General features: G+C 57.7%; 101 protein-coding genes and 1 tRNA gene (2 of these 102 only partly in view). 53 read left to right on the forward strand and 49 right to left on the reverse strand.

Features of this window, described 5'->3' with window-relative positions; all coding sequences use genetic code 11:
* From FY034_RS03465 to FY034_RS03505, 9 genes are all read left to right on the forward strand, one after another.
* Positions 1–324: the final stretch of a tetrathionate reductase family octaheme c-type cytochrome gene (locus FY034_RS03465; RefSeq protein ID WP_265553770.1), read on the forward strand. 1,086 nt of this gene lie to the left of the window's left edge; the window shows 324 of its 1,410 coding nt (coding positions 1,087–1,410); the start codon falls outside the window, past its left edge; it ends in the stop codon at positions 322–324.
* A 220-nt stretch (positions 325–544) separates the two neighbouring features.
* Positions 545–1,129 (forward strand): 4Fe-4S dicluster domain-containing protein, encoded by a 585-nt coding sequence (locus FY034_RS03470; protein WP_265553772.1) that lies wholly within the window; start codon positions 545–547, stop codon positions 1,127–1,129.
* The gene (locus FY034_RS03475) at positions 1,126–2,004 is read left to right on the forward strand and encodes a CoB--CoM heterodisulfide reductase iron-sulfur subunit B family protein (protein ID WP_265553774.1); all 879 of its coding nucleotides are present in this window, start codon (positions 1,126–1,128) and stop codon (positions 2,002–2,004) included. The genes FY034_RS03470 and FY034_RS03475 overlap by 4 nt, the downstream gene beginning before the upstream one ends.
* A 10-nt stretch (positions 2,005–2,014) precedes the next feature.
* Positions 2,015–2,428 (forward strand): response regulator, encoded by a 414-nt coding sequence (locus FY034_RS03480; RefSeq protein ID WP_265553776.1) that lies wholly within the window; start codon positions 2,015–2,017, stop codon positions 2,426–2,428.
* Complete coding sequence (locus tag FY034_RS03485) at positions 2,429–4,426, forward strand: CoB--CoM heterodisulfide reductase iron-sulfur subunit A family protein (RefSeq protein ID WP_265553778.1); 1,998 nt, start codon at positions 2,429–2,431, stop codon at positions 4,424–4,426.
* A 133-nt stretch (positions 4,427–4,559) separates the two neighbouring features.
* Positions 4,560–5,060 (forward strand): hydrogenase iron-sulfur subunit, encoded by a 501-nt coding sequence (locus FY034_RS03490; RefSeq protein WP_265553779.1) that lies wholly within the window; start codon positions 4,560–4,562, stop codon positions 5,058–5,060.
* Complete coding sequence (locus tag FY034_RS03495; RefSeq protein WP_265553782.1) at positions 5,050–5,976, forward strand: 4Fe-4S dicluster domain-containing protein; 927 nt, start codon at positions 5,050–5,052, stop codon at positions 5,974–5,976. Before FY034_RS03490 ends, FY034_RS03495 begins: the two co-directional genes overlap by 11 nt.
* 24 nt (positions 5,977–6,000) lie before the next feature.
* Positions 6,001–7,008 (forward strand): 4Fe-4S dicluster domain-containing protein, encoded by a 1,008-nt coding sequence (locus tag FY034_RS03500; RefSeq protein ID WP_265553784.1) that lies wholly within the window; start codon positions 6,001–6,003, stop codon positions 7,006–7,008.
* Between the two features lie 8 nt (positions 7,009–7,016).
* Complete coding sequence (locus FY034_RS03505; protein WP_265553785.1) at positions 7,017–7,862, forward strand: FAD/NAD(P)-binding protein; 846 nt, start codon at positions 7,017–7,019, stop codon at positions 7,860–7,862.
* A 72-nt stretch (positions 7,863–7,934) separates the two neighbouring features.
* Here the strand turns inward: FY034_RS03505 and FY034_RS03510 are convergent.
* The 6 genes from FY034_RS03510 to FY034_RS03535 all read right to left on the reverse strand — a co-directional run bounded on the left by FY034_RS03510 (position 7,935) and on the right by FY034_RS03535 (position 12,433).
* A tRNA-Ala gene (locus tag FY034_RS03510) sits at positions 7,935–8,010 on the reverse strand.
* A 28-nt stretch (positions 8,011–8,038) separates the two neighbouring features.
* Positions 8,039–8,530, reverse strand: a complete 492-nt coding sequence (locus FY034_RS03515; RefSeq protein WP_265553786.1) for a thioredoxin fold domain-containing protein — start codon at positions 8,528–8,530, stop codon at positions 8,039–8,041.
* Positions 8,531–8,542: 12 nt separating this feature from the next.
* Positions 8,543–9,619, reverse strand: a complete 1,077-nt coding sequence (locus FY034_RS03520) for a sensor histidine kinase (RefSeq protein WP_265553787.1) — start codon at positions 9,617–9,619, stop codon at positions 8,543–8,545.
* 1 nt (position 9,620) lies between these two features.
* Positions 9,621–10,337, reverse strand: a complete 717-nt coding sequence (gene ispD / locus FY034_RS03525) for a 2-C-methyl-D-erythritol 4-phosphate cytidylyltransferase (RefSeq protein WP_265553789.1) — start codon at positions 10,335–10,337, stop codon at positions 9,621–9,623.
* The gene (selA, locus tag FY034_RS03530) at positions 10,334–11,743 is read right to left on the reverse strand and encodes an L-seryl-tRNA(Sec) selenium transferase (RefSeq protein ID WP_265553790.1); all 1,410 of its coding nucleotides are present in this window, start codon (positions 11,741–11,743) and stop codon (positions 10,334–10,336) included. The genes ispD and selA overlap by 4 nt, the downstream gene beginning before the upstream one ends.
* A gap of 9 nt (positions 11,744–11,752) precedes the next feature.
* Positions 11,753–12,433 (reverse strand): GntR family transcriptional regulator, encoded by a 681-nt coding sequence (locus tag FY034_RS03535; RefSeq protein WP_265553792.1) that lies wholly within the window; start codon positions 12,431–12,433, stop codon positions 11,753–11,755.
* Positions 12,434–12,628: 195 nt separating this feature from the next.
* On the opposite strand from FY034_RS03535, the gene FY034_RS03540 reads away from it, so the two are divergent.
* From FY034_RS03540 to FY034_RS03565, 6 genes are all read left to right on the forward strand, one after another.
* Complete coding sequence (locus FY034_RS03540) at positions 12,629–13,681, forward strand: potassium channel family protein (protein ID WP_265553794.1); 1,053 nt, start codon at positions 12,629–12,631, stop codon at positions 13,679–13,681.
* Positions 13,674–14,450: a sugar phosphate isomerase/epimerase family protein gene (locus FY034_RS03545; RefSeq protein WP_265553796.1), complete on the forward strand. Its 777-nt coding sequence runs from the start codon at positions 13,674–13,676 to the stop codon at positions 14,448–14,450. The genes FY034_RS03540 and FY034_RS03545 overlap by 8 nt, the downstream gene beginning before the upstream one ends.
* An 8-nt stretch (positions 14,451–14,458) precedes the next feature.
* Positions 14,459–15,445, forward strand: coding sequence for a UDP-glucose 4-epimerase GalE (gene galE, locus FY034_RS03550; protein ID WP_265553798.1), 987 nt, complete (start codon positions 14,459–14,461; stop codon positions 15,443–15,445).
* A gap of 70 nt (positions 15,446–15,515) precedes the next feature.
* Positions 15,516–15,944 carry an HI0074 family nucleotidyltransferase substrate-binding subunit gene (locus FY034_RS03555; RefSeq protein ID WP_265553800.1) on the forward strand — a complete coding sequence of 143 codons (429 nt, stop codon included), beginning with the start codon at positions 15,516–15,518 and terminating at the stop codon, positions 15,942–15,944.
* Positions 15,941–16,276: a nucleotidyltransferase family protein gene (locus FY034_RS03560; RefSeq protein ID WP_265553802.1), complete on the forward strand. Its 336-nt coding sequence runs from the start codon at positions 15,941–15,943 to the stop codon at positions 16,274–16,276. Before FY034_RS03555 ends, FY034_RS03560 begins: the two co-directional genes overlap by 4 nt.
* Positions 16,277–16,326: 50 nt before the next feature.
* Positions 16,327–18,969, forward strand: a complete 2,643-nt coding sequence (locus FY034_RS03565; RefSeq protein ID WP_265553804.1) for a CBS domain-containing protein — start codon at positions 16,327–16,329, stop codon at positions 18,967–18,969.
* 54 nt (positions 18,970–19,023) lie between these two features.
* On the opposite strand, the gene FY034_RS03570 is transcribed toward FY034_RS03565, so the two are convergent.
* From FY034_RS03570 to FY034_RS03585, 5 genes are all read right to left on the reverse strand, one after another.
* Positions 19,024–20,211 carry an MFS transporter gene (locus FY034_RS03570; RefSeq protein ID WP_265553806.1) on the reverse strand — a complete coding sequence of 396 codons (1,188 nt, stop codon included), beginning with the start codon at positions 20,209–20,211 and terminating at the stop codon, positions 19,024–19,026.
* Positions 20,208–20,651, reverse strand: a complete 444-nt coding sequence (locus FY034_RS03575; protein ID WP_265553807.1) for a hypothetical protein — start codon at positions 20,649–20,651, stop codon at positions 20,208–20,210. Before FY034_RS03575 ends, FY034_RS03570 begins: the two co-directional genes overlap by 4 nt.
* 18 nt (positions 20,652–20,669) lie before the next feature.
* A complete protein-coding gene (locus FY034_RS03580; protein ID WP_265553808.1) occupies positions 20,670–21,869 on the reverse strand; it encodes a bifunctional 3,4-dihydroxy-2-butanone-4-phosphate synthase/GTP cyclohydrolase II in 1,200 nt (399 codons plus the stop codon).
* A gap of 279 nt (positions 21,870–22,148) precedes the next feature.
* The gene (locus FY034_RS19020; RefSeq protein WP_416222777.1) at positions 22,149–22,292 is read right to left on the reverse strand and encodes a cytochrome c3 family protein; all 144 of its coding nucleotides are present in this window, start codon (positions 22,290–22,292) and stop codon (positions 22,149–22,151) included.
* Positions 22,293–22,414: 122 nt separating this feature from the next.
* Positions 22,415–24,037, reverse strand: a complete 1,623-nt coding sequence (locus tag FY034_RS03585; protein WP_265553809.1) for a methyl-accepting chemotaxis protein — start codon at positions 24,035–24,037, stop codon at positions 22,415–22,417.
* A gap of 211 nt (positions 24,038–24,248) precedes the next feature.
* On the opposite strand from FY034_RS03585, the gene FY034_RS03590 reads away from it, so the two are divergent.
* Positions 24,249–25,880, forward strand: coding sequence for a sigma-54-dependent Fis family transcriptional regulator (locus FY034_RS03590; RefSeq protein ID WP_265553811.1), 1,632 nt, complete (start codon positions 24,249–24,251; stop codon positions 25,878–25,880).
* Between the two features lie 378 nt (positions 25,881–26,258).
* Here FY034_RS03590 and moaA read toward each other — a convergent pair whose 3' ends face one another.
* Both moaA and glp read right to left on the reverse strand, forming a co-directional pair.
* The gene (gene moaA / locus FY034_RS03595) at positions 26,259–27,239 is read right to left on the reverse strand and encodes a GTP 3',8-cyclase MoaA (RefSeq protein WP_265553812.1); all 981 of its coding nucleotides are present in this window, start codon (positions 27,237–27,239) and stop codon (positions 26,259–26,261) included.
* Entirely contained in the window at positions 27,226–28,446 is a 1,221-nt protein-coding gene (gene glp / locus FY034_RS03600) for a gephyrin-like molybdotransferase Glp (protein ID WP_265553814.1), read from the reverse strand. Before glp ends, moaA begins: the two co-directional genes overlap by 14 nt.
* 487 nt (positions 28,447–28,933) lie before the next feature.
* On the opposite strand from glp, the gene FY034_RS03605 reads away from it, so the two are divergent.
* The 7 genes from FY034_RS03605 (at position 28,934) to mobA (ending at position 36,361) form a co-directional block, all read left to right on the forward strand.
* Entirely contained in the window at positions 28,934–30,133 is a 1,200-nt protein-coding gene (locus FY034_RS03605) for an MFS transporter (protein ID WP_265553815.1), read from the forward strand.
* A 595-nt stretch (positions 30,134–30,728) separates the two neighbouring features.
* Positions 30,729–32,903 carry a molybdopterin-dependent oxidoreductase gene (locus FY034_RS03610; RefSeq protein WP_265553817.1) on the forward strand — a complete coding sequence of 725 codons (2,175 nt, stop codon included), beginning with the start codon at positions 30,729–30,731 and terminating at the stop codon, positions 32,901–32,903.
* A 59-nt stretch (positions 32,904–32,962) separates the two neighbouring features.
* A complete protein-coding gene (locus FY034_RS03615) occupies positions 32,963–33,298 on the forward strand; it encodes a 4Fe-4S dicluster domain-containing protein (RefSeq protein WP_012468975.1) in 336 nt (111 codons plus the stop codon).
* Between the two features lie 501 nt (positions 33,299–33,799).
* The gene (locus FY034_RS03620) at positions 33,800–33,985 is read left to right on the forward strand and encodes a hypothetical protein (protein ID WP_265553819.1); all 186 of its coding nucleotides are present in this window, start codon (positions 33,800–33,802) and stop codon (positions 33,983–33,985) included.
* 245 nt (positions 33,986–34,230) lie between these two features.
* Positions 34,231–35,334: a (Fe-S)-binding protein gene (locus FY034_RS03625; protein ID WP_265553821.1), complete on the forward strand. Its 1,104-nt coding sequence runs from the start codon at positions 34,231–34,233 to the stop codon at positions 35,332–35,334.
* A 23-nt stretch (positions 35,335–35,357) separates the two neighbouring features.
* Positions 35,358–35,753 carry a molybdenum cofactor biosynthesis protein MoaE gene (locus FY034_RS03630; protein ID WP_265553823.1) on the forward strand — a complete coding sequence of 132 codons (396 nt, stop codon included), beginning with the start codon at positions 35,358–35,360 and terminating at the stop codon, positions 35,751–35,753.
* A gap of 20 nt (positions 35,754–35,773) precedes the next feature.
* A complete protein-coding gene (mobA, locus tag FY034_RS03635; RefSeq protein ID WP_265553824.1) occupies positions 35,774–36,361 on the forward strand; it encodes a molybdenum cofactor guanylyltransferase in 588 nt (195 codons plus the stop codon).
* A gap of 43 nt (positions 36,362–36,404) precedes the next feature.
* On the opposite strand, the gene FY034_RS03640 is transcribed toward mobA, so the two are convergent.
* The 8 genes from FY034_RS03640 to FY034_RS03675 form a co-directional block, all read right to left on the reverse strand.
* The gene (locus FY034_RS03640) at positions 36,405–36,629 is read right to left on the reverse strand and encodes a hypothetical protein (protein ID WP_265553826.1); all 225 of its coding nucleotides are present in this window, start codon (positions 36,627–36,629) and stop codon (positions 36,405–36,407) included.
* A 128-nt stretch (positions 36,630–36,757) separates the two neighbouring features.
* Positions 36,758–37,588, reverse strand: a complete 831-nt coding sequence (locus FY034_RS03645; protein WP_265553828.1) for an MIP/aquaporin family protein — start codon at positions 37,586–37,588, stop codon at positions 36,758–36,760.
* 23 nt (positions 37,589–37,611) lie between these two features.
* Positions 37,612–38,442 (reverse strand): methyltransferase domain-containing protein, encoded by an 831-nt coding sequence (locus FY034_RS03650; RefSeq protein ID WP_265553830.1) that lies wholly within the window; start codon positions 38,440–38,442, stop codon positions 37,612–37,614.
* A gap of 18 nt (positions 38,443–38,460) precedes the next feature.
* Positions 38,461–39,486, reverse strand: a complete 1,026-nt coding sequence (gene aroF, locus FY034_RS03655) for a 3-deoxy-7-phosphoheptulonate synthase (RefSeq protein WP_265553831.1) — start codon at positions 39,484–39,486, stop codon at positions 38,461–38,463.
* Positions 39,487–39,511: 25 nt separating this feature from the next.
* Complete coding sequence (locus FY034_RS03660; protein ID WP_265553833.1) at positions 39,512–40,963, reverse strand: aldehyde dehydrogenase family protein; 1,452 nt, start codon at positions 40,961–40,963, stop codon at positions 39,512–39,514.
* A 219-nt stretch (positions 40,964–41,182) separates the two neighbouring features.
* Positions 41,183–41,614 (reverse strand): MOSC domain-containing protein, encoded by a 432-nt coding sequence (locus FY034_RS03665; RefSeq protein WP_265553834.1) that lies wholly within the window; start codon positions 41,612–41,614, stop codon positions 41,183–41,185.
* A gap of 123 nt (positions 41,615–41,737) precedes the next feature.
* Positions 41,738–42,253 carry a molybdopterin-guanine dinucleotide biosynthesis protein B gene (mobB, locus tag FY034_RS03670; protein WP_265553835.1) on the reverse strand — a complete coding sequence of 172 codons (516 nt, stop codon included), beginning with the start codon at positions 42,251–42,253 and terminating at the stop codon, positions 41,738–41,740.
* A 99-nt stretch (positions 42,254–42,352) separates the two neighbouring features.
* Positions 42,353–42,694, reverse strand: coding sequence for a CDGSH iron-sulfur domain-containing protein (locus FY034_RS03675; RefSeq protein WP_265553836.1), 342 nt, complete (start codon positions 42,692–42,694; stop codon positions 42,353–42,355).
* Between the two features lie 188 nt (positions 42,695–42,882).
* Between FY034_RS03675 and FY034_RS03680 the strand changes: the two genes are divergently transcribed.
* The 10 genes from FY034_RS03680 (at position 42,883) to FY034_RS03725 (ending at position 53,659) form a co-directional block, all read left to right on the forward strand.
* Positions 42,883–44,589 (forward strand): sigma-54-dependent Fis family transcriptional regulator, encoded by a 1,707-nt coding sequence (locus FY034_RS03680; protein WP_265553837.1) that lies wholly within the window; start codon positions 42,883–42,885, stop codon positions 44,587–44,589.
* Between the two features lie 312 nt (positions 44,590–44,901).
* Positions 44,902–45,690 carry a TIGR04282 family arsenosugar biosynthesis glycosyltransferase gene (locus tag FY034_RS03685; RefSeq protein ID WP_265553838.1) on the forward strand — a complete coding sequence of 263 codons (789 nt, stop codon included), beginning with the start codon at positions 44,902–44,904 and terminating at the stop codon, positions 45,688–45,690.
* A gap of 135 nt (positions 45,691–45,825) precedes the next feature.
* Entirely contained in the window at positions 45,826–46,782 is a 957-nt protein-coding gene (locus tag FY034_RS03690; RefSeq protein ID WP_265553839.1) for a DUF169 domain-containing protein, read from the forward strand.
* Positions 46,783–46,809: 27 nt separating this feature from the next.
* Positions 46,810–47,319, forward strand: a complete 510-nt coding sequence (locus FY034_RS03695) for a GNAT family N-acetyltransferase (RefSeq protein ID WP_265553840.1) — start codon at positions 46,810–46,812, stop codon at positions 47,317–47,319.
* Entirely contained in the window at positions 47,316–48,128 is an 813-nt protein-coding gene (locus tag FY034_RS03700; RefSeq protein WP_265553842.1) for an MBL fold metallo-hydrolase, read from the forward strand. The genes FY034_RS03695 and FY034_RS03700 overlap by 4 nt, the downstream gene beginning before the upstream one ends.
* A complete protein-coding gene (locus tag FY034_RS03705; protein ID WP_265553843.1) occupies positions 48,125–48,712 on the forward strand; it encodes a flavin reductase family protein in 588 nt (195 codons plus the stop codon). Before FY034_RS03700 ends, FY034_RS03705 begins: the two co-directional genes overlap by 4 nt.
* A gap of 30 nt (positions 48,713–48,742) precedes the next feature.
* Positions 48,743–51,862 (forward strand): DUF5714 domain-containing protein, encoded by a 3,120-nt coding sequence (locus tag FY034_RS03710; protein ID WP_265553845.1) that lies wholly within the window; start codon positions 48,743–48,745, stop codon positions 51,860–51,862.
* A gap of 148 nt (positions 51,863–52,010) precedes the next feature.
* Positions 52,011–52,361 (forward strand): hypothetical protein, encoded by a 351-nt coding sequence (locus FY034_RS03715; RefSeq protein ID WP_265553847.1) that lies wholly within the window; start codon positions 52,011–52,013, stop codon positions 52,359–52,361.
* Positions 52,362–52,387: 26 nt separating this feature from the next.
* Entirely contained in the window at positions 52,388–53,167 is a 780-nt protein-coding gene (locus FY034_RS03720) for a TIGR04282 family arsenosugar biosynthesis glycosyltransferase (RefSeq protein ID WP_265553848.1), read from the forward strand.
* 198 nt (positions 53,168–53,365) lie between these two features.
* Positions 53,366–53,659: a hypothetical protein gene (locus FY034_RS03725; protein ID WP_265553849.1), complete on the forward strand. Its 294-nt coding sequence runs from the start codon at positions 53,366–53,368 to the stop codon at positions 53,657–53,659.
* A gap of 65 nt (positions 53,660–53,724) precedes the next feature.
* Here the strand turns inward: FY034_RS03725 and FY034_RS03730 are convergent, their stop codons facing one another.
* From FY034_RS03730 to FY034_RS03810, 17 genes are all read right to left on the reverse strand, one after another.
* Positions 53,725–54,222 carry a MogA/MoaB family molybdenum cofactor biosynthesis protein gene (locus FY034_RS03730; RefSeq protein ID WP_265553851.1) on the reverse strand — a complete coding sequence of 166 codons (498 nt, stop codon included), beginning with the start codon at positions 54,220–54,222 and terminating at the stop codon, positions 53,725–53,727.
* On the reverse strand, positions 54,219–54,701 hold the full coding sequence (moaC, locus tag FY034_RS03735) for a cyclic pyranopterin monophosphate synthase MoaC (RefSeq protein ID WP_265553853.1): 483 nt from the start codon (positions 54,699–54,701) through the stop codon (positions 54,219–54,221). Before moaC ends, FY034_RS03730 begins: the two co-directional genes overlap by 4 nt.
* A gap of 35 nt (positions 54,702–54,736) precedes the next feature.
* Complete coding sequence (locus FY034_RS03740) at positions 54,737–55,369, reverse strand: LysE family translocator (RefSeq protein WP_265553854.1); 633 nt, start codon at positions 55,367–55,369, stop codon at positions 54,737–54,739.
* A 208-nt stretch (positions 55,370–55,577) separates the two neighbouring features.
* Positions 55,578–57,776 carry a molybdopterin-containing oxidoreductase family protein gene (locus FY034_RS03745; RefSeq protein WP_265553856.1) on the reverse strand — a complete coding sequence of 733 codons (2,199 nt, stop codon included), beginning with the start codon at positions 57,774–57,776 and terminating at the stop codon, positions 55,578–55,580.
* Positions 57,777–57,789: 13 nt separating this feature from the next.
* Positions 57,790–59,100 (reverse strand): radical SAM protein, encoded by a 1,311-nt coding sequence (locus FY034_RS03750; RefSeq protein ID WP_265553858.1) that lies wholly within the window; start codon positions 59,098–59,100, stop codon positions 57,790–57,792.
* A gap of 60 nt (positions 59,101–59,160) precedes the next feature.
* Entirely contained in the window at positions 59,161–61,284 is a 2,124-nt protein-coding gene (locus FY034_RS03755; protein WP_265553860.1) for a methyl-accepting chemotaxis protein, read from the reverse strand.
* Between the two features lie 124 nt (positions 61,285–61,408).
* Entirely contained in the window at positions 61,409–62,353 is a 945-nt protein-coding gene (nrfD, locus tag FY034_RS03760) for an NrfD/PsrC family molybdoenzyme membrane anchor subunit (RefSeq protein ID WP_265553862.1), read from the reverse strand.
* Positions 62,350–62,916 (reverse strand): 4Fe-4S dicluster domain-containing protein, encoded by a 567-nt coding sequence (locus FY034_RS03765; protein WP_265553863.1) that lies wholly within the window; start codon positions 62,914–62,916, stop codon positions 62,350–62,352. The genes nrfD and FY034_RS03765 overlap by 4 nt, the downstream gene beginning before the upstream one ends.
* Position 62,917: 1 nt before the next feature.
* Positions 62,918–65,155, reverse strand: coding sequence for a molybdopterin-containing oxidoreductase family protein (locus FY034_RS03770; protein ID WP_265553864.1), 2,238 nt, complete (start codon positions 65,153–65,155; stop codon positions 62,918–62,920).
* 123 nt (positions 65,156–65,278) lie between these two features.
* Positions 65,279–66,502, reverse strand: a complete 1,224-nt coding sequence (locus FY034_RS03775; protein ID WP_265553865.1) for an OFA family MFS transporter — start codon at positions 66,500–66,502, stop codon at positions 65,279–65,281.
* A gap of 647 nt (positions 66,503–67,149) precedes the next feature.
* Positions 67,150–68,496 (reverse strand): MFS transporter, encoded by a 1,347-nt coding sequence (locus tag FY034_RS03780; RefSeq protein WP_265553867.1) that lies wholly within the window; start codon positions 68,494–68,496, stop codon positions 67,150–67,152.
* Positions 68,497–68,817: 321 nt separating this feature from the next.
* Positions 68,818–69,480 carry a flavodoxin family protein gene (locus tag FY034_RS03785; RefSeq protein WP_265553868.1) on the reverse strand — a complete coding sequence of 221 codons (663 nt, stop codon included), beginning with the start codon at positions 69,478–69,480 and terminating at the stop codon, positions 68,818–68,820.
* Between the two features lie 179 nt (positions 69,481–69,659).
* Positions 69,660–71,366, reverse strand: coding sequence for an FG-GAP repeat domain-containing protein (locus FY034_RS03790; RefSeq protein WP_265553870.1), 1,707 nt, complete (start codon positions 71,364–71,366; stop codon positions 69,660–69,662).
* Between the two features lie 131 nt (positions 71,367–71,497).
* Positions 71,498–72,682 carry a hypothetical protein gene (locus tag FY034_RS03795; protein WP_265553872.1) on the reverse strand — a complete coding sequence of 395 codons (1,185 nt, stop codon included), beginning with the start codon at positions 72,680–72,682 and terminating at the stop codon, positions 71,498–71,500.
* Positions 72,683–73,379: 697 nt separating this feature from the next.
* On the reverse strand, positions 73,380–73,547 hold the full coding sequence (locus tag FY034_RS03800) for a twin-arginine translocase TatA/TatE family subunit (protein ID WP_012469014.1): 168 nt from the start codon (positions 73,545–73,547) through the stop codon (positions 73,380–73,382).
* A gap of 53 nt (positions 73,548–73,600) precedes the next feature.
* Positions 73,601–74,119 (reverse strand): cytochrome c3 family protein, encoded by a 519-nt coding sequence (locus FY034_RS03805; RefSeq protein ID WP_265553873.1) that lies wholly within the window; start codon positions 74,117–74,119, stop codon positions 73,601–73,603.
* Positions 74,120–74,330: 211 nt separating this feature from the next.
* Positions 74,331–75,884 carry a flavocytochrome c gene (locus tag FY034_RS03810; RefSeq protein WP_265553875.1) on the reverse strand — a complete coding sequence of 518 codons (1,554 nt, stop codon included), beginning with the start codon at positions 75,882–75,884 and terminating at the stop codon, positions 74,331–74,333.
* A gap of 246 nt (positions 75,885–76,130) precedes the next feature.
* Here FY034_RS03810 and FY034_RS03815 point away from each other — a divergent pair, with 246 nt between their 5' ends.
* Complete coding sequence (locus tag FY034_RS03815) at positions 76,131–77,768, forward strand: sigma-54-dependent Fis family transcriptional regulator (RefSeq protein WP_265553876.1); 1,638 nt, start codon at positions 76,131–76,133, stop codon at positions 77,766–77,768.
* 100 nt (positions 77,769–77,868) lie between these two features.
* Here the strand turns inward: FY034_RS03815 and FY034_RS03820 are convergent, their stop codons facing one another.
* Entirely contained in the window at positions 77,869–79,404 is a 1,536-nt protein-coding gene (locus tag FY034_RS03820; protein WP_265553877.1) for an FAD-dependent oxidoreductase, read from the reverse strand.
* A gap of 72 nt (positions 79,405–79,476) precedes the next feature.
* On the reverse strand, positions 79,477–79,845 hold the full coding sequence (locus FY034_RS03825; RefSeq protein ID WP_265553878.1) for a cytochrome c3 family protein: 369 nt from the start codon (positions 79,843–79,845) through the stop codon (positions 79,477–79,479).
* 334 nt (positions 79,846–80,179) lie between these two features.
* Between FY034_RS03825 and gluQRS the strand changes: the two genes are divergently transcribed.
* From gluQRS to FY034_RS03840, 3 genes are all read left to right on the forward strand, one after another.
* Positions 80,180–81,091: a tRNA glutamyl-Q(34) synthetase GluQRS gene (gluQRS, locus tag FY034_RS03830; RefSeq protein WP_265555213.1), complete on the forward strand. Its 912-nt coding sequence runs from the start codon at positions 80,180–80,182 to the stop codon at positions 81,089–81,091.
* A 90-nt stretch (positions 81,092–81,181) separates the two neighbouring features.
* On the forward strand, positions 81,182–85,249 hold the full coding sequence (locus tag FY034_RS03835) for a tetratricopeptide repeat protein (protein WP_265553879.1): 4,068 nt from the start codon (positions 81,182–81,184) through the stop codon (positions 85,247–85,249).
* Complete coding sequence (locus FY034_RS03840; RefSeq protein WP_265553880.1) at positions 85,246–86,655, forward strand: ATP-binding protein; 1,410 nt, start codon at positions 85,246–85,248, stop codon at positions 86,653–86,655. The genes FY034_RS03835 and FY034_RS03840 overlap by 4 nt, the downstream gene beginning before the upstream one ends.
* A gap of 111 nt (positions 86,656–86,766) precedes the next feature.
* Here FY034_RS03840 and mnmH read toward each other — a convergent pair whose 3' ends face one another.
* Positions 86,767–87,789 carry a tRNA 2-selenouridine(34) synthase MnmH gene (gene mnmH / locus FY034_RS03845; protein WP_265553881.1) on the reverse strand — a complete coding sequence of 341 codons (1,023 nt, stop codon included), beginning with the start codon at positions 87,787–87,789 and terminating at the stop codon, positions 86,767–86,769.
* Between the two features lie 137 nt (positions 87,790–87,926).
* Between mnmH and FY034_RS03850 the strand changes: the two genes are divergently transcribed.
* The 3 genes from FY034_RS03850 to FY034_RS03860 all read left to right on the forward strand — a co-directional run bounded on the left by FY034_RS03850 (position 87,927) and on the right by FY034_RS03860 (position 91,415).
* A complete protein-coding gene (locus FY034_RS03850; protein ID WP_265553883.1) occupies positions 87,927–88,904 on the forward strand; it encodes a class II fructose-bisphosphate aldolase in 978 nt (325 codons plus the stop codon).
* Positions 88,905–89,039: 135 nt separating this feature from the next.
* Positions 89,040–89,414 (forward strand): PilZ domain-containing protein, encoded by a 375-nt coding sequence (locus FY034_RS03855; RefSeq protein ID WP_265553884.1) that lies wholly within the window; start codon positions 89,040–89,042, stop codon positions 89,412–89,414.
* Between the two features lie 15 nt (positions 89,415–89,429).
* Positions 89,430–91,415 carry a methyl-accepting chemotaxis protein gene (locus tag FY034_RS03860; protein WP_265553886.1) on the forward strand — a complete coding sequence of 662 codons (1,986 nt, stop codon included), beginning with the start codon at positions 89,430–89,432 and terminating at the stop codon, positions 91,413–91,415.
* A 76-nt stretch (positions 91,416–91,491) separates the two neighbouring features.
* Here FY034_RS03860 and FY034_RS03865 read toward each other — a convergent pair whose 3' ends face one another.
* Both FY034_RS03865 and FY034_RS03870 read right to left on the reverse strand, forming a co-directional pair.
* Positions 91,492–91,938, reverse strand: a complete 447-nt coding sequence (locus tag FY034_RS03865; RefSeq protein ID WP_265553888.1) for a universal stress protein — start codon at positions 91,936–91,938, stop codon at positions 91,492–91,494.
* A gap of 22 nt (positions 91,939–91,960) precedes the next feature.
* Positions 91,961–92,893, reverse strand: coding sequence for a YeiH family protein (locus FY034_RS03870; protein WP_265553889.1), 933 nt, complete (start codon positions 92,891–92,893; stop codon positions 91,961–91,963).
* A 100-nt stretch (positions 92,894–92,993) separates the two neighbouring features.
* Here FY034_RS03870 and FY034_RS03875 point away from each other — a divergent pair, with 100 nt between their 5' ends.
* The 11 genes from FY034_RS03875 to FY034_RS03925 all read left to right on the forward strand — a co-directional run bounded on the left by FY034_RS03875 (position 92,994) and on the right by FY034_RS03925 (position 108,035).
* The gene (locus FY034_RS03875; RefSeq protein WP_265553890.1) at positions 92,994–93,884 is read left to right on the forward strand and encodes a LysR substrate-binding domain-containing protein; all 891 of its coding nucleotides are present in this window, start codon (positions 92,994–92,996) and stop codon (positions 93,882–93,884) included.
* A 77-nt stretch (positions 93,885–93,961) separates the two neighbouring features.
* Entirely contained in the window at positions 93,962–94,339 is a 378-nt protein-coding gene (gene crcB, locus FY034_RS03880; protein WP_265553891.1) for a fluoride efflux transporter CrcB, read from the forward strand.
* A 16-nt stretch (positions 94,340–94,355) separates the two neighbouring features.
* Entirely contained in the window at positions 94,356–94,694 is a 339-nt protein-coding gene (locus FY034_RS03885; protein WP_265553893.1) for a DUF190 domain-containing protein, read from the forward strand.
* Positions 94,695–94,735: 41 nt separating this feature from the next.
* The gene (locus tag FY034_RS03890) at positions 94,736–95,977 is read left to right on the forward strand and encodes a hypothetical protein (protein ID WP_265553894.1); all 1,242 of its coding nucleotides are present in this window, start codon (positions 94,736–94,738) and stop codon (positions 95,975–95,977) included.
* Between the two features lie 245 nt (positions 95,978–96,222).
* Positions 96,223–97,023 carry a 3-methyl-2-oxobutanoate hydroxymethyltransferase gene (panB, locus tag FY034_RS03895; protein ID WP_265553895.1) on the forward strand — a complete coding sequence of 267 codons (801 nt, stop codon included), beginning with the start codon at positions 96,223–96,225 and terminating at the stop codon, positions 97,021–97,023.
* Positions 97,020–97,871, forward strand: a complete 852-nt coding sequence (gene panC / locus FY034_RS03900) for a pantoate--beta-alanine ligase (RefSeq protein WP_265553896.1) — start codon at positions 97,020–97,022, stop codon at positions 97,869–97,871. Before panB ends, panC begins: the two co-directional genes overlap by 4 nt.
* Positions 97,871–99,487: a pyridoxal-dependent aspartate 1-decarboxylase PanP gene (gene panP, locus FY034_RS03905; RefSeq protein ID WP_265553897.1), complete on the forward strand. Its 1,617-nt coding sequence runs from the start codon at positions 97,871–97,873 to the stop codon at positions 99,485–99,487. Before panC ends, panP begins: the two co-directional genes overlap by 1 nt.
* A 204-nt stretch (positions 99,488–99,691) precedes the next feature.
* Positions 99,692–100,852 carry an alcohol dehydrogenase-like regulatory protein ErcA gene (gene ercA / locus FY034_RS03910; protein WP_265553898.1) on the forward strand — a complete coding sequence of 387 codons (1,161 nt, stop codon included), beginning with the start codon at positions 99,692–99,694 and terminating at the stop codon, positions 100,850–100,852.
* Positions 100,836–104,573, forward strand: a complete 3,738-nt coding sequence (locus FY034_RS03915; RefSeq protein ID WP_265553899.1) for a PAS domain-containing hybrid sensor histidine kinase/response regulator — start codon at positions 100,836–100,838, stop codon at positions 104,571–104,573. The genes ercA and FY034_RS03915 overlap by 17 nt, the downstream gene beginning before the upstream one ends.
* Before the next feature lie 170 nt (positions 104,574–104,743).
* A complete protein-coding gene (locus FY034_RS03920; RefSeq protein WP_265553900.1) occupies positions 104,744–106,018 on the forward strand; it encodes an amidohydrolase family protein in 1,275 nt (424 codons plus the stop codon).
* Positions 106,019–106,406: 388 nt separating this feature from the next.
* Positions 106,407–108,035, forward strand: coding sequence for a methyl-accepting chemotaxis protein (locus FY034_RS03925; RefSeq protein ID WP_265553901.1), 1,629 nt, complete (start codon positions 106,407–106,409; stop codon positions 108,033–108,035).
* A gap of 98 nt (positions 108,036–108,133) precedes the next feature.
* Here the strand turns inward: FY034_RS03925 and FY034_RS03930 are convergent, their stop codons facing one another.
* Positions 108,134–109,096, reverse strand: a complete 963-nt coding sequence (locus FY034_RS03930; protein WP_265553902.1) for a diguanylate cyclase — start codon at positions 109,094–109,096, stop codon at positions 108,134–108,136.
* A gap of 6 nt (positions 109,097–109,102) precedes the next feature.
* Positions 109,103–109,417: a DUF6166 domain-containing protein gene (locus tag FY034_RS03935; protein ID WP_265553903.1), complete on the reverse strand. Its 315-nt coding sequence runs from the start codon at positions 109,415–109,417 to the stop codon at positions 109,103–109,105.
* Between the two features lie 209 nt (positions 109,418–109,626).
* On the opposite strand from FY034_RS03935, the gene FY034_RS03940 reads away from it, so the two are divergent.
* Positions 109,627–110,490 (forward strand): LexA family transcriptional regulator, encoded by an 864-nt coding sequence (locus FY034_RS03940; protein WP_265553904.1) that lies wholly within the window; start codon positions 109,627–109,629, stop codon positions 110,488–110,490.
* Positions 110,491–110,624: 134 nt separating this feature from the next.
* Here the strand turns inward: FY034_RS03940 and rfaE1 are convergent, their stop codons facing one another.
* The 4 genes from rfaE1 to FY034_RS03960 form a co-directional block, all read right to left on the reverse strand.
* A complete protein-coding gene (gene rfaE1 / locus FY034_RS03945; RefSeq protein ID WP_265553905.1) occupies positions 110,625–112,100 on the reverse strand; it encodes a D-glycero-beta-D-manno-heptose-7-phosphate kinase in 1,476 nt (491 codons plus the stop codon).
* A gap of 3 nt (positions 112,101–112,103) precedes the next feature.
* Positions 112,104–112,694, reverse strand: coding sequence for a D-sedoheptulose 7-phosphate isomerase (gmhA, locus tag FY034_RS03950; RefSeq protein WP_265553906.1), 591 nt, complete (start codon positions 112,692–112,694; stop codon positions 112,104–112,106).
* A 12-nt stretch (positions 112,695–112,706) separates the two neighbouring features.
* The gene (locus FY034_RS03955) at positions 112,707–113,732 is read right to left on the reverse strand and encodes a glycosyltransferase (protein WP_265553907.1); all 1,026 of its coding nucleotides are present in this window, start codon (positions 113,730–113,732) and stop codon (positions 112,707–112,709) included.
* Positions 113,733–113,908: 176 nt separating this feature from the next.
* Complete coding sequence (locus FY034_RS03960; RefSeq protein WP_012469053.1) at positions 113,909–114,952, reverse strand: rod shape-determining protein; 1,044 nt, start codon at positions 114,950–114,952, stop codon at positions 113,909–113,911.
* Positions 114,953–115,123: 171 nt separating this feature from the next.
* Here FY034_RS03960 and ileS point away from each other — a divergent pair, with 171 nt between their 5' ends.
* Positions 115,124–115,343: the beginning of an isoleucine--tRNA ligase gene (gene ileS, locus FY034_RS03965; RefSeq protein ID WP_265553909.1), read on the forward strand. The gene runs 2,555 nt beyond the window's last position; 220 of the gene's 2,775 nt are visible here — the first part of the coding sequence; the start codon lies at positions 115,124–115,126; its stop codon lies beyond the right edge, outside the window.

A 115,343-nucleotide genomic window follows, 5' to 3' on the forward strand; every position in this document is an offset into this window, starting at 1 on the left:
AAGATTATGAGGGGCAAGCAGCCTTACGACAGCATCAACAATACGCTTGCCTTTGTGAATGTCTTTGGCCCGCCCACCAGCGAGTCTGCCTATTGGGTCAAGTACGACTGGAACAAGGCGATTGAGGCAGGTATGAAGGCCGCCGGCCAGCCTTACAGCGGCAAGTATGGTTTCGTCGAGACCTCAATGGTCTGGTCGGTAAACCATATGGTCTCACCAAAGGACAAGTCGCTGAAGTGTTTTGACTGTCATGGCGAGAAAGGGCGTCTGGACTGGAAGGCGCTTGGTTATAAAGGTGATCCCAAGAACCATGCCAACCGTTAAGAGGGGGTAGGTGCTGCATTACAGGCCCGCAGAGGTATCTGCGGGCCTGTTTGCGTCTGGGCTGCCGGCTTCGCGGGCCATATAAAACTTGATTTTATAACTGTAGATAGTGTAAGTATTTTTAGCGTAAGTGAAGTGATTGGTGGCTAATAGGTGTCTAAGTAACCGATTAAAATCTGTGTGGTGAAAGAATTTTTAGCGCGGCTAAAACGGTGGTTTTATGAAGAAGAAAAAAATGCTCCTCTCGCAGGAGACCATGGATATAGATATGGTGCGTAAGGTGGAGGCGCTCTCGGGCACCTCGGTACGGCGCTGCTTTCAATGTGGTAAATGTTCTGCCGGGTGCCCCATGGCGACCTTTATGGAGCATCCGCCCAACCGGGTGGTGCGTCTGCTGCAACTCGGGCAGTGGCAGCGGATTCTGGCCGGGCGTTCGATCTGGTATTGCGCCTCCTGCGAGACCTGCTCCACCCGCTGTCCCAACAAGGTGCATCTGGCCTCGATCATGGATGCCCTGCGCAAGCTCTCCTGGGATCAGGATGGTCCCTCGAAGGAAAGCTATGTTCAGCTTGCCAATAAGCTCTTTCTGCAGAATATCCGTACCTATGGCCGTCAGTACGAGATGCGGCTGGCGGCGGTCTTTAACGTCAAATCAGGCCAGTTTCTGAAGGATATGATGCTGGGGCCAAAACTGCTGACCAAGGGCAAGCTGAAGGTGTTCCATCAGAAGAACAAAAATATGGCCGAAGTGGAAAAGATCTTCAGCAGGATTGAAGAGATGCGGCGTAAAGGAGAGGCCCTGTGAGCGGACTGCGTTATTCATACTACCCCGGTTGCTCATTGCATGCCTCGGCCTCTGAGTATGATCTATCTACCCGTGAGGTCTTTGCGGCATTGGGGATCGGGCTTGATGAGGTGCCGGACTGGATCTGCTGTGGCGCCACGCCGGCCCACAACGTTGATGAGTTGCTGTCACTCTCGCTCTGCGCCAAAAATCTTGAACTGGCAGAGCAGGTGCCGGGCGATATGGCCGTGGCCTGCGCTGCCTGTTTCTCCCGCCTTAAGTTTGCCCAGCATGTGCTGAAGGAAAATGAACAGAAATTGCGTCAGGTTGAGCAGGCCATTGATGCCAAGGTGCCGCTGGAACAATCTGTCAAGCACCTGCTGGAGATACTGGTGCAGGATCTTGGCACTGAGCGGCTGAGCCAGGCGGTCAAAAAACCGCTTTCCGGACTCAAGGTGGCCTGCTACTACGGCTGTCTGCTGACCCGCCCGCCTGAGGTGCCCCAGCTTGATGACTGCGAGGCCCCCACCATCATGGAGCGGCTGCTGCAGGCGGTCGGTGCCGAGACCGTTGACTGGACTCATAGGATGGAGTGCTGCGGTGCCAATTTTACCCTGTCCCGCCCCGGGGTTGTGCTGCAGCTGACCAATGCGGTGCTTGATTCTGCCAAGGCCGCCGGTGCTGACTGCATTATGGTTGGCTGCCCCCTCTGTCATGGTAATCTTGATATCAGGCAAAAGGAGATTGAAGGTGTCTACTATCGCAGCTATGATATGCCGATCTTCTACCTGACCCAGCTGGTGGGGCTTGCCCTGGGAGTCCCTGCCGATCGACTCGGCATGGACGCCCTGATTGTAAGCCCTCAGCGGCTGCTCAGAGAAAAAAAGCTGCTTTAAGGTGGATTCTATGTTGCGTTGCCTGATTGTTGAGGATGATGAACTGAGCCGTGAACTGCTGGCCCTGCAGATGGAGCCCTATGCCCAGTGTGACCTGGCCGAAAACGGGCGTGAAGGACTTGATCGGTTCACTGCAGCGCTGCAGGCTGGCGAACCGTATCACCTGATCCTGCTGGATATTGTCATGCCAGAGATGGATGGCTTTGAAGCCGCCAAGGCGATTCGCCGCCATGAGGAACAACATGGCGTCACCATCGACAAGGGAGTGAACATTGTGGTGCTGTCATCTCTCAGCACCCCCCAGGATGTGATTCAGGCCTATGTGGCAGCCCAGTCCGCTGCCCACCTGGTTAAGCCGGTGCAACCGGAAAAACTGGTCAAGACCCTGCGCAAGCTGGACTTGATCCCTGCGGAGAATACCTAGATGTCTCGAATCGGTGTCTTTGTCTGCCATTGTGGCGAAAACATCTCCCGTACTGTTGATGTGGAACAGGTGGCGGCCCAGGCGGCCAAGATGCCCGGTGTGGCCTTTGCCACCGATTATAAGTACATGTGTTCTGATCCCGGACAGGGGCTGCTCAAAAAGGCGATCAACGAGCACCGCCTGACCCATGTGGTGGTGGCGGCCTGCTCACCCCGCATGCATGAGCGCACCTTTCGCAAGGCAGTGGAACAGGCGGGCCTGAATCCGTTTCTGTGTGAGATGGCCAATATCCGTGAGCACTGTTCCTGGGTACATGAAGACCGGGATGAGGCAACCCGGAAGGCAACCGAGATTGTCGGTATGCTGGTGGAGCGGGTCAAGAAGAACCGGGTGCTGCCCACCATTACCGTTCCCGTCACCAAACGGGCCCTGGTGATTGGTGGAGGCATTGCCGGCATACAGGCTGCCCTGGATATCGCCGATGCCGGTCACCAGGTGGTACTGGTGGAGCGGGAACCCTCCATCGGCGGCCATATGGCCCAGCTTTCCGAAACCTTCCCGACGCTGGACTGTTCCCAGTGCATCATGACCCCCAAGATGGTGGATGTGGCCAACCACCCCAACATCACCATGCATACCTTCAGCGAGATCGAGCAGGTGGACGGCTACATCGGCAACTTTCAGGTCACGATCCGCAAGAAGGCCCGCTCGGTGGATGAACAGAAATGCACCGGTTGCGGGGTCTGCATGACCAAGTGCCCCCAGAAGAAGATTCCCAACTCCTTTGATCGTAATCTGGGGATGCGGACCGCCATCTATGTGCCGTTTCCCCAGGCCGTGCCCAATGTGCCGGTGATTGACCGGGATAACTGCAGCATGTTCAAAAGCGGCAAGTGCGGGGTCTGCCAGAAGGTCTGCGGCCCCGGAGCGGTTGATTTTGAACAGGAAGACCGGCTGGTGGTCGAACCGGTTGGCGCCATCGTGGTGGCCACCGGCTTTGAGCTGTACACCATTGACAAGAAGCCGGATGACTCAGCCATTGTGGGCTATGGCGAGTTTGGCTACGGCACCATCCCGGATGTGATTGACGGCCTGACCTTTGAGCGGCTGGCCTCGGCCTCCGGCCCCACCGGCGGCAAGATCCTGCGTCCCTCCGACGGCAAGGAACCCAAGCAGGTGGTCTTTATCCAGTGCGTCGGCAGCAGGGCCCGGGAAAAAGGGATCTCCTACTGTTCCAAGATCTGCTGCATGTACACGGCCAAGCATACCATGCTCTACCACCACAAGGTACATGACGGTCAGGCCTATGTCTTTTTCATGGATGCCCGGGTGCCGGGCAAGAACTATGACGAATTCTGGCGCCGTGCCATTGAAGAGGAAGAGGCGGTCTATATCCGCGGCATGGTCTCCCGGCTGTATCAGAAGGGGGACAAGATCGTGGTGATGGGCAGTGATATCGCGGTCGGCGTGCAGGTGGAGGTGGAGGCTGATCTGGTGGTGCTGGCCACGGCGGTCATGCCCCGCAAAGGTGCCGACACCCTGGCCCAGAAGCTGGGCATCTCCTACGACAAATACCACTTCTACTCCGAGGCCCATGCCAAGCTGAAGCCGGTGGAGTGTGCCACTGCCGGTATCTATCTGTCCGGTGCCTGCCAGGGCCCCAAGGATATTCCGGATACGGTTTCACAAGCCTCAGCTGCGGCTGCCAAGGTGATGACCCTGTTTGCCAAGGATAAGCTGGAGCGGGAGCCGATTGTGGCATGGGTCAGGGAAAGCGGCTGCGTGGGCTGCTTTGCCTGCAAAAAGGTCTGTGCCTACGGTGCGGTGGAGGAGAAAGAGATCCGCGACCGTCAGGGCAACCTGATCAAGACCGTGGCCTATGTCAATCCCGGTGTCTGTGCCGGTTGCGGTACCTGCCAGGCCACCTGCCCATCAAAATCGGTGGAGCTGGACGGCTATACCGATGAACAGATTGTCGCGATGATTGAGGCACTATGAACGAGCAATTTTCCGCCAGCTCGGCGTCAGGCTACGCGCCTCCTTGTGCGGCGTACTCTGATGTACGCCTCCGCGTCGGCGCTTGCCTTTCTTGATCTGACGAAAACCTGCTCGTTCCAGGAGAACAATAACGGTGCATTCAGAAAAACAAAAACACGACTTTGAACCCAAGATCATAGCCTTTGTCTGTACCTGGTGTACCTATGCCGGGGCTGACCTGGCCGGCACCAGCAGGATGCAGTACCCGGCCAACGTGCGGGTATTGAAATTCCCCTGCACCGGCCGGATCGATCCGGTCTTCATCCTCAAGGCGTTCCAACAGGGGGCTGACGGCGTGCTGGTCTCCGGCTGTCATCCAGGCGACTGCCACTATATTGCCGGCAACTTCCATGCCCGGCGCAGGTTTGCTGCCTTTCGCAAACTGCTTGAGTTTATCGGCGTTGACCTGAACCGGCTGCAGTTTTCCTGGGTCTCGGCTGCCGAGGGGGGCAAGTGGGTTGAGGTCGTGACTGACCTGACCGAACGGGTACGGGCCATGGGGGAGATGGTGGAGTTCAAGGATCTGGCCCTGGAGGAGCAGTGGTCAGGTTCACTCAATACACCGGAACTGCAAGAGGCTTACGATGCAATCTGATACCGTAGATACCTCCTGTCATGCTGCAATTGCTGAAGCCGTCCGCACTGAAGCAAGACGTATTCTGTCTGATGGCACGGTTACGGCGGTCATCGGTTATGCTGCCAGCCGTCGTAAAGGCTCCACCCAGCCGATTGTGATCACCTCCGTTGATGATGCTGACAAGTTGATCTTCTCTGCTGCCTGTGTGAATAACCTTGCGGTCTACCTGACCAAGGCCAAGAAGGATGTGCCCAGGTCCGGCCGGATCGGGGTCGTGGTCAAAAGCTGTGACCTCAAGGCACTGGTGGGGTTGATGGGAGAAGCACAGCTTAAACGGGAGGATCTCTACCTGATCGGTATTCCCTGCACCGGTGTGCTGGGATCGGTGCTGCAGCCGGCCGCGCTGCTGACCACAGCAAGCATTGCATCCAAGTGCTGTGAATGCACTGACCGGCTGCCACCGGGGTGCGACTTTGTGCCGTCGGTGCAGCTGCCCCAACAGCCCCGGCTTGAGCAACGCTACACTGATGAAATAGCCAGGCTTGAGGCGATGTCACCGGCAGAACGTTGGGAGTACTGGAAGGAACAGTTCAGCAAATGCATCAAGTGCTATGCCTGCCGTCAGGTCTGTCCATTTTGTTTTTGTGAACAGTGCCTGTGTGACCGCAACCGTCCCCAGATGGTGGAACAGACGCCACGTCCTGCCGGCAACACCGCCTGGCATCTGGTACGGGCCATGCACTTGGCCGGCCGCTGCGCCGGCTGTGCCGAGTGCGAACGGGTCTGCCCGATGGATATCCCGCTTAACCTGCTGAACCGCAAGATGGCAAGGGAGCTGAAGGAGCTGTTTAACAGCGAAGCCGGTTTTGAGGTGCGGGACAAGGGGCCTTTGAACAGTTATCAGGACGATGATGATCAATCCTTCATCCGCTGACAACCGGTGAGAAAGATACTGACTATGCAGAAACAGATTACCGAAGCTAATTTCCGTCTGCTGCTGGACAGCCTGCTGTTCAAGGGGCAGCGGGTGGTAGGACCACGCAGATCTGGCGGTACGGTGCTGTATGAGCCGCTGGCCTCCGCCTCGGACCTGGTCACGGATGAACTGCCGCGCCGTTCGGTCAAGGAGGCCTTTTTCCCGGTCTGCGAGGATCTGCTGGAGTACCGCAAGGAGGGGCAGCAGGTAGCGCTTTCCGATGTGACGGCAGAGCGTTTCCCTGAGACGGTACTGATCGGGGTGCGGCCCTGTGATGCCGCGGCCGTACCGGTGCTGGATGCAGTCTTTTCCTGGGATTACAAGGATCAGTTTTTTCTGGAACGCCGCGCCAGAACCACCATCATCGGTCTGGCCTGTACCAGCTCGGATGATGCCTGTTTCTGCAGTGCCGTCGGCCTTTCTCCCGCTGATCCAAAGGGAGCAGACCTGATGTTAACCCCGTTGGTCGGGGGGGGCTTTCTGGTTGAGAGCCAGAGTGAGAAGGGTGAGGCGTTTCTTGAAACCTGGAGGGATCGTTTTGCAGAACCGGACGGTACGCAGACCCAGGCGCTGGCAACACCGGCAACCCAACCGTTTGACCTGAAGAGGATCAAGGCCTGGCTGGATGACCATTTTGAAGATGCAGCCTGGGACAGTATTGCCACCCGTTGTGTGGGCTGCGGCGCCTGCGCCTTTGTCTGCCCGGCCTGCCACTGCTTTGATATTGTTGATGAAGGCAGCGAGAAGGGTGGTAAGCGCCGTAAATTCTGGGATGCCTGCGGGTTCTGGAAATTCACCCACCATGCCTCAGGCCATAACCCCCGTGATCTGCAGCCCAAGCGTTACCGCAACCGGATCATGCACAAGTTCAAGTATTACGACGACAAATTCGGCCAGACCCTCTGCACCGGTTGCGGGCGCTGTATCCGGGTCTGTCCGGTGGGGATCGATATTGCCGGGGTGCTGGAAGAGATACAGGAAAAAGGATAGGGCAGTCCATGTGTGATCACAACAAGAATATCTACCTGCCGTACCTTGCCACCGTGGAAGAGGTCATTGACGAGACCCCGGATGTCCGTACGCTGCGTCTGGTGTTTCAGGATGAACAGGTGCGGGAGGGTTTCAACTTCCGGGCCGGGCAGTTTGCCGAGTATTCCGCCTTTGGTGCCGGTGAATCCACCTTCTGCATCGCCTCGTCGCCAACCCGCAAGGGGTATATCGAGTGCTGTTTCCGGGCCGTGGGGCGGGTAACCGAATCGCTGCGCAGGCTTGAGGTCGGTGACACCATGGGGGTGCGCGGCCCCTATGGCAACTCTTTTCCGATTGAGCAGTTCTTCGGCAAGAACCTGCTGTTTGTCACCGGCGGTATCGCCCTGCCGCCTTTGCGCACCCTGATCTGGAACTGTCTGGATTGGCGGGACAAGTTTGGTGATATCACCATTGTCTATGGCGCCCGGACTGAGGCCGACCTGGTCTACAAGCGTGAACTGAAAGAGTGGGAAGCGCGCAGTGATGTAAAGCTGGTCAAGACGGTTGATCCCGGTGGTAATGGTCCTGAGTGGGATGGCAAGGTGGGTTTTGTGCCGACCGTGCTGGATGAGCTGGCACCAACAGCGGAAAATACCATTGCCCTGGTCTGCGGCCCGCCGATCATGATCAAATTTACCCTGCCGGTGCTGGAAAAACTGGGCTTTGGCGATGAAGAGATCTACACCACCCTGGAAAACCGGATGAAGTGCGGACTGGGCAAGTGTGGTCGCTGCAATGTGGGTAATATCTACGTCTGTAAGGATGGCCCGGTGTTTACCGCCAAGCAGGTCAAGGCGATGCCGCTGGAATATTAAGCTTCTTGTGTCCCCCATAGATTTCATAAACTAACAGCCCTTATTTCAGGTAGAAATGAGGGCTGTTCAGTTTGGTGGACCGGAAGGGGATCGAACCCTCGACCCCAGCGTTGCGAACGCTGTGCTCTCCCAGCTGAGCTACCGGCCCGGCAACAATCCGCAGTAGTGACGAAATGTTACTTCCCCAGCAGTCCCTCGATCTTTGTCTGGTCAAACCCTTCGATAATTCTCCCCAGAATCATGAAGGTCGGTGTTGAGTCGATGCCGGCCTTTTTGGCAATCGCCTGCTGTTCTTCCTGCAACTTTACACCTGGTGCGGTAACCGGCAGGTTCTTGGCATCCATCCGGTCTACCATGCCGGACATCACTTCATGGTACAGTCTGGCCTTGTCATGTCCGGAAAGGATGTACTGGGCCTTGGGACGGGCGTTGGGATGCATGGCCAGCGGGTTGAAGAAGATATAGCGGGTAATGTCATGACGGTTGTGGAAATAGGCCGACGCTTTACGGCAGAAGGGACAATCAGGGTCGGTAAATTCAATGACCTTCTTGGGGCCGTTGCCGATTACCAGGGCCTTTGAAAGATCAATCTCGGATGCTGTGGTGATACCGGACAACATCATCAGGATTGCCGGAATAAAAACGATTGGAAGAATCCGTCGAAACATAGTGTGTCTCCGTTACTGTTCAGGCAGTGGCAGGGTAATGGTGAATTCACTGCCGACACCTTCCCGGCTGTCAGCAGTGATGGTGCCGTTATGAGCCTCTACGACCATTTTGCAGAACGCCAGGCCGAGCCCGCTGCCACCGCTGCCACGTCCGGTCTGGTTACGGGCCTGGACAAAACGGTCAAAGATCATCGGCAGCTCGATGGTTGCAATGCCGTTGCCGGTATCCGCGATGCTGAGCATGACCGCAACATTAGAGGCGGCCGATACGCCGCAGTAGCAGCGCACACTGATCTCGCCGCCGCAGGGGGTGAATTTGACGGCATTGGCAAGCAGGTTGGCAATCACCCGGGAGAATTTGCTCCTGTCCAGATCCAGCAGGGGCAGATCATCTTCCAGCTGCGTCTGCAGGTGGATCTGGGCATGTTTGATCATGCCGTGGAACCCGGCAACCACCTGCTGTGCCAGATCGGACAGGTTGACCGGCGTCTTGTGGAAGGCGATCCTGCCGGCCTCAAGACGATGGATATCCAGCAGGTTGTCGATCATGGCCACCACTTCATTGCAGCTCTCAATGGCTGAAAGCAGGTAACTGCCCTGTTCGCGATTAAGCGGGCCGAGCCGCTTTTCCCTGACCAGGTCAATTGAGCCGATCGCTGCGGTGAGCGGGTTTTTCAGATCATGGGAAAGCATGGAGATGAAATCCCGTTTTTCCCGTTCCAGTGACTTGATTGCCAGACAACGCTCTATACTTTTTACCAGCCGCTCAACGCTGAACGGGGCCATCAGGCAGTCCAGCGCACCCTGCTTGTGACAGTCCAGATAGCGTTCCTGCTCATCGGCATCCAGCAGGGCAATTACCGCCGGGTCGCTACCGGATTCCTGCAGATGCTCCAGGGAGGGAAGACAATGCTGGTAGGGGGGAGAACCAAGCAGGATGGCATCCACCCGTTGTTGGGTAATTACGCTGCGGGCCTCTTCGCAGGTGCTGACCAGATGCAGCTGGTACGGCCCTGCTTCGAGCAGCTGGAACGCCAGTTGGGCGGCGGCGGTGTTGTTGGTAACGATCAGAAGCTGTTTGATGCCCATGTTATGGCCGACCTCCGGCTGTTTGGCTGAGAAACGCCTCGGCAAGTACCAGATCTTCCGGTGTGGTGATCTTGATGTTGCGATAGCTGCCGTTCACGATTTTGACCGTCCCGTTGAAACGCTCCAGCAGGGAGCAGTCGTCGGTTCCCAGAAAACCTTCCTGCAGTGCCTGGTGGTGGGCTGCCAGTATCTGCTCGAACCTGAAACTCTGGGGCGTCTGGGCCTGCCAGAGGGTGGAACGCTCCGGGGTGGAGATAACGGCGCCGTTCTGTACGACCTTGATGGTGTCCTTGGTCTGAACGGCAACCAGGGCGCCGACACCGGTAGCGGCCAGATCAATGGACTGTTGCAGGATCGGCTCGTCAATAAACGGGCGGACACCGTCATGGATCAGGATGATATCGTCAGACGCTGCATGCTCCTGCAATGCCTGCAGTCCGTTCAGTACCGAATGCTGGCGCTCTGAGCCGCCGGGGACAACATGCAGTACCTTTGAAAGCTGGTACTTTTCGACAACTTCACGACGGCAGTAGGGGATCTCATCCTCCGGGATGACCAGTATGATGCCGCTGATGAGCGGGCTGTCCTGGAATACCTGCAGGGTGCGGGCAACAATCGGTATGCCCCCCAGTTGCAGGTACTGCTTGTTCATGGAGGCTCCCATCCGCTTTCCCATTCCGGCGGCAGGTATCAGGGCAAAGGCATGTGACTTGTTCATAGGGATAACTCAAGGGCCTGGCAGAGGGCTGCGGCCAGTAAGGGGATCTCATTGTCGTGCAGGGTACGCACATCCAGCAGAAAACGGTCTTTCTGGAGCCGGCCCACCACGGGCGGGGTGGTGTTGCGCAGCAGCTCTTCAAGACGGTTTGGCGGCAGTCCGTCAACGGTTACCTCGATCAGGCGACTGGGGAGCTGCAGGAGCGGGTATGAGCCTCCACCGGGGCTTGAGAAACCATCCTGCAGGGCCAGGGTGAACTGGTGGGGCAGGAGGGCGCGCAGGCGCCGCAGCATCCGGCGAGCCTGGCTGGCGAGCGCATCCGGCGGCATGGTCAGCATCCGCAGGGTTGGAATTTCGGTCAGTGCCACCCGCTCGTCGCGGTAGAGACGCAGGGTCGCCTCAAGCGCTGCCAGGGTCAGTTTGTCGATCCTCAGAGCCCGTAAAAGCTGGTGCCGTTTCATCTTTTCAACCAGGTCGCGGCGGCCTGCAATCAGGCCAGCCTGCGGTCCACCCAGCAGTTTGTCGCCGCTGAAGGTCACAATGTCGGCTCCGGCCTGAAGGTGCTGCTGGACCGTGGCTTCGCCGCAGATGCCAAAGCGGGCAAGGTCAATCAGGCAGCCGCTTCCGGCATCCACCATGGTCGGTATCCCTACCTCCTGGCCGATCCGTACCATGGTTTCGGTGTTAACCTCTGCCGTGAAGCCGACCACGGCAAAGTTGCTGGTGTGGACCTTCAAAAGCAAGGCGGTCTGCTCTGTGATTGCCCCGATATAGTCGCGGGGATGGGTCCGGTTGGTGGTGCCCACCTCAATCAGGCCGGCGCTGCTCTGGCGCATCACGTCGGGTATTCTGAAGGAGCCGCCGATCTCCACCAGCTCCCCGCGGGAGACGATCACGTCCTGGCCTGCTGCCAGGCTTGAGAGGGCCAGCATGACGGCAGCGGCATTGTTGTTGACCACCAGGGCCGCCTCAGCACCGGTCAGTTCGCAGATCAGGTTTTCAACGTGGGCGTAACGTTCCCCCCGTTCTCCCCGCTCCAGGTCAAACTCAAGGTTGCTATAGCCCCAGGCCGTATCACGCAGCGCAGCCTCTGCTGCCTGGGCCAGTGGCGAACGTCCCAGATTGGTATGCACCACCACGCCGCTGCCGTTAATCACCCGCCGCAGACTGGGGGTTTCGGCAATGCGGATCTGATTGCGTACCAGATGACTGATCGAGATGGGGGTCAGTTCGGTCGCCGGGTTAGCGGCAAGTGAGCTGCGCAGTTGGTCAAGCACGTTGCGGACCGCCTGTTTCAGGCCGACATGGCTGGTGAGCGACCGCAGTGAGGCCACTTCAGGCCAGGACAGTACCTTGTCCATTTTAGGGAGCTTGCGTCTGGTATCCTGCTGTGATGCTCCGCCCATGGCAGCCTCCTACAGATCCATCGCTTCGCCCGGCTCGCAGGCGGTTTCGTCCAGCAATACCTTGCCGCCGTATTCGGCATTTTTTCGCACCAACAGCTCGGCGGTTTCACAGTCGCGTTCAAGGAAGGCGGCAATGATCTTTTGATGTTCCTGCACAGATACCTCCATCCGGCCCGGCTGTGCAAGTGACATTAGCCGCAGGCGCTGGAAACGGGTTACCAGCAGGTTGATCATCTCCCGCAGTTTGTCGTTATCGGCCGCCTTGATGAAGAGGTCATGAAAGTCGTTGTGGACCTTGAAAAACTGTTTGATGTCAGAATGCTTGCACAACTCTGACAGACGCTCGTTGATGGTCTGGAGCCGTTCGATCTCTTTGCTGGTCAGCTTGGTGCAGGCAAGCCTGGCGGCATACCCCTCCAGGATGCTTTTGATGGCGTAAAACTCTTCCACATCCTTCTGGGTAAAGGCGCTGACCACCGCCCCTTTGCGCGGTATCACCGTCAGGTAGCCCTCTGACTCAAGTTGGCGGAACGCTTCCCGGATCGGGGTGCGGCTGATACCGAACCGTTCGGCCAGGTCCGGTTCCGAGACCCGGCTGCCGGAGGTGATGGTGCCGGAGATGATGGCATCACGGATCGTCTCCAGAATCTTTTCCCGTAACGTCAGGTGTTTTTCTTTTAATCTTTTCATGATGTCCGAGCCTGCTCCATAAGGTAATGGGATTATTGTATACAGTATGCACTATTTGTCAATTGAATCCATTTTACTTTAATGAGTTCCGCGGATGTGTCCGTTTGATATAGGGACAGGTTGTGCCAAAGGCGCTTGAATTTTGACAGTTCAGGTAGTAGGGTGCAGCATCTGAATCAGCTACGGGGTGTGCGCATGGATCCGGTTCGACGTCTTAAAATATCGGTTGTCATACTCCTGTTGCTGCTGACCATGGGGACCGGCGGGTACATGCTCATCGAGGGCTGGCGGCTCCTGGATGCGCTGTATATGACCGTGATTACGCTGGCCACCATTGGATTCAAGGAGGTCCATGATCTGAGTGATCAGGGTAAGCTCTTTACCATGGTCCTGATTGTGTTCGGTGTCAGCACCCTCGGTTATCTGGTCAGCAGCGTGGCCCAGTTGATGTTTGAAGGTCAGATTCAGCGGATCATCGGGAGGAAAAAGGTGGAAAAAAGAATAGATGCCCTCAAGGATCATTACATCATCTGCGGTTTTGGCCGGATCGGTTCGATGATCTGCCGGGAGCTGGCTGCCAATGAGGTCCCGTTTGTGATTGTTGAACGCAACACCGATGTGGTTGAACGGATTGAGGATGCCCGCTACCTTTGGATGAAGGGGGATGCCACCCTGGATGAAACCCTGATCCGGGCCGGTATCCAGCGTGCAACCGGTCTGGTGTCGGTGGTTACCTCGGATTCGGAGAACGTCTATATCACCCTGACTGCCCGCGGTCTGAACCCGGAACTGCATATCCTGGCCCGCTCCGGTGAAGAAGGAACTGAGCTGAAGCTGAAGCGGGCAGGGGCCAACAAGGTGGTTTCACCCTACGCCATCGGCGGCATGCGGATGGCCCAATCCATCCTGCGGCCCAATGTGGTTGATTTTATCGAGATCGCCACCGCCAGCGAACACCTTGATCTGCAGATGGAGGAGATCTGTATCCCCCATGATTCCGAGTTTGCCGGCCATACCCTGGTGAGTACCGGCTTCCGTAAAGAGACCGGTGTCATTATTGTCGGCATCAAGAAATCCCATGGTCACATGGTCTTTAACCCCAACCCGCAGGCTGCCATTGATGAGGGGGATACCCTGATTGTGCTGGGTGATCCTGCGTCGGTGGACAAACTTGAAGAACTGGTAAAACGCCGGATAGAACCGGGGCACAGCGCCCGCCGCAAGCAGGGGGAGACTGTCCATGCCTAGTCTGCTCTGTGCCCATGTACCCTGGCCCCGCCTGGCGGAACACCGCTCTTACCTGCTGGATCAGCGGATCAATCCTGAACTGTACCTGCCCGCGGATGCCCTGGATACGCTGGATACGCTGGATACGCGGCAGATGCAGGCCTTGTCGGATGATCTGGTCAGCCATGGCCTTGCCTGTACCATCCATGCCGCCTTTATGGACCTGAACCCCGGCTCGGTTGACCGGGCGGTGCGCGAGACCACCCGGCAGCGGGTTGAGCAGACCCTGGAGTGCGCAGAGATGCTCAAGGCACGGGTGGTGGTGTTCCATCCCGGCTACAGCCGGCTCTCCTACGGTTCTGCAGTTGAGAGCTGGGTCGCCAATACGGTCTCCTTCTGGCAGCAGCAGGTGCCACGCATCAGGGCAACCGGTTGCCGGGTTGCCCTTGAAAATATCTTTGAAGAAGAACCTTCAACCCTGCTGCAGGTTCTGAATCAGCTTGATCCCACCCTTTTCGGCCACTGTTTTGACAGCGGACATTTCAATATGTTCTGTACGGTGTCGCTGGAAGAATGGTTTGCCGCCCTGGGCAGCTTCATCATTGAAAGCCACCTGCACGACAACCATGGCGTGGCTGATGAACATCTGCCGGTAGGGGAAGGGGAGATCGATTTTCAAAAGATAACCGGTTTGTTAAAACAGTATGCCCCCCAGGCGGTCTGGACCCTGGAGGCCCATAGCCGCGAACGTTTAGAACGATCAATGCAGGCAATCCAGCGCTACTTATAGGACTGAATATGTCAGAAAAAATTCTGGTAACCGGCGGGTGTGGCTATATTGGCAGTCATGTGGTACGGCAACTTTCCGAGGCTGGCCATTCCGTGGTGGTCTACGATAATCTCTCCACCGGTTTTCAAGATGCCCTGCTGCATGGCGAAGAACTGATCCGGGCGGAGCTGGCCGATCATGCCGCTCTGGAAGCCGCCTTTCAAAAACACCGCTTCAAGACGGTGCTGCACTTTGCCGCCGCCATTGTGGCGCCGGAATCGGTCTCGCTGCCGCTTAAGTATTACGGCAACAACACCCGCAATACCCTCGGTCTGCTGGAGGCCTGCGTACGACACGGCGTTGAGCGCTTTGTCTTCTCCAGTACCGCTGCGGTCTACGGCTTTCCCGAAGGGGGCAGTGCCTCGGAGGAAACCCTGCTGGCGCCGATCAATCCCTATGGCACCTCCAAGCTGATGAGTGAATGGATGCTGCGTGACACGGCCGCTGCCCACGGCCTCAAGTATGTTGCCCTGCGCTACTTCAATGTGGCCGGAGCCGACCCCCAGGCACGGATCGGCCAGCGCACCCCGGAGGCGACCCACCTGATCAAGATCGCCTGCCAGACCGCCCTGGGCCAGCGTCAGCAGGCAGCCATCTACGGCACAGATTATCCCACACCGGACGGCACCGGCATCCGTGACTATATCCATATCGAAGACCTGGCCGCTGCCCATCTGGCTGCCCTTGGCTATCTGGACAAGGGGGGCGAGTCCACTGCCATCAATGTGGGCTACGGCCAAGGCAGCAGCGTACGTGAGGTGCTGGCCATGGTCAAACAGGTCAGTGGCGTTGACTTCAGGGTGGTTGAAGAGGGACGCCGCCCCGGTGATCCAGCCTGTCTGGTCGCCCGGGCCGAGAAGATCAAGCTGCTGACCGATTGGCAGCCACGCTTTAACAGTTTAAAAACCATTGTTGAGGATGCCTGGCGCTGGGAGAGCAAGCTGGCAAAGCGGTAGGAGAGATTCGTCGCTTTTGATGCAAGCCGATGTATAATTCCTGAAAAGGGCCTCTCAAAGGAGTATCAGTGTGAGCTTGGACTACTCATCGCTTGAAAACGCAATCACCCAGCTTGAAAAGAGCATCAGGTTTGCCACATCGGACATGGCCAGGCAGGATACCGATCTGTTTGAACAGCTACGAAACTCGGTTATCCAGTGTTTTGAGTTTACCTATGAGCTTAGCTGGAAGATGCTCAAACGCCATCTTGAAGCGGTGTCTGCCACCCCTGAAGAACTTGACAGCAGTACCTTTCAGAATCTGATCCGCATGGGAAATGAAAAAGGGCTGCTGCGCTCAGACTGGCTGCGTTGGAAAGCCTATCGCCAGGCCCGTACTGACAGCAGCCATACCTATGACAGCAGCAAAGCAGAGGCTGTCTACGCCTTGGCCCCTGATTTTCTGGAAGAAGCCCGCTATCTGTATCAACAGCTCACGAGCGGGAAGCACGACGCGTGAGCTCCGGGACAGCCATTCCCTTGTTAGACCTGCGTCCTCATGACAGAGAAGAACTGCAGCGGATACTACAACAACATCTGTCAGGCTACACCGTCTGGGCCTTTGGTTCGCGGGTAACCGGCAGCCACAAACCGTATTCCGATCTTGATCTCGTAATCGTTACTGAACAGCCCTTGTCACTGGAACAGATGGCCTCCCTGCGGGAGGTCTTTGATGAATCAGACCTGAGCATCCGGGTTGACCTGGTTGATTGGGCAACAACCAGTGACTCATTTCGCCGTGTGATTCTGCAGCGCTATCTGGTGGTGCAGGATAGGATTGTGGTGAAATAAGTAATGATCGGGGCGACCGTTTGGTCGCTTGGTCGCCTGTTAGGAACCCCATGGATCTGGTTATCTCACACCTGAACGCTGATTTTGACTGTCTGGGCTCCCTGGCTGCTGCTGCGCGGCTGTATCCGGGAGCCCTGCTCTCGTTTCCCGGCTCCCAGGAAAAGAATCTGCGCGAGTTCTGCGCCCGCCACCCTGACCTGCTCCCCCCGTTTGTCCGCTCAAAGGATATTGATCTCTCCCGTGTCACCCGCCTGATTGTTGTTGATTGCCAGCAGGGCTCCCGGATCGGCCGCTTTGCCGAGCTGCTGGAACGGCCCGGCCTGACGGTCCACCTCTATGACCATCATCCGGCCACTGCCGACAGCATCAGCGCATCGGGCGGGGTTGTCCGGCCGGTCGGTGCCACTGCCACCATCATGACTGAGCTGCTGCGGGAGCGGGGTGTGGAGCCCACCCCTGCAGAGGCAACCCTGCTGTTGCTGGGCATCCATGAAGACACCGGACGGTTGCTGTTTCCTACGACGACGCCGGAAGACTATCGTGCGGCCGCCTGGCTGCTGGAGCGGGGCGCACGCCTGCATCTTGCCGACGAGATCCTGTCGCCCGAGCTGACCACACCGCAGGTGGAGCTGCTGCATGATCTGCTCTCAACCCTGAAGACCAGTGAGGTCAGCGGGGTACGGCTCTCCGTGGCCCATGCCAGCCGTTCCTGGTATGTCGGGGATATTGCCGGACTGGCCCACATGATGCGGGATATGGAAAACCTGGACCTGCTGGTGCTGGTGGTGGCCATGGCGGACCGGGTCTATTTGGTGGCCCGCAGCCGCGTGCCTGAGGTAGATGTGGGGGAACTGCTGCGCCTCTTTGGCGGCGGCGGGCACGCCTCGGCTGCCTCGGCAACGGTTAAGGGTGAGGCGCTGTCCGTTGTGCTGGAACGCCTGGAGCGGAATCTGCTGTTGATCGTGCATCCCCGCAAGACTGTGGGACAGATTATGTCATCACCGGTCCGCAGCCTGTCCAGTGCCACGACAGTACAGGGAGCCCGTGATCTGCTGGTGCGCTACAACTACAGCGCCATGCCGGTGCTGCAGGGGGAACAGCTGCTGGGGATCATCACCCGTAAAGTGGCGGAAAAGACGGTCTATCATGGGCTTGGCGACCGGCCGGTAACCGAGGTGATGCACACCGCGGTGATGCGTGCCACCCCGGAGACCCCGCTTGCCACGGTGATGGACCATATGGTGGGTGGCGACCGCCGCTTCGTGCCGGTCTTCGACGGTGAGAAACTGGTGGGGGTGGTGACCCGCACCGACCTGCTGCGTCATCTGCACGGCGCGAGCCAGGATGGTGAGAGCCTGTACGACCTGGAGCGGCTTTCGCCGGAACCAAAGGAACGGGAGCTGGCGACCCTGCTCAGAAGGCGCTTGCCCGCAGATTCAGTACAGCTGCTGGAGCTGCTGGGCAAGAGCGGTGATGCGCTGGGGGTGGCGGTGCATGCGGTGGGTGGTTTTGTGCGGGATCTGCTGCTGGATGTCCCCAACCTTGATCTTGATATTACGGTGGAGGGGGACGGTATCTTTTTTGCCGAGACCTTTGGCGAGCAGCACGGTTGCCGGGTCCGTCCCCACCAGGCCTTTGGCACTGCAGTGGTGGTCTTTCCCGATGGCCGCAAGCTGGATGTGGCCAGCACCCGGCTGGAGTATTACGACTCACCCGGTGTATTGCCGACGGTGGAACGGGCCTCGCTGCGCCATGACCTCTATCGCCGCGACTTTACCATCAATACCCTGGCACTCTGTCTGAATACCAATCGTTTCGGCATCCTGCTGGATTTCTTTGGCGGCCAGAAGGATCTGCAGGAGAAGACGGTGCGGGTGCTGCACAACCTTTCCTTTGTGGAGGATCCGACCCGGGCCTTCCGGGCGATCCGCTTTGAACAGCGGCTGGGCTTTCAGCTTGATCCCCACACTGAAGGTCTGCTGCGTTCTGCAGTGCGGGCCGGGCTGGTAGAACGGGTCGGGGGCAAACGCCTGCTGGGGGAGCTGATTCAGATCCTGAAAGAACAGGAACCGGTGCCGGCGGTCAAGCGGATGGCCCAGCTGGGGTTGTTGCCCTGCATCCACAGCGAGCTGCGTTTCGGCCCTGACAGTGAACAGCTGTTTGCCGAGCTTGAGCGGGTGCTGGCCTGGTACCAGCTGCTCTATCTGGATACGCCGCTGGAGCCGTGGACGGTCTGGTTTCTGGCCCTGATGGACCGCCTTGATTCTCCCCGCTATCTGGAGGCCTGTCGGCGCCTGATGATGCCGGAACGCCTGATGGAACGTGTTTTCGGGCATCGTCACCAGGCCCTGAAACGTCTGCAGCATCTGCGGCAGATGCTGGGGCACGGGCAGGAAATCTCCAACAGCCAGCTCCATGCCGGTCTGCATGGCATGCCGGTGGAGCTGCTGCTGTACGGCCTGGCCCGTAGTGGCAAGGAGGATCTGCGGCGGTTGGTCTCGCACTACCTGACCAGACTTGCCGACGCAAAGGCCCTGGTCAGCGGTACCGAGCTACAGGCCCTGGGAGCGGCCCGCGGACCTGCCATCCGCAGCCTCAAGGAACGGCTGCTGGCGGCACGGTTGGATGGCTTGATCGCTTCAAAGGACGAGGAGCTGGCATTGGCCAGGCAGCTGATAGCAGACCAGTCCTGAAGAAGGTCTGCCTGAGAGATTATTTGCCGGTGTGAAGCCTTGCGCAGCAGGCCTTCAGGCCCGTGCCACCGTCAGATTCCGTACCGGCTTGTTCAGGATGAAACCGGCCACTGAACAGAGTCCGATCAGGCCGATGGCGATAAATACCCCTTGCAGCCCTGCCGAACTTTGCAATAACGACCCCAGCAGCGGCCCCGCCACAAATCCCAGGTTTAAGAAGGCATGGAAGGTGCCGATCGAGGTTCCCATTCCCAGCCGCTGTCCCTCCTCAGCCAGCAAGGCGCTGGTGGCCGGCTGCGAGAGGGCGCTGAAGGCGCCGATCCCCAACGTTACGCCGAGCATCTGCATGAAGTCGGCTGCAACGGGTAACAGCATGTACAGTAAGGGCACCACCGTACCGCCGCAGATCACCAGCATCCTGCGGGGGACCCGGTCGGCAATCCGGCCTGCCGGCCGCAGCAGCAGTGTCATGACCAGGGTGGCCGAGGCCATGATGATCCCCACCTGTACCCCGCTCATCCCCAGTTTTGACGAAAGCAGGATCGGCAGAAACGTCCCGCAGGCCGTGATGCCGCAGGCCCTGCCGAAGATGAACAGCAGCAGCCCCTGAAGCGTTCCACCCTGGCGGCAGATGTTCCTGATGCCCGGTTGAGCGGGGATTTCCTGCGCTATGCGGGTCGGTTGCAGCTGTCGCGGGATCGCAGCAAGGGCCAGCCCCAATGCGGCCATGCTGCAGATAATCAGGACGCTGAACAGGCCGTGAAAGCCTGCCTGATCCATGATGATCCCGCCGATCAGTGGGCCGCTGCTGAGCGCGGCGTAGAAGGAGATATCAAAGCTGCCCATCGCCTTGCCCCACTGCCTGCTGCTGGCATGATCGGCAATCAGGGTCTGCACCACTGGCCGGAACATGGCGCAACCGGCCCCCTGCAGCAGGCGCAGGCAGACCACCACAACCAGGTTTTCGGTCACCAGGTAACTGCAGGAGACCAGCAGATAGACCAGCAGGCTGGTGATAACCAGCTGCCGCCGCCCAAAGCGGTCTGCCAGCGACCCCATGATCGGGCTGAAGATGATCTTTGACAGCGCATAGCCGCCAACCGCCACCCCCAGCAGCAGCCCCCGGGCTCCGATGCTCTGGCAGTAGAGCGGAAAAAAGGCGTCGCTGACACCGAACCCCAGCGAGATCAGGAAATTGATCAGAAACAACGCCCTGAACAGATCCCGGTGCTGTCCGTTCATCTGAATAGCTCCTGGTACTGCTGGCATTGATACGGCTGAACGCCGGAGATCAGGTACTGCTCAAGCATCTGGTCGTGCTTGTCGATATGCAGGCTGAGCAGCTTCCTGAGTGTTTGCAGGTCATCGGCAATACAGAGCGCACGGGCGGCCTTGCAGCGGATACCGGCAATGGTGGTGCAGATCCGGAAGTGATCAAGCTTGTGATCTTCGTAGGCCAGATAATCGATCGTAAACATATGCACGTTTTCAGACGCGGTCTGCCCCAGAACGTTGCCAAGCAGATCTTCAATCTGATGCTCCAGCTCAGCAGACGGGACCTGTCCGGCAGCCGCGATAATCTCGTCAAGTACCGCGATTAACCTGGTCTGCCGGCTGTCATACGGCATGAGATGCTGTGATGCAACATAGCCGAAGGTATTGAGTGGGCTGTAAGAAGACATGATCCGTTCTCCTCTTGCTCAGGCGGCCAGCAGGTGCCCGAGCTTGTCGCGCTTGGTCTGCAGGTAGCGCATGTTGGTGCTTAACGCCTTCATCTCGATCGGTACCCGTTCAACAACATGCAGGCCATACCCCTCCAGTCCGATCATCTTCTTGGGGTTGTTGGTCATCAGGCGGATCTTTCTGGCACCCAGCGCCCTGAGCATCTGGGCGCCAATGCCGTAATCCCGCAGGTCGGCCTTGAATCCCAGCGCCTCGTTGGCCTCAACGGTATCGCAGCCCTGATCCTGCAGTTCATAGGCCTTGAGTTTGTTGATCAGGCCGATCCCCCTGCCTTCCTGCCGCATGTACAACAGGATGCCTGTGCCTTCCTGTTCGATGCGGTCCATGGCCCGGCTGAGCTGTCCGCCGCAGTCACAGCGGATGCTGCCGAACACGTCACTGGTCAGACACTCCGAATGTACCCTGACCAGCACCGGCTCGTCCGGCCTGATCTCTCCCTTGACCAGGGCGATATGCTCCAGGCCGTCAATATCGTTCTCAAAGGCGACCACGCGGAACTTGCCGGCCCAGGTGGGCAGCTTTGCCTCCGCCACCGGCCGCACCAGTGATTCATGATTCAGCCGGTGGGCCACCAGATCGGCCACCGAGCAGATCCGGATGCCGTGCCGCAGGGCAAACTCCTTCAACTGCGGCATGCGGGCCATGCTGCCGTCCTCGTTCATGATCTCGCAGATCACCCCGGCCGGTTTCAGTCCGGCCAGACGGGCCAGATCCACCGAACCTTCGGTCTGACCGGTGCGTACCAGCACCCCGCCGGCCCGTGCACGCAGCGGAAAGATATGGCCGGGGCGGGAGAGATCATCCGGCCCGGTATTGTCGGCAATCGCGGTCAGGATGGTCTGGGCCCGGTCCGCTGCCGAGATGCCGGTGGTCACCCCGTGGCGTGCCTCAATGGAAACCGTAAAGGCGGTCTGGAATGGCGAGTTGTTCTCTGAAACCATTGGCGGCAGCTCAAGCTGGTCACAGCGCTCTTCGGTCAGGGTCAGGCAGATCAGGCCCCGGCCATACTTGGCCATGAAATTGATCGCCTCCGGGGTGACATGCTCGGCTGCCATGGTCAGATCGCCTTCATTTTCCCGATCTTCATCATCAACCAGAATAACCATCCTGCCGTTGCGGATATCCCTGATCGCCTGTTCTATGGAGGATCGTGCCATCGCTCTGTACTCCTTTGCCTGTGACTGAAGAGAACTGGTGTCTGCTGAAAAATTGGGGGAGATCGCTCTCCCCCCATTGCACCACCTAAGGAGGATGCTTACCTGACGTAAGCGTCCGGTCTTAGTCTTGTTATGATACTGTGTTGCACTGTCTGTGCCATCGTGTAACCTGCTTGAATTGCATGGTATATTGTTGGTTCTGGTTGTTCTGTACTGTCGTTTTGGGTGAACGGCTTTTCATTTTGATAGTGATGTTGACTGATGAACGCCTCACCTGTCTCATGTAAGCTTCCAGCTAAAGGCAAAGCCGTGACAGGTTGCACAGAAATTTTTAAATGCATCGTGCGATTGATGGCAGTTGGTGCATTTCAGGGTCGGATATGCGTATCCTGCGTTTGCGGCAATCGGGAGAGCTGCTGAGATATAAGAAAAAAGTACCTATGCGGGCATCGGTTGTTTTACCTATGCTGCTGCTAGTGAAGGGCATGACAAAGGCCCGGACAGTGCCGGGCCTTTGTACGTCTACATCTTCTATGCCGGTATGATCAGGCTGCCAGCTTGAATCTGGCCACCAGCTGCTGTAGCTCTCCGGCCAGTCCGGACAGGTGCTGCGCAGCTGCAGCCGTGTCTTTGGCATGTTGTGTGGCATGTCCTACGGTTGCGGTGATCTGCTGCATGTTGTTGCTGATCTCATGGGTGGTTGCGGTCTGTTCCTCTGCAGCTGTGGCGATCTGGCCGATCTGGCCGGTCACCGCGGTGATCTGGGACAGGATATCCTGCAGGGCGTTCCCGGATTTTTCAGCCTCCAGGGCGCCGCGTTCAACCTGCCGTACCCCGTCGTCCATGGCGCCTACCGCCGTCCTGGTCTCTTCCTGGATATTCTTGATCATCTGGCCGATTTCACGGGTGGCGGCGGTGGTCCGTTCTGCCAGGGCGCGCACCTCGTCGGCCACCACGGCAAAGCCCCGTCCCATCTCGCCTGCCCGGGCCGCCTCAATGGCAGCATTCAGGGCCAGCAGGTTGGTCTGGTCGGCAATGTCTTCAATAGTGCTGACGATCTCGCCGATCTGGTCCGAACGTTTGCCCAGGCTGTCAACGGTTCCTGCCGCGGATTTGACCCGCTCCGTGATGGCGGCCATGGCGTTGATGGTGCTCTGCACCACCGTCTCGCCGGTCCTGGCGGCGCTGCTGGCTGTATCGGCGCTTTGGGCGGTCATCTGGCAGTTCTGGGCGATATCCCCGGCGGTTGCCGCCATCTCGTTGCCGGCCGTGGCCACGCTGAGGGCCTGGCTTGCCACCGTATCGGTGCCGGCCAGCATATCGGTCGAGGTATGCTGGAGCTGGCTGGCTGCATCGGCAACATTGGTCGCTGCGGTCTTCAGCATGCCGATGGTTTCACGCATATACTGGGCCATGTTGCCCATGGCCCGCATCAGGATGGCGGTTTCGTCCTTGCCCTGGGCATCGATATGCACCGTGAGATCGCCGGTTGCAATGGCATCGGCAACCTGCATGCAGGAGTGGATCGGCCTGATGATGGTACGGGTCACCAGGAACGAGATGAGCAGTGCGGCGCCGATTGCAACGGTACCGCAGACAATCATGAAGATCAGTGCGGTCCTGCTGGCTGATTGGGCCTTTTGTGCGGCAAGTTCTGCCTGGTCATTGTAGTACTCCAGCAGCTTCTTCAGGGCCGGGTCGGTCACTTCCCGGGTAAGTTTGGTGCCATCCTGCAAAGCGCTTAGATAGCGTGGCCGGTCATTGGTCATGGCAGATTCCACCAGATTTTTGATCATTGTACGACCGGAAACGGTTGCCCCCTTGTAATCCTCAACCAGTTTTTTCCCTTCAGCCAGAAGGGTGCCGGCTTCAAGTTTTTTCAGGGCCTCCAGATAGATATCGCGATCTTTGGCGTTCAGTTGCAGCAGGGCCTGTTTTTCTTCCGTGTTTTCCAGGTGCCCCATATGTTTGACCCGGTCGTTGATGGAATAGATGCTGGCCTGGACCTTTGAGGCCTGATGGCTGAGCTGGTAAACCCGTTGCACCTCCACCAGCTTGTGCTGCATGTCGCGCAGCGCCTGGATACCGATGATCAGGGTGCCCAACAGCAGCAGTGCGATCAGGCCGAAGCCTACCATTAGTTTTGCCGTAATCCCCAGATTCTTCATTTCCCCCTCCTCCTTAATCCCCCTTGGTGATTTCTGCACGACCGCTTAACCGGTGCATTACTGGGCGCATGGTTCCGTCGAGCTGATTAAAAAGTCCGCATGCAGATGGTGTGCCATGGCTTAACGTGCTGTTTTTGCATGTTTTTGTATATTTGTGGTTGACTGGGGTTATCGTAATGATAGGCTGTTTACTGAATTGAAAGGGGGGGGTATGCGAGCACAGGATCTTGACTTGCGCGAGTTGCTCAGCTTTGCGCCGGGCGGAGGTATTATCCGGTTCATGGGGAAGCGCGCATTGCTGTTTGATGCCGTTGCCCTGGGACTTTTGCGTAAAGAACTGATCGACACCCTGGGCACAACGGCTGCCCGCAGTATTCTGACCCGCTTCGGTTATGCCCATGGCCGCAGGACTGCAGAGGCACTGCGGCAGGAGTTTCCGAGCCTGCTGGAGGACAGCCAGACCGGTCCGCGTCTGCATACGCTGCTGGGGCTGGTTGAGGTTGCCAATAGTACACGTACCGAAGGTGTGGAGGGGGTGCCGCTGGTGGAGGGTGACTGGCTCAACTCCTACGAGGTTGAACAGCATCTGCTGCATCTTGGCAGATCAACGGAACCTGTCTGCTGGAGTCTGACCGGGTTTGCCAGTGGCTATGTCTCTGCCTGGGCGGGCAAGGAGGTCTATTTTATCGAGACCCGCTGCTGTGCCAAGGGGGATGCCATCTGCCACATGCAGGGGCGTTTCAAGGAACAATGGGGGCCCGAGCTGGATGAACATCTGCAGTACTACCAGATGGAATCGGCCGACAATATGCTGGCCGAGCTGACTGAAAAACTGCGGACGGTAGAAAACCGGCTCAGGGTCAAGAAACGCCAGCTTTCCTGCCTGGATGGCGAAGGGGGGGAAGAGGAGTGTGCCTGTATTACCGCCCGTAGCCCTGCCATGCGCAAGACGATTGAGATGGCCCGCCGGATTGCCAAGGTGGAATCGACGGTGGTGATCAGCGGTGAGAGCGGTACCGGCAAGGAACGGATCGCTCAGCTGATTCATGAAGGCTCGGCCCGTATGGGGCGTCCTTTTGTGGCGGTTAACTGCGGGGCGGTGACGGAGACCCTGCTGGAGAGCGAACTGTTCGGCCATGTGCGCGGGGCGTTTACCGGAGCTGCCAAGGATGCCATCGGGCTGTTTGAGGCCGCCAACGGAGGGACACTCTTCCTGGATGAGATCGGCGAGATCTCGCCCGGGATGCAGGTCAAGCTGTTGCGGGCATTGCAGGAACGGGAGATCCGGCGGGTTGGCGACAACAAGGCCCGGCCGGTTGATATCAGGGTGGTGGCGGCTACCAACCGCAACCTGGCCGATGAGGTGGCTGCCGGTCGATTCCGCCAGGACCTTTACTACCGTCTGCGGGTGATTGAGCTGCGGGTGCCCCCGCTGCGGGAACGGCGAGAGGATATCCTGCCCCTGGCGCGCCTCTTTCTGGATGAGTCGGCGCGCCGCTCAAATCGCACCATTACCGGTTTTGACACCAAGGCAGCCGACCAGCTGTTGCGCTATGACTGGCCCGGCAACGTGCGGGAACTGCAAAATGCCGTTGACTACGGGGTGGCGCTCTGCAGGGATGACCGCGTGCAGGCCGATGACCTGCCCGAGGAGTTGCGTGCAGCCGTGTTCAAGCCGACGGTCAACGGCGGGATCAGGCCGCTGGAGGAGATGGAGCGGGAGTACATCCTGGCCGCCCTGGCTGCCATGGGCGATAACCGGACCCGTACCGCCAGTGCCTTGAATATCGGCATTGCGACCCTCTACCGCAAATTGAATGAATACGGCAAGGGGGTAAAATAATCCGGGTTATTTGTTTCCGACAAATCCCAACAGTATAAGTTTCGTGCCGGCTCCCCCGGTCACTGCATCGATACGGGCGTTGGCGCTAGCCCTGAGCTGACGATGAACATACAGGGAGATCCCTTCGATATTCATGACCTCGTATTCGCCAATCTCTGATGCTTCAGGTGTTCCCCATCGCACGGATGGGATGTCTCTCGACTGGGCGCCCCCTCAGCTGTAGCAGATCTGTTTGTTCAGGCAGACCGTCACCTGGTTGCCATTATCAACAATGATCTTGTGCGCCTTTGGGGTCAGTTTCAGATGCATGTCAGAGTTCCCCGCTTGTATCTCAAATCCGGTCGTGCCGCCGTTGACTCCATGAGTGTGTCCGGAGCCTTAGCCACCCACCTGTGACATCGGCATCGTCATGTTTCTCTGGGCCCGCTCCTCAATTGCGTGATGTTCAGGTTTGGTGGTGACCACGTAGCGCAGCGCATCTCTGAGTGCCTGATCGTCTCCGGCATGGATGTAGGGCTTCAGGTCGTGGGTCTCGGTTGCAAACAGGCAGCTTTTGGCAATCCCGGTTGAGGTAACCCTGATCCGGTTGCATTCATTGCAGAAGTGGCATGATACCGGTGTGATGACGCCGACCTTGCCGACCGCTCCGGCGATCCGGTAATAACTGGCCGGCCCATCCATGGCCGCTTTGCTCTCGGGCTGCAGGGTGTAGCGCAGGGCCAGTTTGCCGAGGATTTCACTGCCGGAGATGGTGCGCGCCTTCCAGGAATCGTCCCGCAGGGTCGGCATATATTCAATGAATCTGACGTGGTAGGGCCTTTTGAGCGTCAGTGCGGCAAAGTCTGCCACTTCATGGTCATTGACGCCGCGTATCACCACCATATTGATCTTGATCCGCTTGAATCCGGCCTCTTCTGCTGCCTTGATCCCTTCAAAAACCTTTAGGATGTTTCCGCCGCGGGTGATGCTGTCAAAGGTGTCCGGCTGCAGTGAATCGAGACTGATATTCAGGCTTTCAACACCGGCGCAGCGTAACTCTGCCGCCATCTCCGGCAGCAGGATGCCGTTTGTCGTCAGTACCAGACGTTTCAGACCGGGGGTGGTGGCCAGCTCTGCCAGAAAGGGGATGATCCCTTTGCGCACCAGCGGTTCGCCGCCGGTAACCCTGATTTTTTCAACGCCAATAGCAACGGCAGCCCGGGAGACCGTGAGCAGCTCTTCAAAACTCAGTACATCCGCATGCTTTATGGCATGTACCCCTGCGGCGGGCATGCAGTAGATGCAGCGCAGATTGCAGCGGTCGGTTACTGAAAGACGCAGATAATTGATTGACCTTCCAAACGGATCATAGAGTGCCATAATGAATATCCCCCGTGCCCAGGTCCGGGTCCAGCAAGGTAATTTCAACGACGCTGTCAGCCAAGAGTAACGAGTGCGGTTCCAGCCTCAACAAGCCGTTGCCGGCTGTCAGTGATGCCAGGTTGGCAGAGCTCTGGTTGGTGATGGTGGAGGCCTTGTAGCTGTCTCCTTCAGGGGCGACCCGGACGCTGACCAAGTGGGGACGTTCGCCGCTGTTCAAGACCTGTCCGGACAGCACGGCCTTGACCGTGGGCCGCATCAGCTGCGAATACCCCAGCATCTTGAGAATGGCCGGGCGAACGAACATCTCAAAACAGACCATGGCCGCGACTGGATTGCCGGGGAGCGCGAAGACCGGCTTACTGCCGATTGTGGCAAAGGTCGCCGGTTTGCCGGGCTTCATATTCACCTTGCTGAACTGCAGTTCGCCTTGCAGTTCCAGGATCGTTTCCCTGACGAAGTCGCGGTCCCCCACGGATGCGCCGCCTGAGATGATCAGGCCATCCGCCTGCAACCCCTCAACAATCTTGTCTCTGGTCGCCTTTCTGGTGTCTGCCGCAATGCCGATCAGCACCGGTTCTCCACCGGCCTGTATCAATTGGGCTGCCAGACTGTAGCTGTTGCTGTTGATGATCTTGCCCGGACTGGGGATCGAACCGATCTCCAGCAGTTCATCTCCCGTGGCAAGAATGGCGATACGCGGCTTGCGGTAGACCGGCAGGGTTGACCAGCCGAATGATGCTAAAAGGCCGATCTCCTGAGGCCGGACAGGCGAACCGGACTTGATCAGCAGATTGCCTTTTTGTATGTCCTCGCCATGTTTCCTGATGTGGGAACCGCGCTTCAGGGCACAGTTCAGCCGGATCACACCATTGTCTTCAATCACATCCTCAATCGGTACCACCGTGTCGCAGCCTGCCGGAACCGGGGCGCCGGTCATGATCTTGACCGTGTCACCCTGGCAGACCGGTGCTGTGCGCAACAACCCGGCAGGAATGAAATCCACGACGTTCCACTCTTCCTGTCCCTGCCGCAGAGCCAGCGCATAGCCATCCATTGCGGAGTTGTTTGATAACGGGAGGTCATGGGGCGCCCGCATGTCAACGGCAATGATTCTGCCGATCGCCTCCAGGAGGGGGACGGACTCAATATCGATTTGTGTTGTGTGTTTTAGGACAATTTCCTGTGCAGCATTGATGCTGATCATGACGTAGCCTCACAAATAGTTCTGGATGACCGGTCTTGTCGGCTGTAGGGCTCCTGGTTGATGCTAAACGCTTTCTGTCTGACCGGTCAGAGCGTCTATGCAATCAGGAGGGGCGTTTGGCGTTACCGCCAGTCAAAGGCCTGTTAGCAGTATCTGTGCCATTGGCTAATATGCTGAATTGTAAGTAGTTTTTTGGTTAGTTGGGTGGCCTGCCCGGAAACTGTATCTAGTTTTGATAATGGCGACATCATTTTGATAACGAGGCGGCGGCTGAGGATGGCTGCTGATTGTGAACACACCACCCGGAGGCAGTTACTCTGCGGCCTGACGGCTGATTCTGTGTCGACGGCAGAGCGTGGCACAGTAGCTGCAGAAGGAGCTGAAACAGTACGGGCTGCTGCCCGGAATCGGGTCCTGGGTGAAGCAGGGGCGAGGCCGTTATCTCGGCCTGATCATGGTATTGGGGTTCAGATAGCGGCAGGTGGGTATGAATCAGTGTGTGGATAATGCGGAGAGACGGCTTGCAGCGGCCTGCCTGATCAGCTTTTGCTGCTTCTTTGCCGCCTATATGAGGATGCCGATAGTCCCGTTGCTGGCTGTTTCACTGGGGGCTGATGCGGTCCAGGCCGGGTTGATCAACGCCACCTTCATGGTGACGGCTGCGCTGCTCTCAATTCCGGCCGGTCTTGTCTCCGATCGCCTGGGACGCAGACCCCTGCTGCTGGGGGGGATGGCGGTGATGGCGGTGTCGTCGTTTCTGTTGTCCCGCAGTCACGGGCTGGGGCAGATGGCGGTTGTCTACCTGCTGTTTGGCGCCGGGCTCTCAACCTTTTCCCCGGCGCTCATGTCCTATGTGGCCGATGTCACCCCTGCCGACAGGCTTGGGCATGCCTATGGCCGGTATACCATGGCGCTCTACTGCGGCATGACGCTTGGACCGGCTGCTGGTGGCTATGCCGCTGCCGTCAGCGGGTTGCAGGAGGTGTTTGTGCTGGTCGGCGGCCTGTTTCTGGCCATGCTGCTGCTGGCCTACCGCTGTCTGCCCGCCCCACCGCCCAAACCTGCCGCCACCCACCGTAAGACCTCTGCCGGGCCGGCACTGCTGCTGATCCTGAAAAACCGCCCCTTTCTGGCCTGTCTGGTTGCCACCCTCGGGTGTTGTCTGGGCTACGGCATGTTTGTCACCTTCATGCCTTTGTATATGAAGGGCATGGGGATGCAGACGGTCCAGGTCGGCTACGTCTTCACCGCTCAGGCCCTTGCCAATGCCCTGTCACGGCTGCCCACCGGCAGGCTGTCCGACCGGATCAATAACAAGGGGATCCTGATTGGCGGCGGTCTGGCGCTGTTCTCCCTGGCAATGGCAGCTCTGGCTGTCTGCCGCTCAGTGCCTCTGCTTATGCTTGTTGCCGTTGTCATGGGTGGCGGCATGGGGGTTGCCTTTACCGTGATCTGCGCCCGGATTGCCGACCTGGTCCCGGCTGAGATGCGCGGTCTTGCTGTCGGTTGCTACAACACCTGCGTCTATACCGGCATGATGCTCAGCTCGGTGGCCATGGGGCCGGTGATCAAGCTGACCGGATTTGCCGGAGCCTTTGTGTTGAACGGCAGTGCCGGGATCGTCGTGCTCGCTCTGTTCACGGTCCTTTTTCGCAGTAAGGGCAGAGAGGCTTGTCATTCTGCCTGACCTGAAGCCGCTGTATATCCTCTGTTAACCCCCTCTCCATAATCCGCCTGATTTCCAGGGTACACGCCTCTGTTTTCGCAAGCTGCCTCAAAAATGTAATCCCGTCTGGAAACGCAGCTCCACTTATCCGCAAGGCCGCAGGTCTGGCGCCGCTGCGCCGGTTCCGGGGCACCGCAGATAACCCTTTCAGCCCCTCTTGCCGGTAGGCTTTATCAATTTTCAAATTGATAGAAAGCTTATCAAAGCCAGAAACGGCTCCGTTGTCGCTGTGGTGTAAGTCTAGTTATTACAGCATTTTATATCTTTTTGCGGCTATGGCATGCTCGTTGCTATCTGGCTGATGTACGCACATTCGCCCGGCAGGCTGCAGCTGTTGAGATGTGGCGCCGGCAGATCCTAAGGTCACAACACGAAGGGGGAGAAGAAAGAAAGGAGGTGCAACAACAAAGAGAATCTCGGCTAAGCAGTTGTCAAACTAACTGAAAGGATAGGTAAAGCAATGAAAAAAGAATGGAAAGTACAGAACGAAGATGGATCATATACCGTTAGAACTTGTGGTTGGTCACCTCCGGGGGATCACCCGGTAGGCTGCGGCATGAAGCTGCACGTAAAGAACGGCAAGCTGGTCAAGGTTGAAGGTGACCCTGAGCACCCGATCACCAACGGTCGTTTGTGTATCCGTTGTCTGACGCTGCCCGAGTATGTCCACCACCCACAACGGATCACTCACCCGATGAAGCGTGATCCGAAGAACCGTGGTAAAGAAGCCTGGACCAAAATCTCATGGGATGAGGCCTGGGATATCATTGTACCCAAGATCAAGCAACTGAAGGCTGATCACGGCGCAGAATCCATCGTCGTGTTCGGTGGAACAGGTCGTGAGGCCTGCCTGTATTACTATCCGCTCGGCTTTGCGTCAATCGGTACTCCGAACGTCTGCTATCCGCTCAGCGGCTGGTCATGCTACGGTCCCCGTTGCGCCATCACCGACTACATCCTCGGTGCCGGCTATCCTGAGATCGACAACGCCGGTTACTATCCGGACCGTTTTGACAACCCCAAATATGTACTGCCCAAGTACATCATGGAGTGGGGTAAGAACCCCCTGATGTCCAACCCTGACGGCTTCTTCGGTCACTCCCTGATCGATATGATGAAGCGCGGCTCCAAGATGATCTGCATCGACCCACGTATCACCTGGCTGGGTACCCGTGCAGAGCATGTCTGTCAGCTGCGTCCCGGCTCCGATGCCGCTCTGGCACTGGGCTTCCTGAACGTCATCATCAATGAAGACCTGTATGACCACGACTTCGTCGATAACTGGACCTATGGTTTTGACGAGTTGAAAGAGCGTGTTCAGGAGTATCCGCCCGAGAAGGTTGCGGAGATTACCTGGGTACCGAAAGAGAAGATCATTGAAGTTGCCCGTGCCTTTGCCACCAATAAGCCCTCCACCATTCAGTGGGGTCTGGCAGTGGACGAAAACCCCAACGGCGTACAGCTTGGCCATGCCATCCTGTCCCTGGCTGCCATCACCGGTAACATCGACGTTCCGGGCGGCATCACCATCGGCCCGCCTGCCGCACTGCTGGGCAAATGGCGTGTTGAGACCCGCCGTAACCTCTCCGAAGAACTGTGGGACAAGCGGATCGGCGCTAAAGAATGGCCGGCACTCAGCACCGCCATGGCCACCACCCACCCGGACGAGACCCTGGATACGCTGGAGACCGAGCGTCCCTACAAGCTGCGGATGGGCTGGTTCAACAGCAGTAACTTCCTGTCTCCGACCTGCTGCGCCTGTCCTGACCGCTGGTACAAGGGACTCAAGAAGCTTGAGTTCAACGTGGTACAGGATTGCTTCATGACCCCGACGGCAATGGCCCTGGCAGATATCTTCCTGCCGCTGCCTACCTTCGCCGAGCATGATGGCGTGGTTATTACCCACTTCGGCCGTAACGCCGTATTCCTTGGTGCAATCAACGAGGCGTTGCGCGTTGGCGACACCAGATCAGATATCGAAGTATGTATCGAGCTTGGTAAGAAACTCCATCCCGATATGTGGCCCTTCGACGACGTGCCTGACTTCTTCACCAAGCAGCTCAAGCCTGAGCTGGGTGTCGACTTTGAAGGCCTGCGTGAGCTGGGTGTGTGGCAGCCTGACTACACCTACCGCAAGTTTGAAAAGGGTGGTCTCCGTACCGATGGTGAGCCCGGTTTCAACACTGTTACCGGTATGGTCGAGCTGACCTCTACCCTGTTTGAGGCCTGGGGCGACGATGCCCTGCCGTACTTCAAAGAGCCGCCTTACAGCCCCTACAGCACGCCGGAACTCTGGAAAGAGTATCCGCTGGTACTGACCACGGGTTCACGGAAGTTCACTTCATTCCACTCCGAGCACAGACAGATCGGTACGCTGCGTGAAATCGATCCGGATCCGATCGTCGAAATCAATCCGGCGACCGCCAAGTCACTTGGTATCATCGATGGCGACAACGTCATGATCGAGAACATGTTCGGCAAGTGTAAGATGAAGGCACAATTGACTCCTACCATCCATGAGAAGGTAGTGCATTGTACCCACGGCTGGTGGTTCCCCGAGAAGGCTGCAGAAGAGCCAAGCCTGTACGGTGTCTGGGAAGCCAACGTCAACACCCTGGTACCACACAAGCATATCGGCAAGCTGGGCTTCGGTGCCCCGCATAAGCAGATGATCTGTAAGATCTACAGGGTTGACCCCGGTCATACCTTCACGCTGGATAGCTTGAGCTGATGGTAACACCCCCCCCGGTGTTACCGGGGGGGAACTATAACGATTGGAGGCAATTGTACATGTCAAAAAACGGTTTGTTGATAGATTACGAATACTGCACAGGCTGCCATAGCTGTGAAGTTTCGTGCAAGAACGAGCACAACATCCCACGTGGTCAGTGGGGGATCAAGCTGACCCAGGTTGGCCCGTTTCAGATAGATGCCGACAAGTGGGAGTGGAACTATGTACCGGTTCCGACCCAACTGTGTGACCTGTGTGAAAAAAGGACAGCCAACGGAGATGTACCATCCTGCGTCCTGCACTGCCTCGGCGGCTGCATGCAGTATGGTCCTGTGGAAGAACTGGCCAAGAAAGCGGCTGATAAAGGCACCAAAGTCGCAATCTTTGTACCGTAGCAGCATGGGCTGACGATGTCAGGCAGCGCCCTTTCGATGGAGAAGGGGCTGCCTGACACAAGCTGAACTGAAGCAGTTAGTTGGAGCCTGCCGGGGTATGACAGCTGCAGGTGCCGATCGTCCCATCATCAGGAGTTCTTTTATGCTTGTTGCAGGGAACCGTGCAGATCTCTCCGATATACAGGCAGAGAACCGGTTCAGGCTTTGGTGGTTCAGGCAGCTTGGCACCGCACTTTTTGCAGTGAGTAAACTCCGGGAAGGTAAAGGTCTTACAGGAAGGGCACTTGATAGGTTTTGGTTTCGGTGGTTTGCAACCGCCACAGTATGGATTACATGACCAACACATGGTGTTCCTTTCTCTGCTCTCTAAACATATAATGTAGTTAAATATACTATTACTATATGTACTACATAAAATGACGTCAATATTATAGTTAGTTTATTTGCAGAAACTTATTTAATCTTTGTAAGTTTGGTAACTAAACAGATAAGGAGATCATCATGTCAGACAATCCTGTTCGCAAAAAAATCGAAAAGCCGCTTAATCCTCTGGCAATGAAGCCTGGTCAAAAGTACGATAAGCCTACTTTTGTTCCTACCAAAGAATATGATGGCGGCAAGCTGAATGATTCAGGCGACAAAACAGTAGGTGCCGTTGACGTTGTTGAAAACGCAAAAGAAAAATAGAGTTTTTTATTGGTATAATCATGTAAATTGATTTTAATGGTATATGTGATTAACCATATAACAATGCAGTCTATTCGCTGATTACTAACTAGTCTTACACTGATGTGTTCTATGAAACACAAGTAAGAAAAAATGATACCAACTACGGCGAATAGACTGCATTTGTTATGAGTAACTGAATAGCACCCTGTCCGAAAGACACAATCCGGTACCGGAATATGTACTGCGCCTGCAAGGTACTACCCATGCATGAGATCACTTACCCTGCCACCCTGAAAAACTGTACCGGATGCGGTATCTGCAGAGACAGTTGCCCATTGTTGCGTGAGTCGGGCTGCACGCCGGATGAGATGGCGCGGCAGGGGGTAACGCTCAATGAGGCGCTCAGCTGTTCCTTTTGCGGTGCCTGCCGGTCTGCCTGTCCGGATGGCCTCTGGCCTGGTGAGTTTTTTGCCAACAAACGCAGTGAGGCGGTCAGCTCCGGCGAGTTTGATGTTGCCTCGTTTCGCTACCTCTTTCCCGACCGTCCCAATAATGTCATGGCCATGTACCGCAGGCAGTACGGCATCGAGTATGCCGATCTGGCCCCGGGCGCTGCCAGCGGCACCTGCTTTTTCCCGGGCTGCACCCTGATGAGTTACTCGCCGGTCCTGACCCGGGCGGTTTTTGCACACCTGCAGGAGCAAAGCTCATGTCAGGCGATCTGGACCGACTGCTGCGGCAAGCTGCTGGAACAGCTTGGGCTGCAGGAACGGCTGCAGCATGCACAGGAACAGCTGATCAGCTACGCCCGTGAACATGCCATCACTCGGATAATTACAGCCTGTCCCGGCTGTTACTACGATATGAAGAAGTTGTTGCAGCCGGTCGGCATTCGTGTTGAATCGGTGTACGAGAACCTGGCGTTCAAGGCGGCAGACGCTGCCGGAGGAGTCAGCTGTACGGTGCATGATTCCTGCCCTGACCGGTTTACGGGGCAGTGGGGCCAACAGGTGCGTGCTGCCTTGCAGCAGCGGGGCTACACCCTTGTTGAGATGCCCCACAGCGGCAGCTCCACCATCTGCTGCGGCAGCGGCGGTCAGCTCTCACACTTTCGTCCGGATCTGGTTGAGGAGTTGACGGATCTGCGCCGGACGGAGTTTGCGCAGACCGGCGCGGCCTGGCTGGTGGCATACTGTCTGAGCTGCGTCCTGAAGTACGACAGCATGCTGGCCGGTCTGCCGGTCACCCATGCCTTGAGCCTGCTGCTTGATCTGCCTGCGGATTATGCGGGTGCCAAGGAGCGTTCATGTGAGATGTTTCAAGGCCCGGAAGGTGAGCAACGCTGGGCCGCTGTTATGACAGACTGAATTTTTTGAAGGGGAGACTGACCATGATACACGCCTATGCATCAGCAGATGCCTTTGACTGCCTGGAGTTGTACCGCTCCTTTCTTGATCAGGAGACCGACCTGACCGGCACCGTGGTCATGCATCACGGCAGGGTGAAACGGCCCGGCAAGCAGGTACCTGACTTTTCCCGTGTCGAACTGAAACCGCTGGTCTTTGATGTTGACAGCCGGATGATGGCGATTGCAGAACAGGCGAAGACTCAGTTCAAGTTGAATCAGGTGCTGGTGGTTCACCGGCTGGGCAGCATCAATGCCTGCGATACGGTCCTGTTCGCGGTGGTCTCCGGCACAACCAGGGATCGCTGCTTTGCTGCCTGTTCCTGGATCGTTGATGAGATCAAGCGGGAAGAGTTCATTCAGCTGATTGAGCATCCCTGACGCAGGGGGGAGGTTGTGGCATGACCGCACCGGTCTTTCAGGATATTACCGGCATTGTCCTGGTCGGGGGAAAGAGCCGCAGAATGGGGCAGGACAAGGCGTTACTCGCTGTTCAGGGGAAAACGCTGGTTGAACGGGCATTGGAGCCGTTTCAGCAAGCTTTTGCGCAGGTTCTGCTGATCGGGGACCGGCCGGAACGGTTTGCCGGCTGCCGGCTGCCTGTTGTGCCGGACCTGTACCCCGGCAGTTCACTTGGCGGACTGTACACCGGCCTTTACCACGCTAGGACCGAGCATGTCTTTGTCACCTCCTGCGACCTGCCTTTCCCCAATCCCGCAATCCTGCGTTACCTTTGCAATGCCAGGGGCAGCTATGATGCCGTCATCCCCTGCAGCAGCCAGGGGGCTGAGCCGCTCTTTGCCTGCTATCGCAAGAGCTGCCTAGATACCATGCGGAACCAGCTGCAGGAGGGGATTTTTTCGATCAGTACGGCCTGTTCACAGCTGCATGTCAGGCAGGTTCCCTACCCGGATATCGCGCCGTTTGATCCGGCTGGGACGGCATTCCTCAACCTGAATACACCTGAAGATATCACGCTGCTCAGCTGAGACCAGTCTCCCGGCCGGGCAGCGGTCAGCTTCCGTGACCTGATCATGCCTGGGCCTTTTCAAGCTCCTTTGCCCTGGAAAAGAACTCCTGCGCCTTGATCTGGCCCAGCGTCAGGTTGTTTATCAGCACCTCGGCCTGCTGCGAATCGCATGGCGGAAGGCGTTCTGCGTACTCTTTCGAGGTGTCAAACAGGCCTCTCAGCATCAGGAATGCCCTTTTCATGTCCCTCAATTCTTTTGCCGCTATCGTTGTCATCTGTGTGTCCATCCCATCCTCCTGTATTTTAGATACATCAAGCATCACTTGAGTACAGCCAGTGTCAGTCAGCCAACGGTTCGGGCTGGGGTAATAGCGTTTATGTCTCCTCCGGCATACCGGGCAGCAGCCCCAACCGCCTATGCGCAGGGTCTGCAGGCCTTGCCGGACAGGCTCTTTGCCTGCATCAGCGGCTCAATCACAAAGGTAAACAACGTTGAAGCTGCCATGGCGCCTGCCACCGGTCCCAGCATGTAGACAATCAGAAAACCATAGTGCGCATCGGGAAGCGCCGCGGTCCCCCATCCCATCAGCCAGGCAAACAGTCGGGGGGAAAAGTCGCGGGCCGGGTTAAGGCCTGCCTGGGTCAAGGGGGCGAGTACCGAGATCAGGACGGTGACGGTCAGCCCGATGAAGAACGGGCAGAGGTTGTCGGAGGGGCGGCCCAGGTTGCATCCCTCGGTCAGGGAAAAGATCATCAGCACCAGGATGAAGGTCCCGACCGCTTCAGCCGCGAAGGCCCCGCCCAAGGTGACCGCCGCTGCCGCGCCGGCGCCGGGATTGGGGTAAAACTCGCCAAAGATCTGTGCCGTCTTGATTGACTGCGGTGTGCCGCGCACAATGGCGTGGATCCCCTCATACTGGCTGATGGAACCGGAAAAGAGCAGGTAGAGCAGGGCTGCCGCAAGAAAGGCGCCGATAAACTGGGCCGCCACATAGACCGGCAGCCGCTGCCAGGTCATCCGGCGCCCGAGCGCCATGGCAACGCTGACGGCCGGATTCAGATGGGCGCAGGAAAGGTGCCGGGTGGCGTAGATGGCAATGGTCACGCCGATGCCCCAGATCAGGGCGATCTGAAACAGTCCGGCGTGGGCAGAGAACAGTACCGATACCGCCACTGATGAACAGCCGATAAAGACCAGCAGAAAGGTGCCCAGCAGCTCACCGATAAATTCATGACCGTATTTCATGGAGATCTCCCGGGGTGGTTCTGTCAGCAGGGAAAGGGGCCAAAGTGCCGTGAACGGTCACCACTGACGCTAAAATATTTGCCGAAGCGGGTTTCCTGCACCAATGCGGCGCTGTTGCCGCAGACCCGCTCCGGTCTGCCGGTATAAAAGGTATGGTGGTTGTCCAGGACAAAGCTGTGCGGACTGCCGGGCAGGGTGCCGTTGTAGGTGACGACCTGGCCGTAGTCCTCGCAGATATCCTCCAGGCTGGTCAGCTTGAAGGTGCGGATGATCCTGCGGCTGAATGCCACCATGCCGAATGCGGTTTGCTGGTCCGGCTCAGGCAGATGGGGATATACGGCAACCACCCGGTAGTCCGGCCAGCCGGCAGCGGACAGCAAACGGCGGAAATCGTGGCTGTAGAGTGCCCCGCTCAGAAGCAGGTCGCCGGCAGCAGGGGGCTGGCACAACTGCTCAGGTAGGCGCCGGTCTGCAAACAGGGTGTTCAGGTACAGTTCACCCCCCGGCTTCAGCAGTCTGAAAAGCCGTTGCAGGAGCACTGCCTTGTCCGGCAGCAGATTGAACTGCTCGGTTACCAGCACCAGATCACACGAGTTGTCCGTACAATCAGCTGTCCCCTCAGAGGGCAGCAGGCGCACCGGACAGGGCCGCGCGGGCAGCAGCAGTTTCGGTCCGGCAGGTTCGGCCACCAGCAACTGCCCCTCTGGGCCGATCTGTTCCGCAAGCGCTCTGAGCTGTTCTTTGTTGCTGCAGCCCCAGACCAGTACGTTGCAGCCCTGCAGGGCTGCGGGGAATGTCAGCAGGCCGGTTTCAGGCCCGGGCTGGCCGGGTGCTGTCGTACTGATTTCAGACATGGGCATGGCCTCCTTCCGTCAAGGTGCGATATCGCAACAGGCTAGGCACTGCTGCAAACGTCTCAGATCAGCCATCAAGGCCTCAAAGCCGGGAAAGGTCAGGGATTGAGGGCCGTCGGACAAGGCCTTTTCAGGCTCAGGATGCACCTCTACCAATACACCGTGGGCACCGGCCACCAGGGCGGCCTTGGACATCGGGGTGACCAGGCTGCGTTTGCCGGTGGCGTGGGAGGGATCGACCATGACCGGCAGGTGGGTCAGTTCCTTGACCAGCGGCACCATGGCCAGGTCGAGGGTGTTGCGGGTGGCGGTCTCAAAGGTGCGGATGCCGCGCTCGCAAAGGATGACCTGGTCATTCCCTTCGGCCAGGATGTATTCGGCAGCAGCCAGAAATTCTTCGATGGTGGCGCTCATGCCGCGCTTGAGCAGGATCGGCTTTCTGATCCTGCCCAGTTCTCGCAGCAGGTCAAAGTTCTGCATGTTGCGGGCACCAACCTGCAGCAGGTCGGCATACTCAGCCACCAGGGCGACGTTGTCGGGGCTCATGACTTCGGTGACGATCGGCAGGCCGGTGGCTGCACGGGCCTTGGCCAACAGTTTCAGCCCTTCTTCCCGCAGCCCCTGGAAGGTGTGGGGGCCGGTGCGGGGTTTGAAGGCGCCGCCCCGTAGCAGGTCGGCACCGGCCTGTTTGACAAAGCGGGCGGTGGTGAGGATCTGTTCTTCCGATTCTACGGCGCAGGGACCACCCACCACCACCGGGCGTTCTCCCTCGCCGATCTTGACGCCGGCCACGTCAACGATGGTGTTGTCAGGGTGAAAGTCGCGGGAGACCAGTTTGTACGGCTTGGAGACATGGATCGCCTGCTGTACGCCGGGCAGGTCGCGGATCTTGGAGTCATCCACGTAGCCTTTGTTGCCCAAAACGCCGATGGCGGTCCGTTCTCCACCGGGAATCGGGGCGGCGGTGAATCCCATCCCGCTGACCGTCTCAATGACCTTGTCTATATCTGACTGGCTGGCGGTGTGGCTCATTACGATCAACATTTACTTAAAGCCTTTCCTGGTACGTCTAAAAGGGATACTGCCGCGTTCCCATTTCCAGGGTAACCCACTGCAGCTCGGTGAATTCCTGCATCGCTTCAATGCCGAACTTGCCCCAGCCGCTATTGTTCACACCTCCCAACGGGGCGTGGGTTTCACCATAGAGCGGAGAATCATTGACGTGGCAGGCACCGGACTCAATCCGGCGCGCCAGCGCAAGTCCCTGCTGCATGTTGTTGGTGAGTATGCCGGCTGAAAGGCCATAGGTGGAGTTGTTTGCCATCCGTACGGCCTCATCGGCATCTTCGGCAACAATAATCGGGGCCACCGGGCCAAAGGTCTCCTCGTGAAAGATCGCCATATCTTCACGCACACTGCCCAGCACTGTCGGGTGATAGCAGAGCCCGTCACCGTACCCCCCGCAAAGCAGTTGAGCGCCTTCGGCCACTGCCTGTGTTACCTGGCTGTCCAGCGTGTCGTACTGTTTGCGATTAATCAGGGGACCGATCACGGTGGCGGCATCAAGGGGATTGCCGACCTTTAAGGCTGCGGCCCTTGCTACAAACTTGGCGGTAAACTCCTGCGCTATTGCTTTTTCTATGATCAGCCGCTTGGCGTTCATGCAGACCTGGCCCTGATGAAGAAAGCGTCCGAAAATAGCCGCATTGACGGCATGATCGATGTCGGCGTCTTTCAGGACGATCAGCGGGTCGTTACCACCCAGTTCCAGGGCGATCCGTTTGAGCTGCCTTCCGCATTTTTCGGCAAGTACACGCCCGACCCGGGTAGAACCGGTGAAGCTGATCCTCTTGACCCGCCGGTCCTGAATAAACAGATCGCCTATCTGGTTGCTGCTGCCATAGCCGTGGGTCACAACATTTAAGACGCCCCCGGGGAAACCGGCTTCTTCAAACAGTTCTGCCAGGAGCACGCCGCCAGACACCGGTGATTCCTCCGACGGCTTCAGTACCACCGTATTGCCGTAGGCTATGGCAAAACAGACGGCACGCAAACTGAGTACAACGGGACAGTTCCAGGGCGATATCCCGGCAACGACACCGACAGGATGTCGCATTGCCATTGAAACCTTCGTGGTTTCCGAGGGGAGTATCGTACCTGTGACCCGATGTACCTGTGAACCGGCCTCTCGCAAATAGTTGGGTCCGGCAGCTGCCTGATAGGCGGCAAAAGGCCGTGCTGCGCCGGTTTCCCGGGCAAGCAGCTCAATTAGCTCATCCTTGCGTCTTTCAAGCAGGTCTGCGGCCTTCAGGAATAAGAGGCGCTTTTGGGAGGGGGCAACCGCGGCCCAGTCTGGAAATGCGTCAGCTGCTGCGTTAACGGCCAACAGCGCATCCAGTTGGCTGCCGTTTGCCACCGTTGTCAGTATCTCTCCCGTGTAGGGATTGAGATCATCAAACCAGCTGCCGTCTGCAGAATCCTGCCACGTGCCGTTGATATACATCTGATAGCCGCTTCTCATGGCGATAGCATTTCCTTTAGCAGGCTGTTGAAAAACTACTACGGAGCCCGTCTACGGCGTTGCGCGGTGCTCGCTCCTTCTCCTAACTATACGTTATGTCTCAGTCGCTGTGCGCCGTGCGCCTTGTAGCCGTGCTTCCTCATAACGTTTTTCAACAGCCTGTTAGACGGTTTTCCGGGGCGTGTTAAACTGCGGCGTGGTATCTGAAAGGCCTGGCGCTCAACAGATCCGGCTTACCATGTCAACCGGCCGGATGGTCCCGCCGGCAATCACCCGGGCAAAGATCCCTTCTTTCGGCATGACGCAATCCCCGGCCTGGTGGTAGATGGCGCAGCGGTTATGGCACTCCTTGCCGATCTGGGTCACCTCAAGAACGGTCTGGCCGACCTGCAGACGGCTGCCGATCGGCAGAGCGACCAGGTCAATACCGCTGGTGGTGATATTCTCGGCAAAGTCGCCGGTGGTGACATCCAGGCCCAAAGCCCGCATTTTGTCGATGCTTTCCTGGGCCAACAGGCTGATCTGGCGATGCCACTCGCCGGCATGGGCATCACCGACAATGCCGTGGTTTTCCTGTACCAGCACCGACTCTTTCGGGGTCTTGCGCTGGCCTTTGTCGGCACTTACGCAGACAGCAATTACCTGAGCCATACACTCCTCCAATCAATCTGACCTGTTATTTCAATTCCGTTTCAAGGCGCCTCTTCGTTGGTCCGTCACCGGCTCCTCGCTGGCTGGATAGCATCCTTGAACTGGAATCGGCATGCATTGGTATTAAGCGGCCATGCCCCGTACAACCCGCGTCATAATGAATTCTGCAACCTGGGCCGGGTTGTTGAGATCCAGAACCGGCACATCCAGCTGCAGCGCTTCATCGCTGGCCACGGCGAGCAGGGCCGGGTCATGATATTCGCCGCGGCAGATCAGCTTCGCCTCTCCCGCACGGCGATGCACTTCGATCTTGGGCAGTGTGCTGCGCTTGAACCCCTCAACAAGCACCAGATCCACATCCTCAAAATAGCTGGCAATCAGCTCTTCCGGCGAGGGGGAGGCGGCATGGCGTTTTACCAGCGCCAGGGTCTCTGACGAGGTGATGACCGTGGTATCGGCACCGGCATGGGTGAAGCGGTAGCTGTCCTTGCCCGGGTGGTCGATGTCAAAACGGTGGGCATCATGCTTGATCGCACCGACCCGTACCCCCTGTACCTTAAGCGCCACGATGACCTTTTCCAGCAAGGTTGTCTTGCCGGTTCCTGATGGGGCAACGAATGAGACGACCGGTTTGTTCATGTTCACCTCACCGGTTCGCCCGTAGGGCGAGCGGTTGTTTCCGGGCCTGTTGGGTTGATTCAAGGCCGTTATGCACGGCCTTGAATCAAGCGGATCAGACTACTTTGCGTGGCTGCCGTCGCAGAACGGGGCTGTCTTTGTCTTGCCACAGTTGCACAGCGTGACCTGCTGCTTCTCCTTGATCTCGAATTCAAGTGGAGAGCTGCTGCTGCCTGCATGGGAGCCGTCGCAGAATGGCATGGTCTTTGATTTCCCGCAGGTGCAACGGAAGTAGGTGCCTGGCTCCAGTTCGACCGTGATCGGCTCCGGCTTGGGCTCTTCTCCGAGTGGGGTCTTGCAGAACGGACAGATCTTTTGTTTCACTCCGCCTATCGCTGCAAGCTTCTTCTTGCAATTCGGGCACTCCTGCGGCTTGTTCACTCCTGCTGGTCTAAAACACATAGATGTACTCCTCCCTTAGGTTTTGGAAAATTTCCGAGAAATTTACCTCTGTCTCTGCCTTAGCATCTGCCATGCCATTCTTGCTGAATACGCTAACATGCCAATTTTCTGGCAGTTGTTAATTATTGTCTGGACAGCGTATTCTTCTTTTGGCATTGTGATTATCAATTTGAGATAGGGAGGATGCCATGAAGATTGCCGATATGGATCTGCGGGAGATGCTTTCTTTCAACCCTGAAGGGGGGGTCATACACCTGCTGGGTGAGCGGGTTTTGATCCACAATGCCAATGTGTCGGGGCTGCTGAAAAAGGAGCTGATCGATTCGCTGGGGGTGTTCACGGCACGCTGCATCCTGACCCGTCTCGGCTTTGCCAACGGCTGGCAAACCGCAAAAAACCTGGAACAGCACGCGCCTGACATCTGGAAGGAGTCAAAGAAGTTTGCCGGCGCAAAGCTGCACTCCCTGACCGGGTTTAACAACGTCACCGTTAACGTCCGCACCGATGGAAGCGGAGGTGAGCCGCTGATTGAATCGGTCTGGCACGACTGTTACGAGGCAGAGCAACATATCTTGCATTTTGGCCGTTCGGATGAACCGGCGTGCTGGCGGGAGGTCGCCTTTGCAAGCGGTTTCGCCTCCTACGTTGAAGGGCGGGAGGTCTACTTTATCGAGGATCAGTGCCGCGCAATGGGGCATGATACCTGTCACGTCGTGGGCCGTTACAAAGAGGACTGGGGACCTGAACTGGAGCCGTATCTCAGATACTACCGCATGGAGTCCTCAGCGGCCATCATGCGGGAGCTGAATGAAAAGCTGATCAGTGTGGAAAAACGGTTGCGCAAGAAGGAGGAGCATTTCGCCTTCCTTGAAGGGGCCACGACCCCCACGCTGGTCATGTCCCGCAGCCGTGCCATGAAGAACGTGGTCGATATGGCCTGGCGGGTTGCCAAGGTGGATTCATCGGTACTGGTCACCGGTGAAAGCGGCTCCGGAAAGGAGCTGATGGCCCGCTTCATCCATGACCAGTCACCCCGTGCTGCGCAGCCCTTTATTGCGGTAAACTGTGGCGCGCTTACCGAGACACTGCTTGAAAGTGAGCTGTTTGGCCATGCCAAGGGATCCTTCACCGGTGCGGACCGGGATCGCCCCGGCCTCTTTGAGGCGGCTGCCGGCGGCACCCTGTTTCTGGATGAGATCGGTGAGGTTTCGCCGGCCATGCAGGTCAAGCTGCTGCGTGCCCTGCAGGAGCGCGAGGTCCGCAGGGTTGGTGAGAACAAGTCGCGCAAGATCGATGTGCGGGTCGTCACGGCAACCAACCGCAATCTGACTGATGAGATTGCCCAGGGTCGCTTCCGGCAGGACCTTTACTACCGCCTGCGGGTCATTGAGCTGCAGGTGCCTCCGCTGCGGGAGCGCAACGAAGATATCCTGCCCCTGACCCGGATGTTCCTGGCCAAGCTGGTGAAACAGATGAAGCTCCAGATTACCGGTTTTACCTCCAGGGCTGCCGCGCAATTCCTGCGCTACAACTGGCCGGGCAATGTCCGTGAGCTGCAAAACGCGGTGGAGTATGCCGTTGCCATGTGCCAGGGGGCGCAGATCGATATTGATGATCTGCCCTGCGACCTGCGGGCGCTCTCCCTGAGGCCGGTGGTCTCAGACTGTATCCGCCCCCTGGAGGAGATCGAGCGGGATTATATCATCGGTGTGCTGCGTGCCCTGGGCGGCAACAAGGTGCTGGCAGCGACAGAGCTGAACATCGGCCTGGCCACGCTGTACCGCAAGCTGAAGGAGTATGAGGCTCAAGGGGTGATCTCCCTTGACGAGATCGGCGGACAGAGCTGTTCAACTCCGGCGGCCAAGGGCAAACAGCAGCGGCCGGAGCCTGCCTGATACCTCAATCCTGACGCCTCAGATTTTTCAGGCGGCATCATCTGTGACGGTCGTTTTTAATCACGGGTGCTGCCGTTTTTTTATTTCCCTCCCTCTTAGCCCCCCCTGACTGGATCTGCTTGGTCCGGATCGATATCATTTTGAGAAGTGATGTTTTCAGTTCGACATGCCGGCGCGGGCGATAGGTCTGCTTTGGTTTGCATCATGCTGTAATTATTATTGATAGTCTGGTGGCACAATCATTGCTCTTTCTGCGTAGAGCAGCACACACCATCTGAACCAGCGTTCAGGACGCGGATAAAGGGACCTACCATGCAAACCAGCATTGTCATTTTCACCAGGGTGCCGAAAACAGGCGACACCAAAACCAGGCTTACCACTGCCAGAGGCGGGATTCTCACGGATGACGAGGCACGGATGCTCTATGAGGGCTGTCTTGTTGATGTGATCAATGTCTGCATCGCAGCCGACTGTGGTGAGGTCAAGGTCTGCTACAACGCCTCCGGCGACCGTGCCTGTCTGGAGCAGTTGCTGGCACGCAGTTCGGACAGGTCAAAGATCGTTGAGGTCTACCCTGACCAGGGGGGCAGTTTTGATGACTGCATGCAGTACGCCGCCGATCATATCCTGAAAGCCGGGTCAGGGGGGGCGGAGCCGGCAGCGGTGATCATTGTCGGCGGGGACATCCCCACCCTGCAGCCCTACATCGTGCAGGATGCCGTTAAAAAGCTGCACAGCCTTGCCAAGTCAGAGCCGGGCGGCAGTGCCCTGGTTGAGGGGGCCTGTCAGGAGGGCGGGTTTTCGCTGGTCGGCTTCACCTCCAGTACGCCGTTCGATTTTACCAGGGTCTTCTATAACATGGACGGCATCACGGCGCTGGATATGCTGGTGGCAAAGGCCGTTGACAACAAGATCCCGCTGGCGGTGGTCGAGGCGGTGCCGGATGTGGATATTCCGGTGGACCTGGCCAGCATGATCCCGGTTGTCAAGGCGCTCAGGGCGGCATCTGCCTACAACAACGCCATTCTGGTTCCGGTGCATACGCTGCAGGTGCTGGATGAACTCGGGCTGGAGAGTACGGCGCCACCGCCACAACGCTAGCAGACGGTTGAAAAATGTCCATTGCGTTATGCAGGGCCCGCTCCTGTGCCGTGCCGTTACTGGCCCCTGCAGCGTTTTTCAACAATCTGCCGACAGAAGCCCTGCAGTCTTTGTCGCCATATGAAAGGAACCGTCGTGAACCATCAGGAATTATCCCGTGATCTGAAAGAACTGCTTACCCTGCGATGGTCCCCCGTAGCGGTCAGGCTGCTGAAGCATGGAGAGGAAAAGCCGGCCAACGTCTTTGAGCCATCCGTGCCGCTCAGGCACTGTCAGGCCATCACCGCGGCGCGGCGGGGCAACAGCATCTACATGCCCCCTGCCAAGCATGCCTGCCCCGACGGGTCGGCAATCATGGGGCTGATCCCGATGTCGCCCAAGCTGCGCTCCGGCGAACTGTACCTGCTGTTCAAGAAACTGCCCAACATAGAAATAGCCCGCAAAATGATCGCATCACGGTCCGAGTTTGCCACCGGCACCTACCGCGCCAGCGTGGTTGCCCCGCTGGAGGATGCCGAATTTACGCCCGATGTTGTTATCTTTACCCTCTACCCCGAGCAGGCGATGTGGTGCTGTTGCGCATCAAGTTACGGCAGCGGCGACCGGCAGGTCTTCAATACCTCGGGCTTTAACTCCACCTGCTCCGACCTGACGGTGCAGGTGATGAAGAGTCAGCGGATGAATATCTCCTTCGGCTGCTACGGAGCCCGGGCGATCAGCGATATCAGCGATTTTGAGACCTACCTCGCGATTCCTTATGACCAGCTGCCGGCGCTGATCGAATCCCTGAAAAAGCTGGCGGTGAAGAGCATCCCCGAGGCGCGGCGCAAGATCTACATGCCGCCGGTCATTGACAACGTCTCCGGCCCGGAGCACCAGGAAGGCTGCCATGTCTCCGTCCGGATACAGCAGGATCGCTGCAACGGCTGCGAACTCTGCGTTGCCTTCTGCCCGGATGCCGTACTGGAGATGCGGGAGACCGCAAACGGACCCAAGGCGGTGGCGGTTGCCGAGGAAAAATGCAGCAGTTGCTATACCTGTGTCGGCCAGTGCCCGCAAAAGGCCATCCAGCTGGAACAGCGGGCGAACTAGACCGGCTTTTGCTGCAAGGGGGAACACGTGCCATACGAAATCAGATTTGCCGACAGCGCTGATGCAGAGGTCCTGCAGGGCATCTTTCTTGAGAGTGATATGGACCTGGCCGGCGAGATCGAAGAGCATATCGTGATCAGCACGGGGGATCGCATTATCGGTGGCGGCATGCTGACCCAGACGGACCAGGATCTGTTTCACCTGATTGTCTTTGCCATCAGCGAGCATGAACGTACCCACGGCCTGGGCAGGCTGCTGCTTGATAAGTTGCTGCAACAGCCCTGGGATTTCTGTCATGGCGGCAGCATGCCGGGGGGCGGCAGCTATCAGGTCACCACGGTGGCAAAGGGGAAGAGCGCCGGTTTCTACGGCAAACTCGGCTTTGTGTCTTGCGGATTCAGCGATCTGGCAGCCCCCTTTGCCGGACAGTGCGATGACTGTCCGGAGGCTGCTGACTGTCATCCGGTGGCCATGCGCTGCAGCTGTTCAATTGCAGGGGCTGACACCCAGGGCGCCTCGGACGGAGCGGTGTCATGAGCAGCGCCGCCTTTACCCTGCTGGGCAGCGGCGCCGGTCCCGGTGCCCCCTCCTTTTTCTGTGACTGCGTTGGCTGCCGGGAGGCACGGGAACATCCCGCTGCCATCAGGACACGCAGCGGTGCACTGCTCACTGCCGGCGGTCAGCAGGTGCTGATCGACACCCCGCCGGATCTCAGACAGCAGTTGCTGAGGGAGCAGGTTTCCGACATCGATACGCTGTTCATCACCCACTGGCATTATGACCATTTCGGCGGGATCGGTGAGCTTGAGTACTATGTCAAGCTGAAGCGCAGGCAGCCGATTGCCCTCTATCTGCCCCCTTCGGCACTGGAGCTGTTTCATAACGCCTTTCCTGCGCTTGAGGAGATCTTTACGGTACAAACCTGGGAGTTTTTCCGGTCCTACCCGCTGGGTGAGGTCCTGATCACGCCGCTGCCGGCCCGCCACAGCATTGAAACCGCCGGATTCATGGTCAGTTCGCAGACAACCCGGTTGGCCTATTTTCCGGACACCGCCGGTCTCCCCCCGGAGACGCTGGCGTTGGTGCAGGGGGCTGATTACCTGATCTGCGATGCCACCTTTAGCGGTGAAAACTGGTTTCCCAACAGCCATATGTCCATTGCCGAGGCGATCGAACTGGGGCAGCAGGCCGAGGCAAAAACAGTGATTCTGACCCATATCTCCGTCCATTACAGCCAGCCGCTGACCAGCGTAGAGCTGCAGCAGCAACTGGCAGCGTATCCCCATGTCCGGGCTGCCCATGACGGCATGCTGATATCCCTGTCCGGTGAGGGGGTAACACGATGAAGCGCTCTCTGGGAGCAGCAACACTGTCACTGCCTTCTCCGGTCTGGGTTATCGGGAGTTTTGACGCACAGGGGCAGCCGAACCTGATGACCGTCTCCTGGGCCGGTATCTGCTGCTCGGACCCGCCCTGCGTTGCGATCTCCGTACGCAAGAACCGGCTGACACATCGTAATATCAGCACGTCCGGGGCCTTCACGGTCAATGTGCCCGGCTGCCGCCATCTTGCCCAGGCCGACCTGATCGGGATGGTGTCCGGTGTCGTGGCCGACAAGTTTGCGACAACCGGCCTGACCGCCGTTACCAGTGGCCTGGTCAATGCCCCCTATGTGCAGGAATTCCCCCTCAACCTCGAATGCAGCGTGCTGCACAGTAGTGACCTGGGCAGCCATACCCAGTTCATCGGCCTGATTTGTGATGTCAAGGCTGATGAAGAGGTGCTTGGCAAACAGGGCGTGCCGCTTGCCGGGCTGGTGCAGCCGGTCCTGGCCAGTGCCCCGGAACGCTCCTATTACACCCTTGGTCCCCAACTGGTCAGGACCGCGACCGCAGGCAAGGCCCTTCAGCCCGGTAAGTCTGCTGTCTGATCAGCCATTAAATGTTAGGAATAGACTGCCATGCCCTTTAATCACTCAGACTGGATACGGCTTCCGTTAGCCTCATCAGCACTGTACCTTGCTCCGGGACAGCCTGCCTGGTTTGTTCCCACGGCAGAGGGGGATCGCCTGCTCAGCTCAGCGGCCTCCGGCGCTGTTCTGCAGGACAGCGACTCCCGGCTGTTTCTGCAACGGCTGCCGGAGGGCACGCCGGCCGTCTATCCGGGCAGAGAACTGCTGCTGCCCAAGTCTCCCGCATTGCGGGAACTCTGGTTCCATGTCACCGATGCCTGCAACATGAGCTGCAGCCACTGTCTGTTCAGCGCCGGGCCGGGGCACTACCGCCAACTGCCACTTGAGCAACTGCTGCAGCATGCCGCCACGGCTTACAAAACCCTGGACTGCCGTCTGTTCGCCCTGACCGGCGGAGAGCCGCTGATGTATGACGGTTTCAGCCGGTTGATTGAAGGGCTGCTGGAACACCCTGAGGCCCGGCTGGTGCTGTTGAGCAACGGCATGCTGGCAGAGCAGAAGCTGGATGCGGCCTGGCCCAGGGAGCGGATTCGCCTCCAGATCAGCCTTGACGGCTCACCGGAGCAGCATGACGCCGTGCGGGGCAAGGGCAGTTTTGCGTTGTTGCAAAAGCAGCTGCGGTTCCTCAAGGAAAACGGCTGGCAGTTTACGCTCAGCATGTGTCCGACACAGGCCAACCATCAGGATATCCCCTGGCTGGTTGACTTTGCTGCAGATATGGGGGCGGCAGCGGTTCATTACATGTGGTACTTCATCAGGGGCAGGGGCTCCGAGGAACAGGCCGTTGCGCCGGTGCAGCTGCTGCCGCTGCTGGCCGCTGCCATGGAACGCTCACAGCTCAGGGGAGTGGCGATTGACAATGTTGAGGCGATCAGGCAACGGATCTTCTCGCCGCCGGGTACGATCCATGACGGCAGCAGTGCCGGTGTTGAGTCGGCGGCCATCGGGCCTGACAACTGCCTGTATCCCACCGCAGCAACCGTCGGGGTCCGGCAGCTGGCAACCGCTCTGGAGGCAGGGCTTGCTGCAGCCTGGCAGCAAAGCGAGGTGCTGGCGGAGATACGCGGGACCACGGCAGCTTCGCTCAGCACTCCCTGGCGCTACCTCCATGGCGGCGGAGACTTTGACCACAGTTATTTCCACGCTGGCAGCTACCAGGGGCGTGACCCCTACCAGTCCCTGATCGAATCGATCTCGCTGTTGCTGATCGAGCAGGCCGCCAGCCGCCTGCCGGAGCCTGCCGGAGCCGCCATCCGGCTGAAGATGGGTGAGCTGCTTGAGAACTGCAGCTCCCACGGCCCGGTGGCACTCTGTCAGAGCAACTGTCTGCTGCATGACACCCGGGACAGCCGCTCCGGGGTCAAGCAGTTCTATGCCGAAGCCGCCGGTGACCGCCGTGCCGATATCCTGAACCCGGTCTCCTATGCGGACCCGCTCTTAAGCCACATCCCGTCGGAATTCCGCTTCCGTGGCTACGGTTGCGGCAGTCCGATCCTGGATGCCGCCCTGCAGGCCGGTGAGCGGGTGGTTGATCTCGGCAGCGGCACCGGGGTGGAATGCTTTATCGCTGCCAGACAGGTTGGTGCTGAAGGGCAGGTAACCGGGGTCGATATGCTGGACCCGATGCTGGCACTGGCCAATCGCGGGGCAGAGCAGGTGCGGGCCACGCTCGGTTTCGACAATCTGCGTTTTGTGAAGGGCTATCTGGAGGCGTTGCCCCTTGAGACAGGCAGCGTTGATGTGCTGGTCTCCAACTGCGTCTTGAACCTGTCGCCGGACAAACGGCGGACCTTTGCCGAGATCTGCCGCGTGCTGGCTCCGGGTGGACGGATGGTTGTTGCGGATGTGGTCTGCGAAGAGCAACCGCCGGCAGCCATCCTGAATGATGATGAGCTGCGCGGCGAATGCATTGCCGGTGCCATGACCCACAAGGACCTGGCCGGTATCATCGCCGAAAGCGGTCTCTGCCGCTACCGGATCATCCGGCGGCATCCCTACCGCACCGTCCAGGGCCATCCCTTTTATTCGCTGACCTTCGTGGCTGAAAAGCCTGCTGGTCTGCATGACCTTTGCACGGAAAAGGTCATCTATCCCGGTCCGGCAGAGGCGTTGAAACTCTCCGGCCAGACCTGGCTCCGGGCCGGTCAGCCGGCCTTGATCGCAAAGCAGGAGGCGGAGCTGTTCGGGGATCAGCTCTGGAGAATCGACTCCTTCGGCTTTGTTGACAACGTGACGATATCCGGCGGTTCCTGCTGTTCCCAGCCGCCGGAGGCCCACCAGCAGTCTCAACCTGTTAAACCGGTGGAACCGCAGCACAGCTCCGGTTGCCTGGTCTGCAGCGCCCCGCTGGTCTATACGGCAGCACCCCAGGAGATGACCTGCCACTATTGCGGCGCAAGCGTCAGCAGTCTCGCAGCCTGTCAAAACGGGCATTTTGTCTGCGACCTGTGCCATATCGGCGACAGCTTGCAGCGTCTGGAACAGCTCTGTAGCAACTCTGGTACGGCAAATCCGATGGAGCTGTTCTTACAGATCCGCAATCACCCCTCCTTTCCGCTTCACGGGCCGCAGTACCATGCCCTGGTGCCGGGGGTGTTTCTGGCAGCCCTGCGTAATGCCGGCCATCCGGTCAGCGATGAGCAGATCAGGACCGCCATCAGCCGCGGGGCGGAGGTGCCGGGCGGGAGCTGCGGTTTCATGGGGGTCTGCGGCGCTGCAAGCGGTATCGGCATCGCCTTCAGTGTGCTGCTGGAGGCAACCCCGCTCAAGGCCTCCCAGCGTCAGGTCGTACAGCAGGTGGTGCAGCAGGTGCTGGCAGATATCGCCTCCCATCAGGCCGCTCGTTGCTGCCAGCGGGATTGCTGGCTGGCGCTGCACCGCGGCCTCTTGCTGGCCGGTCAGATGTTTGCGCTGCCGCTGGAGGAGCTTAAGCCGCTTGCCTGCCAGCAGCTGGACCGGAATAGCGAATGTTCCGGCAGCTCCTGTCCGCTTCACCCCGCATCGATCATGCAGCTGCATTTATCAAATCTACAAGAGGTCTTATCAAAAGGATATATGCAGGTGGAGCAGCTGATGCAGGCCGTGCTGCAACCGCCTGATGTCACTTGACTAACCAGATGGCATGGAGGTTGCTCTGTCAGGGATGACAGCCATGAACGGTTGTCTCTGTCCGTTCAGGGCAACCCGGCCTTCAGCTGCAGGACGGCCCACGGGGACGTGGAGCGCGTGACCAATTACCGAGGGGAAAGGAACCATCATGTTCAAAAGCAAATTTGAGGATAACGAGTTGACCATCCTCATAGAGGAGCCGGTTCAAAAGGAGCTCATGTTTCGTGGGATCAATCCGGTTGAAGTCTGTCGCCTGATCGAGAGTTTCTCCTCCAAGATCATGGCGTCCAAAAAGGACGAGCAGATTCAGATCACCAATGAGGATACCAAGGCCAGCCTGGCGCTGGATGTCAAATGGGAGACGGAAAACAAGGTGTCGGTGCAGGTCTCGATTGTCAATCTGGACGACCTGACCCTTCAGGAAAAGCCTAAATCCAAGGTGGATCTGGCTGATTTCCCGGCCGAGCCGCTTTCGTTTGATGCCCCGGCAGAGCAGTAGGCCGGATTGCACGGGAGGCCATCTGCGTGCGTAATGCCGTTGTCATCTTTACCAAGGTTCCCTGCGCAGGAACGGCCAAAACGCGGCTGACCACCGAGCGGGGCGGTATCCTGAGCCAGGAGGAGGCAAAGGAGTTTTATCAGGCCTGCCTGCTGGATGTGCTTGAAAGCTGCCTGAAGGCCGACTGCTGCGACCTGTATATCTGTTATGACGCTGCAGGTGATGGCGCTTACCTGGAACAGCTGGTGGAAACCGTTGCACCGGCAGGGCGGGTCAGGGAGTTCTTTTGTGACCAAGGCGAAAGCTTTGACAAAGGGATGCAGTATGCCGTGGATTGCATCCTGAAAAACGGTTCGCCGGAACGGCTGGCCGATGCCGTGGTGATCCTGGGCGGTGATATGCCGACGCTGCAGCCGCAGACGCTGCGGACTGCCTTCCAGCGGCTGGAACAGCTGGCACAGCAGGACTCGGCGCTGGTGATCTCGGCTGATCAGGAGTGCGGCTTCAATATCATCGGCTACACCCACGGCACCCCCTTCAGGTTTGACGAGGTCTTTTACAACCGGCTCGGTGTCACGGCGCTGGATATGATCGCCATCAGGTCCGTGGAACAGGAGATCCCGGTCGCCCTGCTGGAGACCGTGCCGGATGTCGATCTGGTTCCGGACTTTGCCCACCTGCTGACCCTGCTGAAGACGATGCAACTGGCACACAGGCATGACAGCAGCATGCAGTTGCCCCACAGGACCATCAACGTCCTGGCGGAACTGGGCTATGAGGCAGCAGCCTTTCCGGCCGCCGGTTAATCCAAAAACGGTAATGGGCCACAGAGGGCACAGAGAAACATAGAGAACTGCAAAGAAATCGGTTTTTAGCGTCTGCTCCGCGGAGGAATCAACCCGATGGTCGTATTTTCAGTTTTCCTCTGAGACCTCTGTGATCTCTGTGGCAACTGTTTTTGATAGGTTACTACGCTTACACACAACGAAAGGAAGGGAACAGCGATGAAAAAGACAAAATACGAATTCGGGGATCTGCGGGTTATCTTCGGTGAAGGGGTTAAAGAAGATCTTATGGCGCGGGGCAAGGAGATCTTTATTGATGAGATCCACCGGCTGGTTGAGAGTTTCGGCAACAAACTGCTGATGACCAAGGCAGCCGGTCCGATCGATTTTACCAACAAGACCTCGGGGATCAGCATCCTGCTGGATATGCAGTGGGAATCCGATGATTCAGCGGTGGTGTATGTGCAGCAGGTGAATCTGGATAATCCGCAGCCGGCCACGGTTGTCGAGTAGCACAGGGTATTCTTTGTTGGACAGGCCGACCACAGGTAGTGGCCGGCCTGTCCGGTAGTTAGCTATTATAAGGTAAACCGTTCGCCGCAGTCGCTGCTGTCTCCACGGATCTTTTCCACGGCATGTCCAATCACCTGCCAGACTGCCTCCAGGTTTTCCACCGCCCCTTTCGGGCTGCCGGGCAGGTTGATGATCAGGCTCTGGGCCCTGATACCTGCCACCGCCCGTGAGAGGGCTGCCATCTGTGTCTTCTCCAGGCTTCGCAGCCGCATCAGTTCACCCATACCCGGTATCAGGCGGGTAACCACCTGAATGGTGGCCTCAGGTGTCACGTCCCGGGGGGAAACCCCGGTTCCGCCGGTGGTGAGGATCAGGTCGGCGGTATCGCTATCGGCCCAGGCGGTCAGCTTGGCAATGATCTGCTGATATTCATCCGCGATCACCTCGGCGGCAACGGTGGTTACCCCCCGCTCAGCCAGCCAGGCGCTTAATGCCGGTCCGCTGGCATCGACCCGCTCACCCCGTGACCCCTTGTCGCTCAAGGTCAGAATGGCCGTCCTCATGCTGCCTCCTCCCGGCGATACAGGCCGCTTTTACCACCTTCTTTATAGAGCAACCGGATGTTTGCAATGCTGATGGATTTGTCGGTCCCTTTGCACATGTCGTAGATGGTCAGGGCGGCAACCGCCGCGCCGGTCATCGCCTCCATCTCAACCCCGGTACGTTCAAAGGCCCGTACGGTGCAGCGTGCCTGAATCCTGCAGGTTGCCGGGTCCTGATCAAACTCGATGGAGACCGAGTGCAGGGAGAGCGGATGGGAAAGCGGAATCAGGTCGTCGGTCTTCTTGGCGGCCATGATGCCGGCCAGACGCGCCACCCCCAGGACATCCCCCTTGGATACGCTCTTCTGGGCAATGGCGGCCAGCAGTTCTGCAGACATGATCACATCGGCAGCTGCCGTGGCGGTCCGCATGGTCTCCTGCTTGCTGCTGACATCCACCATGACCGCATGGCCCTGTTCATCAAAGTGGTTGAAGTTCATCTGTATGACTCCTTCTGTTTCAGTTTTTTGATTCGTCAGCGTTGGGCTGTCACCAGTTTTACCGCCAGGGCGGCAAAGATCGTCCCTGCAATACGGTTCAGCAGTTTCTGGGCCCCGGCCGACTGGCGGAAGCGGTCCCCCAGGGCCCCGGCCAGCAGGCTGACGCTGCTGAAGACCAGGATGGTTGCCACAATGAACAGCCCGCCCAGCAACAGAAGCTGCAGTGACAGGGGCCCCTTGGCCGGGTCGGCAAACTGGGGCAGAAATGCCAGAAAAAAGATCGAGACCTTGGGGTTGGTGATGTTCATGATGATACCGCGGCGGTAAAGCGTTCCCAGGCTCAGGCGGTCGACTCTGGCGGCGGCACCCTGCTGGGTCCCGGCCCGGAACGACTGCCAGGCCAGCCAGGCCAGATAGGCGGCCCCCACAACCTTGAGCAGGGTAAATGCCAGTGCTGACTGGGCGTAAACCGCTGCCAGCCCGAAGGTGACGGCGGCGGTATGCACCAGCAGGCCGGTGCAGAGCCCCAGGGTCACCAGCAGCCCCGCTTTTTTGCCCTGCTGGGCGGCCTGGGCCAGCACAAACAGGATGTCCGGCCCCGGCGCCAGGCCCAGCAGGACCGAGGTGGTAAAGAACAGGATCAGTTGTTGCGGTTCGATCATCATCATGCTCCGGTCGTTGGCAGGGATGTGGAAAACTATTCTGGAGACCGCCTACGGCGTTGCGCGGTGCTCACTCCCTTGCCTCACAGACTGTTATGTCTTGGTTGCTGCGTTCCGTGCGCCTTGTGTCCGGCCTTCTTCATGACGTTTCTCAAAGCCCTGCTGATTCGTCACCAGATGCATAGCATATCATGAAATCAGAAGGCCAGACTGTTTACGGCTGCTGGAAAAGATTTCCGTCAGCTGCCTGCAGGCAACAGGGGATGCCGTTGTAGGTGGCGGTGCCGATCAACGGATCTGCGGTTGCATAATCGGCACTGGTCAGCAGGTTGGCGTTGGCCAGCCACAGCCCGCCCAGTTCAGGCTCGGCGGCCTTCTTCTCGGGGTACCACCAGCCATACTCGACACTGACCACGTCATCGCACATCTCTGAGATCTTGAGCACAAAGCATGCGGTTCCCTTTTCGGTGGTAACCCGGACGGTTGTGCCTTCTGTCAGGCCGAGTTTTTGGGCGGTTGCCCGGCTCACCTCGGCCCAGGGTTCGGGATGCAGCTTGCGCAACCCCTCAAGCTGATGAAAGCTGGAGGCGTAGTAAGGGTGATATCTGGCCCCGGTGATCAGGGAAAGCGGATACTGCTCGTTAACAGCCGCTACCGGTTTGGGGACCGGCAACGGTTCTGCCCCGAGTCCGGCAAGCAGTTCGCTGTACAGTTCAATCTTGCCGGTTGTGGTGGCAAATCCGACGGCCTTGCCGGTGGCCGGATCGATTCTTTCGTGTTTTTCATACTCTTCCGGCAGCGTGTACAGGCCATGACGGCTGAAGGTCTCCCAGTCAACCCCGGTTGGGGCAAGGGTGGCCTCAAGGCTGTCCTCGAAACTCTGCCAGGGCCAGTCTTCCTGCTGACCCAGCCGGCAGCCCAGTCCCTGCCAGAAGTCAAAGTCGGGCCGTCGTTCGTAGTATGGCTCCACCGCCTTGGCGCCGCCGTAGGCCAGGTTGGCGGTGCCGGCCTTGGTCTCGAACAGGGCCCGCTCCAGCACACCGGCACTGGGCAGCAGGTAGTCGGCCAGCATGGCTGTCGGGGTCTGGAACAGTTCCAGCACCACCAGCAGGTCCAGGCTCTTGAGTGCCTGGTAGACCAGGCTGGTATCCGCCTGGGTCAAGAGCGGGTTGGTGGCCATGACAATCATGGAGCGGATCGGGTAGGGGCGGCCGGTCAGCATCGCCTGCCAGACCAGGTTGGGTTGCGTCGAGGTCAGGTAGCGCATCGGCAACCGTTTGCCCTGTTTGCTGGTCAGCTTTCTGAGCTGCTCGTAGCCGTGATAGCTCTGCAGCTTCAGCTGGCCGAGCTGCTTGCTGCGCTGCTGTTCCGGAAACCGGTCGCTCAGCTCCAGCTCAAGCTCTGGTATGAAGTCAGGCATCCCGGTGATGCAGGAGGCCCCTTTGCGGTCAATATTGCCGGTGATGGCCCGCAGAATATCAAGGGAGTGATGAAGCGGCACGCTGTTCCGGCCGATCTGGTCGATGCCCCGTCCGGTAAACAGCGCAGAGGGACGCTGCAGGGCGTACAGGCGGGCTACCTCCAGTATCTGCTCCGCTGGTATGCCGGTAACCTCTGCAACGTAGCCGGGAGTGTAGTGTTGCAGGTGTCCGGCCAGCCTGGTAAAGCCGTGGCACCAGGCCTCCACAAAGGGGGCGTCGTACCAGCGGTTCTGGATGATGGCCTGGACGAGTCCCAGGGCGAGTACCGCATCGGTGCCGGGCCGGACCGGGAGCCAGTGGGTTGCCAGCTCGGCCGTCCTGGTGCGGCGGGGATCGACCACGATCAGCGGTTTGCCGGTCTGGCTGTACTGCTGAATCCTGTGCCAGAGCAGCGAGTTGTCGGATTCGGCGTGGTTTGCCCCCCACAACATCAGGCAGCCGGTCAGGTCAGGTTCCAGCTCGTTATCGAGGGGCCAGCCGTAGCTGATCGCATGTAGCAGGGTGCCGGGGTTCCAGCAGATCTGGCCGATCCCGACATTGTTGGGGCTGCCGAAGAGCGTCATGAAGCGGTGCAGGGGCCAGTAGACGGCATGGGGGCCGCCGATGCAGGTGGCCAGGGTTTCCGGCCCGAACTGTTCCTTCAGTCCGGCCAGCTTTTCCGCAATCTCGTCCAGGGCCTGGTCCCAGCTGATCCGCTGCCACTGGCCGCTGCCCCGTTCACCAACCCGTTTCAGGGGGACGTTGACGCGGGCAGGGTGGTCCAGAAACTGAGGTGCCATCCGCCAGCGATGGCAGCCGTGCTGAATACGTTCATCACCCGGATACTGGGTCGGGTCCGGGGCAACCCCGGTCACTTTGCCGTTTTCCACGGTGGCGGTCAGGCCGCATTGATAGCCGCAAAAGCGGCAGTTTGTCTTTACTGTCTGTGGCATGGTCATAATCAGATTACCGGGTCTTTCGTTTCGTGCCGTCGAGCGATGTCAATTGATAGGAACAGAACGGGACGATGCAGCCATCAGCCCGCGATACCGTCATGCTGCACTCCTTCAGCCGTTCAAGATCCATGCTGAAGGCGTCCATGTAGTTCATCACCACCACCGACAGGCCGGACTGGCTGCCGGGAAACAGCCTTTCCGCCAGATCGGGAAAGACCGAGCCCTGCGGGCTGGACGGGTCAAATTCGCGGTGATAGTCATCCGGGGTGATCCGGCGGGTCAGGGGGACCAGCGTGCCCCGATCCTCAATGATATAGGTGGCTGAACTGCAGAGCGGGTGTGAGCAGCCCAGGGGCCAGAGGTCGTACGGTTCAAGCAGGCCGTTGCTCTGTCCGGCCAGCATGAAGGCCACATCCCCCATGGTCAGACGCCGGTCAGGGGAGATGTCGAAGCGGCCCGAGCCAAAGGCCGGCTGAAAGGCAACGCCGGCAACAACATCCCGGTTGTCCAGGGCAAAACGCAGCACGTCACCCATCTCAAGCTCATTCACCCCGCTGATCACGGTCATGGCCAGCACCATCTGGATACCGGCGGCACGGCAGTTCTGCACGGCACGCAGCTTGGTCTCAAGCAGGTCGGCCCCCCGGATGGTCCGGTAGACCTGTTTGGTCATACCGTCAAACTGCATGTAGACACCGCTGACCCCTGCCGAGGCCAGTTTCTTGGCATAGTCTGGGCGACGGGCCAGCACGACCCCATTGGTGTTGACCTCTATGGCGGAAAATCCGATCCGGCGCCCCAGTTTGACAATCTCAGGCAGGTCGGCACGCATGGTCGGTTCACCACCGGTCAGCTGAATAGCGGTATCCGGCCCGGTCCGGTCAAGAATCGAGCGGTAGATCGAGGCCAGAGCGTCAAGGTCCGGTCCCGGCGCTGCCTTGGCCTGGATCTCTTCTGCCGACATGAAACAGACCGGGCAACGCAGATTGCATTTTTCCGTCAGCTCGATCTCAACCAGTGTCGGGCGGCGCTGGTGGGCCGAACACAAGCCGCAGTCGTCGGGGCAGCCACCCAGGGAGGCAATCGGGTGCTCGGGACGCACGAGCGGCATCCTGAAACTGCTGGCCCAGCGGTAGTGGTCGCTGTCGGGCCAGACGTAGGTCTTGTAGGGGCCGTGCTCCGGGCATTCCTTGAACATGTAGACTTCCCTGCCCTCGGTGATGATCCGGGCCGGGATGACCTCCAGGCAGACCGGACAGACCGATGAGGTGCTGCGGATCAGGTTGCTGTTGGCTGCTGGTTTTGAAGCTGGTTCTGACATACGGTTTCTCCGGCGGTTTCTGCTGCAAAAAGGGTCTGGTGTGCTGTTTCCATCATGGGTTTAACCACAGGGCGAGTAGCCGATCCGGACGGCGCCCCAATGCCTTCCCCGGATGAACACCGGGCAGGCAAGATCAATAATCACCTCGCCGGAAACCCGCATGAAGGTCTGCAGCAGGAACGGGTTGGTGTTCTTGCAGGCCCGCACACTGGTTCTGTCGGTAAAGATCAGTTTGGTGCGGTTCTGCACCTGATCGATCTCCTTGTTGCCGGTGAGCGGTTTGCTGAATTTCTTCAGGTGACAGGGCAGGTAGCCGTGGTCATCAAAGACGGTGGAGGTGGCAAGGTCCGGATTGGCGGCAATGACCTCCTCCTGGATCGGCGAGATGATTTTCTCGAAGAGTGCGTCATACGCCGTGGTGTATTTAGGAGGATCGGTCTTTGGCATCGGCTGGTAATTTCTCGAAAAGAGCTGTTCCTGTGATATCTCGCCACGGGCCATTGCCTGTTCAAGCGCCTCGACGACGCGATCACGGAACGCCAGGGCAACGGCCCTTTTTTGATCGTGGTAGGTGCCGACACTGAAGCTGCCCACCGACGAGAATATCAGCTCGGCCACCTCGGAAAGTCCCAGCAGGGTCTTTTCGGTTGCCAGCATTTCATGATTCACATCCTGCGCCATACCGGAGATATGCTGGATCTTGTCGGTGATTTCAGAGGTGACGACACTCTGTTCCTCTGTGGCCGTTGCAATCTGGTTGATCATGTCCGTTGATTCACCGGCCAGTTGCAGGATCTGTATCAGCCCCTCCCGGGCAGCCTGGGCCGTGGCAACACCATCTTCAACACGGAGATACTCATCATGCATCGCCTGAACCGCCTGCCGGCTTTCCTGGCGGATGGCACTGATGATGCCGCTGATCTCACGGGTTGAGGCCGCGGTCTTTGAGGACAGGTTCTTGACCTCGTCGGCGACAACGGCAAAACCTCTACCCTGCTCGCCGGCCCGGGCCGCCTCAATGGCGGCATTCAGCGCCAGCAGGTTGGTCTGGTCCGCGATATCCTCGATCAGACCGGCAATCTCGCCGATCTTCTCCGATGAGCGGGTCAGGCGCTCGACGGTCTCCCGGGTCACTTCAACGCTTTGTTTGATATCCTCCATGCAGTCGCAGGCCTTTTCCACCGCCTGCATGCCGCTGTTGGCCGAGCTGTTGACCGATGAGGCGACATCGGCTGCGCTGTGGGTGTTGTTTGCCACCCCGTTCAAGGTGGATGCCATCTCCTCGGCCGCCACCGCCACCGCCACCGCCTCGGTCTTCTGCTGCTCTGCCGTCTGCACCGTCTCTCGGGTAGTCTTGGACATTTCACAGACCTTGATGGCGACCTGCTCACCCTGCTGATACAGGGTGCTCACCATCTCCCGCAGCCAGGCCACCAGGGTGTTGATCCCCTCCGTCAGTCTGGCGATGTCGTCTTTACCGCTTACGGCAAAATTACGGGTCAGGTCACCACCGCCATGGGTCAGCGCATGCAGGCCTTCGGTAATGGCATGTAACCGGCGGGTCAGCAGCCGGGTAATCAGCAGTTGTGCGCCAACCGCCGCAACCAGACCGACCAGCAGGCAGACCACAACAATCCGGATGACCATGGTTACCCGGCTGGACATGCCGGTGCGGCTTGTTGCCAGCTTTTCGCGCTGCTGTTGTTCGATCTGCAGTAACAGCTCCTTGACCTGGCGCCACTGGGGGGTCTCGCGAGTCAGCAGGGTGGTCTTGGCTGTGGCAAGATCCCCAGTCCCGGCCAGGGCAGTGATCTGCTCCTTGAGGGCGGTATTGTCCTTCCATGCTGTTGTCAGCTTGTGCAGGGTGGCATTCTGGCTGCTTACGGCGGCAAAACGGCCCTGTAGCTGTTCAAGTGTCCGGTTTGCCGCTGCCAGGGCGGTGCGATAGTTCTCCTTGGCCTTGGTGTCGTCGGGGTTCAGCAGGATATTGCGTGTGGCCTGACCTGACTGGAGCGCAGCTCCATGCATATCCTTGATCAGCAGCAGGGTCTCCAGCTCCACGGCCAGGGACTGTTCAGCAACGGATCTGATCGAGAAGAGGCCGAAGACACTGACAACCAATGCGGCAATGAAGATGGCCGATACCGATGTTCCAATCAACATTAAGCGGGTAGCGATACTCATGGGATTTCCGATCCTGTCAAAACAGATTCGACGGTTCCGTTGCCGGAGCCGTCGAATCGTTGCTGTACAAAGAACTCATGAAATGTCCGCCCGGAGGCGTGCTACGCTGCTGCGAAGCATTGAACTACCTGCTCCAGGCCTTCAGGAACGCCTCATTGCCGGTGGGCAGCCGCTTACGGTACTTCTGCTCACCCGGCAGCCAGGTACGTTCTTCGCCGGCATAAACCACCAGGCAGCGCATCACCACACCACCCACCAGTACCAGCAGTGCGCCGATACCCTGGCAGAGTGTGGACGGGATCATGACCAGCACCAGCGGTGCCAGGGTTCCCACAAAGATGAATGCGGCCTTGAAACTGTCGGCATACTGGCCGTTGATCCACTTGAGGGCACTGGCCGCTTCAGCAGCGGTGGTGCCGGTACGCTTGATCCAGATATAGCCGAGCCATCCGACCAGCTGGAAGAACAGCAGGCCACCCACAAAGGTGGGCAGATTGTGCCAGACCCCCGGAACCGAGCCCGGGGGATAGATCAGTGCACTGACAAAATGGGCAGAGGCACCGGTCACAATCGAGGAGAGCATAAACAGGGTCATGATTCCCGGGCCGACCCAGAAGGGACGGCCTTTGTGGCGACCCAGCAGCACCCCCGGATAGGTGGCGACCACCAGGCCGGTGATGACGCAGACAACGGCCAGCAGCTTGCGGAGCATGTCCCAGTCCTGCCAGATCAGCTTGTCCTGCTTGAACCAGGCAGGATCAAGATCAAACGAGGCGTAGACCAGTCCGGCAACGATTGCCACCGACATCAGCCAGGCACCGGCCGTCAGGATCGCCTTGGGGTTCATGAAGACCCGCCAGGCCTGAAACGGTCTGCCCAGTTCCAGGATCAGAAAACCGCAACCGATGCACATGAACAGCGGCCCCATCACGTTACCCAGCAGGGAAAGACGGCCTGAACCGGCAAACAGCTCCAGCAAACCGGTAATCAGCACCATGCCGCCACCCATACCGGCAAAAAAGAAATCAACGGCTAGCATCCAGCCCCAACCTTCATGTTTGGTACTCATGGATTCCTTACCTCCAATCCATAGATATAGAAGACATACGGGTCTGTCCCCAGCTCACCCAGCAGGCGGCAGGCGTTTTCCCCGTTTACGAGTTTGTGAACATCACTGGTCTCATCATCAAGATCCCCGAAGATACGGGCCTTCTGGTGACAGGTGTTGACACAGTGCGGCTTGAGGCCGATATCAACCCGGTCTTTACAGAAGTCGCATTTCTGGACCGCGCCGGTTGCATGGTTCTTGTAGCGGGCGCCATAGGGGCAGGCCATGACACAGGCCAGACAGCCGACACATTTGCTGTCTTCCACAAAGACAATCCCGTCCTTTTCCCGGCGCTGGGAGGCACAGGTGGGGCAGCCGTCTACGCAGGGCGGATTGTCGCAATGCATACACAGCAGCGGGATATGAACCATCTGTACATCCGGGTAGACGCCGGTAGGACCGACCGTGGTCACCGGATTGTAGATCATCTCAACCGGCAGTTCGTTGTGCACCTTGCAGGCAACCGTACAGGAATGGCAGCCGATGCATTTTCGTGTATCTATAACCATCGCGTAACGAGCCATCTTATTTGACCTCCCTATCTGAAGCATTTACTTTATAAACGCGGCAGAGCAGACCACGGTTAGCCCAGGAACCGCTATAGGGGTCGCAGTGGTCATCAGCAGTGGTCGTCAGTACGTTGGTGTTTGATTCCAGACAGCCGCCCAGCTCCGGCGCCGCCATGCTGCGTTCCGGATACCACCAGCCACGCTGGGTGTAAATGACACGGGGATGGATCCCCTGGGTCAGGTTTGCCTTCTGCTTGATGCGTCCCCGCTTGGTCTCGATCCAGACCCAGTCGCCATCTTCAATGGACAGCTCTGCGGCGGTTGCCGGGTTGATATCCATGTACGGCTCATGGCGCAGGAAGCGTACTTCCTTGATCTGGAAATGCTCGGAGTGGTGGTAGGGCATGAACCCGCCGCCGGTGGTCAGCACCAGCGGAAACTCCTTGGCCAGTTCCGGATCGTCGATCTCGTTCTCGGTGGGCCCGATATAGGGGGGCAGCGGAGGATAGCCGAGATCCTTGAGTACCGTTGAGTACAGCTCCACCTTGCCGGACGGGGTTGCAAAGCCCTGGCGCTGGTACTTGAAGTACTCACGCTCGGGGAAGTGGAAACGGTAGCGCTCGACGAATTCATCGTAGCTTTCGATGTCGTAGCCAAGGGGAGCAATCTTGGCATAATAGGCATCCTCAACCGTTGCCCAGGGCCACATCTCCTGCTGACCCATGGCACAACCCAGGTCACGCCAGAAGTTGTAGTCGTTGCGACGTTCGTACATCGGTTGAATCGCCCGTTGTGATGCCAGCAGGAAGTCGGAACAGCCATAGCTGCTGGTGATGGTCGGCCTTTCAAGGGCACCGGCAATCGGAATCACGTAATCGGACAGGGCTGCGGTCGGTGTCATCCAGTAATCGCAGGTGACCATGAAGTCGACCGCCTTCAGCGCATCAAGCACCAGGCTGGTTTCACCATAGGAGTTGATCGGGTTGGTGGCCGAGACCAGCAGCGCCTTGACCTGATACGGTTTGCCACTCAGGATCGACCTGAATACTGATGGCGGGTGAGCCTCGCACATCCACTCGGCGGTGGGGGCCTTGCCCCAGACCTTTTTGGTTTCTTCAGCAATGCGGCTGTAGCCCGGCCAGGTCACCAGTTTGAAGCGATCAGAGCCGATCTGCTTTGATTTTTGCTCTTCCGGCAGCTGATCGTTGGCCTCCATCTCTTCATCGGTCAGGAAGTCGGGGCTCGGGCCGGTCAACAGGTCGGAGCCCGGTGCATCAAGGTTACCGGTCAGGGCCCGCAGAATCGCACGGGCATGCATGGTAGAGCCGGCCGGTTTCCCGATCTGGTCCACCGAGGTACCCCACTGGATGTTGCCCGGTTTGTTCATGGCATACATGTAGGCGCCTGCACGGATCTGTTCCGGGGTCAGCCAGGTCAGTTCCGCTGCCCATTCCGGCGTGAAGTTTTCAACATGGTCGGCCAGTTCGCCGAAACCTTCGCAGCAGTTTGCAACAAACTCCTGGTCGTACAGACCTTCAAAGATGATGACATGGATCCAGGCCAGAGCCAGAGCCAGGTCGGAGCCGGGCCGCAGCGGCAGCCAGAGATCGGCCTTGGCAGCGGTTTCGCTGAAACGTGGGTCAATCACGATCAGTTTCATCCCTTTTTCCTGCAGCTCCCGGATGTGGTGCATCTCCGGCATACCGGCGGCACCGGGGTTTTGGCCCCACAGGATCAGACAGCGGCTGCTGCCCATGTCCAGTTCAAACGGACACCAGCCGTAGATGGCTGTTTCCACCATAAAGGTGGGGATCCAGCAGAGGTGGGAGTTGTGGAAACCGTTGGGGCTGCCGAACAGGTTCATGAAACGTCTTCTGGACCAGTCGTCGGTACGCTGGGTGCCGCCGGCGGTTGCCACCGCCTCCGCACCGAACTCGCTGCGGATCTGGAGCAGTTTTGCGCCGATCTCCTCCATGGCCTGTGCCCAGGGGATCTGTTCCCATTTCCCTTCCCCACGCTTGCCAACCCGCTTCAAGGGGTAGTTAATCCGCGCCGGATGATCAAGGTGCTGCAGGGCGATGTTGCCCCGGCAGCACAAACCACCCTGGTTTGTGGGGAACTCCGGATCTCCTTCGATCTTGAGCACCTTGCCGTCTTTTACATAGGCCAGCACACCACAGTTCTGGTGGCAAAAATAGCAAGCTGACTTCTTTACCTCAACGCCAGCTTGCGTTATGTCAATGTTCTTACTCATAATATAAACCTCACTGGCTTCACCGGAACAGATCGTTTGCGTCTGTCGTGCTTCACGTTCCAGACATGCATCAGTTCACACAGCTTTAGTGCCTATTGATTTGATTGCGTCGTTTTGTGCCCGTTATTTCTTTGATTTGACATCCATGGTTCTGAAGATGTAGGCGAACACAAAGCCCACCACGTTGATGCCGAGTGCGATCCAGAACGCCTGCTCATAGTTGCCGGTGGCAACCCGCACCTTGGCGGCGGTCAGCGGTCCGAAGATCGCGGCAAGGCTGAAGCCGATAAAGGTGATGCCGTAGTTGACGCCGAAGTTCTTCAGGCCATAGCGGTCGCTGATAATGGTCGGCATGGTTCCCATGAATCCGCCAAACACCGCGCCACAACCGATACCCGAGGCGACAAAGCCTGCCACGCTGGTGGTAAACGCCAGGTTAAGCATGGACAGGGCCGATACGATGTACATGATCATGATGGTGTTGGAACGTCCGATCCGGTCGGACAGGGCGCCAAAGCCGACACGGCCCAGGGCGTTGGCCAGGGTGATGATACTGACGAAGAAGGCTGCGTTCATGGGGGTCAGCTTGAACATGATCTGGCCGATGGGGGAGGCGTGGGCCAGAACCATCAGGCCGGACATGGCACCACAGAACAGCATGATCATGACCACCCACCAGATTCCTTCACTGATCATCTGGGTCCACTTGCAGTCATTGCCGGCCGGCTGCGCTGCCGTGGCTGCCGCAACCGGAGGTGTCCAGCCTGCCGGCTTGTAGCCTGCCGGGGCCTTTTTGATGAACATGATGCAGATGGCGATAATGATAAAGAAGGCGGTACCAAGGATCTGGAAGGTATTGAGCACGCCGTAGTTGATGATCAGGGCGCTGGCGATCGGTGCCACCAGCATGGCGCCGCAACCGTAGCCGGCTGCGCAGAGACCGGCAGCCAGTCCCCGCTTGTCAGGGAAGAACTTGACCGTGTTGCCGATGTTACCGGCATAGATCACACCACCGCCGATACCGGCCAGTGCACTGTAGGTCAGGTAAAGCATGCCGACCTGTGAAACGTAACCGGAGAGAAACAGGCCGATGGTAAACATCAGGCCGCCGACGATAATGGTTGTTTTTGAACCCAGTTTGTCCTGCAGGTAGCCACCGCCGATCATGGCCACCGGGCTTAAACCGTGGTTGATCGTAAAGACCAGCGCCAGCGCCGGTGGAGCCCAGCCGAACAATTTGCCCAGCGGCATGGCGAAGACGCTCCATGCGTACAGTGTACCGATACAGATGTTGATGATTATTGCCGAGATCAGTATAAGCCATCGATTGTAGTGTTCTTCTGACATAAGTGTACCCCTTTGCACCTTGTGGTCCCATATGGGTGATAGTTAGTCTTTTTATGCAGATTGCGTCTCTTTTCGCGATACCGTGCAGGTAAGCTGTTACTCAGATGCTGCCTCGTGCCTCAACCTCCAGAAGTTTGCAACCACCGGCTCAACAGAACAGGGGCCTTCATTCTCTGCGTTGGTATTTTATCATGGTGTTGCCTCTCCTTTCGTTGAGGTATGCAATCCTGCCGGTAACCCTCAAGGGTGACATCGCTCCAATCCGATTTTCCCTGCAACGTACCTGGGCCGCTTGATGTCTGGTCCGACAGCGTGAGGCCGGTCAGGCCGGTAGCGGCACTGTAGCGGGAACGGCTTGGCCGGAATTTTCCTGCCATTCGCCTTGATTGCAACTTTAGCAACGAGTGTGCCACTCTTGTCTTGTTGTGTAACTGCCTGGTATTAAATGGTAAAATTTGATTTACGGGCGGTCTTGCTTCCAGCTTTGATAAGCTGAATATCAAATTGGGAACAATCCGTTTTGGGCACTGACGCCGGCTGATGGTCCAGCGAAATAAAACAGGGGCTGGTGAGTACCGGCCCCTGTGCGTTGGTCTTGTCTGTGTGGATGTCAGCTACAGTTTTTGAATCAACCGTCAAGGCGGTTCTTACACCTCGCCACGGGCGGTTGAACGCATATGCCGCTGCAGGATGACGACGACTATGGCGATAATCAATGCGCTGCTGCCGTTGACGGCGCAGATGTCAAACACGCTCCAGTTGCGGGCCAGATAAAATCCGCCAACGGCCGGTGCGAGGAATGAACCGATCTTGCCGATGCCGTAGGCCCAGCCGATGCCGGTGGCCCTGATCTCTGCCGGATAGACCGCCGATGCCAGACCCATCAGTGCGGAGTTGCCGCCGTTCACAAAAAGCCCAGCCAGTACGGAGACCACGATAACCACGGCAAAGGGGTAGCCCGATGAGAAGTAGCCGAACGCCAGCATGGCAAAGAAGGCGGCCAGGAAGACGTATTTTACGACGTTCAGCTTGTTGTATTTGTCCATGCAACGGCCGATACAGAGTATCGCCACCACGGAGCCCAGGTGAATGAAGGCGAAGCCGATGCTGTACTGCTGGACCGACGCACCGCTCTTCTTGAGCAGGGTGGGTACCCAGGAGAAGAGGATCCAGAGCAGATAGAAACTCATGTAGAACAGGATCCAGAGCAGTATGGTCGTCAGCAGGCGGTTGTCGGTAAACAGTGACTTGAGGGAGCCGCTTTTCTCTTTGGTCTGGCTGGTGACCGTCAGTTCGATATCTGCGGAGGCCGGTGATGCCGTGTCGATCCGTGCCAGAATCTGGCGGGCCTTGGCGAGGGACTTGGCTGTTCCGGTCCTGACCAGGTGGTGCAATGAGTCAGGCAACAGTGCCAGGACCAGCAAGGCGATAATCACCGGCGCGATCCCGCCCACGATGAAGACGGACTGCCAACCGTAGTGGGGCAGCAGCCAGGAGGCGGCAAACCCTGCGATCATGGCGCCGCACGGCATGCCGGCCCACATGTAGAGTGAAAGAGAGGTGCGGATTCTGGCCGGAGCATATTCAGTGCCGAAGGCCAGGGCGTTGGGGATGGCGCCGCCCATGCCGAGGCCGGCCAGGAAACGGTAGGCTGCCAGTTCTTCAACACTGGTGATATGGGTGGTCATGTAGGTGAAGAAACCAAAGACAATGGCGGAGCAGAACATGGTCTTCTTGCGTCCGACACGGTCAGCCAGCATCCCCAGCAGGACTGCTCCGATCATGGGGCCCAGCTGTCCGGCACTTAGTGCCAGACCCAGTTCACTGGGCTTGGCGTTCAGATGCTCGGCGATCTTGGGTAGTGCCACACCGATGACCGTCAGGTCAAAACCATCAAGAAAGACGATACAGAAACAGAGTAGACAAACTGCTGTTTGATAGGGCAAAAAAGGAATATTATCAAATACTTCGTTAACGTTCACAGACCTGCTCACGTGTGACCTCCCTCAAATCGTATTCCGGTTCATTAGCTTCTTTACACTGATGAAGCTCAGTTGGAGAAAAGCTGCATGGCAATCTTTCGATACGGTCCTGCAACATCTTGAACGGATTCGCGCGAAAATCGGTTAATGAGAGGGTGAGCAAGAACGGTGCCATTGTTGCAAAAATGCAACTTATCGATTTGATGAGTTTTGTTCAAGTATTAAAATAAAACTGCCGCCAATAATGAGAAGAATTTTCTCGATTTGATTTTAATGGAAAGGTGGCAGAATCTGTAAACAGAATAACGGCTGGAATGGCACGGGAGGTGCCGGTTAATGGTGTTCTTGCCAGTATTGAAACTCAAAGCTCCAGTCATCCCTGCGGGATTCCACCAGTCGTTTCATACGGGCCTTGAAGCTGCCCCGGTAACCGGCCTGATCAGGGAAATGATCCTGCTCCCGAATGCAGCGGCAGAGTTCGCTGCCCAGTTCCCGCGCCCTGTCAAAGAGTTCTGCCTGTTTGGGGAAACTGCGTTTGCCGCTCACTTGTGAGCTGACTGACCCCACTGACTGGGCACCGGTAGAGTTGATGAAGCGGACCATGTAGTGCAGCAGTTCGTCATGCTCTGCGCCACCGGAGGTTGCCGCCACTGCTCCGTACTTGCCCTCAAGTGCCAGGCAGTGGATCAGGCAACTACTGCGGTCAAACAGGGCCTTCAGCTGGGCGGTGACACTAAAGATGTAGTTGGGGCTGGCCAGGACAAAGCCGTCGCAGGCCAGCAGCCGGGCCTTGATCATCTCATAGTCATCCGGCAGGTGGCAGCTGCCGCTCTTGTGGCAGGCATCGCAGCCGAGGCAGGGCTGCAGATTCAGCACAGAGAGATCAAGCAGTTCCAGTTCCGATGTGGCTCCAAGACCGGCCATGACCTCTTCAAGCAGGCGGCCGGTATTGCCGCGCATGCCATGGGGACTGCCTATGATAACGGTAATCTTCACGTCTGCCTTCCTTGGTGTCAGCCTGCTTGTAATCCTATGGCATGCCTGGCGATTGATCCGGGCGAAGCAGATTGCAGGGCTTGTGGCCGGTGCAATCTGCCTTGCCGGGATGCGTGCAGCAGGTTGGCTGTTTCCCGCCCCTGAACGTCTTCAGGAGCGGGAAGCAGGGTCTCTATGGTTCAGGGGGTATCCAGTTGATAGAGACGCAGAGCTGCCTTGCGGTCTGCCACAGGGTTGGTTTTGGGGAACGCCACGACGCTGAGCAGTCTGGCCTTTTCGCCCGCCTTGCCCGGCAGTAGTTTGAAGTCGGCCAGGTAGCTCTTGTCCGGCGCGGTATGCCAGACCTCTCGCAGGTCGCTGCCGTTCCAGCGGAACAGTTTCAGATCCGACTTGAGGTACATCTTGAGGCGGCCCAGCAGGCTGATGCCGCTGTTGGCACTGACCAGGATGTTGCCCTGGGGGGTCAACTCGACCCGGCCCTTCAGGTAGACGTTCCGTGCATCACCGCCGCTGGCGACTTCTTCTGTCATCTCAAAATAGGATTCGGTGCCGCCGACGGTATCGGCGCTGCTTGCCAGCTGCTCGCCTTTGGCGGTCTGGATGACAAGGTAGCCGTCATCGTCAATGCAGGCGTAAAGGGTCTGTCCCCGGCTGCTGAATGCTGTGAAACCGTAGATGGTAACCCGTTTGGGGAGTGAGAGATCTGTTCCTTTGACCAGCTGGTCGCCTGAACGCTTGAGCTTGAAGACCGGTCCGGCAAACTCCCGGCCCCGGCTGTCGTATTCCTGGCCCAGCAGCACATCGCCCTCACCGGGCAGGGCAACCCGACGCAGATGCCAGGGGATCTTGGTTACGGTTGCGCGGAAGCGCTTGTCGCGGAATTCAATCCCGATGCCGGCGGGATTACCGTTGCTGTTCATGGCTGATACATACAGCTCCGGCAGGCCGTTTTTGTTCAGGTCCACGGCATCAAGGGCATAGGCCTGGCTGCCTTGGGCAAGACGGATAGCCCCCATCATCTGGTAGCCTTCCGCAGTGATGCGGCCAATCTCAACCCGGTCGGCAAAGGCAATTGCAATCTCCTGGCGGCCGTCACCATCAAAGTCGCCCGCCTCAACGCCAACCGGCGTTCCTTTCAGTGTGGCGTAGTTCCAGAGCGGTTCACCGCCGGGCTGCACCACGCCGCCCGTCATCACCGGCGGCAGTACCGCAAGTGGAGGCTCCGCTGCCGGTGCCGTTGTTGCTGCCGATGCCGGCTGACTGGGCTGGGGGGATGGGGTGACCGGGTAGCTGTGGATCAGTTCGAAATCCGGTGCGCGTACTTCAACTGCCTGGCTGGTCAGGATAAAATAGAGCGCCGGGCTGAATGTGGCGGGCCGGACCGGGCTTGCCGGACGTTTCTGCTGGGCAGTGGCATAGTCCTGCCAGTTCAGGTGCGGTAGCGCGGTTTGCAGTTCCTTGGCCAGCTGTTCACCCTGGCCGGTGTAGTCCCATACTATAGCGGGAATGTCCTGGAAGCGATGGATTACGTCACCGCGCTTGATCCCTGTAATGGTCCCGACCGGGCGGCTGTGGGAGTAGCCCTGCTTCAGACGGATCAGCCGCAGCAGTCCTTTGCGGGTTTCCTCGGTTCCCAGCACCTTTCCGGTGATCGGGTGTGTAATCGTGGCACCTGGGCCGACAACCGTGAACAGATCACCGACGGCAACACCCTGGCCGATTCCCAGGTCAATCAGGTACTCTTCTCCGCTGGATTGCACGACATACCCCGAGAGCGGTGCGAAATCGCGAACGGCCTGATCCGGCAGTAGTGTGGCGGCAAAACTGCAGGTGGCGGCTGCCAGCAGCAGTAGAACCGTGCAGGTTGTTTTCAAAATGGTAAACATAGGTTCCCTCCTTCGTGTTTGTGCAGTCCCTGACAGGCAGGTGCTGCATAGGCCACTTCCCCGTGTGGCTGTTGAGCAGGAGGCCAGCCGTGCCGAAGCAACGCCGGTCTGACCTCCCTGTCTGCCTGCTGCTAGAACTTCATTTCCCACTTGATGCCGGTAGCATAGATTCTTTCTTGTTTTGTGCCTGCAGCACTGCGCATCTCATTCAAGAACGCAAATTCCGGTACGATGTTGAAGTTTTTGGTGACGGCGTATTGCAGGTTGGCAAAGGCGGCCATCCGGTCATCGCTTGTGCGCCCGCGCATCTCGTTGGATTCATAGGCAACACCGGTAAACATCTTGACCTTGTTGTTCAGGGTATAGCCCAGCTGTCCCCAGCCGCCATAGGTATAGGCGTTTTTGCCGGTGGCCGGGTTGTTGCTGTAGAAGGAGCCGGCCGCCGCAGCGGCGTTGTTCATCAGGTTGCCCAGGTTCTGGGCTGTGTGACCGGCCACTTTGATTTCAAACGGAGCCAGGTCGATCTTGGCGTGGGCAAAACCCAGGTAGGAGTAGATTTCATCCTTGCCGGTCTGTACGTTGCCGGCAACGGTCCTGATCTTGTAGTAGTTGCCTGCCACACCGCCGCCGTAGGTCACGATACCGGCCTTGCCTTCATAACCAAGGACAGTCTTGGGCATAAAGGTGTCGAAATCGGTATAACCGGCCATGTAGGTGGTACTGGTCATGTTGAAGGGGGTGTTGATATAGCCGTTACCTGCGTTGGTGGTTGGTGAGTTGGTGGCTCCGATGCCAGCCAGACCGACGTTTTCCTGACGCATGAGGGCAAGATAAAAGCCGTTATTCATGGACAGTTTGATCTGGGCATACCGGCCGTCGAAGAGTGATGCATAGCCGTTGAAACCGCCGTCGGCGTCATAGATCATCTCTGAACGATAGACATAGGGGCTGGGGGCATAGCCGACCCGCAGTTTGCCGTTGCCGAAGTTCCACTCACCAAACAGCATCCGCAGTTCTACACCGGCGGAACGGTTTTTTGGGTTGTAGGCGCCGAGTTCTGCCAGTGCCGAGAAATCGCCTTCTTTTACACGCATACCTACGTAGCTGTCCCCTTGCAGGTCCAGGGTGAAGTCGGCATCGTGCAGCGGGTCTCCTGCGGGATTGTAATAGGTACTTGAGGTCCACCAGGTTGCCACCCGGATTGCGCCGTAGGGGGTGACTTCCAATGCCATGGCAGGTACTGACAGACCAAGGGTTGCTGCGACAAGCGATGCGCCGATGATACTTTCTTCATGCTGTGCTCCTCCTCGCTTCAAGTAAGTGATCGCTTCCCTGGAAAGGGAGCGGTAGTATCGCCACGCCAGGCGTGGTCATGCGGTTACTGATTCACTCCGCCGACACCGGCTGCATGTCTGACGGTGCCTTTTACAACTCACCTCCTCTCGCCTGAAATGATGTCTATGAAGAACCGGTTGGTACCGGATTGTGTTCCTTCTCTCATCTGTAGCGCCATGTGCGTGAAACGGCTGAGGCCGAGAGAAGGAGGGGGAATCCCTGCGTCTGCACCCTTCACGCACATGGCACGGGCCGGACTGTCCGGCGATGCTCAGACGCCGGCTTGGAGAGCTGGTTTGCAGTCGCCGTGCCATAGTGATAATTTGTTGAAAATCAAGCTAAATCAGTGTGTTGTGATGATGCTTGTTTGATTTGGTCTTGTCGGTTTGATGTGTGAGGCTTTCATTATGAGAAGGTTTACTTCTGAATTGAACGGTCTGTTGCGGGTGGGTCATTCTCATTTCAGGAGCGAGGGGAGCAATCTTTTTCACGACGAGGCGCAGCGTCTCCTGGATACGGGATACCCAGGCAGGCAGATCTTACTACTGATGCAGTTGATTCGGATAACAGGGGGAAATCAGCAACCGGGACAGCCCTGGAGAAAAGGGACTGTCCCGGTCGAGTCTGAGGCGGAAGTAACGGCAGGTGGCGCGGGGATAACCAGGAGTGTTGAGGGGCTCAGGCCTTTTTGTCCAGCTCAATGGCCTCTTTGCCCTCGCTTGCCTCCTTGAAATTACGGATTCCTTTGCCAACGGCCCGGCCAACTTCAGGCAGTTTTCCAGCGCCGAAGATCACCAGCACTATGGACATGATGACGATAAGCTCCGGCATTCCAAAACCAAACATAACGATGCTCCTTTGTAGGTAATTTGTTGTAACCATCCCGATATTAAGCGGCCTCAGGGCAGTTTGAAGTTGAAGGTGTGGCACTGCATACAAAAGTTTTCACCCTTGGCATGCTGGTGGTGGCAGACGTTACAGTCCAGCGCCGTTCCGTAATGGGGTGAGGTATGCGGGTTTTGGGGTTTTACCCCGGCGGTCTTTTCCGCCAGCTTGGCCGGTTCATGGCAGGCCTCGCAGACAGCAGCTTCAACCGGGGTCTGTTTCTTGGTCGTGCCGTGGCATTTGACACAGCTGACACCGGCCAGCTGATGCCGGTGGCTGAGCGGCAGCTTCCCTGACAGGCTGGCAGGGCTGTCTTTGCTGTGGCACTCCAGGCAGGCGGCCAGGGTCATTTTGGCGGTTTTGGGGTGGCCATCCGGCAGGACCCTGTCCTTGCCGTGGCAGGCGCTGCAGTTGTCCGGCTTGGCAGCGGTCAGGCGTTTGGGGGCTGCAAATGCAGGCAGGGCCACGAGCAGGGCGAGTGCCGCTACCGTGCATAGCGCAGCAGATCTGGCTGGAATGAAGGTTGTGTACATGGTTGAAGCACTCCTTATACCAATTCCATTTCAAGGCGTTCTCTGCGTTGGCTCGTCATCGGTTCCTCAGCGTACTGCGTGTACGCCTTGCGCCGCCGAATGCCTCGCTGCCTTGATAGCGTCCTTGAGCTGGAATTGGTGTTAAGTATACGTGGTAGTTCCCTGAAGTCGGGTTGAGCGTTTCTGCACAACCCGACTTCAGGACCGGCTACTAGCCCCAGTTCTTTTCTTTGGCTGCGTTCTTTCCGGCGATCCTGCCGAAGACAACACAATCCAGCATGGCACAGGTGCCGAGGCGCACGGCACCATGCACCCCGCCGGTCACTTCGCCGGCAGCGTACAGCCCCTTGAGCGGCTTGAGGTTGAAACCTTTGACCTGGGCATTTTTGTCAATCACCAGACCGCCCATGCAATGATGCACCCGCGGCCAGAGCCGGCAGGCATAAAACGGGGCTGCGACCGTCGGAGTGGTCTCCGGGAAGATCTTGCAGTTGAAGTCAGGATCCTTTTTCTTCTCAACATAGGAGTTCCATTTGGCGATTTCCTCCTTGAGCGCAGCCAGGGGGATGCCGTAGGTGGCAGCCAGTTCTTCGATCGTATCAAATTTTTTGATTGCACCGTTTGCCATCCCTTTTTCCAGGGTATGGGGCAATACCTGTCGTTTGACGTTCACCGCGTCGCCAAAGATGATGGTCGGGTAGCCCAGTGCCATCATGGCGTCAGCCCGTACCTTGCGGTTACCGGTTTCCTGAATGAAGCGCCTGCCGCTTTTGGGGTCAATCATCGGTCCGTAGCCCACCAGACGTTCACAAAACTGCGGGACATGGCCGAAGCCCTTTTCATCGGGACTGGTCCAGGGGCCCATCTGGATCCAGTCCATCTGTACATCCATGGCACCGGCCTGGCAGGCGGCCAAGGTGGCCTCGCCGGTGGCGCCCGGATGGTTGGTGGAGTCAAAACGGCTGTCAATCCGGGGGTCCTGGATCTGGCGCAGCTCCACGTTCTGGGAGAAGCCGCCTGATGCCAGTACCACCGCCTTGCGGGCCTTCACGAAACTTGCTTTGCCGGACCTGTCGTCCGGAAATTTGTAGCCCTTTCTGATCTCCAGGCCGACGACCCTGCCTTCCTTACTGGTAATCAGGCGCTCCATCTTGGTGGTAAACTGAAACTTGACCCCCATGGATTTGGCCTTGGTAAACAAGGGGTTGACCAGGCCTGAACCGGATGCATTATCGGTCTGGACCGACCGCTTGACCGAGTGACCACCATGAAAGACCAGCTTGACAAACCTGGCCCCGACAAAGTTCTGGCACCAGTCAAGCGCTTCACCGGACTGCTCGGCAATGGTGCGGGCCAGTTCAGGGTGGTTCAGGCTTGAGCCGGCCTTCAGCAGGTCTTTCATGAACAGTTCCGGCGAATCCTGAATGCCGGCCTCTTTCTGCCACTTGTTGCCTGCAACCGCCATTTCCCCACCGTTGATGATTGAGTTGCCACCATGGGTACGCATTTTCTCGATCACCAGCACCTCGGCACCGGCATGCCTGGCCTCGATTGCCGCCGACAAGCCGGCAAAACCGGTTCCGACAATGATGACGTCATAGGTTTCATCCCACTTCTTCGGCATCTCTCCGCAGGCCGCCTCTGCCTGCCGGACTGTGGCGGCCAGTCCGGTCATGGCCAGACCGGCAGCTGCTGCAACTGCCCCGGTGGTTTTCAGGAAGCTTCTGCGGGTTACTTCGGATTCCTGGCTGATTTCGTCACTCATACGGCATACCTCCCTCGTGAAGTTGGCCCTGGCGGGCTGCATCTGACAAAACTGACTCTGCTGCATACGGTTTGCCGGGCACACCGGTCCGGCATCCGGGTCATGCTGTAACATCTGATAGCAGTTCCTGTGCCAGTGCTGTGTGCGACTTAACATGCTGAAAATGCTGGATGTCTGTTTTTGGCGCTTGACGTAACACTTTAATTTTGCGAAACGGATTTTAAAATTTGAAGTGTAGGGGCAGCCATGAAGACCTCACAACTTGATTTCAGGGAACTGCTGTCGTTTAACCCCCAGGGGGGGGTGATCCGTTTTCTCGGCCAACGGGCCTACCTGGTCGATGCAACTGCCCAGGGGCTGCAGCGCAAAGAGTTTATTGATGCCTTCGGGCCGGAGATGGTGCGCACCATCGTTACCCGCTCGGCCTATGCCCATGGCTGGCGGGTTGCCGATACCGTCAAGACCGAGTTGCCGGAGGTCTGGGCTGAGGCAAAGGAAGGTAAGCTGGGACCGATGCTGTGCGCCCTGTACGGCTTCGGGGAGATTGTCAGCAGCCGGCGCACCGATGGTCTGGGGGATGAACCACTGGTTGAGACCGTGTTGAAGGATTCGTTTGAGGCTGAGCAGCATCTGATGCTGGCGGGAGGATCTGATGAGGCGGTCTGCTGGCGCTACACCGCCTTTGCCAGCGGCTATGTATCGCGGGTGCAGGGCCGTGAGGTGTACTTTATTGAGGATAGCTGCCGCGCCAAAGGTGATGACTACTGCCGGATCAAAGGCAGGTACCTTGAGCAGTGGGGGGACGAGATCAAGCCGTACCTGCCCTATTATCAAACCAAGAATGTGGAATCCATTTGTGCCGAGCTGCGCAGGAAGCTGCAGGCAACGGAAAAACGCCTCAAGCATTATCAGCGCGACATGGCCTTTCTGCATAATGAGTGCGAGGAAAGTAACTGCTATCCTGTTTCCCGCAGCAGTGTCATGCAGAAGGTGCTTGATTTTGCCCGGCTGCTGGCAGAGGTGGATTCTTCAGTCCTGATTACCGGTGAGAGCGGTGTCGGTAAGGAACGGATGGCACTTCAGATCCATTCCCGGTCGCCGCGCTCCGGCAAGCCGTTTCTGGCAGTTAACTGCGGGGCGCTGACCGAAACGCTGCTTGACAGTGAACTGTTCGGCCATGCCAGGGGGGCCTTTACCGGAGCAGACCGGGATCGCATCGGGCTCTTTGAGGCTGCAGCCGGAGGGACCCTGTTTCTTGATGAGGTGGGGGAGGTCTCTCCGTCCATGCAGGTCAAGTTGCTGCGGGCGCTGCAGGAACGGGAAATCCGCCGTGTAGGCGAGAGTCAGCCGCGCAAGATCGATGTACGGATTATCTCTGCCACCAACCGCAATCTGCAGGATGCGGTTGCAAACGGTGGCTTCCGGCAAGACCTTTTTTACCGCCTGAAGGTGATTGAGCTGCATATCCCGCCACTGCGGGAACGGACTGAAGATATCCTGCCCCTTGCGCGCTGCATTCTGAATGCCCTGGCAAAGGTCATGGGGAAAAATGTGACCGGCTTTAGCCACCAGGCGGCTGATAACCTGTTGTGCTACGAGTGGCCGGGTAATATCCGTGAGCTGCAGAACGCCATTGAATATGCACTGGTGCTCTGCCGCAGCAATCAGATCGATGCCGAGGATCTGCCTGCCGAGGTGCGCAACTCACTCTTCAGGCCCACGGCCGTGAGCGGCATCAGGTCCCTTGAGGCAATCGAACGGGATTATATTCTTTCCGTACTGGCGGTTCAGGGGAACAACAAGGCCCGTACTGCAGAGAAACTCGAGATCAGTCTGGCAACCCTGTACAGGAAGCTGCGGGAATACGGCATGATGGATCGCTGAACCGGTACGGGGAGGGCGGTTGGGATATTGATAAAGCCCCTGCGGAGTGTGACTCCACAGGGGCTTGTCTGTTCAGGCCCGGTTTGAACCCGGTACCTTGTTACTGCTTGAAGGACTTGACAGCATGCTCCGCGGCAAAACGGCCGGAGTTGACAGCGTAGCCGGCAGTGCCGCCACCCAGCAACAGGTCGTAGGAATCGCCGTACATACCGCCGGAGTCGGTGCCGACGGCGTACAGGCCGGAAATCGGCTCACCTTTGGCGTCAACAACCTGGTTGTCGCGGGTAACCTTCATGCCGCCCAAGGTGCCCAGGTGACGCGGGGTCAGCTTGGTGGCATAGAAGGGGCCGGTGGCGATCTTACGCAGGAACTTGGCCGGCTTGCCGAACAGCTCATCGTCGCGGCTCTCGGCGGCCTTGTTCATCTTGTCAACACTGGCCTGCAATACTTCAGGCTTCATGTTCAGCTGTTTGGCCAGCTCTTCAATAGTATCAGCCTTAAAGACATTACCGCGCTTGCGTGCCAGCTCTTTGTTAAAGGAATCCTCCCACTTGACCAGCTTGGTGCCGGCGATAACCCATTCACCCAGCGGCATTTCAATCCCCTGTTCAACCGCCAGCTTGCGGGTTGCGTCGTCATAGATCGAGTACGCTATACCGCCGATCCGTACCAGGGCGTTGTTGGAGTAGGGCCAGAAGACGATGCTGGATTCATCGGTGTAGCGCTCGCCGCGGGGGCTAACCCAGAAATAGGGCTGCACTGCCAGGGCGATCATCTGATCGGCCGGATGGAAGCCGGGCAGACCGGGACGATAGCCTTGCATGGTATGCATACCTTCAAGCTCAGCACCGGCCTTTTCACCCATCCGGATGCCGTCGCCATCCTTGCCGATGTTACCCACGACGGTGATATCGGGGTATTCGGGATAGTACTTCTTCATCATCTCTTTGTTGTTGGCAAAACCGCCGGTGGCCACAACCACGGCCTTAGCGTTGATACGTATCTTCTCGCCGGACTTGTCCTTGGCCCAGACGCCCACCACCTTCCCGCCGTCCTTGATCAGGTCGGTACCGGGGGTCTGCAGCAGCACCTGACCGCCATGCTCTTTGACGTAGCGCTCAAACACGTTGATGATGCGTTGGCAGTGGTAGTCGTGCTTGTCTTTGCCGGAGATGTAGTCCGGGCCGGGAGCAATTACGTGCCAGGTCAGGGGGCCGCCGTGGCCGCCGACACCGACATACTCAAACTTGATCCCCATTGCTTCCAGCCAGTCAAGGGTCTCGGCCGAGCGGTCAACAAAGTGTTTGGCCAGGGCGCCGTTGTTCTTCCAGTGGCCGTAATCCATGATCAGCTTGAAGGCAAAGTCCTTGGTGACGTTGATGCCGATCCGCTTCTGCAGCTTGCTTTCCGCAGCAAAGAGACCTTCACAGAACTTGCCGGTGCCACCCACGCTGGCCTGCTTCTCCAGCACGATCACCTTGGCACCCAGTTGGGTGGCCTGGGTTGCAGCTGCCAGACCGGAAAGACCGCCACCTACCACGGCTATGTCGGTGTCCATCACCTTTTCGGCAAATGCCGGGATCGCGCAGGCGATCACAAGCAAGGCCGAAGCCATACTGCTCCACAGCTTCTTCATATCTTCCTCCTGTGTTGGGTGTAGGTCCCTGAACAGCTGTGGTCAGGGACGAGAAAACTGTCTGCTAACCGGTTATTTAGGCACAAAGTCGAAGGTATGGCACTGTCCGCAGACCAGTTCCGACGGTTTGTGGGTGCGGTGGCAATCGGTGCAATTGATCTCGCCCATATGTGATTTGTGCGGGTTGGCATGGGCCTCTTTGTCTGCCGGGTTGGCGATATGCTTCGGTTTTGTTTTTGCGGCCAGTTGTTCGTAACTGCCGTGGCAGGACAGGCATGCCTCGTTGGTTGGACCTGCCTGTGGCGCATCGGTCTTGTGGCAATCAGCACACTTGAAGCCCATTGTGGCGTGGGGACCGCCAACAGTGAGTGCGTTGGCGCCGGAAATGCTCGTGCCCAGTACGGCCAGCATCATCAGCAGTTTCAGGAAACTCGTTTTCATGGATGGTTTCACCTCCTGACATTGGTAAATGTGGTGCGGTCGCCTGCGGACCCCGGGCCTGTGCCGCTGTGGAGCAGTGCAGGGATAGCGCACCCGCTTTGTAAATTGCAGATGGTGTGCCACAAATATAACATCACGATATTACAGGTATAATTTGTTTTTGTGGTTGACTTGAACTATCGAAATGATAGGGTGTCTACTGAATTGGAAGGGACTGGTCCCCGACAGGTGGTACAGAGAAACCGCAGCCGATTTCCGTTCTGCCGACAGACGGGGCCACAGCCGGGCATGGTTGAAAACAGCATTGATCGTACAAGGATGGCATCAGCAGATGATGGAACGTTTTTGCACAGACCCAGCTCAGGTTATTGGCCGTTTCGCTCCGTCTCCAACCGGTCCGTTGCATACTGGATCACTGGTGGCTGCGGTGGGCAGTTGGCTGATGGCGAAACGTGCCGGCGGGCAGTGGTTGCTGCGGATTGATGATCTGGATGGTCCCCGCTGCCGGCAGGAGTTTGAGGACGATATCCTGCGGACCCTGGAGCGGTTCGGCCTCTGCTGGGACGGTGCCATTACCCGCCAACGTGACAACAGCGCCGCCTATGCCGGGGCCTTTGAACGTCTGCGGGAACTGGGGGCCGTCTATCCCTGCGGTTGCAGCCGGGCCGAGATCGCCCGCAGCGCCTCTGCCCCCCATCCCGGCGAAGAGATTCCCTATCCCGGCAGTTGCCGTAGTGGCCTGCCGGCCGGGCGTGAACCGCGGGCCTGGCGGCTGCGCACCGCAGGTGTAGAGGTTGCCTTTGATGACCTGCGCCACGGCAGGATAACCACCGAACTGGAGCGGAGCGGAGACTTTGTGGTCAAACGGGCGGAAGGTTTTTTTGCCTATCAACTGGCGGTGGTGGTGGACGACCACCTGAGCGGCGTCAATCAGGTGGTCAGGGGGGATGACCTGCTGGACTCAACCCCGCGGCAGGTCTGGCTGCATCAACTGCTGGGCTGGCCGTTACCGGCTTACTGTCACCTGCCGCTGGTAACCGCTCCCGATGGGGGCAAGCTCAGTAAGCGGGATGCTGCGGTCTCACTTGCCGATGGCAGGCTGACCGGCAAAGAGTCTGAGCTGTTGGGCTGGGCCCTTGATTTCCTTGGACTGGCAGTGCCGGATGCACTGCGCGGGGCGGACTGCGCAGAGTTGTTGAACTGGGCGCGGGAGGCATGTTATCCCTCAAAATGTATCGGCAGGTAGAAGTTGCAGCAGCTTGTTGATATCATTTGGGGAGTCACTGTTTTTGCTGTATGGTGAACCCATTAAACTTAACATGCAGGTGGGGTGGCCGTGTACACTTTGATCTCTTTTGCCACACAATGGGGAAGCAAATACGGCGGTATCAATTCGTTCAACACTGATTTTCTGAGCGCCCTTGGGGTTGCCTATCATCTTGGCATACAGGTTGTTTGCGTTGTAACCAGTGCCACCAGCGAAGAGATTGAACAAGCACGCAACGCCTACGTAACCCTGATCCCCCTTCCATATTCTCCAACAGATAAACTGCTTTCAGCAACACATGCGCAGACAGCACTTAATGAGTTGAAGCGCCGTGATATCGTTTTTGATCCCACTAGAACAGTATGGCTCGGCCATGACAGAATTACCGGTGCAGCAGCCATTGCAGCGGCACAACAGGCTGGTGGACGAGCTGTTCTGATGCATCATATGAGCTATGACCACTACGAATCGTACGCGGAAAATTCAGCCACAGCGAAAGATAAGGTTGAGGAACAAAAAGCTCTTTTCCGGCAGGCCGATATTGCGATGGCAATCGGACCTGTCTTGCGTGATGCGCTGAGCGACATTCTGGGTGCAGTAAAGTCGGCCCACATGTTGGTCCCTGGTTTGGCTGACATATCGCTCCGTGAAGCGCCCAAGACATTTACCGCCTTTCTCAGTGGACGGTTAAACGACGAGACCGCTCGTATCAAGCAAGGGCACCTCGGCGTTGCCGCATTTGCTCAGGCGCATCGCAAGGTATGCGATGACGGCATGCCGGACGGTTTGTGCAGGCCGCCCAAGTTGGTGTTGCGGGGCGTTGATTTTGAAACTCAAGCAGGCTCGCCCTCAAACACAACCACAACTGACGCGGAAACAGAACTCAAGAGATTTGCACAAGGCTATGCTCAAAGCGTTATTAATCTACAGGCGCTGCCGTACACGCATGACAGGCAGGTGGTCTATGATGAACTGAGTGGTTCGAGCGTAGCGTTGATGCCATCCTGGCATGAAGGATTCGGGCTTGTTGCATGGGAAGCCATTGCGGCAGGTGTGCCGTTGATCATAGGTGAGAATAGCGGGGTATACCGTCTGCTGGAAGAACTGTATCCGGGCAGCGGCACAGGGTGTGTATATCCGGTAAAAGTTAGAGGGGATGTAGACCATCCCTTTTTCCGTGAAGAAGACCTGCAGGCCGTAATGCTGGAACTTATCAAAATTGCCAACAAACCGGGAGATGCTCGACGCAAGGCTGGTGCATTACGGAATATTCTTGAAAAGCATACCTGGCCGAATTGTGCAGAAGAGGCTGTTCAGGTCTTTGGTTGGAACGTCCGGAAAGGTAGCGTGCCACCTGTTACCCCTGAACAGATTGCAGCAGTGCTGAACGTTCCTGAACCGTCCGCCCAAGCCTCAGTAGCAGATTCTACACCCTTACAGATTCCTGCAAGACAGTGGAAAGCCGGTGGAGGTCTGGCCGATAGCCAGTTGTTGCGGGCAGAAGAGGCGCTGGTGCCGTTTGACCCTGCCCGTCAGCCCGATCTTGACACCTTGAACAGTTGGCTTGATGATCGGGAATGGCCTAACGCAGTCCGGTTGATCACTGGTGCAGGTGGGTTGGGTAAGACCCGCCTGGCTCTGGAGCTTTGCCAGCAGCGTGTGACAAACGGTTGGCACACCGGTTTTTTGGATGCCCAACTTGAACCGCGAGAGATGAAACGGGCTTGGGAACAACTTTATGCTTTCGATATGCCCGTATTGGTTGTTATCGACTATGCCGAAACCAGGCAGCCGGTACTGCTTGCCTTTGTTAAAGCAATCCTTCAACAGCCCGGCAAACATCCCGTCCGGATACTGCTGCTTGCCCGTGATGGCGGAGAATGGTGGGACAATCTGCCGAGCAAAGATTCTTGCTGCGAGGCCTTGCTCTCCGGCTATGCCACAACAGGACCATATACGCTGTCGCCGCTGCATCCAGAAGAGGAAGGCCGTCGTCATGCGTATCGCCAGGCATTGAACGCTTTTGCCGATGCTCTGGGGGTGAGTGTACCGGAGGTTACGCCTGAGCTGGCGGGAGAGCATTTCGGGCGACCGCTTTATCTGCAGATGGCTGCCTTGTTGGCACTGCACGGCGAACGCCCAACCACTGCAGAAGGTTTGACCAGGGCGCTGCTTAACCATGAACGCCGCTACTGGAATCGTTTGCTCACCAATTTTGTTTTCAGTGAACCGGAACAGCAAGCTCAGCAACTGTTGGCGCTGACTACCTTGGCGGGCGGCTTTGACACCCCGAGAGATGCCCAGATATACTGGAATAAAACGGGTGCAACCAAACTGAGTCCCGCTGAATTTTCTTCTCTATTCAAAGCTCTGGTACCACTTTACCCCGGCAAACAAGGCTTGCAAGCAGTACGACCTGACCTTCTTGGAGAGGCGTTGGTTGCACAAGCTTTAGTTGGCCCTGATGCTCCTCGCTTACTGGATGCTGTCCTGGCAAACGGCTCGCCACAGGTGATTCGCTGCCACTCCCTGACCATACTGGCCCGACTATCAGGCAAACACCCAGACTTGCATGAGACACTGTCAGATGCTTTGGCCCGACATTTTGCTCACTGTTATCGCGAAATATTGACTGTAGCGATTGAAACCAATGGATACCTGTCAGTTTTAGCAGAAAACGCCTTTTCACGCTTGCAACAGGCAGAAAAAGGTCAGATTGCGGGATTACTAGAGCCCCAACTTAAAGAAGAATCAATTGGTTTAGCCGAGCTAGGATGTCTGGTGTCAGAATATCTTGTAGAAAAAGCTTATAAAAAAATGCAACAAAAGCAAAACAAGGACACTCAAACTCATTACACAGGTATGTTGATAAATTTTTCTGTATCACTCCACCGAGTAGGGCGCAATGATCAGTCTCTAGTCTATGCTCTCAAGGCAGTTGAGCTAATTCGTGAATATTACGCTTTAAACACAAAATACTTTGAGCATGTCTACTCAACAGCACTAGGCAATTATTCTAACTGTCTAACGTATACAGGGAAATACGAAGCTGCTCTAGAGCCTGCCCGCCAAGCTTTGGAGATCCGCAAACGACTAACCCAGAAAAATCCTGATGAATCCGGCTACGCGATCTCATTAAATAACTACGCTATTTTATTGAGTGAAATTGGGCAAAACACAGAGGCCATTGAATACGCTCGTCACGCAATGGAAATTCGCCAACGCCAGGCCCAAAAAAAACCAGCTATATTCGACCCTGACTACGCAACAACATTAAGTAATTATTCAAATAGACTAGCTGAAGCAGAACAAAATAATGATGCTATTGAGTACGCCCGTAAAGCACTGACAATTCGCCTTCGACTGGCAAAGCAAAACCCAGATCGTTATGCATCAGACTATGCTGCGTCATTAAGCAATTATTCTAGTCGATTGTGTGATGTTGGAAATTACGAAGAAGCCTTGGATTATGCTAATCAATCATTTGAAATACACAAACTACTTGTTCAAAAGAATCCCGATCGTTTTGAGTGTGAATTTGCCATGTCACTGAGCAATCTTTCCTTGTTGTTAAGTGTAGTCGGCAAGAATGATGATGCCTACAGATATACCCTGCAGGCTGTAGGCATTTATCAGCGACAAGTTTTGAAGACCCCTCGACTAATTGTCGAAAAGTTATTCAATATAAACTGCTTGTTGGTTTTTATGAATTGGTTGTCATTTTCTGTCAAAAATACTGATTTGCAAAATATATTTGCTATTCCAACGGGAGTCCCCTGCCATCGCCAACAACGGATAAAACTGTATAGCTCATTCGTTCTTGCATGCTGTTTTGCTGCTCCCGTAATACGTGAGAATTATTTTGACCAAGTCATTATATTTTGGAATACATTGTCACGAGCAGACAGAGTGGGTGCAGAACCCTATTGGTTGTGCTCGGCGGCATGGTGTGCCAAGTATGCTCCTGCTGCCGTGGTCGAGCTGGATTGGGAAACCGACTGGCAAAAATTTGCCAAACAACGGCAAGGCCGCATTCCGCACTGGATGTTGGAGGTGGCACGACGGCTGGAATTCCAATGGCCCGATTGGACGGAACAATCCGATGAGCCGACAACACCTGTGGCAGGTCAACCATGAGCACCAGCATTCCTGAACTTGAACGCCTGATGTCGGCTCCCTATGAAGACGAGCACCTTGAATTCAAGGAGGCCAAGAACCAGTACGACACTACCAAGCTGTACCGGTACTGTGTGGCGTTGGCAAATGAAGGAGGCGGCAAACTGATTCTCGGCGTGACTGACAAGCTGCCTCGTTATGTGGTCGGCAGCACTGCCTTCCCTAATACCAGCGATATCCAGGCCAAAATATTTGAAAAGTTGCGCTTCCGGGTTGATGTTGAAGAGGTGAGTCACCCCGACGGGAGGGTGCTTGTCTTTCAGATCCCGTCACGACCGGCAGGTACCGCCTACCAGTTTGAAGGCGCATATCTGATGCGTTCCACTGAGGACACGGTTTCCATGACTGAAGACCGGTTGCGTTGTATCTTCAATGAAGGCAAGGCAGACTGGCTGGCACAAATCACCTTGAAGGAATGCAGCGCCGATGAGGTGGTCAGACTGTTGGATTCTCAGAGCTACTTTGACCTGCTTAAACTCCCCTATCCGGCCAATCGGGAAGGTGTTCTGGATCGTTTTGAGCGCGAACGGTTGATTGTCAGACAGGGAGAACAGTGGGGTATTACCAATTTAGGGGCTATTCTGCTGGCGAAACGGCTTGACGAATTCCCCGATCTAGCCCGTAAAGCGCCGCGGGTGATTGTGTACGATAGCACGAACAAGCTGCACACCCGCCTGGATAAGCCGGGTACCAAAGGGTATGCCGTTGGTTTTGAAGGGTTGATAGATTTTATCAACGGCCAGATTCCCAGCAATGAGGTGATCGAAACTGCTCTGCGTCATGAGGTTAAGATGTTTCCGGAGATAGCTGTCCGCGAATTGGTGGCAAATGCCCTGATTCATCAGGACTTCATGGAAAGCGGCAGCTCCGTCATGGTTGAGATTTATGCGGATCGTGTTGAGATTGCCAACCCCGGTAAACCGTTTATTCCGCCCGAGCGTTTTATCGACGAGTATCAGTCACGCAATGAACGGCTTGCCGACCTGATGAGGCGCATGGGAATCTGTGAGGAAAAAGGGAGCGGCGTGGACAAGGTTATCCATGCTGCCGAGGTATATCAGCTTCCTGCCCCTGATTTCCGTGTTGGTGAGCGACATACCAAGGCGATTCTTTTCTCTCACAAAGAATTTGAGGAGATGGATCGTAATGACCGTATCAGGGCTTGTTATCAGCACTGTTGCCTCAGATACGTCATGAATCAGAAGATGAGTAACCAAAGCTTGCGAGACCGTTTTAAGTTGCCGGAGAGGAAGACAGAGTCTGTGTCACGGGTAATCAGGGATGCGATGGTCGCTGAAATTATTAAGCTGGCAGACCCTACGATTACTTCGCTCAGATACCGCAGTTATGTGCCGTTCTGGGCGTAGCCGTTTATTTAGATGACACCGTTACTAACTCGTTATTGAGCGGTTAACTGGCTGATATCCAGTTTTTTTTTTATTTAGACGCAAAACGCGTTTCAAGAAGATGCAGTTTCATCACGATTCCTCGTTACAGATAACGGCCAGTTCCTTTTCTGCAGCAGCATAATCTTCAAGATTGATGGTCCCTTCCGGCTCCCATTTTCTGACCCGGTAATAGAGCTTGTCGTAGTACTGCTCGATCAGGTCCTGGGCCACCCCCGGGATATCCCAGGCTGCAAGTTTGTGCTGCAGCTCCGTGTACTGCGGTCCACCCAGTTTTTTTCTGATCCGCTCCAGCGCCTCTGCCATCGGCTGGCGGTATTCCTCCCGGGCGTATTCGGCAGACAGGCGCTTGACCCTGGTGCCCACGGACACCTCACACCAGACCTTGGTGCTGGCTGCCATGACCTCATACAGGTCACCGGGCAGGGTCACCCGGCCGATCCGTTTGCTTTCCCCCTCCACCACAATCGGGCGGTCAGCCGGGGCCTTGCGGAAGGCGTTCCAGAGCAGGGTCTCAAACCGTTTCTGGGGCGGCTGTTCACCCAGCCCCAGCGAACCAAAGGCTGAGCCGCGATGTCTGGCCAGCCCTTCAAGATCAATGGTTGTGTAACGTTCTGCGGGTAGCTGCTGCAGGAATTCGGTCTTGCCTGATCCGGTCATGCCGTGCAGCACCACCAGTTGTACCGGCAGGCTGACCGAGGCAAAGAAGGAGGTGACAAGGCTGCGGAACGATTTGTAGCCACCGGCCAGTTTGACCACCGGATAGCCGGTCATCTCCAGCAGCAGGGCGATCGATTCACTGCGCAGGCCGCCCCGCCAGCAGTAGACCAGTACCGGTCGTCCCTTGGCTGCTTCAGTTACCGTGGCAATAATGGCGGGAAAGCGGTGACAGGTCAGTTCCAGTCCGCGGACACGGGCCGGTTGCGGCCCCTGCTGCTTGTAGAGGGTGCCGATCTCCACCCGTTCAGCATCGGTCAGGATCGGCACATTGATGGCGCCGGGCAGGTGGTCTTCCGCAAACTCCAGTGGCGTGCGGGCATCGATGATACAGTGGGTCTCAAGCAGTGAGGGGTCAAACGGGATCGTACGGGCCATTGCGATCAGATACTCCGGTGGTTTTTTCTGGGATCACCCTTGCCATGCAGGGTGTTCAATGATACATATAAACACTCTTTCCCTAGTATTTGCAAGGTTACAAACCTTTCATAACACACATCCGCCAGGAGGAAACCATGGAGAAGAAACAGGTGCATTACAGCGAGCTGGGTCTGGTCAACACCAAAGAGATGTTTGCCAAGGCAATGGCAGGTAAATATGCCATTCCGGCCTACAACTTCAATAACCTGGAACAGCTTCAGGCAATTGTGGTGGCTTGCGTTGAAACCAATTCTCCGGTGATCATTCAGGTCTCCAAAGGGGCCCGCAGTTACGCCAACGAGACCATGTTGCGCTATATGGCCATGGGAGCGGTGCAGATGGCCCGTGAGCTGGGTTCCACAATTCCGATCTGCCTGCACCTGGATCATGGTGACTCTTTTGAACTGTGCAAATCCTGCGTAGACAGCGGCTTCTCGTCGGTCATGATCGACGGTTCCCATCTGCCCTATGACGAGAACGTGGCGCTCTGCAAAAAGGTGGTCGAGTATGCCCATCAGTTTGATGTGACCGTGGAGGGTGAACTGGGCGTACTGGCCGGGATTGAAGATGAGGTCTCTGCCGAACACTCCACCTACACCAAGCCGGAAGAGGTGGAGGACTTTGTCAAAAAGACCGGGGTGGATTCACTGGCCATCTCCATCGGCACCAGCCATGGCGCTTACAAATTCAAGGCCGGTCAGCCGGTACCGCCGCTTCGCTTTGATATCCTGGCCGAGTGCGAAAAACGCCTGCCCGGTTTCCCGATCGTGCTGCACGGTGCCTCTTCGGTGGTGCAGGAGTACGTGGAGCTGATCAACCAGAACGGCGGCAAGATGGAAGGGGCCGTTGGCGTGCCGGAGGAGCAGCTGCGTCAGGCGGCAGCCAGTGCCGTCTGCAAGATCAATATTGATTCCGACGGTCGTCTGGCAGTCACCGCCAAGGTGCGGGAATACTTCGGCAAGGATCCCAAAGAGTTTGATCCCCGCAAATATCTGGGAGCGGCACGTAACGAACTGATCAAACTGATCAAGCATAAGAATGAGACCGTATTGGGATCTGCCGGCAAAGCCTAATACAGCACAATAGCCGAAATTAACCCCCCTCAGTCCCCCCTTGTCAGGGGGGAAGCCTTGAAGCCTCCCCTGACAAGGGGAGGTTTGGAGGGGTTTGGTGCGAACCAAGGTGCTAGTTAAGCGAGGGTGATCGCCATGAGTACCAGAAAATTCTCCCGTGTGCCATTTCATGTCACTGCGACCGCTACAGTCGGCGGGCGCAGCTTTCAGGGCAAGGTCAGTAACCTCTCCATGAACGGGCTGTTTCTGGAGACAGCAGAGCGGCTGCCGGAAGGGCAGGCCGCCGATCTGGTCATCACCCTGGAAGGGACGGAGCCTGAAATAGCGGTTGCCTTTCAGGGGCGGGTCTGCAGGATTACCGAGGATGGTATCGGCTTTCATTTTGAAAAGATCGACCTGGATTCCTATACCCATCTGCGTAACATCATCGCCTATAACATGGCCGATGCAGAAAAGGTGATGGATGAGATCTTTACCAATATCGAAGAGAAAATCTCGTCAGGGGTCTGATTGCCCGGGGGTGTCATGAGTCGTTGTAGCCATTGTAAAACATACTCTGTCTTCGGCTTTCTTCTGGGGGTCGGGGCGCCGCTGGGCTGGTTGTTGTTGCGTCTGATACTGTTTAATGACCCCGGACAAACGATCTTTGAACAGCTGATAGGGGATATCGTCAAGGATGCCCAACACCGCCTGCTTTACCTGTATATGGGGGTCGGGACATCGTTTGTGCTGGGTACCGTCGGCTTTCTGATCGGCAGGACCGGGGATGAGCTGCAGCAGCGCGCCCATGAACTGGATGAACTGCATCAGGAGGTTGCCTCCCAGAAGGAGGTCTTTGAAAACCGCTTCAAGGTGCTGGACAGCAACGTCAAAAATTTCCATCAGATCAGCAGTAAAATCCAGACCTCGCTGAACCTTGAGGAGGTGTTGCTGCTCTGTGCCGAAGGCCTGCATGATGTGCTGGGGTATGAGCGGGTTAATATCCTGATGACCACCAAAAATGGCCGCAGCCTGCGCTTTGTAACCGCCACCGGCAGTCTGTCCCGTGATATAGAGGGGTTGGAGCTTCCGCTTGATCCGTCAATCGGGGTGATCTACCGCAGCATCAGCGAACGCAAACCGTACCTGATTGACGATATTACCCGCTATGACGAAAGCTATCACCTGCAGCCGCCCCATGATCGGATCGAGGTGCTGCGCTCCAAGAACTTCATCATCTGTCCCATGGTGGTCAAGGGTGAGGCCCTGGGTGCGTTTGCCATTGATAACAAACGTTCCCGCCGGGCACTGAACGAGTCCGATCTTGATACGATCATGCTGTTTGCCGATCAGGTGGCCAACAGCATCACCCGTATCAACCTGTTGACCTCGATTGATACCCTGACCACCGAGCTTGAAAGCTCGTTCTCGTTTCTTTTGTCCCATCGTGACCAGTACTCCAGAAATATTGAGGAACTGAAAGCCAGTGTCGAGTCGGTGGTGGATGGTGCCGCGGTAATCGCCTCGGCAGCGGAAGGTTCCACGGCCTCGGTGGATGAGACCAGTACGGCGGTCAACGAGATCTCGGTGGCGATTGAAGAGGTCTCCCGCAACCTGGATACCCTGGCCGGGATCGTGCACCAGTCTGCCGCAGCCATGGAACAGATTACCCGCAATATTACCAGTGTCGAGCGAAGCGCCGCCATCTCCCACGAGGTCTCCAGCCAGGTGCAGTCCCAGACCGAAGATGGGCGTACCGCGGTGAACGAGACCATCGGCTCTCTGGCAGAGATTCAGCACTCGGTTGAGGAGTCCTATGCCGGCATTACCCGCCTGGCTGAGAAAAGCACCCGGATCGAGAATATCGTCAACGTGATCAACGATATCACCAAACGGACCAACCTGCTGGCCCTGAACGCCTCGATCATTGCGGCCCAGGCCGGTGAGTACGGCAAGAGTTTCGGCGTGGTGGCGGATGAGATCCGCAACCTCTCGCTGCAGACCGGCCACTCCACCGGTGAGATCACCGGTATCATTGACGAGATCATGTTCGAATCCCGCCACGCTGCCGATAATATTACCGCCACCAAAGGTCTGGTTATGCGGGGGGTTGAGCTGGGGCACGTCATGGGCGAGACCCTGCAGGCGATCTATGATCGCTCGGTCTGCTCAATGGAGATGACTTCGGAGATCAAACAGGCCACTGAAGAGCAGTCGCAGAGTGTCCAGATGGTGGCCCGTTCCATGGAAGATATCAGCAGCATGACCTCCCAGATCTTTAACGGCTCCAAGGACCAGGCCAAGGCCACCCGCAGTATTGCCCGGGCGATTGAGACGGTTAAGGAAATGGCCCACGAGATGGTGCAGTCCACCTCCAGTCAGGTTGAGGATGGGCGCAGGATCAGGCGTACGGTGGAGTCGGTCAGTGCCATGGTGCATCAGATGTTTGATAATATGGAGGCCCGCCGGGCCCAGTCGTCAGAGGTGGTCAAGGAACTTGAGTCGATGAAGAGCACCACCTGTCAGTTGTAGTCCTGATTCCAACTCAAGGATTTCGAATAAAAAGGCCTCTGTCCAAAACGACAGGGGCCTTTGGTGTTTCAGGCTGCTAGTGTGACGGCCGCACCGTCAGGACGGGGCATGGTGCGGTTTTAACTACTTTTTCAGCGGTACTGCCGAAGATGAAGTGATCAAAGCCCCTTCGGCCATGGGTCCCCATGACAATCATCGCCGCTTTGATCCCGGCTGCCTTTTTTATTATCTCTTCGTGCGGCAGGCCGGTTACTACCTCAGATTCAAGGTCATGCAGCTGGCCGTGCCACTGGTGGCAAAACGCGTCCATTTTCCTGTTTGCTGCCGCTTCAATCTCCCGGTCAATCTCGTCAAATGAGACATCCGGCACATAGAAGTTCCGCAAGTCAACAGGCTGGGTCACCACATGCATGACAACGATCCGGGCGTTCAGGCACTGTGACAATTGCCGGGCATAGGCAAAGGCCTCATCAGACGCCTCAGAAAAATCAGTGGCAAATAAGATCGTATCAATTGGTTGCATGAGCTGCTCCTTTCCGGTGCTGTTAGCTGATCCAGCCCAACAGGATTGCTGTTGCGCTGGTCACTGAGACAATGATCCAGAGTGTGATCCCCTGCGCCAGTGGTTTGATACCGGTCTTGGCCAGCACCTCCCGGGTCAGGCCGCTGCCGATCAGGAACAGGGTCACCACCAGGCTCTGTTTTGCCACGCTGTTGAGTGGGTGCCAGAGTGGTTCGAACTGCGGCAGGGCTGTCTTGATGGCTGCTGCAGCAATGAAGCCGATGATAAAGAGCGGAAACCTGGCCTTGCCTTCCGATTTGGTAAACCAGGCTGCCAGCAGGGCCGACGGCATGATCCAGAGTGCCCTGGTCAGTTTCACGGTGGTGCCGATGGCCAGGGCCAGACCGCCGTAGGCTGCCGCCGCCCCCACCACGCTGCTGGTGTCGTGGATCGCCAGGGCAGACCAGAGGCCGAACTGCCGCTGCCCCATCCCCAGCAGGTGCCCTAAGGGCGGAAAGAGGATCAGGGCAATCGAGTTGAGGGTGAAGACGGTTGCCAGGGCAACCCCGGTTTCTTCGCCTTCCGCCTTGATCACCGGCGCCATGGCGGCAATGGCGCTGCCGCCGCAGATGGCGGTCCCGAATGAGATCAGGGTCGAGGTGCGTTGCGGGGTCTTGAACAGTCTGCCCAGCAGCCAGCCTGCCAGCATGGTGAAGCTGATACTGATGGCGGTGTAGAAAAAGGCATCCTTGCCGGTTTGCAGGATCACCGGCAGGTTCATGCCGAAGCCAAGTCCGACCACCGAGCTCTGCAGCAAGCGTCTGCTCCAGGTTGAAGTGGTGTTCTTCCAGGGGTTGCCGATCGCCAGGCCGAAGACGAGCCCTGCCGTCAACGCCAGCGGTGCGCTGACTACAGGTGCGCAGCAGACCAGCAACAGGAGCCAGAACAGCAGTTGCAATCCCTTGTTGTCGTTCATGTCCAACTCCTTGTAGCGGATTGATAGTTGCTACTTTAGCCAGAAATTATTATAAATAAAAATGAATAATAGTTATAAAATAGATCAATTGGATTTATGTATGACCTTGTCACTCCGGCAGCTTGAAATATTTGAGAAAATTGCCTCCACCGGTAGTGTTACCAGGGCCGGAGAGGAGCTGCTGCTGACCCAGTCAGCGGTCAGTATGGCGCTGTCTCAGCTTGAGCAGCTCAGCAGCGTCCCGCTCTTTGAACGCTCCGGCAGGCGCCTGCTGTTAAATGATGCCGGTCGGCTGCTGCTGAAGGATGCCCGTGACATACTGCTGGCTGTCAAGCGGGTTGAACAGCAGCTGCAGGGTGAAACAGGCCAGCTGACAGGAGAACTGCTGATCGGCGGCAGTACTACCATCGCCAACTATCTGCTCCCGTCGCTGTTAGGAGATTTTGCCCGCAGGTATCCGCACACCAGGGTGCAGTTGACCGTTGGCAATACGCAGCAGGTGGCTGATCTGCTGGCAACAGGGCAGCTGGATATTGCCTTTGTTGAGGGGCCCTGCCATAACCGCGAACTGGTTGCGGTCCACTGGCGTGATGATGAACTGGTGGTGGTGGCCGGTGCTGAACACCCGTGGAGCAGGGAGAAGCGGGTGACGCCGGACCAGTTGGCCGCCGCCCCCTGGATCATGCGGGAAAAAGGTTCCGGTACCCGCGAGATCTTTGAGGATGCCATGGACCGGGCCGGCATCAGCCATGCCATTGCGCTGGAGTTCGGTCATACCGAGGCGATCAAGAATGGTGTTGCGGCCGGGCTGGGCGTAAGCTGCCTCTCGCGGATCGCGGTTGACCGGGAACTGGAATATGGCCGGCTGGTTGAAGTGACAAGCCCGTTGCTGCTGGGCCGTTCACTGACGCTGCTGAAGCGGCGCAACAGCCACTGCACCGCCCTGCTGGATGCCTTTTTGAGGGTCTCGGGGAGTGCCTGGGAGGTCTGAACCGGCGGCTCATCTGCAGCACAAACTGATGACATGCTCAGAAAGACTGCTATAGTTATGCAAGGAGAGTGTACACGATGAAGACAGCCGCAACCATCGCCCTGTTCTGTGCCGGGGGCGGGCTGACCCGCTACTACCTGTCAGGCTGGATCTATGGTCTGTTGGGACGGGCCTTCCCCTACGGTACCCTTGTGGTCAACGTTGCCGGTGCCTATTGCATCGGCCTGATCATGGAGCTTGGTCTGCGCAGTACCATGCTTTCAGATACCCTGCGGGTCGGCCTGACGGTCGGGTTCATGGGGGGACTGACCACCTTTTCAACCTTCAGCTATGAGACCTTCAAGCTGCTGGAGGATGGACAGTTTGTGCTGGCGTTTGCCAATGTGCTGGGTAGTGTCGCGGTATGCCTGCTGTGTACCTGGCTGGGCATTGTGACCGTCCGTTCGTTAGCGTAGCAAGGAGAAATACACCATGTCAAAACTGGTCGGTGAACAACAGTTGATGCGGATCTTTATCGGCGAGAGCGACCGGTACGGCTCACGTCCCTTGTACGAGGCCCTGGTTGAGTTGCTGCGCAAGGAAGGGTTTGCCGGTGCCACGGTGCTGCGGGGCATCTGCGGTTTTGGTGCCAACCGGGTCTACCATACCCAGAAGCTGCTGGACCTGTCGGCTGATCTGCCGATCATCATTGAGGTGGTGGACAGCCAGGAGAAGATCGCTGCCGTTATGCCGCAGATTGACGTCATGATGGGCGGTGGTATGATTACCCTGGAGAAAGCCACGGTGATCCGGTATAGCCCGAAATCGTAAGCATGGCGGCATGCTTTACTAACTACAGGGGAGGTCATGGTATGAGGATGTTGAGCAAGATAGTGGTGAGTGCCGGTCTGGTCTCGCTGAGTACCGCAGTGGCGCTGGCAGCAGAAAAACCCCGTCCACCCTATCCACATTACTGGGTCAGTGTGGCAACCATGAATCAGTCCATTCCCGGCATGTCTGAGGAGATGTCCGGCATGGCCTCCATGTTCGGCGGCCGCGGTGCCGGTTTTGGCCCTCGCCGGACCCTGCAACTGCAGGTGGAAGGCCCCCGTGAGGTCGCCGAGCCCAAGGCAGAACACCTGATTCCGCCGGGCCAGAAGATGGGGGAGAGCCTGCCCCTGATTACCCCCAAACAGGAGAAGGCTGAGTATCAGCCGGAACAACGGGGAGAACAGCCTGAAAAGTATGAAAAGCCCAAGGCCCGGATGCTGATCTACTGGGGCTGTGGCGAAACAGTTGCCAAAGGCCAGCCTCGGGTGATTGATACGGCCAGGATGTCTGCCATGGATTTCGGCAAGGCCCTGAGCGGACGCAGCGGCACCCGCCAGATCCCGCCGTCACCCCGTAAAGGATGGACCTACGGCGACTGGCCCAACAGCGAAGATAAAAAAGATGTGCCCAAGGATGCCTCGCTGGTTGGCGAGCACCAGTTGAAAGGCAGCTACCTGCCGGATATCCGCTTCAGTCTTGATCAGAAGCGTGATTTCATGGCGCCGGTCAGTTTCAGTGCCATCAGCAAGACCGCGAGCGGTGCCTGGCCGTTTAAGTGGCAGCAGGTGCCAACCGCCATCGGCTATTTTGCCACGGCCATGGGGCATAATCAGAAGACCGGTGAGACCATCTTCTGGTCATCCAGCGAGGTTCCTGAGACCGGATTCGGCCTGATGGACTACCTGACACCCCACGATGTCCAGCGTTTTATCAAGGAAAAGGTGCTGATGCCCACCAGCCGTACCAGCTGTACCATCCCTGCCGGGGTGTTCAAGGACGTGGATGGTGCCATGCTGCAGTTTGTCGCCTATGGCGAGGAGTTGAATCTTGTCCATCCCCCCAAGCCGAAGGATCCCAAACAGCCCTGGAATCCACAATGGTCGGTCAAGGTGCGGCTCAAGTCAACCGGTTCCTCTCCGCTGGTTGAGGCCGAAGAGCGTGGCAGCAGGCCATCCAAAAAACGTCCTGCTGCGGATGATGGCGCCGAACAGGAACAACAGCCTTCCGACAATAAAAAAGGCGGCGGGATGATGGATGGCCTGAAAGGGATGTTCGGCTTTTAACAGCACAAAAAAACAGTGGCATTCAATTTTTTGAATGTGCTAATGTAGCAATTCTTTATGACAGCCACCCGCTTGGGGGCTGATCAGTAGCCGCAGTACCATAGCAAGACATACCGCCCGGATTTGCTGTTCAGTACAAACCGGGACGGACGGAACAGGGAACCTGCCGTTGCATCAGATGCAACCGGTTTGTGATAACAGGCACACCGTCCCGTGGTGTGCCTGTTTTATTTTGGAGTCCCGGCATGCGCAAGAAGATCACCATACCTGAGATACTGTTGATGAAGCAGGAGGGCCGTAAAGTGACGGTCCTGACCGCCTATGACTACCCGACCGCCCGGCTGGTGGATGCAGGCGGGGTGGATGCCATCCTGGTGGGGGACTCGGCCGGGGTTGTGTTTAGCGGCCATGAAAATACCCTGCCGGTCACCATGGATGAGATGCTCTACCATGTCAAAGCGGTGGTGCGGGCCAGGCCCAAGGCGCTGGTGGTTGCCGATATGCCGTTTATGGCCTGCCAGAGCGGTGAGATCGAAGCCCTGAAAAACTGTGGCCGGATGCTGCAGGAAGGCGGCGCCGAGGCGGTCAAGATTGAGGGAGGCAGCAACATGGCTCCGATCATCCGGGCCGTGACCGAGATGGATATCCCGGTCATGGGGCATGTGGGTCTGACCCCCCAGTCAGTCCATCGCATGGGGGGCTACAAGGTGCAGGGACGCAAGGATCAGGCCGAGCGGATTCTGGAGGATGCCCATGCGGTGCAGGAGGCCGGTGCCTTTGCCGTGGTGCTGGAGGGTATTCCGGCCAAGTTGGCGGCCCGGATTACCGAGATGCTGGATATCCCCACCATCGGTATCGGTGCAGGTCCGGCCTGCGATGGCCAGGTGCTGGTCATCCACGATATCCTGGGGCTGTGTGAGAAGTACTCCCCCAAGTTCGTCAAGCGTTACGCTGATCTTGCCCCGCTGGTGACCGAGGCGGCACGACAGTATGTGTCAGAAGTAAAGGATGGAACCTTCCCGACTGAGGAGCATTCGTTCTCGTGAAACTGATCCAGGATGTGCAGGAAATGCAGCAAACCGTTTTAGGGCTGAAGCGTCAGGGCAAGCGGATCGCCTTTGTACCTACCATGGGCTTCCTGCATGAAGGCCATGCCTCCCTGCTGCGGGAAGGGCGTAAACGGGGCGATGTGCTGGTGCTTTCGATCTTTGTCAATCCGACCCAGTTCGGCCTCAATGAAGACCTTGCCAGCTACCCCCGTAATCTTGAAGGGGACTGCGCCCTGGCGGAATCCTGCGGTGTGGATCTGGTCTTTGCCCCAACAGCAGCCGGTATGTATCCGCCCGGTTTTCAGACCACGGTTGCCCTTGGTCCACTGACCAAACCGCTCTGCGGCGCCAGCCGTCCCGGCCATTTCAATGGCGTGGCCGTGGTGGTGACCAAGCTGTTCGGGATCGTACAGCCGGATGTGGCATTTTTCGGCAAGAAGGATTTCCAGCAACTGGCCATTATCCGGCAGATGACGATTGACCTGAATCTGGCGGTGGAGATCATCGGCATGCCGATCGTGCGGGAGCCGGATGGTCTGGCCATGTCCTCCCGCAACAGCTACCTGACGCCGGAGCAACGCCAACAGGCGCTCTGTCTGAGCAAGGCCATCCAGAAGGTGCGGGAGCTGTTCAGGGACGGGGAAAGCTCGGTTGACCGGCTGCTTGGCGAGGCCCGCATGATCATTACGGCGGTAGCGGGGACCTCAATCGATTATCTTGAACTGCGTAACAGCACAACCCTTGAACCGGCTGCAACCGCCACGGCGGATACCCTGTTTGCCCTGGCCGTCAAGATCGGAGCCACCCGGCTGATTGACAACACTGTGCTGGGGGATACCCCCTGATGCCCACCAAGGCCCGCGCCAACCTGGAAACCCTCCACCGGATCTTCACCGTGCCGGAAGCCCCGGATTCAACCCTTGGTGCCGTTGACCAGGCCATCACCGCCGATGTGGCCGGGTTTCTGCAGAACCATATTGTGGCCATGGAGCGTCCCCTGGAGGAGATTGAGGCCAGTTTCTCCAGCGTGACCATCCCGGAGGAACCGACCTACGTCTCGGACTACACCGAATTTGTCAAAGAAAACCTGGTAGCCCAGTCGGTGCATACCGCCTCACCCGGTTTTATCGGCCACATGACCTCGGCCCTGCCCTACTTTATGCTGCCGCTCACCCGCCTGATGACCGCGCTGAACCAGAACACGGTCAAGGTCGAGACCTCCAAGGCCTTTACGCCGCTTGAGCGGCAGGTGCTGGCCATGCTGCACCACCTGATCTACCGCTGCCCGGACGAGTTTTATCCCCCCTGGATTCACAACAGTCAGGCTGCCCTGGGGGCCTTCTGCTCCGGCGGCACCATTGCCAACACCACCGCCCTCTGGGTGGCCCGCAATCGCTTCTTTGCGCCGGATGGCGTCTTCCGCGGCATCGCCCAGGAGGGGCTGGCCCGTGCCTTGAAACATCGTGGTGTTGACGGGATCGCTGTGCTGGTCTCCGAGCGGGGGCATTACTCGCTGGGCAAGGCCGCCGATCTGCTGGGGATCGGCCGCGATCATCTGGTCAAGGTCAAGACCAGCGAGAACAACCGGATCGATCTCATGGCGTTGCGGCAGGAATGTCAGCGTCTGCAGGATCAGAACATCCGGCCGCTGGCGCTGGTCGGCATTGGCGGGACCACCGAAACCGGCAACATTGACCCGCTGGAGGCGATGGCTGATCTTGCCCAGGAGCTGGGCTGCCACTTCCATGTGGATGCGGCCTGGGGCGGTCCGACGCTCTTTTCTGACCGCCACCGCCATCTGCTGGCCGGGATTGAGCGGGCCGACTCGGTTACCATTGACGCCCATAAGCAACTGTACGTGCCGATGGGGGCGGGGATGGTGCTCTTCAAGGATCCCACCGCAGTATCCGCCATCGAACACCACGCTGCCTACATCCTGCGTCACGGTTCCAAGGATCTGGGCAGTCACACCCTGGAAGGCTCCCGACCGGGTAAAGCCCTGCTGGTGCATGCCGGACTCTCGATCATCGGTCGTAAGGGGTACGAGCTGTTGATCGACCTGGGGATAGAGCGGGCCCGGACCTTTGCCGGACTGATCCACCAGCATCCTGATTTTGAACTGACCAGCGAGCCGGAGCTGAATATCCTGACCTACCGTTACTGCCCGCAGGCCCTGCAGCAGCTTCTGTCAGTGTCGCCACCTGAGGAGCGGGCCAGGATCAATGGCTTGCTGGATCAGGTCTGCCAGCTGTTGCAGAAACACCAGCGTGAGTCGGGCAAGACCTTCGTATCCCGTACCCGGCTCCGTATGAACCGGTACGGTGAGGAGATTACCGTGCTGCGCAGCGTACTGGCCAACCCGCTTACCACCGATGAGATCCTGGCGTCGGTGTTGACCGAGCAGTGTGAGATTGTCCGGCAGCCGGAGATCCAGGCCCTGCTGCGGCAAATCACGGGGTAGGAGACACCTTCAGCTCTTCTTGTCATACTGTTACGGCTCCAGCAACACGTTGACGGCCCCTGATCTGCAAATCAGGGGCTTTTCTATTTTGGATTCCGTGGTACTCTTGGTGCTGTGCGGCGACATTCCGCACGCCGTCCCGGGCCTTGTCCGAGTTGTGTGCCGGGGTAAAGTCACCTGAACGTCGCCGTAAAGGAGCCGGTCATGGAACCGTTCAAGGCACTACGCAAGTTTGTGATCCCTGAGATTGTCTACGGCGCTGATGCCCACACGCTGGTGGGGTATTATGCAAAGGGATTTGCGCTGCAGACCGTGCTGGTTGTCAGTGATCCCGGAGTCGAGCAGGTGGGCTGGTGTGGCCGGGTTATTGCGCGGCTGTCCGAGGCCGGCATCTGCGCTGTCCCCTTTACCCGGGTTACCTCGAATCCCAAGGATCACGAAGTGATGGCCGGCGCCACAGTTTACCGGGACAGGAGGTGTGACGGTATTGTTGCCGTGGGGGGAGGCAGCCCCATGGACTGTGCCAAGGGGATCGGGATCGTCTGTTCCAACGGAGGTCATATCCTCGACTACACCGGTGTGGATCAGGTTCCACTGCCGATGCCCCCGCTGATCTGTATCCCCACTACCGCCGGTTCTGCCGCAGATATCTCGCAATTTGCCATAATCACCGACACCGGGGAACAGCGCAAGGTTGCCATTGTCAGCAAGTCGCTGGTGCCGGATGTGTCCCTCATCGATCCGCTGCTGACCAGCACCATGTCTGCCGATCTCACCGCCTGCACCGGCATGGACGCCCTGGTGCATGCAATCGAAGCCTATGTCTCAAATGCCAGTTCCCCCTTTACCGATCTGCATGCACTTGAGGCGATCCGGCTCATTGGCCGTCATCTGCCTGAGGCCATCGACAGACCTTTGTCAACACCGGCACGCGATGCCATGATGTTTGCCAGCACCCAGGCCGGGATTGCCTTCTCCAACGCAAGTCTCGGGGCTGTCCATGCCATGGCCCACAGTCTGGGAGGGGCGCTTGATATCCCCCACGGTGCCTGCAATGCCAGGCTGCTGGAACATGTCATCACCTACAATTTCCCGGCAGCTGTGGAACGCTATCGTGCTGTCGCCCATGCCCTGGGGATCGAACTGCACGGCATGCATGACACACAGGCCTGTACTGCCCTGGTCCGTGGCATTGCCGATTTTCGCCAGCGGCTGGGGATCACCGGTCCCCTTGCTGGTCAGGGGGGCACCCGGAGCCAGTTGTCGGACCTGGCAGCAAAGGCGATGCAGGACGCCTGCATGGTGACGAATCCGCGTCGTCCTACACTTCAGGATATCGAGGCGATCTATGCGGCGGCGTTCTGATCAACCGGAAAGCTGGGATGAACAGCGTGACCGGATCATCGGCCTAGGGGAGCATTCTGCGCGCAAGAGCTATTACCCCGAACTCAAGTCGCAGCTGCAGCAACTGGACGAGGCCAGAAAATCTCTGGTCAAACTCAACTCCTTTCTTCAGGCGGTCATGGATGCTGCAACCGAGATCGCCATCATTGTCATTACTCCGGAAGGCGGGATCTCTCTTTTCAATCGAGGTGCGGAAAAACTGCTTGGGTACCGCGCAGATGAGGTGGTGGGGCTGGTCTCACCGCTGCTGTTTCACCTGGCCACAGAGGTAGCGACAGTAAAAAGCGGCTGCGGTGTCACTCCCGATTGGTTTTCGATCTATGCAGAACCGGCTGCCCGCGGTGAGTCCCGTAAGCAGGAATGGACCTTTGTCCATAAGGATGGTCATCAGATCCCGGTTGAACTGGTGGTTACCGCTATCTGCGAAGAAGAGCGGATCACCGGCTACCTCAGCATGGTGACCGACATCAGCGAGCGGAAGCAGGCGGAGGAACAGCTGCGCCAGTCAGAACAGAAATATGCCAGCATGTTTCATATGATGCCGGATACGGTGGGTGTCAGCCGTATGTCGGACGGCACCTTCATTGAGGTGAATGCCAGTTTTGAACGGGCAACGGGGTGGAACAAAGAAGAGTTGATCGGCCGCAGCTCTTTGGAAATCGGGCTGTGGGAACCGGAGGTCCGTTCCAGGACCCTGGATATCGTCCGGAGTCAGGGGCGGCTGGAGAACCATGAATTCGTCATGACGACAAAGTCCGGGGGAAAACGGCATGCCCTGATGTATATGGCCCCGATCTTCATCAATGGAGAACCCTGCCTCTACTTTATAGCCCGGGATATCACCGATCAGCTTCGTGCCAATCAGGATCTGAAAAGTGAGCGGACCCGCCTGTACACGCTGTTGCAGACCATCCCTGATCTGATCTGGCTGAAAGACCCGGACGGGGTTTTTTTGATGTGCAACTCCCGTTTTGAACAGCTTCTGGGGGCTAAAGAAGCGGAGATTGTGGGGAAAACCGATTACGATTTTGTCGATAAAGAGTTGGCTGATTTTTTCCGGGAGCATGACCAGAAGGCACTTGCTGCCGCAGGGCCCAGCGTCAATGAGGAGTGGGTTACCTTTGCCGTTGATGGTCACCGCGAACTGCTTGAAACCATCAAGACGCCGATGCGGGATGAGGAAGGCAGGCTGATTGGCGTTCTGGGGATTGCGCGGAACATAACCGATATCAGAGAGGCCCAGGAGAACCTGCGGGACAGTGAACAGCGTTACCGGCATCTCTTTGAGCAGAACCCGGCACCGATGCTGATCTATGAGCGGGGTACCTTTCAGATGCTGGCGGTTAACGAGGCCTTCCTGCACCACTATGGCTACAGCGCTGAAGATGTGGCGCATCTGCGTCTACCGGACCTTTATCCGGCTGAGGAAAAAGAACGCATCATTACGGTGGCCAACAGTCTGGTGGGACATGCCAATGCCGGTGAATGGCATCACTGCCGCAAAGACGGCAGCCTGCTGAGCATTGTTGCCACATCCCATGACCTGATCTACAAGGGGCACACTGCCCGGGTGGCCGTTATCACCGATATCACCGAGCGCAAACAGGCGGAAGAGGAGTTGAACCGCTACCGTCTGCATCTCGAGGAGCTGGTCAAGACCCGTACTGCCGAGCTGGAGGCGGCCCGGGACTCGGCACAGGCAGCTGATCAGGCCAAAAGCGAATTTTTGGCAAACATGTCCCATGAAATCCGTACGCCGATGAACGCAGTAATCGGAATGATCCATCTGACCCTGAAAACTGAAATGTCGCCCAAACAGCGCGATTATTTACGCAAAGCCGGCTTTGCCGCAGACTCTCTGCTGGGAATTATTGATGATATTCTCGATTTCTCAAAGGTTGAGGCCGGCAAGCTGGAGCTTGAACAGCATCAGTTTTTGCTGGGCGAGGTGTTGGATACGGTTACCAGTATCGTCGGTATCAAGGCCCATGAGAAGGGGCTTGAATTCCTGTTGAAGATCGCCCCCGAGGTGCCTGTGCAACTGGTTGGCGACCCGTTGCGGCTGGGCCAGATACTGATCAACCTCTGCAATAATGCCGTAAAGTTTACCGGACAGGGGGAGATCTTTGTCGCTATCGAGCTGCTGGACTGCCGGGAAAACAACCGGGTCATGCTGCGTTTCTCGGTGCATGATAACGGCATCGGTATGACGCCTGAACAACTTGACAAACTGTTTACTCCCTTTACCCAGGCCGATGCCTCCAGTACCCGTCGTTTTGGCGGTACCGGACTGGGGCTTGCCATCAGCAAGCAGCTGGTGTTGCTGATGGGGGGCGAAATCGGGGCCGAGTCGGTACCGGACAAAGGCAGCGTCTTCTTCTTTACGGCCTGTTTTGGCATCGGTAACAGCCCGGCACTGCAACGACCAGAGCTGCCGCCTGAGTTGCAGCGGATGAAGCTGCTGGTTCTGGACGACAGTGCCCGCTCACGGGATATCCTTGAGGGGGTGTTCAGCTCACTGGGCTGCCGGGCAGAACTGGCCGGATCAGTACAGGAGGGCTTGGGCTGCCTTGAACGGTCAGAGCAGCCGTATGATCTGCTGCTGCTGGATGACAGCCCGTCAGGCCTGGACGGTTTTGCCGTTGCCCGGCAGGTCAGGCGTATGTCGCCGCTGCACCATCAACCCAAAATCATCATGATTACCGGCTATGGCAATGAGGAAACGCACAAACAGGTTGTTGAAGAGGGGCTTGACGGCTGTCTGACCAGGCCGGTCACCGTGCTGTCTCTTTTGGATGCCGTGGTGGCTGCCTTTGAACGTGATACCCGCACAGAACCGGCCGGGTTGCCGGTGGGTGAAACGGCCGGAGACAATGGGTGTTACGGGCAATTGCGTGGTATGCGGGTTTTGCTGGTTGAGGATAACGACATGAATCAGCAGGTGGCCTGTGAGCTGCTGACATCAGCCGGCATCGAGGTCACGGTGGCGGATAATGGCCGTATGGCTGTGGAGCTGGCGGCTCAGCACCGCTTTGATGCCATACTGATGGATGTTCAGATGCCGATTATGGACGGCTATGAAGCCAGCCGCCTGATTCGTGCCGACCAGGCTTGCCGGAATCTGCCGATCATTGCCATGACCGCCCATGCCATGCCCCATGACCGGCAGCGTTGCCTGGACAGCGGGATGAACGATTACGTCAGTAAACCGATCAACCCCCAGGAACTGTATCGCACCCTGGAACGATGGGTGCGGGTCGCTTCCGGCAACCCTGACCAACAGCAGACGGCCAGGGCAGCCGGCGCTGACAGAGCGGTGCTGCTACCGGACAGCCTGCCCGGTATCGCCATGGAAATCGGGCTGCAATGCATGAATGGTAAAAAAACATTCTACCGTACGATGCTGCTGCAGTTTCTGACGAGTAAGGCAGGTACCGCCAGAGAGCTGCAGGCGCTGTTGGCAGCCGGAGACAGAGGAACGGCCGCCCGGGTTGCCCATTCCATGAAGTCGGTCGCAGGGATGATTGGTGCCCTGGAGCTGATGGCTGCCGCCCAGAAGCTGGAGCAGGGGTTGGATTCAGATGCCGGGGATGCCGGGCCGTTGCTTGAACGGTTTGAGAAGGAGCTGTCCCTTGTTATTGCGGGGCTGGAGTCTGCCTTCGCAACCGATCAGGCCAACTGAGCAACGGCGATTTCCAGGATGCAAGCGGACTGTCCACCCGGTTTCTGGTTTGCTATAGTCTGATTTGCAAGAAATTCGACATGTAAAGGAGGAGGCTAAACGCCGGTGACCGGGCAGAGCTGCTGATGTGGCCTGTTGCCCTGACTACACCAGCGCTGTGCCGACACGCTATGTCTGCTACCTTGCTCTACACGGCCTCATGGCTGTATTCACCCGGCCAGACCTCGATTGCCGGAGGCGCCGTTGCTGTACGGGACGGCCGCATTGTTGAGATTGGTACTGCCGGGGAACTGATTGCCGGGTACGGGCGACCAACGGGCGATTATCCCGGCTGCGTGATCATGCCCGGTTTTGTCAATGCCCATACCCATCTTGAACTGACTCATTTCCCGGCCTGGCGTCTGCGGGACGGGCTGGATTATCACCCGCACCGTTTTGTGGACTGGATCATCCAGATGATCAAGGTGCGGCGCGGCGTGACACTTGAAGAGGCCTGTGTGTCCCTCAAGGCCGGTGTCAATGCCTGCCTGCGGGCTGGTACCACCTCGGTCGGTGATATTGTCACCTCTGCTGATCTGCTGTCCGCCTATGCCGGCTCCTCCATTGGCGGGCGGATCTACCTGGAGCTGATCGGGCAGGACCGGCAGATCTTTGAGCCGCGTCTGGCCAGGGTGATGGAGGCGGTCAGGACGGTTGACGGCATACGTCAGCCGGGTCTCTCGCCGCACGCCCCCTACACCCTGAACAGCAGCCTGCTGGCGGACATCGCCACCGCTGCAAGGCAGGGGGATCTGCCGCTTTCGCTGCACCTGGCTGAATCCCGTGATGAATCCGATCTGCTGTTTGACTCGTCCGGGCCCTTGGCTGAAGAGATGTATCCGCTGGTTGGCTGGCAGGACTTCCTGCCGTCACCCCGCAGGACCACGCCAGCCGGTTTTTTTGATGGCGGCGGCCTGCTGGGGCCTTCAACCCTGGCGGTGCACGGGGTACAGCTGACCCCGGCTGATGCTGCCCTGCTGAAGGAACGCGGGGTCACCATCTGCCTCTGTCCGCGCAGCAATGAACGGCTTGCGGTCGGCACGGCACCGGTGCACCTCTTTAAGAAACTGGGTATTCCGCTCTGTCTGGGCACTGACTCGCTGGCCAGCAATGATTCGCTGTCCCTGTGGGATGAGATCCGTTTTGCCCTGGATTGCTACAGAGGGGAGCTGGGGCCGGAGAAACTGCTGGAGATGGCAACCAAAGGTGGTGCAGCAGGCATCGGTCTGGCCGGCCATGTCGGCTCGTTGGAGGCAGGTAAGCGGGCTGATTTTCAGCTGGTAGAGCTTGACGGTGTCTGTACGGCCGAGCGGCTGCTGGAAACCGGCAGGGTCAGAGGTGTCTGCCTGGAGGGTGTCTCTGTGTTCGGTGGTGCTGCAGAACCGGTGTCTGGCACTGAAATCTGATCCCATTCAGCATCACCAATCTGTTGGCACTGACTCCCCCCGGTTCCCGGCGGGGAGTTTTTTTGTGCAACCGGCTGCCGGGGCCATGTCTTTAATCTGTTGTGCTGACCGGAATTGAGTCTGCGGACAGCCCTGCTTGTATCTCCTTGGGTAAGGGACTGGCAGGGAGGCTGACATGGGCCACGGTGTGGTAGTATTGATTTTTGTTGGCATGAAACATTTTTTTAGACAATACGCTAAGATAGCCGCTTGAAAGACGATTATTCCTTGTATCTGGGGTATTTACCCTATTGTAAATATTTTTCTTTAGGGTAGAAGTTTTATAAAGAAAATTTACAATTTTGTAGCAATTGATCATTTCTTTACAACCGCTGGTAGGAGGTGGAACATGGCGTGGTTCAGAAATCTGAAAGTTGGAGTTAAGTTGGTATCCGGTTTTGTTCTGGTCGCTGTTATTGCAGCAATAGTTGGCGCTATCGGTATTGTTAAAATTAATCAGATTAATGATGCAAATGCCGTGATGTACGAAAAAATGACTGTGCCTTTGGGGGATTTGGGGACTATTTCAGTGAATTTCCAGCGTATCAGAATCAATCTGCGAGATGCAGTTGAGGCCAAAGACCCTGCTCAACGTCAGAATTACGTGGAGGCTATTGCTAAACTGCGCCAGGAGATGGTTGCACATGCTGAAAAGGTTGAGAAGACCCTTCTGACAGAAGAGGGCCGTAAGATATTTAATGAATTTAAAGAGTCGCGTAATATGTATGACAGCATTATTGATAAGATAAATGAACTTGATGCTGTTGGTAAATATGATGAAGCCAAGGCCTTGATGCATGGTGAGGCCTTCAAGGCGGCCACGCATGAGCAGAAACTGCTGAATCAACTGGTTGAGTCTAAAAAGAAGCAGGCCAAACTGAATTCAGACAGTAATGATCAGGTTGCAGCTGCAGCTACAAAGCTGATGATCGGGGTGATTGCAATTGCTGTGGCCCTGGCAGTGTTTCTGGGGGTGGTTATTTCACGTATGATTACGGTTCCGTTGTCCGGCGCGGTTACCGTTGCCGAACGCCTTGCGGAAGGTGATCTGACGGCTCGGATTAGCGTAAACTCAAAAGATGAAGTTGGCCAGTTGGAAGCGGCCATGGCCCACATGCTCGAGAGTCTGCGTAATCTGGTGGGGCAGACGGTCCAGATCTCTGCCGGGATCGCTTCAGCCTCCAGCCAGTTGCACAGCACCTCTGAACAGATTGCCACCGGTGCCGAAGAGGTGGCTGCCCAGACCGGCACCGTTGCCACAGCCAGCGAAGAGATGGCCGCCACCAGCAGCGACATCGCCCGTAACTGCCATGCTGCTGCCGATAGCGCCGGTGTGGCCGCTGCCACAACGGAAAGCGGTTTTGCAATTGTCAAACATACCGTCGATGGTATCCGGACCCGCGGCGAGCACACCCGTGAGAATGCCAGGATTATATCAAACCTGGGGGAACGTTCTGAACAGATCGGCGCCATTGTCGGCACCATTGAGGATATTGCCGACCAGACCAACCTGCTGGCCCTGAATGCGGCTATTGAGGCGGCCCGGGCCGGCGAGATGGGGCGCGGTTTTGCGGTGGTGGCCGATGAGGTGCGCGCCTTGGCAGAGCGGACCACCAAGGCCACCAAGGAGATCAGTGAGATGATCCGCAGCATTCAGCAAGAGACCAAAGTGGCCATCACCTCCATGGAGGAAGGGGTCAAAGGTACGGAAAAGGGGGCTGCCGAGGCGGCTCAGCTTGAAACCTCGCTGCAACAGATCCTGGAGCAGGTTAATGATGTCACCATGCAGGTCAGTCAGATCGCTACGGCAGCTGAAGAGCAGACCGCCACCACCGGTGAGGTGACCACCAATATCCATCAGATCACCGAAGTGGTGCAACAGACCGCCAGTGGTGCCGAAGAAACTGCCGCCGCCGCTGCACAGCTGGCAGGACAGGCCCAGGATCTGCAGAACCTGGTCAGCAAGTTCAGGTTGTAATCGAAGGCCGACAGGTGGGGATGAAACAACAAGGCGGGGTGATGTCGGTCACCCCGCTTTGTCTGTTTTAGGTACGCATGAGCTGGGTTGTGGGAGTGCTAAGCGGTTGCAGAAACGGTGCTCAGGCCGTTATCGTAAGTAACCACGCGATTTCTTCCACTCTGTTTGGCCCGGTAGAGCGCCGTATCAGCCCGGGATAACAGCTCTGCAGCGCTTATGACGCTGTTGGCGCTGTGGCTGATGACTCCGATACTGACAGTTACTGCCGTCCCGGCCAGGGTGTCGGAAAAGGTCAGCCTGTGAATGCCCTGAAGCAGGCGCTGTGCCACCATTTCTGCTTCAGTGGGGCTGGTGCTCGGCAGCACGACCACGAACTCTTCACCACCGTAGCGTGCCAGCAGATCATACTCGCGCAGCCCTTCTGTAAGCCGTTTCGTTACACGCTGCAGGACCAGGTCGCCGGCATGATGTCCGTAGGTGTCATTGATATCTTTGAAGTGGTCAATGTCCAGCATCAGAAGGGAAAGCGCCTCGCCCGTACGGGCGTGCCGCATGATCTCGGAGTCCAGCGACATGCTGAGGTATCTGCGGTTAAAAGCGCCGGTCAGAGGATCTTTGTGGGTCAGCAGCTCCAGCTCCATGTTCCGCTTTTTCAGATTCTTTTCCAACTCTTTTGACTTGAGGTGCAGCTTGACCCTGGCGATCAGTTCCTCCGGGTCATAGGGGATCAGTAAAAAGTCGTTGGCCCCCTCTGATAACCCTTTCAGGCGCAGCGAACGCTCGGTACGACCGGTCAGGATCAGCACCGGGATATCTTTGGTCTCCTCCTTGGAGCGGATCATCTGCAGGAATCTGAGGCCATCAATGCGGGGCATCTCAAGGTCGCAGAGGATCAGGTCAGGCGCGTTTTCCGATACTTGCTTGAATCCGTCAAGCCCGTCCACCGCTTCGGTTATCCGGTGGAAAAGCCCGCTCTGTTCAAGATCTGAGACGATTCTGCGCCGTGTGTTCCGGTTGTCATCCAGCACAAGGGCCGTTATGGGTGGGGGCTGCAGGTCCATGAGGATTCAGGTTCTTGCGGCATTGACCCAGGCCATAATGTCGCGGCGTGAGAGGAACAGGGGCGATTTCCCCTGCGGGAGCTGGAGAATGACTTCCGCTGCAAAGCGGTGCTGAAGCTTGTGAGCCTGTTCGTGTGGCAGAAAATCAAGCAACAGTGCCAGCGCAAGCAGCGTGTCCGTTTCGCTAGGGGTGCCCGTACCGCTCCCGTCATGGAATGGTGGCGGTTGTGGCGGGGTGTAGTAGTTGCCGCCGGTTCCGTGGGCGGTATGTCGCCGTGGCTGACCAGTACTGCTGTTTTTTTGAGTTTTAAGATCATTCATTGAAATCACCAACGTAAATTGATATACAAATTGCGATGCATGTTACCGCTTATGGGATTTGCTGGTTGGGTTGCAAGATTGCTGTTCATCAAAAACGGTAAATTGTTTGTTTTGTATATCCGTATTTGATGTGTCGGTCAAGTGTATTGTTGTTTTGTTGATGTCTGCTACCGGAATTGATGTATTTTGGTGAGTGCTGGGGGCTATGGATGTTAAAAAACGGGAAAATTATTGAGCTGCATGAAGGTGCGAACGTTGTGAATGCGGCAACATCATCTCTTCAGGTGGCTTCGGGGGCTGCCGAAGACACGTTGCTGAACACCAGGGATGTCTTGAGCAGGATCAAGGATGAGCTGGGTCTTGATACCGACCTGGAGCTGGCAGATGTCATGGGAGTTGGTATCCGGCGTATCCATAACTGGAAACACCGCAACACCGTGCCGACGGAAGAGATTGTTGCCGTCTGCGGCAAGGAAGGACTTGACCTGCAATATGTGCTGACCGGTCAGAAAATCGGCCTGGGCAGATCGGGTGGGCAGGGGGAGAATGAGCAGCAGACTCAGGGCGGAGAAGCCGCCTGTAATGTTGACAGTGAGCACAGCAACAAACCGCGCGATAGTTTTACCCAGTCAAGCTGCGGTCATCCCCTGATTCATCCCCCCTACAAGGCTTATACCCAGCGTGCGGACAATGGTGAGGTGCTGACTTCGTTTGTGTCGCCGCAGATTGTTGATGTGCTTGCCCCCGGCCTCAATTGGCTTAACCACTCCCTGGGGGTGGCGCCCGAGAACTTTCTGCTGGTCAAGGTGTTGGGGGACAACATGGCGCCCTGGCTGCAGGACGGCGATCTGGTCATGGTGGATGCCGGCATCAAGACCACGATCAACGGCGGGTGTCTGTTGTTGCGGTACGCGGACGGCATGATGATGGTGCGGCGTGTTTTCAGAAACCAGGATGGCACCTTTCTGGCCAAGTGCGATAATGAGTGCTGCCCGCCGGATATCATTGATCCCAACAATAACATGACCTATCCGATTGTGGTGGGTAGGGTGGTGCGACGCCTGGTGCGTTGACAGGTTCTTGAAAAGCTGCTGCGGAGCCCGCCATGGCTTGGCGCACGGTCGTTCCTGTGCACAACGCTTTTCAATGGTTTGGTAATACAGGGACGGGGATAAAAAAGGGCGGCCTGGTTGGCCGCCCTTTTCGTTTACTGTTCGTCGGTGTAGCGTTCCAGCACCTTCTCGATGATGTTCGTGGTTGATTTGCCATCCACAAAGGGGATCAGCTCAACCCTGCCGCCGTATGACTCCACCAGATCCTTGCCAACGACCCCCTCCGGCGTGTAGTCGCCGCCTTTGACCAGAATCTGCGGTTTCAGGGCGGTGATCAGTTCCAGCGGAGTGTCCTCCTCAAACAGACAGACGTAGTCGATACAGTCCAGGGCAGCCATCAGGTGGCCCCGTTCATCTTCGTCAATCAGCGGGCGTTTGGGCCCTTTCAGGCGCCGTACCGAGGCATCGCTGTTCAGTCCCAGAATCAGCAGGTCGCCCAGGCGGCGGGCGGCCTGCAGATATTTGACATGTCCGGCATGCAGCAGGTCAAAGCAGCCGTTGGTAAAGACCACCTGCCTGCCCTTGGCCCGTTCTGTGGCAATGATCTCTGCCAGGACCTCACGGCTCTTGATCTTGCTGTCACTGTCGCGGTGTTCCAGGGATACCGCAGTGATAATCTCTGCAGGGGTAACGGTGGAGGTGCCCAGCTTGGCCACGGCGATCCCGGCTGCAACGTTGGCCAGCCGGGCCGACTCGGCCAACGGCAGGCCGCCGGCAAGCCCGCAGGCCAGCAGGGCCAGCACCGTGTCGCCGGCGCCGGTGACATCAAACACCTCGCGGGCAACGGTCGGAATATGGACGGTCTCGCCACTGCCGCAGAAAAGCGACATCCCCTCTTCGCTGCGGGTGATCAGGAGGTTGTCCAGTCCCACGGTGGACATGATCGTATCGGCAGCCTGCTGCAGGCTGGCACCGTCACGGATCGGTATTCCGGAAGCGGCTTCTGCCTCCTTGCGGTTGGGGGTCAGGCAGGTGGCGCCCCGGTACTTGCTGTAATCACTTCCTTTGGGGTCCACCAGAACAGGAATGCTGCGTCTGCTCGCCGTGGAGGTGACAGCGGCCAGGACGGACGGTGTCAGCACCCCCTTCAGGTAATCAGAGACCAGCACTACATCAAAACCGGTTATATGCTGCTGCAGCCAGTTGACCAGCTGTTGCTCGATCTGCCCGGAGAGCGGCTCACGGGATTCCCGGTCGATCCTGACGATCTGCTGGTTGGAGGCAATCACCCGTGTCTTGCGGCCGGTGCGGCGTCCCGCCTCCTGATAAATCGGAGTGGTATCAATCCCCTGGCGGCTGAACGTCTTCAACAGTGCCCAGCCGTTTTCGTCCTCGCCGACCACCGATGCCACCGTGACCTGGCAGCCCAGCGCCAGCAGGTTGTTGGCCACGTTGCCGGCTCCTCCCAGGCGCAGGTCTTCCCGTAGCACATCCACCACCTGCACCGGGGCCTCGGGAGATATCCGGTCGGTCTTGCCCCAGAGGTATTCATCCAGCATCAGGTCGCCGACAACCAGGCATTTCAGGCTGGAGGCGCGCTGAAACAGTGATTCGACCATCTTGCGATCCATGGTCTAGCGTCCTTCCCCGGCAAATATGCCGAACAGTCCCTGCTCGATCAGGTCACAGAGGATGTGGATTACGGTGATGTGCCCCTCCTGTACCCGGGGGGTGTCATTGGAGGGGATGATCAGCGGGATGTCGCAGACCGCCTTGATACTGCCGCCGTCTTTGCCCAGCAGGCCGATGGTGGTGCAGCCGGCCTGACGGGCCACTTCCAGCGCCTTCTGCACGTTGGGGGAGTTGCCGCTGGTGGAAATACCGATCACGGCGTCACCCGGCACCGCCAGTGCCTCGACCTGACGGGAGAAGATCCGCTCATAACCGTAGTCGTTTCCGATGGCAGTTATGATGGAGGTGTCGGTTGAAAGGGCAATGGCCGGCAGGCCGGGGCGTTCAATCCTGAAGCGGCTGACAATCTCTCCGGCAAAGTGCTGGGCGTCGGCTGCTGAACCGCCGTTGCCCATGATCAGGAGTTTGTTGCCGATCTTGAAGGTCTCAATCAGGCGCTCCGCAAGCTCTGCCACCGGAGCTGTCAGTTCGGCCTCCATCTTCTGAAACAGGGCCAGGTGCTCCTGGAGTTGCTTGGTGATAAACGATTGCATGAACTGCCTCCTTTAGGGGTGAGCCAGGTGAGTCAGGGTGGTGGCTGGAAGTGCTGTATCATAGCCGGGAAACGGAATGCCGTCCAGACCGCAGACAGGCTGCAGCCCGGGATGCTGTTTGAGAAGCGCGGCCATGCCGCGGGTCAGGCTGCGTAACGGGCTGAGCAGGGAAAGCCTGTGGATGGTCACTCCGCAGTGTAGGCAGGCAGCCCCATGCTGCAGCGCTGACAGGTACTGGCGGCGGTGCAGGAACAGCTCCAGGCGGTGACCTCGCCGTGCTGCTGCCAGCAACTGCTCCAGCAGGGCGTGCAGATGGGCCTCTTCGGTATCCTTGGGCAGATAGATGGCAACATGCTGCTGCTCTCCCCAGCGTTGCCGAAAGGTGGTAATGGCGGCCTCTTCCTGCTTCCGGCGCCGTTCACGCGAGCCAAAGATGGTGGCCGGCTCCGCATCGGAGGTTACTCCCGGCAGCAGACAGGTTCTGAAACCATGGGCATCAGCGCGGTGGCGGTAATCCCGCAGACACCAGGGGCCGCTGTCCAGCTCTTCATCAAAAAGGCCGATGCTGTCGCGCATTGCCTTGGAAAGTGCCAGCAGGGAAAAGCCGATATCGCAGGTTTCAATGACCGCACAACCGAACTTGACAAGCTGGGCAGGCAGCGGGTGCTCTGAGGGGCAATGGGGGGTGATGATGCCGGCCTGGCGGTTGCCTGCTGTTGCCAGAATCTGCTGGAAGCAGGTGCCGGAAAGTGTGCCGGTGGGCCGTACAATCAAGGCCCAGTCTGCGTCTGAGCGGGCAAGTGCACGGTTGACGGCAGGTACAAAACCGATGTTCCGCTCCATGGTTATGTAGAGCGCACGTTCCCCCAGATGATCGCAGAACTCCTCCAGCATCAACTCCGTGGTGCGGTCGCAGCCGTTGTTGATGATGATCATCCGGGCGATTGGCGAGCAGTCCAGGATGGAGACAAGGCAGGCCCGGGTCTCGGTCGGGCTGTTCCAGGCCGGAACAATGATGTCAAAAGTGGGAGTGGTCATAGTGCACTAATAGAAAGGGTGGGCATAACCCACCCTGAAGCGTCAATCAAAAAATGGAAATCAAGGAACGGGGATTTTTTGCTCGGGTGTAGAGGCAGTATGGCACAGAGGCATACGCACTCTGTACGCCACACGAGCCTCTCATGCCAGGGCCGCGCCTGAGCGGGAAACATGCCCTATGACGTTACGGCTACCCGCTTGAGCAGATTCAGCTCATCCAGCACCTTGCCGGAGCCCAGTACGACGCAGTCCAGCGGGTTTTCGGCAATCAGCACCGGTACCTTGGTGATCTCGCGCAGCAGCAGGTCCAGATTGCGCAGGCCTGCGCCGCCGCCGGCCAGGAAGATCCCCTTGTCCACAATATCGGCGGCCAGTTCCGGCGGGGTCCGCTCCAGGCATTGGCGTACGGTATCGACGATGGCGTTGACCGCCTCTTTCAGGGCGTCACGGATCTCGTCGGAGTTGATCTCGATCGTCTTGGGGATACCGGAAACCAGGTCACGTCCCTTGACCTCCATGGTCAGGACCTCCGGGCCGGGATAGGCCTCGCCGATCTCGATCTTGATCGCCTCAGCCATCCGCTCACCGATCTGCAGGTTGTACTTGCGCTTGATGTACTGGACAATCGCTTCATCCATCTTGTCGCCCCCCATCCTGGTGGACTGGGAGTAGACGATGCCGGCCAGCGAGATTACCGCTACCTCGGTGGTGCCGCCGCCGATATCAACGATCATATTGCCGCTGGCCTCGGTAATCGGCAAGCCGGCACCGATGGCGGCTGCCATCGGCTCTTCAATCAGGTAGACCTCGCGGGCACCGGCAGACTCGGCCGATTCCTTGACGGCCCGCTTTTCCACCTGGGTGATGCCGGAGGGAACGCAGATCACGATCCGGGGACGGACCAGGGTCTTGCGGTTGTGCACCTTGTGGATGAAGTAGCGCAGCATCTCTTCGGTGATGTCGAAGTCGGCGATAACGCCGTCCTTCATCGGGCGGATGGCGGTGATGGAACCGGGGGTCCTGCCCAGCATCTGCTTGGCCTCCATCCCGACCTTCAGCACCTTCTGCTGGCCGGTGGGCATCTTCTGGACGGCAACCACCGAAGGCTCACGGACGACGATTCCTTTGCCCTTCAGGTAGACCAGGGTGTTGGCGGTGCCAAGGTCAATGGCCAGGTCGTTGGAAAACATCCCGAACAGTGAATCGAATATCTTGAACATGGGTGGAATTCCTTTCAGGAAAAATGGACTAAAAAAACTAGCAGAATAGGTAGGTTAATGCAAGGGAGAAAACAGGTGTAGTGTACGGCAACAGCGTGCTATCTCCTTGACTTTGCGTGGAGATGTCGGTACGTTACATAAATTTACCAGATGAGCTGCGGAGAAAAGAGTATGGATTACAAAGCGACCCTGAACCTGCCCCAAACCGACTTTCCGATGAAGGCCAACCTGTACCAGCGTGAGCCGGAGCTGCTCAAGCGCTGGCAAGAGCTGAACCTGTACGGAATGATTGAGGAGGCCGGCAAGGATAAGCCGGTCTATATGCTGCATGACGGCCCTCCATATGCCAACGGCCATACCCATATCGGCCACGCCCTGAACAAGACCCTGA

The sequence above is a fragment of the Trichlorobacter lovleyi genome, assembly GCF_015239775.1.
Lineage (GTDB): Bacteria > Desulfobacterota > Desulfuromonadia > Geobacterales > Pseudopelobacteraceae > Trichlorobacter > Trichlorobacter lovleyi_B.

Bases quoted from the DNA above. Each gene is read 5' to 3' on its own strand.
- FY034_RS03470 (WP_265553772.1), top strand. From the start codon at position 545: ATGAAGAAGAAAAAAATGCTCCTCTCGCAGGAGACCATGGATATAGAT.
- FY034_RS03480 (WP_265553776.1), top strand. From the start codon at position 2,015: ATGTTGCGTTGCCTGATTGTTGAGGATGATGAACTGAGCCGTGAACTG.
- FY034_RS03485 (WP_265553778.1), top strand. From the start codon at position 2,429: ATGTCTCGAATCGGTGTCTTTGTCTGCCATTGTGGCGAAAACATCTCC.
- FY034_RS03495 (WP_265553782.1), top strand. From the start codon at position 5,050: ATGCAATCTGATACCGTAGATACCTCCTGTCATGCTGCAATTGCTGAA.
- FY034_RS03500 (WP_265553784.1), top strand. From the start codon at position 6,001: ATGCAGAAACAGATTACCGAAGCTAATTTCCGTCTGCTGCTGGACAGC.
- FY034_RS03505 (WP_265553785.1), top strand. From the start codon at position 7,017: ATGTGTGATCACAACAAGAATATCTACCTGCCGTACCTTGCCACCGTG.
- FY034_RS03515 (WP_265553786.1), bottom strand. From the start codon at position 8,530: ATGTTTCGACGGATTCTTCCAATCGTTTTTATTCCGGCAATCCTGATG.
- FY034_RS03520 (WP_265553787.1), bottom strand. From the start codon at position 9,619: ATGGGCATCAAACAGCTTCTGATCGTTACCAACAACACCGCCGCCGCC.
- ispD (WP_265553789.1), bottom strand. From the start codon at position 10,337: ATGAACAAGTCACATGCCTTTGCCCTGATACCTGCCGCCGGAATGGGA.
- selA (WP_265553790.1), bottom strand. From the start codon at position 11,743: ATGGGCGGAGCATCACAGCAGGATACCAGACGCAAGCTCCCTAAAATG.
- FY034_RS03535 (WP_265553792.1), bottom strand. From the start codon at position 12,433: ATGAAAAGATTAAAAGAAAAACACCTGACGTTACGGGAAAAGATTCTG.
- FY034_RS03540 (WP_265553794.1), top strand. From the start codon at position 12,629: ATGGATCCGGTTCGACGTCTTAAAATATCGGTTGTCATACTCCTGTTG.
- FY034_RS03545 (WP_265553796.1), top strand. From the start codon at position 13,674: ATGCCTAGTCTGCTCTGTGCCCATGTACCCTGGCCCCGCCTGGCGGAA.
- galE (WP_265553798.1), top strand. From the start codon at position 14,459: ATGTCAGAAAAAATTCTGGTAACCGGCGGGTGTGGCTATATTGGCAGT.
- FY034_RS03565 (WP_265553804.1), top strand. From the start codon at position 16,327: ATGGATCTGGTTATCTCACACCTGAACGCTGATTTTGACTGTCTGGGC.
- FY034_RS03570 (WP_265553806.1), bottom strand. From the start codon at position 20,211: ATGAACGGACAGCACCGGGATCTGTTCAGGGCGTTGTTTCTGATCAAT.
- FY034_RS03575 (WP_265553807.1), bottom strand. From the start codon at position 20,651: ATGTCTTCTTACAGCCCACTCAATACCTTCGGCTATGTTGCATCACAG.
- FY034_RS03580 (WP_265553808.1), bottom strand. From the start codon at position 21,869: ATGGCACGATCCTCCATAGAACAGGCGATCAGGGATATCCGCAACGGC.
- FY034_RS03585 (WP_265553809.1), bottom strand. From the start codon at position 24,037: ATGAAGAATCTGGGGATTACGGCAAAACTAATGGTAGGCTTCGGCCTG.
- FY034_RS03590 (WP_265553811.1), top strand. From the start codon at position 24,249: ATGCGAGCACAGGATCTTGACTTGCGCGAGTTGCTCAGCTTTGCGCCG.
- moaA (WP_265553812.1), bottom strand. From the start codon at position 27,239: ATGGCACTCTATGATCCGTTTGGAAGGTCAATCAATTATCTGCGTCTT.
- glp (WP_265553814.1), bottom strand. From the start codon at position 28,446: ATGATCAGCATCAATGCTGCACAGGAAATTGTCCTAAAACACACAACA.
- FY034_RS03605 (WP_265553815.1), top strand. From the start codon at position 28,934: ATGAATCAGTGTGTGGATAATGCGGAGAGACGGCTTGCAGCGGCCTGC.
- FY034_RS03610 (WP_265553817.1), top strand. From the start codon at position 30,729: ATGAAGCTGCACGTAAAGAACGGCAAGCTGGTCAAGGTTGAAGGTGAC.
- FY034_RS03615 (WP_012468975.1), top strand. From the start codon at position 32,963: ATGTCAAAAAACGGTTTGTTGATAGATTACGAATACTGCACAGGCTGC.
- FY034_RS03620 (WP_265553819.1), top strand. From the start codon at position 33,800: ATGTCAGACAATCCTGTTCGCAAAAAAATCGAAAAGCCGCTTAATCCT.
- FY034_RS03625 (WP_265553821.1), top strand. From the start codon at position 34,231: ATGCATGAGATCACTTACCCTGCCACCCTGAAAAACTGTACCGGATGC.
- FY034_RS03630 (WP_265553823.1), top strand. From the start codon at position 35,358: ATGATACACGCCTATGCATCAGCAGATGCCTTTGACTGCCTGGAGTTG.
- mobA (WP_265553824.1), top strand. From the start codon at position 35,774: ATGACCGCACCGGTCTTTCAGGATATTACCGGCATTGTCCTGGTCGGG.
- FY034_RS03640 (WP_265553826.1), bottom strand. From the start codon at position 36,629: ATGGACACACAGATGACAACGATAGCGGCAAAAGAATTGAGGGACATG.
- FY034_RS03645 (WP_265553828.1), bottom strand. From the start codon at position 37,588: ATGAAATACGGTCATGAATTTATCGGTGAGCTGCTGGGCACCTTTCTG.
- FY034_RS03650 (WP_265553830.1), bottom strand. From the start codon at position 38,442: ATGTCTGAAATCAGTACGACAGCACCCGGCCAGCCCGGGCCTGAAACC.
- aroF (WP_265553831.1), bottom strand. From the start codon at position 39,486: ATGTTGATCGTAATGAGCCACACCGCCAGCCAGTCAGATATAGACAAG.
- FY034_RS03660 (WP_265553833.1), bottom strand. From the start codon at position 40,963: ATGAGAAGCGGCTATCAGATGTATATCAACGGCACGTGGCAGGATTCT.
- FY034_RS03665 (WP_265553834.1), bottom strand. From the start codon at position 41,614: ATGGCTCAGGTAATTGCTGTCTGCGTAAGTGCCGACAAAGGCCAGCGC.
- mobB (WP_265553835.1), bottom strand. From the start codon at position 42,253: ATGAACAAACCGGTCGTCTCATTCGTTGCCCCATCAGGAACCGGCAAG.
- FY034_RS03675 (WP_265553836.1), bottom strand. From the start codon at position 42,694: ATGTGTTTTAGACCAGCAGGAGTGAACAAGCCGCAGGAGTGCCCGAAT.
- FY034_RS03680 (WP_265553837.1), top strand. From the start codon at position 42,883: ATGAAGATTGCCGATATGGATCTGCGGGAGATGCTTTCTTTCAACCCT.
- FY034_RS03685 (WP_265553838.1), top strand. From the start codon at position 44,902: ATGCAAACCAGCATTGTCATTTTCACCAGGGTGCCGAAAACAGGCGAC.
- FY034_RS03700 (WP_265553842.1), top strand. From the start codon at position 47,316: ATGAGCAGCGCCGCCTTTACCCTGCTGGGCAGCGGCGCCGGTCCCGGT.
- FY034_RS03705 (WP_265553843.1), top strand. From the start codon at position 48,125: ATGAAGCGCTCTCTGGGAGCAGCAACACTGTCACTGCCTTCTCCGGTC.
- FY034_RS03710 (WP_265553845.1), top strand. From the start codon at position 48,743: ATGCCCTTTAATCACTCAGACTGGATACGGCTTCCGTTAGCCTCATCA.
- FY034_RS03715 (WP_265553847.1), top strand. From the start codon at position 52,011: ATGTTCAAAAGCAAATTTGAGGATAACGAGTTGACCATCCTCATAGAG.
- FY034_RS03725 (WP_265553849.1), top strand. From the start codon at position 53,366: ATGAAAAAGACAAAATACGAATTCGGGGATCTGCGGGTTATCTTCGGT.
- FY034_RS03730 (WP_265553851.1), bottom strand. From the start codon at position 54,222: ATGAGGACGGCCATTCTGACCTTGAGCGACAAGGGGTCACGGGGTGAG.
- moaC (WP_265553853.1), bottom strand. From the start codon at position 54,701: ATGAACTTCAACCACTTTGATGAACAGGGCCATGCGGTCATGGTGGAT.
- FY034_RS03740 (WP_265553854.1), bottom strand. From the start codon at position 55,369: ATGATGATGATCGAACCGCAACAACTGATCCTGTTCTTTACCACCTCG.
- FY034_RS03745 (WP_265553856.1), bottom strand. From the start codon at position 57,776: ATGCCACAGACAGTAAAGACAAACTGCCGCTTTTGCGGCTATCAATGC.
- FY034_RS03750 (WP_265553858.1), bottom strand. From the start codon at position 59,100: ATGTCAGAACCAGCTTCAAAACCAGCAGCCAACAGCAACCTGATCCGC.
- FY034_RS03755 (WP_265553860.1), bottom strand. From the start codon at position 61,284: ATGAGTATCGCTACCCGCTTAATGTTGATTGGAACATCGGTATCGGCC.
- nrfD (WP_265553862.1), bottom strand. From the start codon at position 62,353: ATGAGTACCAAACATGAAGGTTGGGGCTGGATGCTAGCCGTTGATTTC.
- FY034_RS03765 (WP_265553863.1), bottom strand. From the start codon at position 62,916: ATGGCTCGTTACGCGATGGTTATAGATACACGAAAATGCATCGGCTGC.
- FY034_RS03770 (WP_265553864.1), bottom strand. From the start codon at position 65,155: ATGAGTAAGAACATTGACATAACGCAAGCTGGCGTTGAGGTAAAGAAG.
- FY034_RS03775 (WP_265553865.1), bottom strand. From the start codon at position 66,502: ATGTCAGAAGAACACTACAATCGATGGCTTATACTGATCTCGGCAATA.
- FY034_RS03790 (WP_265553870.1), bottom strand. From the start codon at position 71,366: ATGTTTACCATTTTGAAAACAACCTGCACGGTTCTACTGCTGCTGGCA.
- FY034_RS03800 (WP_012469014.1), bottom strand. From the start codon at position 73,547: ATGTTTGGTTTTGGAATGCCGGAGCTTATCGTCATCATGTCCATAGTG.
- FY034_RS03805 (WP_265553873.1), bottom strand. From the start codon at position 74,119: ATGTACACAACCTTCATTCCAGCCAGATCTGCTGCGCTATGCACGGTA.
- FY034_RS03810 (WP_265553875.1), bottom strand. From the start codon at position 75,884: ATGAGTGACGAAATCAGCCAGGAATCCGAAGTAACCCGCAGAAGCTTC.
- FY034_RS03815 (WP_265553876.1), top strand. From the start codon at position 76,131: ATGAAGACCTCACAACTTGATTTCAGGGAACTGCTGTCGTTTAACCCC.
- FY034_RS03820 (WP_265553877.1), bottom strand. From the start codon at position 79,404: ATGAAGAAGCTGTGGAGCAGTATGGCTTCGGCCTTGCTTGTGATCGCC.
- FY034_RS03825 (WP_265553878.1), bottom strand. From the start codon at position 79,845: ATGAAAACGAGTTTCCTGAAACTGCTGATGATGCTGGCCGTACTGGGC.
- gluQRS (WP_265555213.1), top strand. From the start codon at position 80,180: ATGGAACGTTTTTGCACAGACCCAGCTCAGGTTATTGGCCGTTTCGCT.
- FY034_RS03840 (WP_265553880.1), top strand. From the start codon at position 85,246: ATGAGCACCAGCATTCCTGAACTTGAACGCCTGATGTCGGCTCCCTAT.
- mnmH (WP_265553881.1), bottom strand. From the start codon at position 87,789: ATGGCCCGTACGATCCCGTTTGACCCCTCACTGCTTGAGACCCACTGT.
- FY034_RS03850 (WP_265553883.1), top strand. From the start codon at position 87,927: ATGGAGAAGAAACAGGTGCATTACAGCGAGCTGGGTCTGGTCAACACC.
- FY034_RS03855 (WP_265553884.1), top strand. From the start codon at position 89,040: ATGAGTACCAGAAAATTCTCCCGTGTGCCATTTCATGTCACTGCGACC.
- FY034_RS03860 (WP_265553886.1), top strand. From the start codon at position 89,430: ATGAGTCGTTGTAGCCATTGTAAAACATACTCTGTCTTCGGCTTTCTT.
- FY034_RS03865 (WP_265553888.1), bottom strand. From the start codon at position 91,938: ATGCAACCAATTGATACGATCTTATTTGCCACTGATTTTTCTGAGGCG.
- FY034_RS03870 (WP_265553889.1), bottom strand. From the start codon at position 92,893: ATGAACGACAACAAGGGATTGCAACTGCTGTTCTGGCTCCTGTTGCTG.
- FY034_RS03875 (WP_265553890.1), top strand. From the start codon at position 92,994: ATGACCTTGTCACTCCGGCAGCTTGAAATATTTGAGAAAATTGCCTCC.
- crcB (WP_265553891.1), top strand. From the start codon at position 93,962: ATGAAGACAGCCGCAACCATCGCCCTGTTCTGTGCCGGGGGCGGGCTG.
- FY034_RS03885 (WP_265553893.1), top strand. From the start codon at position 94,356: ATGTCAAAACTGGTCGGTGAACAACAGTTGATGCGGATCTTTATCGGC.
- FY034_RS03890 (WP_265553894.1), top strand. From the start codon at position 94,736: ATGAGGATGTTGAGCAAGATAGTGGTGAGTGCCGGTCTGGTCTCGCTG.
- panB (WP_265553895.1), top strand. From the start codon at position 96,223: ATGCGCAAGAAGATCACCATACCTGAGATACTGTTGATGAAGCAGGAG.
- panP (WP_265553897.1), top strand. From the start codon at position 97,871: ATGCCCACCAAGGCCCGCGCCAACCTGGAAACCCTCCACCGGATCTTC.
- ercA (WP_265553898.1), top strand. From the start codon at position 99,692: ATGGAACCGTTCAAGGCACTACGCAAGTTTGTGATCCCTGAGATTGTC.
- FY034_RS03915 (WP_265553899.1), top strand. From the start codon at position 100,836: ATGCGGCGGCGTTCTGATCAACCGGAAAGCTGGGATGAACAGCGTGAC.
- FY034_RS03920 (WP_265553900.1), top strand. From the start codon at position 104,744: ATGTCTGCTACCTTGCTCTACACGGCCTCATGGCTGTATTCACCCGGC.
- FY034_RS03925 (WP_265553901.1), top strand. From the start codon at position 106,407: ATGGCGTGGTTCAGAAATCTGAAAGTTGGAGTTAAGTTGGTATCCGGT.
- FY034_RS03930 (WP_265553902.1), bottom strand. From the start codon at position 109,096: ATGGACCTGCAGCCCCCACCCATAACGGCCCTTGTGCTGGATGACAAC.
- FY034_RS03935 (WP_265553903.1), bottom strand. From the start codon at position 109,417: ATGAATGATCTTAAAACTCAAAAAAACAGCAGTACTGGTCAGCCACGG.
- FY034_RS03940 (WP_265553904.1), top strand. From the start codon at position 109,627: ATGTTAAAAAACGGGAAAATTATTGAGCTGCATGAAGGTGCGAACGTT.
- rfaE1 (WP_265553905.1), bottom strand. From the start codon at position 112,100: ATGGATCGCAAGATGGTCGAATCACTGTTTCAGCGCGCCTCCAGCCTG.
- gmhA (WP_265553906.1), bottom strand. From the start codon at position 112,694: ATGCAATCGTTTATCACCAAGCAACTCCAGGAGCACCTGGCCCTGTTT.
- FY034_RS03955 (WP_265553907.1), bottom strand. From the start codon at position 113,732: ATGACCACTCCCACTTTTGACATCATTGTTCCGGCCTGGAACAGCCCG.
- FY034_RS03960 (WP_012469053.1), bottom strand. From the start codon at position 114,952: ATGTTCAAGATATTCGATTCACTGTTCGGGATGTTTTCCAACGACCTG.